The organism is Microvirga zambiensis WSM3693 (genome assembly GCF_016735695.1).
In the GTDB taxonomy this organism is placed as follows: domain Bacteria; phylum Pseudomonadota; class Alphaproteobacteria; order Rhizobiales; family Beijerinckiaceae; genus Microvirga; species Microvirga zambiensis.
In genome coordinates this window covers 1-91,215 of record NZ_JAERQD010000024.1, presented here as the reverse complement: position 1 = coordinate 91,215, position 91,215 = coordinate 1, and the positions used below count along the sequence as shown (strand labels likewise).

The 91,215-nt window shown below is 59.6% G+C and carries 85 protein-coding genes, 1 tRNA gene and 4 pseudogenes; 42 read left to right on the top strand and 48 right to left on the bottom strand.

Annotated elements, in window-relative coordinates:
- Positions 1–207 precede the first annotated feature (207 nt).
- Both JKL46_RS18810 and JKL46_RS18805 read left to right on the top strand, forming a co-directional pair.
- Complete coding sequence (locus tag JKL46_RS18810) at positions 208–1,233, top strand: NADP-dependent oxidoreductase (protein ID WP_201835831.1); 1,026 nt, start codon at positions 208–210, stop codon at positions 1,231–1,233.
- Positions 1,234–1,368: 135 nt separating this feature from the next.
- Positions 1,369–2,703, top strand: a complete 1,335-nt coding sequence (locus tag JKL46_RS18805) for an LLM class flavin-dependent oxidoreductase (RefSeq protein ID WP_201835815.1) — start codon at positions 1,369–1,371, stop codon at positions 2,701–2,703.
- A gap of 483 nt (positions 2,704–3,186) precedes the next feature.
- Here JKL46_RS18805 and JKL46_RS18800 read toward each other — a convergent pair whose 3' ends face one another.
- Together JKL46_RS18800 and JKL46_RS18795 are read right to left on the bottom strand one after the other, a co-directional pair.
- Positions 3,187–4,371, bottom strand: coding sequence for a cystathionine beta-lyase (locus tag JKL46_RS18800; protein ID WP_201835813.1), 1,185 nt, complete (start codon positions 4,369–4,371; stop codon positions 3,187–3,189).
- Positions 4,372–5,089: 718 nt separating this feature from the next.
- Positions 5,090–5,275, bottom strand: coding sequence for a hypothetical protein (locus JKL46_RS18795; protein WP_201835811.1), 186 nt, complete (start codon positions 5,273–5,275; stop codon positions 5,090–5,092).
- 741 nt (positions 5,276–6,016) lie between these two features.
- On the opposite strand from JKL46_RS18795, the gene JKL46_RS18790 reads away from it, so the two are divergent.
- The 18 genes from JKL46_RS18790 (at position 6,017) to JKL46_RS18705 (ending at position 23,553) form a co-directional block, all read left to right on the top strand.
- Positions 6,017–7,354, top strand: coding sequence for an LLM class flavin-dependent oxidoreductase (locus JKL46_RS18790; protein WP_201835810.1), 1,338 nt, complete (start codon positions 6,017–6,019; stop codon positions 7,352–7,354).
- Positions 7,355–7,395: 41 nt separating this feature from the next.
- Positions 7,396–8,373: an ABC transporter substrate-binding protein gene (locus JKL46_RS18785; protein ID WP_201835808.1), complete on the top strand. Its 978-nt coding sequence runs from the start codon at positions 7,396–7,398 to the stop codon at positions 8,371–8,373.
- 26 nt (positions 8,374–8,399) lie between these two features.
- Positions 8,400–9,296: an ABC transporter permease subunit gene (locus JKL46_RS18780; protein ID WP_246529393.1), complete on the top strand. Its 897-nt coding sequence runs from the start codon at positions 8,400–8,402 to the stop codon at positions 9,294–9,296.
- Positions 9,269–10,048, top strand: a complete 780-nt coding sequence (locus tag JKL46_RS18775; protein WP_201835806.1) for an ABC transporter ATP-binding protein — start codon at positions 9,269–9,271, stop codon at positions 10,046–10,048. Before JKL46_RS18780 ends, JKL46_RS18775 begins: the two co-directional genes overlap by 28 nt.
- A gap of 63 nt (positions 10,049–10,111) precedes the next feature.
- Positions 10,112–11,701, top strand: coding sequence for an FAD-dependent oxidoreductase (locus tag JKL46_RS18770; RefSeq protein WP_201835804.1), 1,590 nt, complete (start codon positions 10,112–10,114; stop codon positions 11,699–11,701).
- Positions 11,698–12,111: a 4Fe-4S dicluster domain-containing protein gene (locus JKL46_RS18765; protein ID WP_201835802.1), complete on the top strand. Its 414-nt coding sequence runs from the start codon at positions 11,698–11,700 to the stop codon at positions 12,109–12,111. The genes JKL46_RS18770 and JKL46_RS18765 overlap by 4 nt, the downstream gene beginning before the upstream one ends.
- 52 nt (positions 12,112–12,163) lie before the next feature.
- Positions 12,164–12,859 (top strand): peroxiredoxin-like family protein, encoded by a 696-nt coding sequence (locus tag JKL46_RS18760; RefSeq protein WP_201835800.1) that lies wholly within the window; start codon positions 12,164–12,166, stop codon positions 12,857–12,859.
- A 46-nt stretch (positions 12,860–12,905) separates the two neighbouring features.
- On the top strand, positions 12,906–13,511 hold the full coding sequence (gene msuE, locus JKL46_RS18755) for an FMN reductase (RefSeq protein WP_201835827.1): 606 nt from the start codon (positions 12,906–12,908) through the stop codon (positions 13,509–13,511).
- A gap of 28 nt (positions 13,512–13,539) precedes the next feature.
- A complete protein-coding gene (locus JKL46_RS18750; protein WP_201835798.1) occupies positions 13,540–14,049 on the top strand; it encodes a cupin domain-containing protein in 510 nt (169 codons plus the stop codon).
- Between the two features lie 57 nt (positions 14,050–14,106).
- On the top strand, positions 14,107–14,634 hold the full coding sequence (locus JKL46_RS18745) for a HupE/UreJ family protein (protein WP_201835796.1): 528 nt from the start codon (positions 14,107–14,109) through the stop codon (positions 14,632–14,634).
- A gap of 461 nt (positions 14,635–15,095) precedes the next feature.
- Complete coding sequence (locus JKL46_RS18740) at positions 15,096–16,259, top strand: acyl-CoA dehydrogenase family protein (protein WP_201835794.1); 1,164 nt, start codon at positions 15,096–15,098, stop codon at positions 16,257–16,259.
- 21 nt (positions 16,260–16,280) lie between these two features.
- Entirely contained in the window at positions 16,281–17,387 is a 1,107-nt protein-coding gene (locus JKL46_RS18735; RefSeq protein WP_201835792.1) for an LLM class flavin-dependent oxidoreductase, read from the top strand.
- 76 nt (positions 17,388–17,463) lie between these two features.
- Positions 17,464–18,531, top strand: a complete 1,068-nt coding sequence (locus JKL46_RS18730) for an ABC transporter substrate-binding protein (protein ID WP_201835790.1) — start codon at positions 17,464–17,466, stop codon at positions 18,529–18,531.
- 10 nt (positions 18,532–18,541) lie between these two features.
- A complete protein-coding gene (locus JKL46_RS18725) occupies positions 18,542–19,558 on the top strand; it encodes an ABC transporter permease (protein ID WP_201835788.1) in 1,017 nt (338 codons plus the stop codon).
- Positions 19,552–20,346 (top strand): ABC transporter ATP-binding protein, encoded by a 795-nt coding sequence (locus JKL46_RS18720; RefSeq protein ID WP_201835825.1) that lies wholly within the window; start codon positions 19,552–19,554, stop codon positions 20,344–20,346. Before JKL46_RS18725 ends, JKL46_RS18720 begins: the two co-directional genes overlap by 7 nt.
- Before the next feature lie 22 nt (positions 20,347–20,368).
- Complete coding sequence (locus JKL46_RS18715; protein ID WP_201835786.1) at positions 20,369–20,908, top strand: YcnI family protein; 540 nt, start codon at positions 20,369–20,371, stop codon at positions 20,906–20,908.
- Positions 20,905–22,533, top strand: a complete 1,629-nt coding sequence (locus JKL46_RS18710; RefSeq protein WP_201835784.1) for a CopD family protein — start codon at positions 20,905–20,907, stop codon at positions 22,531–22,533. Before JKL46_RS18715 ends, JKL46_RS18710 begins: the two co-directional genes overlap by 4 nt.
- 396 nt (positions 22,534–22,929) lie before the next feature.
- Entirely contained in the window at positions 22,930–23,553 is a 624-nt protein-coding gene (locus JKL46_RS18705) for an RBBP9/YdeN family alpha/beta hydrolase (protein WP_201835782.1), read from the top strand.
- Between the two features lie 84 nt (positions 23,554–23,637).
- Here the strand turns inward: JKL46_RS18705 and JKL46_RS18700 are convergent, their stop codons facing one another.
- Positions 23,638–24,144, bottom strand: coding sequence for a hypothetical protein (locus JKL46_RS18700; protein WP_201835780.1), 507 nt, complete (start codon positions 24,142–24,144; stop codon positions 23,638–23,640).
- Positions 24,145–24,462: 318 nt separating this feature from the next.
- Here JKL46_RS18700 and JKL46_RS18695 point away from each other — a divergent pair, with 318 nt between their 5' ends.
- The gene (locus JKL46_RS18695) at positions 24,463–24,783 is read left to right on the top strand and encodes a hypothetical protein (RefSeq protein ID WP_201835778.1); all 321 of its coding nucleotides are present in this window, start codon (positions 24,463–24,465) and stop codon (positions 24,781–24,783) included.
- Positions 24,784–25,048: 265 nt separating this feature from the next.
- On the opposite strand, the gene JKL46_RS18690 is transcribed toward JKL46_RS18695, so the two are convergent.
- Both JKL46_RS18690 and JKL46_RS18685 read right to left on the bottom strand, forming a co-directional pair.
- Complete coding sequence (locus JKL46_RS18690) at positions 25,049–27,370, bottom strand: molybdopterin-dependent oxidoreductase (protein ID WP_201835776.1); 2,322 nt, start codon at positions 27,368–27,370, stop codon at positions 25,049–25,051.
- A 49-nt stretch (positions 27,371–27,419) separates the two neighbouring features.
- On the bottom strand, positions 27,420–28,169 hold the full coding sequence (locus tag JKL46_RS18685) for a GntR family transcriptional regulator (RefSeq protein ID WP_201835774.1): 750 nt from the start codon (positions 28,167–28,169) through the stop codon (positions 27,420–27,422).
- 296 nt (positions 28,170–28,465) lie between these two features.
- Here JKL46_RS18685 and JKL46_RS18680 point away from each other — a divergent pair, with 296 nt between their 5' ends.
- From JKL46_RS18680 to JKL46_RS18665, 4 genes are all read left to right on the top strand, one after another.
- Positions 28,466–29,254 (top strand): MetQ/NlpA family ABC transporter substrate-binding protein, encoded by a 789-nt coding sequence (locus JKL46_RS18680; protein WP_201835772.1) that lies wholly within the window; start codon positions 28,466–28,468, stop codon positions 29,252–29,254.
- A complete protein-coding gene (locus tag JKL46_RS18675) occupies positions 29,229–29,858 on the top strand; it encodes a carboxymuconolactone decarboxylase family protein (RefSeq protein ID WP_201835769.1) in 630 nt (209 codons plus the stop codon). The genes JKL46_RS18680 and JKL46_RS18675 overlap by 26 nt, the downstream gene beginning before the upstream one ends.
- 47 nt (positions 29,859–29,905) lie before the next feature.
- Complete coding sequence (locus JKL46_RS18670) at positions 29,906–30,616, top strand: aspartate/glutamate racemase family protein (RefSeq protein WP_201835767.1); 711 nt, start codon at positions 29,906–29,908, stop codon at positions 30,614–30,616.
- 222 nt (positions 30,617–30,838) lie between these two features.
- On the top strand, positions 30,839–31,951 hold the full coding sequence (locus tag JKL46_RS18665; RefSeq protein WP_210381400.1) for an NAD(P)/FAD-dependent oxidoreductase: 1,113 nt from the start codon (positions 30,839–30,841) through the stop codon (positions 31,949–31,951).
- 177 nt (positions 31,952–32,128) lie between these two features.
- On the opposite strand, the pseudogene JKL46_RS18660 reads toward JKL46_RS18665, so the two are convergent.
- Positions 32,129–32,508, bottom strand: a pseudogene (locus tag JKL46_RS18660) (NAD(P)(+) transhydrogenase (Re/Si-specific) subunit beta); the annotation flags it as partial.
- Positions 32,509–32,826: 318 nt separating this feature from the next.
- Between JKL46_RS18660 and JKL46_RS18655 the strand changes: the two are divergent.
- The 9 genes from JKL46_RS18655 to JKL46_RS18615 all read left to right on the top strand — a co-directional run bounded on the left by JKL46_RS18655 (position 32,827) and on the right by JKL46_RS18615 (position 42,881).
- Entirely contained in the window at positions 32,827–34,419 is a 1,593-nt protein-coding gene (locus JKL46_RS18655; RefSeq protein WP_201835764.1) for an ABC transporter substrate-binding protein, read from the top strand.
- 68 nt (positions 34,420–34,487) lie between these two features.
- Positions 34,488–35,408 carry an ABC transporter permease subunit gene (locus JKL46_RS18650; protein WP_201835762.1) on the top strand — a complete coding sequence of 307 codons (921 nt, stop codon included), beginning with the start codon at positions 34,488–34,490 and terminating at the stop codon, positions 35,406–35,408.
- Between the two features lie 17 nt (positions 35,409–35,425).
- A complete protein-coding gene (locus tag JKL46_RS35655; RefSeq protein ID WP_201835760.1) occupies positions 35,426–36,286 on the top strand; it encodes an ABC transporter permease subunit in 861 nt (286 codons plus the stop codon).
- Positions 36,270–37,934 (top strand): dipeptide ABC transporter ATP-binding protein, encoded by a 1,665-nt coding sequence (locus JKL46_RS18640; protein ID WP_201835758.1) that lies wholly within the window; start codon positions 36,270–36,272, stop codon positions 37,932–37,934. The genes JKL46_RS35655 and JKL46_RS18640 overlap by 17 nt, the downstream gene beginning before the upstream one ends.
- The gene (locus JKL46_RS18635) at positions 37,921–39,144 is read left to right on the top strand and encodes a dipeptidase (protein ID WP_201835756.1); all 1,224 of its coding nucleotides are present in this window, start codon (positions 37,921–37,923) and stop codon (positions 39,142–39,144) included. The genes JKL46_RS18640 and JKL46_RS18635 overlap by 14 nt, the downstream gene beginning before the upstream one ends.
- Entirely contained in the window at positions 39,144–39,737 is a 594-nt protein-coding gene (locus JKL46_RS18630) for a peroxidase-related enzyme (protein ID WP_201835754.1), read from the top strand. The genes JKL46_RS18635 and JKL46_RS18630 overlap by 1 nt, the downstream gene beginning before the upstream one ends.
- A gap of 21 nt (positions 39,738–39,758) precedes the next feature.
- Positions 39,759–40,655: an LLM class flavin-dependent oxidoreductase gene (locus tag JKL46_RS18625; protein ID WP_201835752.1), complete on the top strand. Its 897-nt coding sequence runs from the start codon at positions 39,759–39,761 to the stop codon at positions 40,653–40,655.
- Complete coding sequence (locus JKL46_RS18620; protein ID WP_201835750.1) at positions 40,648–41,931, top strand: LLM class flavin-dependent oxidoreductase; 1,284 nt, start codon at positions 40,648–40,650, stop codon at positions 41,929–41,931. Before JKL46_RS18625 ends, JKL46_RS18620 begins: the two co-directional genes overlap by 8 nt.
- A 2-nt stretch (positions 41,932–41,933) precedes the next feature.
- Complete coding sequence (locus JKL46_RS18615) at positions 41,934–42,881, top strand: aldo/keto reductase (protein WP_201835748.1); 948 nt, start codon at positions 41,934–41,936, stop codon at positions 42,879–42,881.
- 555 nt (positions 42,882–43,436) lie between these two features.
- Here the strand turns inward: JKL46_RS18615 and JKL46_RS36860 are convergent.
- The 11 genes from JKL46_RS36860 to JKL46_RS35650 form a co-directional block, all read right to left on the bottom strand.
- Complete coding sequence (locus JKL46_RS36860) at positions 43,437–43,652, bottom strand: GcrA family cell cycle regulator (RefSeq protein WP_201835741.1); 216 nt, start codon at positions 43,650–43,652, stop codon at positions 43,437–43,439.
- A 335-nt stretch (positions 43,653–43,987) separates the two neighbouring features.
- A complete protein-coding gene (locus tag JKL46_RS18605; RefSeq protein ID WP_201835739.1) occupies positions 43,988–45,214 on the bottom strand; it encodes an MFS transporter in 1,227 nt (408 codons plus the stop codon).
- Between the two features lie 1,089 nt (positions 45,215–46,303).
- Positions 46,304–46,441: a hypothetical protein gene (locus JKL46_RS18600; RefSeq protein ID WP_201835737.1), complete on the bottom strand. Its 138-nt coding sequence runs from the start codon at positions 46,439–46,441 to the stop codon at positions 46,304–46,306.
- Between the two features lie 669 nt (positions 46,442–47,110).
- Positions 47,111–47,320, bottom strand: coding sequence for a hypothetical protein (locus JKL46_RS18595; protein WP_201835735.1), 210 nt, complete (start codon positions 47,318–47,320; stop codon positions 47,111–47,113).
- Between the two features lie 253 nt (positions 47,321–47,573).
- A complete protein-coding gene (locus tag JKL46_RS18590; protein WP_201835733.1) occupies positions 47,574–48,371 on the bottom strand; it encodes a crotonase/enoyl-CoA hydratase family protein in 798 nt (265 codons plus the stop codon).
- Between the two features lie 32 nt (positions 48,372–48,403).
- Positions 48,404–49,930: an AMP-binding protein gene (locus tag JKL46_RS18585; RefSeq protein WP_343074079.1), complete on the bottom strand. Its 1,527-nt coding sequence runs from the start codon at positions 49,928–49,930 to the stop codon at positions 48,404–48,406.
- A 226-nt stretch (positions 49,931–50,156) separates the two neighbouring features.
- Positions 50,157–50,945: an ABC transporter substrate-binding protein gene (locus tag JKL46_RS36360; protein WP_343074078.1), complete on the bottom strand. Its 789-nt coding sequence runs from the start codon at positions 50,943–50,945 to the stop codon at positions 50,157–50,159.
- Positions 50,839–51,732 carry an ABC transporter substrate-binding protein gene (locus tag JKL46_RS36355; RefSeq protein WP_281399895.1) on the bottom strand — a complete coding sequence of 298 codons (894 nt, stop codon included), beginning with the start codon at positions 51,730–51,732 and terminating at the stop codon, positions 50,839–50,841. The genes JKL46_RS36360 and JKL46_RS36355 overlap by 107 nt, the downstream gene beginning before the upstream one ends.
- 574 nt (positions 51,733–52,306) lie before the next feature.
- Positions 52,307–52,382: transfer RNA gene (locus JKL46_RS18570), tRNA-Ile, on the bottom strand.
- Between the two features lie 61 nt (positions 52,383–52,443).
- Positions 52,444–52,899, bottom strand: coding sequence for a CYTH domain-containing protein (locus JKL46_RS18565; RefSeq protein WP_246529392.1), 456 nt, complete (start codon positions 52,897–52,899; stop codon positions 52,444–52,446).
- Positions 52,887–53,120 carry a hypothetical protein gene (locus tag JKL46_RS35650; protein WP_246529391.1) on the bottom strand — a complete coding sequence of 78 codons (234 nt, stop codon included), beginning with the start codon at positions 53,118–53,120 and terminating at the stop codon, positions 52,887–52,889. Before JKL46_RS35650 ends, JKL46_RS18565 begins: the two co-directional genes overlap by 13 nt.
- Positions 53,121–53,223: 103 nt before the next feature.
- Between JKL46_RS35650 and JKL46_RS18560 the strand changes: the two genes are divergently transcribed.
- Positions 53,224–53,775: a tyrosine-type recombinase/integrase gene (locus tag JKL46_RS18560; RefSeq protein WP_246529390.1), complete on the top strand. Its 552-nt coding sequence runs from the start codon at positions 53,224–53,226 to the stop codon at positions 53,773–53,775.
- Positions 53,776–54,227: 452 nt separating this feature from the next.
- On the opposite strand, the gene JKL46_RS18555 is transcribed toward JKL46_RS18560, so the two are convergent.
- The 5 genes from JKL46_RS18555 to JKL46_RS18535 are packed head-to-tail and all read right to left on the bottom strand — an operon-like array spanning position 54,228 to position 58,420.
- Positions 54,228–54,572, bottom strand: coding sequence for a RidA family protein (locus JKL46_RS18555; RefSeq protein WP_343074077.1), 345 nt, complete (start codon positions 54,570–54,572; stop codon positions 54,228–54,230).
- Positions 54,573–54,587: 15 nt separating this feature from the next.
- Positions 54,588–56,099 carry an NAD(P)/FAD-dependent oxidoreductase gene (locus tag JKL46_RS18550; protein ID WP_201835731.1) on the bottom strand — a complete coding sequence of 504 codons (1,512 nt, stop codon included), beginning with the start codon at positions 56,097–56,099 and terminating at the stop codon, positions 54,588–54,590.
- The gene (locus JKL46_RS18545; RefSeq protein WP_201835729.1) at positions 56,096–56,404 is read right to left on the bottom strand and encodes a (2Fe-2S)-binding protein; all 309 of its coding nucleotides are present in this window, start codon (positions 56,402–56,404) and stop codon (positions 56,096–56,098) included. Before JKL46_RS18545 ends, JKL46_RS18550 begins: the two co-directional genes overlap by 4 nt.
- Complete coding sequence (locus tag JKL46_RS18540; protein WP_201835728.1) at positions 56,385–57,518, bottom strand: NAD(P)/FAD-dependent oxidoreductase; 1,134 nt, start codon at positions 57,516–57,518, stop codon at positions 56,385–56,387. Before JKL46_RS18540 ends, JKL46_RS18545 begins: the two co-directional genes overlap by 20 nt.
- Positions 57,519–57,574: 56 nt before the next feature.
- Positions 57,575–58,420: a lysine/arginine/ornithine ABC transporter substrate-binding protein gene (locus JKL46_RS18535; RefSeq protein ID WP_201835726.1), complete on the bottom strand. Its 846-nt coding sequence runs from the start codon at positions 58,418–58,420 to the stop codon at positions 57,575–57,577.
- 90 nt (positions 58,421–58,510) lie between these two features.
- Between JKL46_RS18535 and JKL46_RS18530 the strand changes: the two genes are divergently transcribed.
- Complete coding sequence (locus JKL46_RS18530; protein WP_246529389.1) at positions 58,511–59,467, top strand: LysR family transcriptional regulator; 957 nt, start codon at positions 58,511–58,513, stop codon at positions 59,465–59,467.
- A gap of 429 nt (positions 59,468–59,896) precedes the next feature.
- On the opposite strand, the pseudogene JKL46_RS18525 reads toward JKL46_RS18530, so the two are convergent.
- A pseudogene (locus JKL46_RS18525) lies at positions 59,897–60,463 on the bottom strand (IS6 family transposase); the annotation flags it as partial.
- 70 nt (positions 60,464–60,533) lie between these two features.
- Between JKL46_RS18525 and JKL46_RS18520 the strand changes: the two are divergent.
- Positions 60,534–62,093 carry an IS1182 family transposase gene (locus JKL46_RS18520; RefSeq protein ID WP_281399894.1) on the top strand — a complete coding sequence of 520 codons (1,560 nt, stop codon included), beginning with the start codon at positions 60,534–60,536 and terminating at the stop codon, positions 62,091–62,093.
- Positions 62,094–62,246: 153 nt separating this feature from the next.
- Here JKL46_RS18520 and JKL46_RS18515 read toward each other — a convergent pair.
- From JKL46_RS18515 to JKL46_RS18475, 9 genes and pseudogenes are all read right to left on the bottom strand, one after another.
- Positions 62,247–62,384: pseudogene (locus tag JKL46_RS18515) on the bottom strand (IS6 family transposase); the annotation flags it as partial.
- A gap of 173 nt (positions 62,385–62,557) precedes the next feature.
- Positions 62,558–63,532 carry a VOC family protein gene (locus JKL46_RS18510; protein WP_201835722.1) on the bottom strand — a complete coding sequence of 325 codons (975 nt, stop codon included), beginning with the start codon at positions 63,530–63,532 and terminating at the stop codon, positions 62,558–62,560.
- Positions 63,533–63,619: 87 nt separating this feature from the next.
- Complete coding sequence (locus JKL46_RS18505) at positions 63,620–64,309, bottom strand: substrate-binding domain-containing protein (protein ID WP_201835714.1); 690 nt, start codon at positions 64,307–64,309, stop codon at positions 63,620–63,622.
- A gap of 36 nt (positions 64,310–64,345) precedes the next feature.
- Positions 64,346–65,028, bottom strand: a pseudogene (gene ligK, locus JKL46_RS18500) (4-carboxy-4-hydroxy-2-oxoadipate aldolase/oxaloacetate decarboxylase).
- A gap of 11 nt (positions 65,029–65,039) precedes the next feature.
- Positions 65,040–66,068, bottom strand: a complete 1,029-nt coding sequence (locus tag JKL46_RS18495) for an amidohydrolase family protein (RefSeq protein ID WP_201835712.1) — start codon at positions 66,066–66,068, stop codon at positions 65,040–65,042.
- Positions 66,069–66,366: 298 nt separating this feature from the next.
- Positions 66,367–67,107 (bottom strand): transporter substrate-binding domain-containing protein, encoded by a 741-nt coding sequence (locus JKL46_RS18490; protein WP_201835710.1) that lies wholly within the window; start codon positions 67,105–67,107, stop codon positions 66,367–66,369.
- 30 nt (positions 67,108–67,137) lie between these two features.
- Entirely contained in the window at positions 67,138–67,878 is a 741-nt protein-coding gene (locus JKL46_RS18485; RefSeq protein ID WP_201835708.1) for a hypothetical protein, read from the bottom strand.
- Between the two features lie 35 nt (positions 67,879–67,913).
- Complete coding sequence (locus tag JKL46_RS18480) at positions 67,914–69,122, bottom strand: NAD(P)/FAD-dependent oxidoreductase (protein ID WP_201835706.1); 1,209 nt, start codon at positions 69,120–69,122, stop codon at positions 67,914–67,916.
- Positions 69,123–69,148: 26 nt separating this feature from the next.
- Entirely contained in the window at positions 69,149–69,355 is a 207-nt protein-coding gene (locus JKL46_RS18475) for a rubredoxin (RefSeq protein WP_201835704.1), read from the bottom strand.
- A gap of 117 nt (positions 69,356–69,472) precedes the next feature.
- On the opposite strand from JKL46_RS18475, the gene JKL46_RS18470 reads away from it, so the two are divergent.
- Positions 69,473–70,369: a LysR family transcriptional regulator gene (locus tag JKL46_RS18470; RefSeq protein WP_201835702.1), complete on the top strand. Its 897-nt coding sequence runs from the start codon at positions 69,473–69,475 to the stop codon at positions 70,367–70,369.
- 11 nt (positions 70,370–70,380) lie between these two features.
- On the opposite strand, the gene JKL46_RS18465 is transcribed toward JKL46_RS18470, so the two are convergent.
- From JKL46_RS18465 to JKL46_RS35215, 13 genes are all read right to left on the bottom strand, one after another.
- Positions 70,381–71,637, bottom strand: coding sequence for an MFS transporter (locus JKL46_RS18465; RefSeq protein ID WP_201835700.1), 1,257 nt, complete (start codon positions 71,635–71,637; stop codon positions 70,381–70,383).
- Positions 71,624–72,607 carry a D-2-hydroxyacid dehydrogenase family protein gene (locus JKL46_RS18460; RefSeq protein WP_201835695.1) on the bottom strand — a complete coding sequence of 328 codons (984 nt, stop codon included), beginning with the start codon at positions 72,605–72,607 and terminating at the stop codon, positions 71,624–71,626. The genes JKL46_RS18465 and JKL46_RS18460 overlap by 14 nt, the downstream gene beginning before the upstream one ends.
- A gap of 62 nt (positions 72,608–72,669) precedes the next feature.
- The gene (locus JKL46_RS18455; protein WP_201835694.1) at positions 72,670–74,361 is read right to left on the bottom strand and encodes a peptide ABC transporter substrate-binding protein; all 1,692 of its coding nucleotides are present in this window, start codon (positions 74,359–74,361) and stop codon (positions 72,670–72,672) included.
- A 35-nt stretch (positions 74,362–74,396) separates the two neighbouring features.
- The gene (locus tag JKL46_RS18450; RefSeq protein ID WP_201835693.1) at positions 74,397–75,347 is read right to left on the bottom strand and encodes an ABC transporter permease; all 951 of its coding nucleotides are present in this window, start codon (positions 75,345–75,347) and stop codon (positions 74,397–74,399) included.
- Complete coding sequence (locus JKL46_RS18445; RefSeq protein WP_201835692.1) at positions 75,344–76,297, bottom strand: ABC transporter permease; 954 nt, start codon at positions 76,295–76,297, stop codon at positions 75,344–75,346. Before JKL46_RS18445 ends, JKL46_RS18450 begins: the two co-directional genes overlap by 4 nt.
- A gap of 4 nt (positions 76,298–76,301) precedes the next feature.
- Complete coding sequence (locus JKL46_RS18440; RefSeq protein WP_201835690.1) at positions 76,302–77,246, bottom strand: ABC transporter ATP-binding protein; 945 nt, start codon at positions 77,244–77,246, stop codon at positions 76,302–76,304.
- A complete protein-coding gene (locus tag JKL46_RS18435) occupies positions 77,243–78,256 on the bottom strand; it encodes an ABC transporter ATP-binding protein (RefSeq protein ID WP_201835681.1) in 1,014 nt (337 codons plus the stop codon). The genes JKL46_RS18440 and JKL46_RS18435 overlap by 4 nt, the downstream gene beginning before the upstream one ends.
- Positions 78,257–78,367: 111 nt before the next feature.
- Positions 78,368–79,729: a CapA family protein gene (locus JKL46_RS18430; RefSeq protein ID WP_201835679.1), complete on the bottom strand. Its 1,362-nt coding sequence runs from the start codon at positions 79,727–79,729 to the stop codon at positions 78,368–78,370.
- 371 nt (positions 79,730–80,100) lie between these two features.
- The gene (locus JKL46_RS18425; RefSeq protein ID WP_201835677.1) at positions 80,101–80,355 is read right to left on the bottom strand and encodes an FCD domain-containing protein; all 255 of its coding nucleotides are present in this window, start codon (positions 80,353–80,355) and stop codon (positions 80,101–80,103) included.
- On the bottom strand, positions 80,310–80,519 hold the full coding sequence (locus JKL46_RS35645; RefSeq protein WP_246529388.1) for an FCD domain-containing protein: 210 nt from the start codon (positions 80,517–80,519) through the stop codon (positions 80,310–80,312). The genes JKL46_RS18425 and JKL46_RS35645 overlap by 46 nt, the downstream gene beginning before the upstream one ends.
- 117 nt (positions 80,520–80,636) lie before the next feature.
- Positions 80,637–80,888: a hypothetical protein gene (locus tag JKL46_RS18415; protein ID WP_201835833.1), complete on the bottom strand. Its 252-nt coding sequence runs from the start codon at positions 80,886–80,888 to the stop codon at positions 80,637–80,639.
- 126 nt (positions 80,889–81,014) lie between these two features.
- The gene (locus JKL46_RS18410) at positions 81,015–82,682 is read right to left on the bottom strand and encodes a bifunctional metallophosphatase/5'-nucleotidase (RefSeq protein WP_201835675.1); all 1,668 of its coding nucleotides are present in this window, start codon (positions 82,680–82,682) and stop codon (positions 81,015–81,017) included.
- Between the two features lie 110 nt (positions 82,683–82,792).
- Positions 82,793–83,029 (bottom strand): hypothetical protein, encoded by a 237-nt coding sequence (locus JKL46_RS35215; protein ID WP_246529387.1) that lies wholly within the window; start codon positions 83,027–83,029, stop codon positions 82,793–82,795.
- 324 nt (positions 83,030–83,353) lie between these two features.
- Here JKL46_RS35215 and JKL46_RS18400 point away from each other — a divergent pair, with 324 nt between their 5' ends.
- Positions 83,354–83,542, top strand: coding sequence for a hypothetical protein (locus JKL46_RS18400; RefSeq protein ID WP_201835673.1), 189 nt, complete (start codon positions 83,354–83,356; stop codon positions 83,540–83,542).
- 186 nt (positions 83,543–83,728) lie between these two features.
- On the opposite strand, the gene JKL46_RS18395 is transcribed toward JKL46_RS18400, so the two are convergent.
- A complete protein-coding gene (locus tag JKL46_RS18395) occupies positions 83,729–84,337 on the bottom strand; it encodes a GNAT family N-acetyltransferase (RefSeq protein ID WP_201835671.1) in 609 nt (202 codons plus the stop codon).
- Between the two features lie 1,159 nt (positions 84,338–85,496).
- On the opposite strand from JKL46_RS18395, the gene JKL46_RS18390 reads away from it, so the two are divergent.
- From JKL46_RS18390 to JKL46_RS18380, 3 genes are all read left to right on the top strand, one after another.
- A complete protein-coding gene (locus tag JKL46_RS18390; protein ID WP_201835669.1) occupies positions 85,497–86,120 on the top strand; it encodes an SGNH/GDSL hydrolase family protein in 624 nt (207 codons plus the stop codon).
- Positions 86,121–87,844: 1,724 nt separating this feature from the next.
- Positions 87,845–88,561: a response regulator gene (locus tag JKL46_RS18385; protein ID WP_201835667.1), complete on the top strand. Its 717-nt coding sequence runs from the start codon at positions 87,845–87,847 to the stop codon at positions 88,559–88,561.
- A complete protein-coding gene (locus JKL46_RS18380) occupies positions 88,558–89,904 on the top strand; it encodes an ATP-binding protein (RefSeq protein WP_343074076.1) in 1,347 nt (448 codons plus the stop codon). The genes JKL46_RS18385 and JKL46_RS18380 overlap by 4 nt, the downstream gene beginning before the upstream one ends.
- Before the next feature lie 26 nt (positions 89,905–89,930).
- Here JKL46_RS18380 and JKL46_RS18375 read toward each other — a convergent pair whose 3' ends face one another.
- Both JKL46_RS18375 and JKL46_RS18370 read right to left on the bottom strand, forming a co-directional pair.
- A complete protein-coding gene (locus JKL46_RS18375) occupies positions 89,931–90,419 on the bottom strand; it encodes a transposase (protein WP_201835817.1) in 489 nt (162 codons plus the stop codon).
- Positions 90,349–90,963 (bottom strand): winged helix-turn-helix domain-containing protein, encoded by a 615-nt coding sequence (locus tag JKL46_RS18370; protein ID WP_201835664.1) that lies wholly within the window; start codon positions 90,961–90,963, stop codon positions 90,349–90,351. The genes JKL46_RS18375 and JKL46_RS18370 overlap by 71 nt, the downstream gene beginning before the upstream one ends.
- Between the last annotated feature and the right edge of the window lie 252 nt (positions 90,964–91,215).

The following is a 91,215-nucleotide window of genomic DNA, read 5'->3' as shown; positions in this document are numbered from 1 at the left end:
ATCGACCAACCCTGGACCATCATGTCCATTGGCTTACGGGACTGGGCTCATGCGTTCTGATCAATGGGACTTGGTATTACAGGATGGCGTACACAGGAACCGAGCAACTTGATAAACTGATTGGATTCCCTGCTCGGTGTGGGCGTATCTGGTGTGCCAAAACTCACATGGCAAGCGTGTTCCGGGACCAGCCATAGGGAGGCATTCATGACGGAGCCAACAAATCGACGGATCGTTCTAGCCGCGCGCCCGGAAGGCGAGCCGACGCCGGACCACTTCCGCCGTGAAAGCGCACCCCTTCCAGAGCCTGGCCCGGGTCAAATCCTGATTCAGATCCACTGGCTCTCACTGGACCCATACATGCGTGGCCGGATGAGCGCTGCCAAGTCTTACGCCAAACCGGTTGGGATCGGCGAGGTCATGGAGGGGGGTACTGTCGGAGAAGTAGTCGTCTCGAACCATCCTGTCTATGCTTCCGGAGACTTCGTATTGAGCCATTCGGGCTGGCAGGAATACGCGGTCGCAGATGGCGACAGCGTTCGCAAACTTGATCCCAACTTCGCGCCCGTGTCGACGGCTCTCGGTGTGCTCGGCATGCCGGGCATGACAGCCTACACCGGACTGCTTAACATCGGGCAGCCCAAGTCAGGCGAAACCGTCGTGGTTGCGGCTGCCGCCGGCCCGGTTGGTTCGCTTGTGGGCCAAATCGCCAAGATCAAGGGCTGCCACGTCGTTGGTCTCGCTGGAGGGCTTGAGAAGTGTGCCTATCTCCTGAACGAGCTCGGCTTCGATGCTGCCATTGACCATCGAGCCTCCGATATGCCCGAGAGGCTTGCCGAAGCCTGCCCCCGAGGGGTCGACGTCTATTTCGAGAATGTGGGCGGTGCGGTTTGGAATGCCGTTTTCCCGCTTCTCAATGACTTCGCACGCGTCCCAGTTTGTGGGCTTGTTGCTCACTACAACGACACCACACTTCCCCCTGGTCCTGATCGGACGCCGTTACTGATGCGGGCTGTGCTAAGCAAACGGCTGACATTGCGCGGCTTTATCGTCCGGGATTTTGCATCCCAAGCCGATGAATTCCGGCGCGAGGTCGGCACTTGGCTCGAGAGCGGACAGATCAAATATCGCGAGGATGTGGTTGAGGGTCTGGAGCATGCACCTGAGGCATTCATCGGCATGCTCAAAGGGCGTAACCTTGGCAAGACACTCGTGCGGATAGGGCAGAACTAGGAAAGGCCTGAAAACACACCGTCGCCATATCGCTTCCGGCAGTCGCTTGGTTCGCTGCCTAATGGCCTCGTGACGGAACCGGCAGTTTTCCCGTAGTCGCCCGGCAACATGGGCCCGTCTTCAAAGGATGAGTGAATGACCCGTCAGAAGAGATTGCATCTTGGCGCCTTCATGCGTCCAGCAAGTATCCACACCGGAGCTTGGCGCTTTCCGGGGGCCTATCCCGACGCGAACTTCAATCTTGCTCACCTCAGGCGCTTCGCGCAGACGCTGGAGCGCGGCAAGTTCGACGCATTCTTCATGGCTGATCACCTGGCCGTGCTGAACATGCCCGTCGAGGCCCTGAAGCGCAGCCACACCGTCACCTCCTTCGAGCCCTTCACGCTACTCTCTGCCCTCGCTGGAGCGACTGAACGCATTGGCCTCGTGGCGACCGCCTCGACCACGTTCGAGGAACCGTACCACGTCGCTCGGCGCTTTGCTTCGCTGGATCACATCAGCGGAGGGCGGGCCGGTTGGAACATCGTTACGACGTCAAATCCGGACGCGGCACAGAATTTCGGTCTTGAGGATCACATGGAACATGATGAGCGCTATGTCCGTGCGCGTGAGTTCTATGACGTCGTGACCGGATTGTGGGACAGCTTCGCCGATGACGCCTTCATCCGGAATATTGAGAGTGGCCTGTATTTCGATCCAGAGCGCCTTCATGTGCTCGGCCATAAGGGTCGTTACTTCTCGGTGCGTGGACCGCTCAACATTGCTCGCCCGGTGCAGGGATGGCCTGTAATCGTGCAGGCTGGGGCCTCAGAAGCCGGCCGTCAGTTCGCGGCTGAAACCGCAGAAGTCATCTTCGCCGCCACGCCCAATCTCGTCGCCGGCCGCGCCTTCTATGCGGATGTGAAGGGACGACTCGATCGGCTCGGCCGCCCGCGCGACCATCTCAAGATCTTACCCGGAGCCTTCGTCGTAGTGGGCGATAGCGTCGACGAGGCCCGCGCGAAGCGGGCAAAGCTCGATAGCCTTGTGCACTATGACAGCGCAATCGCCTCGCTCTCTATTGCCCTCGGGCACGACGCGTCGGGCTTCGACCCGGATGGGCCACTGCCTGACATCCCCGAAACCAATGCCAGTCGCAGCGCGCGCGAGCGGGTCATTGAGCTTGCGCAACGCGAGAACCTGACCGTGCGTCAGCTCGCTCAGCGTCTTGGCGGCTATTCCGGTCTGGCGTTTGTTGGCACACCAGGAACGATCGTGGATGAGATGGAAGAATGGCTGGCAACTGATGCAAGCGACGGTTTCAACGTGATGTTCCCATTCTTGCCCGCGGGCCTTGACGACTTTGTCGACAAAGTCGTGCCAGAGCTTCAACGCCGCGGCATATTCAGACGCGATTACGAGGGGAGCACGTTGCGCGACCATCTAGGTCTGCCGCGGCCCGAGAACCGATTTTTTCCATGCCAGCTCTAGGTGGCATGTCGCACTGATTGGTGCGCGCAGCAGCATAGCGTGGATCACAGGATCTGGGAGATTCCCGAATAATACTGGATACGTCGGCACAGCTGTCGGCGTTCCGCCTCTGACAGTGTGCTCGGGGACTCACTGTGAAACGAGGCCTTGCTCGCATTCGGCTGCTGCAGGGCCAACGCGGCCCTTCTCCGGGGTGGACCTCCGACTACCCGACCAGCAAATCGAGAGCATTCCTGACGATAAGGGCAGTCATCGATCCATCGGTGATCGAAGAGTCGATTATCACTGTATCTACTGAAACATCGACGGACAGTGTGCCGCCTGCCACTGGTTTACTGGCAGCAAACTGGATGGGCGAGCGCCGAGAGCAAGAAGGCGTCGAAGCGACTTCGCCGAAGGAACATGGCACCAGCGCCTCGAAACGAGGTGCAGTGTTCAAAGTCGGTCGTCTATGAGAGCCGAAGCAAACCCATTCCGAGATTTTTAGCCCGCCGCGTCGAAACCCCTCGCAAGATCGGCCTTGAGGTCGTCAACATCCTCAAGGCCAATTTGAAGACGGATGATTGGTCCTTCTTTCGGCGCACGCAGGATGCGGCGATCCTCCAGGTCGACTCGAAGGGCCAAACTCTGGAACCCACCCCACGAGTAACCGAGCCCGAACAGCGAGAGACCGTCCAAGAAGGCCTGCGCCTTGGCTTTGAAGTCCTGATGCGGCGCAACCGCAAGAACGAAGGAGAATACGCCGCCCGCTCCTTTGAAATCACGCTTCCAGATGGCGAATCCAGGAAAGCTTGGCAGAGCCGGGTGTAAAACACGGGCGACATCGTCGCGTGCCTCCAGCCATTCTGCGATCGCCAGGGCGCTTGCCTGATGACGCTCAAGACGCACACCCATCGTCCGCAGGCCGCGGAGAACTTGATAGGCATCGTCCGGAGCGCCGCACATCCCAAGCGCGCCATTCGCATGTCCCAAGCGCCTCCAGTGTGTGGCATTGGCCGAAGCTGTGCCCAACAAAATGTCGGCATGACCTGCGGGGTACTTCGTTGATGCCTGGATCGACACATCCACGCCGAAATCGAGCGGCCGGAAGTTCAGCGGCGTCGCCCAGGTGTTGTCCATGGTCACTACGGCATCATGCCTATGAGCGGCCGCCACGATTGCCGGAATGTCCTGCATTTCGAATGTGTTCGATCCCGGTGCCTCAGTATGCACCAGTCTAGTATTCGGCTTGAAAAGCGCCTCAATCCCGGCATCGAGTGAGGGGTCGTAGTAGTCGACATCGATGCCGAAGCGGGGCAGCACCGAATCGCAGAAGTGGCGGACATTGCCGTAAACTGAGTCGACAATCAGCGCATGGTCTCCGGCGGAGAGATACGCCAGGAACGTAACCGTAACCGCAGCGAGGCCAGAGGGAAGAAGAATCGTGCCTGCTGCTCCCTCAAGCTCATTGATTGCATCACACAGAGCATCGGTTGTTGGGGTGCCGCGTGTCCCATATGTGTACTTCTGCCCGTGTGTTTCCATCGTGCGAGCATCAGGAAACAGGACGGTGGAGGCACGGACGGTTGGGGGGTTGATGAAGCCGTGGTAATCGAACGGGCTGTATCCGGCACGAGTAAGCCGCGTATTCGGACCGACCCCCGTCAAGGGATTGTCTCTTTCGTTCATCAGTTTTGCCTTAACCGGTTTATGTTGCGAATTGAGCGGATCGATGCTGCATTACCGCGTTGGCCAGCGAGATGGTGCCCTAGGAAGGAGAGATTGTCCTGGGCTAAATTGATCTCACCATCATAGCGGTAGGTCGACAAGCCAAAGACGCCGGCTCAAATTGCTTGGGCGCAGTCCAAGCCCCATTTCGCCCTCACGTCCTGGTCCTCAGTTTGATTCAGAATGCGGACGGTCGACGAACATTCGAGTAGACCCGAGCAGACGTTCCAGGCGTGCGCCCACTAGCCAATCAGTCGCTCTTCGAATTCTCATCGCAACTATTAAGCGCGATCATCCGATAATCTGAGAAGCAGCCCCACAAAGAACGCCTATGAATAGCAGAAATAGAAGGAACCATCGAGGACATGATTGAATTTCTGGCTCGCAATCCACTTACTATAAGTCTCCGTGTGCGCCCCGGTGCTAGCTAGCCAATGCATGTGCCTCGCCCGCTTTGACATTAAGATTGCTCAAGCCGGACACCTTAAGGCGTTGCGGTTTGTCATAGAAATCTTTCGCTTCGGCTGGCAATGCCCTGAATCGCCGAATCCCGCCTCGACTGCCCGAACATCACGAGAGTACCTGCGCTGGGGCCTGCACACGGAATGCCGCCTGCGCATGCACAGTCACGATCGCGATGGCTAGAACCAACAGGGCCTTGATGGTCGTGGGGGGCTACTCAATGGCGACGTTTGGCAAATTTCGCGCGCGCAGCCCGGCTGGCATCAGCGATAGAGGGAAAGATCGCCAGATCGAGCGACTTGAATGCCAGACCGGCGGCGAAGAAGCGGAAGCCACCCTCAGTCGCAACGACGATACCAGCCGTAACGTTCCCAACTTCGATAACATGCGTGGAATGTGACATGACGTGAATCTCCTGCTGCCAGCCTGAGACTGGCAGCGATGCGAGTTTTCATGGAAGGAGGTCGGAAGGTACTTTTAGCGACGACACCAATCGCTGCCGCCGCGGACCCAACGTGCCGGGCGTTGCAGGATGAAGTTCAGCAAGGGAATGACCATGACCGCGATCCTCACATGGATCACGATGCGTATTGGCATCGTGACGCTTTAGCGTTTGTTGTCGCGGCGCAAGCTGTGCACTTCAAATCACCGCGGCTGTTCGAGCATGTAGCTGTTCGAACCGCGCAGATATGTTGCTTTCCCCCTCTCAAGCTGTCAATGGAAATGTTCTTTTAAAAGATCGTCATGAGCAGGGGAATCAATCTGCCGCGAAGCCAGAGCGCGTAAGAAAACTGCTCTTGCAAGAAATTCTAACCAAAAATGTTTGTCGAGGTAGATAAATAATTTCTCAATTCGGGTATCAGCGGTTCGTACGCAGCTCATATGGAACGCGTTTGACTTAATCTGCCTCATTAAATGTGTTCGGAGGTCAATATCTGCTCTGCGAAATCGACAGTTTTCCCTTGGGGAAACCAAATTCTCCAGTTCTTGGCCTATTCTGGCAATTATATACTCCTTCGACCGCAAATTTTAGAACATCGGTTTGTTGCATTCTGGTTCGTTTTAGCGAACGATCTTACCGTTCTCTGCGGGTCGAAGCCAACGCCCTGCATCAGATGACTCATTCCTTACCAGGAGCGCATTCATGCCGGCAGATCGTCAACTTAAGTTGGGCTTCATGCTGCACGGGGTCGGCACGGGATGGGGGGACTGGAGACATCCGGACGCGCAGCCAAATGCGAGCACCAATTCCGCCTACTATAAGACGCAAGCCACGATCGCCGAGAAGGCGAAGTTCGACTTCCTGTTCGTTGCCGACAGCGTGTTCATCACGGCAAAATCAAGCCCACATTACCTGAACAGGTTCGAACCGCTGACAATTCTGTCAGCGCTGGCCGGTGCTACGACCCACATCGGTCTCGTCGCGACGGTGACCGTCAGTTATAGCGAGCCCTACAACATCGCCCGGCAGTTCGCATCACTCGACCATATCAGCGGTGGCAGAGCGGGTTGGAATGTTGTGACGTCCTGGCTTGAGGGCAGCGCATCCAATTTCAGCAAAGCCTCGCATTTGACACACGACACCCGCTATCGCCTTGCCGCTGAATATCTCGACGTCGTGCAGGGCTTGTGGGACTCATGGGAAGACGATGCTTTGGTCCATGACAAGGCCAGCGGTGTGTTTCTTGATCCGGCAAAGCTCCACGAACTCAACCACAGGGGAGAGTTCTTCCAGGTCAAAGGTCCCCTGAACATCGCCCGCTCGCGCCAAGGTCAGCCAGTCATCTTTCAGGCCGGAGCATCGGAGGATGGCAAGAACTTCGCCGCAAGCCGCGCCGATGCGATCTTCGCCGGGCAGGAAACCCTCGCGGAAGCGCAAGCCTATTATCGCGATGTCAAACGCCGCGCGTCCGGTTTCGGGCGCGATCCGGACCAGCTCTTCGTCCTTCCGGGCATAAGGCCGGTGATCGGCTCGACCGAGGAAGAGGCTGAACGCAAGTTCCAGGAGTTCACCGACCTAACCTCGATCGAAAACGCTCTGTCGTTACTCGGGCGGCCCTTCAACGACTACGACTTCTCGCAGCATAATCTCGATGGCGCGTTCCCTGACATCGCGGAGCATGGTGCGAACAGCAATCAAAGCCAGTCCAGCCGCATTGTGGCTCTCGCGCGGCAGGAAGGTCTCACCCTCCGGCAGGTCGCCCGACGGTTCGCGACGCCCAGAACTGACTTTATCGGAACCCCGGAGAAGGTTGCCGACGCATTTGAGAACTGGTTCACGAACCAGGCTGCTGATGGCTTTGTCTTCAACGTATCCCTGCCGAGGGAGTTGGAGGTTTTCGCCGATACGGTGGTGCCAATCCTGCAAAAGCGCGGCCTCTACCGAACCGAGTATGAAGCCGAAACGTTCCGCGGCAACTTGGGCATTCAGGTGCCGAACAATCGATACGCTGCCGTGCCTGCGCGCGTCGCCGCCGAGTGACGCATCCCCGTTCTAGCCAACTGGCTAAGGAGGCCATTTTCATGACAACATTCTCTCGCCGTGCCTTTGGACTGGCTGTCGGCGGTCTCGTTGCGGCATCGACGTTCGGCCCTGTCACGAGGGCCTCAGCCACTGAGGATCTCAGCAAGGTGGTCTTGCGTGTCGGTGACCAAACGGGTGCGACGCGGGCCAAACTCGAGGCTGCCGGCCTTCTCAAGGATGTCCCTTACCAGATCCAATGGTCAGTGTATCCGGCCGCGGTTAATCTTCATGAGGCTCTGAAGGCCGACGCGGCCGATATCGGTTCGGCGGCCGACTCGCCGACGGTGAGTGCGATTGCCGGGGGATCGAAAATCAAGGTGGTCGCCAACTTTTCGAACGGCGGCCTTGGGTCCTCGCTGATCGTGCCGGCTGGAAGTTCGATCAAGTCAATCGGCGATCTGAAGGGAAAGACAATCTCACCCACGACGCGCGGAAGCGTCGCGCATTACCTCGTGCTTGGGGTTCTCAAAAAGGCTGGCCTCACGCCATCCGACGTGAAACTTGCGTTTTTAACCCCGACTGACGCGAGCGCCGCCTTTCAGGCCGGAAGTATCGACGCCTGGGGAACGTGGGGCGTCTACCTCGCTCGAACCGTCGGGACGCTGAAGGCGACGGAATTGATCGATGGGGTGGGCATCAATACTGGAAATGGCATCCTTAGCGCAACCGATAGCGCCCTTGCCGATCCACGCAAAGTCGCGGCAATTGCGGATTTCGCTGATCGCGTCGAGCGCGGCTATCAATGGTCTCGTGAGAACAAGAGTGCCTATATCGACTTTTATGCCAAGTTCACCAAGCAGGACAAGGATACGGTCGAGAGCCTTTATCCGTCCGAGGCTGCTTATCAGCGCACACCCGTCGACGACGCTCTAGCCGCATCCCTTCAGACTGTCTTTGAGACTTGGAAGGAGGCCGGCGTTCTAACCGGGTCGTTGAAGCTGAACGAATATATCTATCGTGGTCTTCCGACCGATTGACCCACGGACCGGGAGGCAGCGTTCAAATGACCGATGACATAGCCGTCATAAACACCGCATTTGGCCAGGTCGCGGCGTCGAACACAGGAGCGATTGGAACGAGTGCCCGACGCCAGGGTATCCTGCGAGAGCGTATCAAACCGGTTTCGGCCTCCACGAAGGGCGTGCCGCGATGGCTGCGGCGCGCTTCCGGCCCGGTTCTGGTGGTTCTCGTGTGGCACCTGGCATCGGTCACCGGCCTTCTGCCCAAGGAGGTCCTGGCCGGACCCGCCACAGTCGTCTCCAGCGCGGCCAACCTCATTGCCACCGGTGAATTGCAGCAAGCCATGTGGGTTTCGCTCATGCGGGCCCTCGTCGGCCTCGCAATTGGCGGCTCGGTCGGCGTGACGCTGGCCCTTTGCGCCGGCCTGTTTCGGCTCGGCGAGGATTTGATCGATGCGACGATGCAGATGCTGCGAACCGTGCCGAACGTCGCACTGATCCCTTTGCTGATCATCTGGTTCGGCATCGGCGAGGCGCCCAAGATTGCTTTGATTGCCCTTGGCACCGCCTTTCCGCTCTATCTCAATGTCTACGCCGGCATCCGGAACGTGGATTCCACGTTGATCGAGGCGGGACGCACGCTCGGTTTATCGCGAGCCGCCCTGATCTGGCATGTGATCCTTCCCGGGGCATTGCCGAACGCCCTCGTCGGCCTGCGATATTCCCTGGGCATCGCATGGCTGGCCCTGGTCTTTGGCGAGCAGATCAATGCGACAGCCGGCATCGGCTATCTCATGGCCAACGCGCGCGAATTCTTCCAAACCGACGTCATCGTGGTGTGCCTCGTCGTTTATGCGCTTCTTGGGCTCGCTGTCGATTTTACAGTCAGGACACTTGAAAAGGTTCTTCTCTCATGGCGACCGGCGTTCAATGGAACTTGATCACGCCCGAGCAGGCGCGCGAGCACCAGGTCCAGCAACGGCAGGTGCGAGGAGCGCAAGCCGTCCGGGTCCGGGGTCTCACGCGTCGATTTGGCGAGCGCGAGGTGCTCAAAGACCTCGACCTCGATATTGCACCGGGAGAATTCGTCGCCCTCCTCGGGGCGAGCGGCTGCGGCAAGAGCACGTTGCTTCGTATTCTGGCGAACCTCGATCGCGAGATTTCCGGTACGGTCGATGTCGCAGCGCGGCGGGCGGTGGCGTTCCAGGCGCCGCGGCTGATGCCGTGGAAGAAGGTATGGCACAATGTCGTCCTTGGCCTTCCCGGCCGACAGGATCGAACGAAAGCGATCGCGGCGCTTGAGGAAGTCGGCATCGGCCATCGTGCCGACGTCTGGCCAAAAGTGCTGTCAGGTGGAGAGGCGCAGCGCGCATCGCTTGCCCGTGCTCTGGTCCGGGAGCCTGATCTGCTGCTGCTCGACGAGCCCTTTGCGGCGTTGGACGCGCTCACACGCATCAAGGCGCAGTCACTCGTTGCCGAACTCTGGCAGCGACACCGCTGCGCTGTTCTTCTTGTGACCCACGATGTCGAGGAGGCGATTCTCCTGGCTGACCGCGTTCTCGTCATGAAGGACGGTGTTCTCGCCCACGAGGAGACAATCGCGATGTCGCGTCCACGCAACGTGGCCTCTGCGCAGTTCGGCCGCATCCGCGCCAATCTGCTTGGCTGGCTTGGCGTGCATCAGCCCCATTGAGCTCAAGAACCCGGCGGACAGCCTCAGCCGGGTCATCCCATGCGACGTTTGGAATCCTTGGTTATGACACACGGCAAACCGCCTATGCTTGCTTTGACGGCTGATGTGCTGGTGATCGGCGGCGGGCTGGCCGGCACTTGGGCCGCCTCCGCAGCGCGTCGTGCTGGAGCCTCGGTGATCCTTGTCGACAAGGGATACTGTGGCACAAGCGGCGTTACTGCAACCGCTGGGCCAGGGCACTGGTGGATTCCTCCCGATCCTGCCGAGCTTCGTGAGACCGCCATCAGAAACCGGCTGAAGGCGGGGCTCGGCCTCAATGACCCGCGTTGGATGGCGCGGACGCTCGATAAGACCTGGGAAGCCCTTCCGGGCCTCGCGGACTTCTATACCTTCTCGCGGGACCCGGATGGTGTCGTTCAGTACCGCGCACTCCGCGGTCCCGAATACATGCGAGCGCTCCGCAACCTTGTCGACAGCCTGGGCGTCACCATCCTCGACCACAGCCCGGCGCTCGAACTGCTTCAGCGCCCTGATGGATCCGTGGCCGGAGCCCGGGGCATCCGGCGTCAGACCGGTGAGGATTGGCAGGTGCACGCTGGAGCGGTCGTCCTTGCGACCGGAGGCACATCGTTCCTGTCACGCCTGCTAGGCTCGCACACGAACACCGGTGATGGCTACCTCATGGCTGCTGAAGCAGGGGCGGAACTCTCGGGCATGGAATTCACAACCTACTATACAGTCGCCCCAGTGCGATCGACCATGACCCGGTCGATGTCTTATGCGTTTGCGACCTACTACGATGAGAGCGGTGCGGTCATTGCGATGCCGCCAGGGCCCGACACGACACGGCCACTCGCCCGTGCCCTGTTGCGGGGACGCGTCTTCTGCGACCTGCATCGCACGCCGGAGGATATTCGGGCGCAGGTGCCGACGATCTCCCCCAACTTCCTCCTGCCGTTTAGGAGGTGGGGTATCGATCCTTACCGGGATCGGTTCGAGATTACCCTGCATGGCGAGGGGACAATCAGGGGGATTGGCGGTCTCAGAGTGACCACGGAAGACTGCCAGACTTCGGTGCCCGGGCTCTATGCGGCTGGCGATGCGGCAACCCGTGAACTGGTTGCCGGAGCCATATCCGGCGGCGGAAACATCAATTCGGCGTGGGCGGTTTCGTCCGGACATTGGGCTGGCGCCGGTGCGGCACGGTTTGCCCGGGCTAACGGACGGGCATCCATCGGGCGGGTGTTGGGCCAGGCCGGCCTTGAGCCCACGGCTTCGGAGCGCACTGTGGCACTGCAGGAGTGCGTTACGCTCATCCAGCGCGAAATGCTGTCGTACGACAAAAATATCTTTCGAGATGGTCTGCGGCTGAAGCAGTCCGTCGGCACGCTGGAATCCGTTTGGCGCGATGTCTCGGCTCACGCGCTGGGCGCGGGGGAGCATCGGATCCGGTCTCGGGAGGTGGCTGCGATGCTCGCCACAGCCCGCTGGTGTGCGGCTGCGGCACTGGCACGCGACGAGAGCCGCGGCATGCATCAGCGGGAGGACAGGCCCACGACCAATGCGGCATTCGATCACCGCATTCTAGTCGGCGGACTGGACACCGTCTGGACCAGAGCCGACCAAGGGCAAGCATTGGAGCTCGCGTCATGATTGAACTCATTGTCGCGGATCGATGCACAAGCTGCAATACATGCGTTACCGTCTGCCCGACCAACGTTCTTGAGGCGGTTCCGGACGCGCCACCACGCATTGCTCGACAGGAAGACTGCCAGACGTGCTTCATGTGCGAACTCTATTGCGAGCCGGATGCAATATACGTCGCTCCCGATTGTGAGGGGCCAACTCCTATTGATGAGGCGACAATCGTCGCCTCAGGCCTTCTCGGCGAATTCCGCCGTCATCATGGCTGGCATGAATGGGCTGGCGATCCTCGTTACGCCAACGAGCACTGGCGGATGGAAAGCGTATTCCAGCGTGCCAGGACTATAGCTGTGGGCCAGGGATCGGCTCAGGGCGGTCAAACCCCGAAAGCCGGCAGCGAGCGGTCCTCGTCGTCCTAAAGCTGCAGCCCTTCAATGCCTGCAAACACCTCATCGTGCCGTGGAGATTCATATGTCGCCTTCCAATGCTGATACCCTGAATGGACGTCTCGCAGCCCTTCATGCTGAGCGGGTTGCAACTTGGGCGCCTGAGGATCTTGCCATCAATGTCAATCAACGCAGTCTGCTCGCCAAGACGATCAACCGAGCGAACATTGTCAAACCTGGCGATCTTGTCGAACCATTCGAACTGCTTGACGTGGAAGGCGGCAGGCTCTCTCTCGATGATCTCGTTGCCTCGGGTCCGGTCGTTCTGATCTTCTTCCGCTTCGCAGGTTGCCCGGCGTGCAACATTGCCCTGCCCTACTATGAGCAGCGCCTCGCCCGCCCCCTCGCCGACCTCGGCGTTCGCCTCGTTGCTGTCAGCCCGCAGATTCCCGAGCGTCTCGTCGAGATCAAGAGAGTGCGGGGGCTGAGCTTTGATGTAGCCTCGGACCAGGATGCGAGCCTCGCGCGCCGCTTCAACATTCTCTACACCTTTGACGAAGCCTCTCAAAAGGCGGCACTCGCTAAAGGAAAGCCCATCGGAGACATCACTGGGACCGGGACATGGGAGCTGCCAATGCCTGCCGTGGTCGTGATCGACGAAGACCGGATCGTCCGATTTGCGGATGTGAGCCCTGATTGGCTCGAACGCACCGAAGCCGAGGCCATTGTTGATGCCGTCGCCCGTTTGGTTACGGACAGAAAGCTCGTGACACGGGGTTAAGGTGCAGGGCTTCCACCCGTCAAACCCTCAGCTGAAAAGGAATGCCATGAGCGCGATTCATATCGTTGGTTTTTCGGGGAATCTGCACCGCCCCTCCAAGACCAGGTCTCTCGTCGAGACCGTCGGTGTGGCGGTTGTGGCTGACCGTCCGTATCGCTTCGACCTGTTCGACGTCGTGGACGCCGCACCCGGCCTTGGCTCAGCCACGAGCCGACAGGAGCTATCGCTCCCCTTAAAGCGGGTGATCGATGCCATTGAACAGGCCGACGCCTTGATCATCGGTTCGCCTGTTTACAAAGGCGCCTATACAGGGCTCTTCAAGCATGTCTTCGACGTCGTTGACCCCTTGGCTCTTACGGGAAAGCCAGTCCTGATCACCGCAACTGGGGGCGGCCCGCGGCATGCCCTCGTGGTTGAGCATGTTCTCCGGCCTCTCTTCGGGTTCTTTTCGGCCCTGACGGTGCCGACTGCCGTCTACGCGAGCGATGCGGATTTTAAGGATGGAAGGCTTGTCGACAGCGCAATCCTGTCGCGGGTGAATGAGGCTGCGACACAACTTACCAAGCTGGTCGACGGTCACTCAGGACGCGTCAGCGTTGATCCGGAGCCGGTTCAACTTGCCCACCACGCTCGACGAGTGGCCCTTGGATAGGTCATCAAAAGCAGCAGAGAGTATAATCATGACACATCATAGTCACGATCACGATGATTTACCCCATACGCATGATGGCGAGGAGCGCTGGAAGCATGACGGCGTCCGTGTCATCAAAGGCGATCGCCTCGATCCCAATACAGCTCAGACGCCAGGCATGTTTCGTCAGGCCGCGATCAATCACGCGCGGGTCGGGGCACAAAAGATATGGGCCGGTACGGTCTCAATCCAAGCCAATGCCAAAACCGGGGTGCACCATCATGGCGAACTCGAGAGCGTCATTTTCGTGGTGCGCGGCCGCGCGCGAATGCGGTGGGGAGACCATCTGGAGTATGTGGCGGAGGCAGGGCCAGGAGACTTTATCTACGTGCCACCGTATGTCCCGCACCAAGAGATCAACGCCAGCCCGGACGAGCCGCTCGAATGTGTGCTCGTGCGATCGGACAATGAAGCGGTTGTCGTCAATATCACAGATATCGATCCGGTCGAAACGCCGGAAGAGGTCTACTGGGTTGACCCGATTCACAAGCACCCCTGACCGGTGGGCATGACAGCCTAGCCGTTCCCACAATCATCATCATTGCCGGATCTTGTCATGAACCCTCTCCGCTTCACGTCGATACTTGTCGCCATGCTCGCGGCCTCTCCTGCCCTTGCTCATACCGGTATCGGAAGCAGCGCCAGCTTCTTCGATGGTGTGGCGCATCCTTTCACCGGCGCCGATCACTTACTGGCGATGATCGCTGTGGGATTATGGGCCCGTCTGCTTGGGCCGCGTGCACTTGCCCTGCTCCCCATCTCCTTCCTAGCCGCGATGCTTGCAGGTGCCTTGGCTGCTATGACTGGGCTGGCGCTCCCGTTGGTGGAGACGGGGATCCTCATTTCAATTCCTGTGCTTTGGGCAGCCATCGCCTTCCGGATCAAGCCGCCGATGGCCATCGCATCTGCGCTTTGCGCTGCGTTCGCATTCGCTCACGGCTTCGTCCATGGGGCGGAACTGAGGGAGGGAGCCAGTCCGATTCTGTACTCCGTTGGCTTCTTGTCAGCGACAGGCCTTCTCATTTTCTGCGGTGCCCGCGTTGCGCTTTGGGTGCTCTCTCGTACCGAAGCAGCGAAGCGTTGAGAAGGGTGCGGTTCGGTGACAGGACACCCGAAGGGCCTGACCACCAGCGCATTTGGAAGTGTACGTGATCGAACCTTATCGATGGGATCGGGTTCGACCCACCGGGTCATGACGACATAACACCATCGAACGCACCGCAAGACGGGTGTCACGGAGCGTGTGAGGCGGTCGTCCTGGACCGTTCGCCGACAATCCTCGGGATGGCACCATCAGAGTTGAAGATGCGCATCCGAGGGGCGGTGCAAAGGAAAAAGCGCTCGGTTTCATCGTTCTTTTAGAAGAACATTCCGTTTGACAAAGCGTATTATTCTCGACACTCTCTGGTCTAAGCTCATGGCTGCAAGCACAGCGAAGTAGAGCGAGAATCGTTCAAGACTATACGCGTGGTTGACAGCCTCGTCGGTAGCAAGTCCAGCCGCTCGGTGCTTGTCGAGCGTATCAATTTTAAAAGGAATGCATCGATGACGGCGACTTCATTTCGCCCCCGTGTTGCGACGTCCGAAAATCACGTTGATGCGGCAATCCGGCTGGCGTCAATCTTCTCGGAGAGCGCGGCTGATCTCGATCTCACCGGAGCATTCCCAGCCGGAAACTTCCGCCTGCTGCATCAATCGGGTCTCGTTGCACTGACCGCGCCTGTTGAACTGGGTGGTGCTGGTGCGGGACTCACAGAGACTGCTGAGGTGATCCGGGAGATCGCCCGGGGCGAGCCATCGACGGCGCTGATCCTGATCATGCAGTACATCAATTTGGCCCAACTGCTCAAAGGGCGCTGGCCGGAGCATCTGGTCCGCGCCGTTGCCCGCGATGCAACCGAGCGTGGCGCACTGATCAATGCACTCCGTGTCGAGCCTGCCCTCGGCACCCCGCTCCGTGGCGGGCTTCCGGACACGACAGCACGACGCGTTGGTGACGCCTGGCTGATCAGCGGCCGGAAGATCTACTCAACCGGTGCGGAAGGTCTCACGTGGGCCATCGTATGGGCGAAGACCGACGAGGATGAGCCCCGTGTGGGAGGCTTTCTGGTTCCAGTCCAAGCCCCAGGTGTCCAGGTTGAGAGGACTTGGGACCCGATCGGCATGCGTGCAACGGGAAGCCACGATGTCGTCTTTGACGAAGTGCGAGTTCCCCTCGACCATGCCGTTGACATTCGGGCGCCCTCTGAATGGGCCAACCGGGAGGGACAAGCGCCCTGGTTCGGGATCCTGCCCGGAGCCCTCTATACCGGTATCGCTGAAGCGGCACGTGATTGGCTCGTGCGCTTCCTAAAGGATCGTGTTCCCAGCAACCTTGGTCGGCCTCTTGCGACGGTCCCTCGCATCCAACAATCCGTCGGAGAAATCGAGGAACTGCTTGCTGTCAACCGGCGCCTGATCAGATCCGCCGCAAGGGACGTCGACGAGGGACGGCCGTTAAGCCAGTCGGAGGCCGGTCTCATCAAAGTGGTCACCACCGAGAATGCCATTGCGGCGGTCGAGAAAGCACTGAAGCTCTCGGGCAATCACGGCGTTTCACGCGCCAACCCCCTGGAACGTCATTATCGCGATGTTCTGTGCGGTCGCATTCATAGCCCTCAGGAAGACACGGTCCGGACCAGTGCCGGCCAACTCGCCTTGGGCATCTAGTCCATACCGTCGGAGGATCTTATGCCAGTTGAATTCATCGGTTACATCGGGAACTTCAATGCATCAGAGGCCGTTGCCCGCTCAGGCCCTGTCATCAACCGCCAACACATCGCAGCGGCAGCCGCTATTCACGAAAATGGAGGTTTCGACCGGGCGCTGCTGGCATTCCACTCCACCTCGCCGGAGAGCATTCTGGTCGGGCAGTATGTGACGTCGATCACACGCCACCTCAAGCTGATGATCGCTCACCGGCCCGGGTTCACGGCGCCGACGGTCGCGGCGCGGCAACTGGCGACCCTCGATCACTTGAGCGACGGTCGGATCGCCGTCCATATCATTACCGGTGGGAACGATCAGGAGCTGGCGCAGGATGGTGATCATCTGACGAAGGACGAACGATACGCCCGCACGAGCGAGTATCTCGACATTGTCCGGCAGGAATGGACAAGTCAGCAACCGTTCGACTATCATGGACGGTACTACAAGGTTGTGGGCGGCTTCTCCGAGGTGAAGCCGCAAGGCCCTGACGGGATCCCCATCTATTTTGGCGGTTCGTCCGAAGCGGCGCTCGCAGTGGCAGGCAAGCACGCCGATGTTTATGCCCTTTGGGGTGAAACCTACGCGCAAGTAGCGGAGACGGTTGAGCGCATACGCGCAGCGGCGGTCCCGTTTGGACGCACCCCTCGCTTCAGTCTCTCCCTCCGTCCCATTCTCGCGGAAACCGAAGAGGCGGCATGGGCGGAAGCTGACCGGATCCTCCAGCGTGCCAAAGCACTTCGTGCTGCCGGCGGTGAGCGCCTGATCAAGAATGGCTCCGAGGCACCGCCGAACGAGGGATCGCGCCGCCTGTTGGCCGCGGCGGCACAGGGGACTCGGCTGGATAAGCGCCTTTGGACTGAACTTGCCGCTTTGACAGGGGCCAGCGGCAACTCAACGTCGCTGGTTGGGACGCCCGATCAAGTCGCCGACGCCATGCTCGACTATTACGACCTGGGTATCACGACGTTCCTCATTCGCGGCTTCGATCCGCTCGAAGATGCCTTCCAATACGGCCGTGATCTCATCCCGCGTGTCCGTGCTCTTGTTGCGCAGCGTGACAAGGCGGGGCCGCGCGAAGCGGCCGCTTAAAAAGACAACAGACGGAGTCGTTTCGACCCACATCGACTGTGGAATCACCCATCAGGCTGACGATTGGAGACTGACAATGAGCTGGATTCAGAAAACTGGGACCCGTGCGCAGAATGGTGCTGCGGTCAACCGATCCGATCGCCGGACCTTCCTCAAGGCTGCCGGAGCGCTCGGGCTCGCGGTCCCACTGGGCGCGCTCTCGATCGGCAACCTTGCGGCACAATCTGCGCCTGCTGCAGGGCAGCTGAAGAAGATCAAGTTTGCAACGAATGCGACAGCAATCTGCCTCGCGCCGGTGTTTGTGGCGCTGGAGCATGGCATCTTCAATAAGTACGGCCTCGACGTAGAGTTGGTCAACTTTGGCGCCTCGACCGAGGCACTGCTCGAGGCCATTGCGACCGGCAAAGCGGATGGCGGCGTTGGCATGGCGCTGCGCTGGCTGAAGGCGCTGGAGCAGGGCTTCGACGTCAAGATCACCGCTGGCACCCATGGAGGCTGCTCACGGCTCGTCGCGCTAAAGTCTGCGGGCATCACGGACCTCAGGCAACTGAAGGGCAAGAAGATCGGCATCTCGGACCTTGCCAGTCCCGGGAAGAACTTCTTCTCGATCCTCCTGCACAAGGAGGGGCTTGATCCCGTCGCCGATGTGGAATGGCGGCAGTATCCAGGGGAGTTGCTGCAGCTCGCAGCTGAAAAGGGAGAGATTGATGCCATCGCGGATGGCGATCCCAAGGCTTACTTCTGGCTCAAAGATCCAAAGTATCTCCAGATTGCATCCAATCTCGATCACGGATTCGAAAATCGTGTCTGCTGCATCGTCGGCCTGACAGGACGCCTCGTGCGTGAGGACAAGCCGACCGCGGCCGCGCTCACCCGAGCCCTTTTGGAGGCGCAGGATTGGACGGTCGCTAAGCCAGAGGATGCTGCCCGGGTGTTCTTGCCCAACGCTCCCAAGGACAAGAGCATTGAAGATCTCGTAGGGGTGTTGCTGGATCAAACGCACGGCCACAATCCCACAGGCGCTGATCTCCGTCAGGAAATCGCACTGTATGCGCAGGAACTTCGCGACGTCCGGGTGTTCAAGAACTCGACCGACCCGAACAAGTTCGCGGAGCGCGTCTTTGCCGATGTGCTGTCGGCATGAGGAGCGGACGATGAGCTTGGTCGATCCCGCGCTTTCCAAGAACGCCGACGCTGTCTTCCAGGACGTGCCGGTTAAAAGTCGCCCTGTGGTCTGGGGGCTCGGATTGGCGGCGGCGGCTGCCTGGATTGCCGCCGCCGCAGTCATTGAACTTTGGCCAGAAACGATACCGCAACCATATGGGCGGGAGCTCGCAGTCATCTCTTTGGTGATTGCTCTCGCCCTGATCCTTGTCGCCGTCACAGGCCGACTTTTGGGAGCCATTGCCACGACGGTACGCTATTATGGCGCCTGGGCCATTGCGGCAGCCCTTGGTCTTGTGATCTGGGAAGTCGTGACGGCGAAAACCGGTCTGTTGCCGGTGCCATTCTTCTCTTCGCCTCAAAGCATCCTTGAGGTCTTTCTGGACGATTGGATCCGTCTGGGCACCAGCGTCTCATACTCGGTGGTTTTGCTCGCTAAGGGGTATTTCTTCGGGGCGCTCACCGGGTTCATCATCGGCGTAACGATCGGGTGGTCGCAGGCGGCGAGCTACTGGGTTCATCCTGTCCTTCGGATCATTGGTCCATTGCCGGCGACCGCATGGCTTCCGCTTGCCTTCTTCATCTTTCCCACAAGCGGCTCCGCAAGCGTGTTCCTGATCGCACTTGCCACTGCATTCCCGGTGACGATCCTGACCTGGTCAGGGATCGCCAGCGTCAACCGCGACTATTATGACATCGCCCGGACGTTGGGCGCGAAGCCCGCATTTCTGATCCTCAAAGTCGCGATCCCGGCGGCCTTGCCACATGTCTTCGTCGGACTGTTCATGGGCCTCGGCACATCGTTCGCCGTTCTTGTCGTGGCGGAGATGCTTGGCGTCAAGGCCGGGCTTGGTTGGTATCTGCAATGGGCCCAAGGATGGGCTGCCTACAACAATATGTACGCGGCACTTCTGGTAATGGCGCTCATGTGCTCGACGCTGATCACCGTTCTGTTCCGGGTGCGGGACTGGACGCTGTCATGGCAAAAAGGACTGGTCAGATGGTAGCGATAGAGTTGAACACGGGAGCGCGTCCTGCGGCGGGTCAACGGATAGATATCTCAAGCCTGTCACATCAGTTCGAGTTGGAAGGCGATCCTCTTCCGGTCCTCAATGACGTCGATTTCTCGATTGAGCCGGGTTCGTTCGTGGCGCTGCTCGGCCCCTCAGGATGCGGAAAGTCGACGCTTCTTCGCCTGCTCGCTGGCCTTGATCATCCAACCCAGGGCGAGCTTCGGGTCGATGGGTTGCCGGTCGGAAACCCGGACCCTTCCCGGATCCTCGTGTTTCAGGACCCGACGCTGTTTCCATGGCGCACCGTCTGGGACAATGTCGCCTTGGGCTTGGAGGCCCAGGGTATTCTGAGGAAGTCCCGGTCCCGGGTCGATGAAGCCATTCGGCTCGTTGGACTTGGCGGCTTCGACAAGGCCTATCCCCATCAACTGTCAGGCGGAATGGCACAGCGTGTGGCGCTCGCACGCGCGCTGGTGAACGATCCACGCCTCTTGCTGCTCGACGAACCCCTTGGAAAGCTCGACTCGCTGACCCGTCTGACGATGCAGACCGAGCTCGTCAACCTGTGGCAGCGAGCCCGGCTGACCGCTGTCCTTGTGACCCATGATGTTGAGGAAGCGGTGTTCCTGGCCCAGCGTGTTGTGATCTTCGGACCGCGGCCGGCGCGCATCATCGCCGATCTGACCGTTGATCTCCCCTACCCGCGTCACCGTGGCGATTCCCGTCTCACTGAGCTTCGTCGTGAAGCATTGAGCCACCTCGGTCTGGCGTCCACCTGGTAGATCCCCATTTATCGGAGTTCCCATGAAAAGCCTTAGACTTAGCCTCCAAGCTGGCCTCGCGGCCGCTGTGCTGGCAGCCCCGCTTTGTGCTCAAGCCCATGTTAGTTTTGAGAACAAGGAAGTGAAAATTGGCAGCACCGTTAAGTTCGTGCTGGTCATTCCGCATGGATGTACTGGATCCCCGACGGTCGCGCTCAAAGTCTCGGTGCCGCCTGAATTGACAGAGGTCAAGCCACAACCAAAGCCAGGCTGGTCGCTGAGCACCACAATCGAGGAGCAGCGTATCGCAGCCGCGGGATCGGATCTTAACGGCCACGGCGGTCACGGCGCCGACGTTCGGGAAATCTCCTGGTCGGGCGGCAAACTCGAAGATACTCACTTCGATGAATTCATCTTTCGCGCGAAGGTGCGCAGTTCGTTTACAGGATCGGAGATCTTTGTTCCGGTCGTGCAACAGTGCAGTGCTGGAGCGCAGCGTTGGATCGAGGTTCCACTGTCGGGCCGATCCGCTGATGACCTGACGCATCCAGCGCCGTCGGTCAAAATCCGGTCGGGATCGTGAAAGCCCTTCATTTTGCTTTGTATCGACTTCTCAGACAAGTTGGCCTTGCCATCTTCGGGCTCCTACTGTTCACTGCCGCAGCATCAGCGCATGCTCAGCTGGTCCGCTCCGATCCTGTCGACGGGGCAGTCGTTGGGTCGGCGCCTGGAATTATTACTCTAACGTTCTCCGAGCCTGTCAGGCCGTTGGTCGCTCGGCTTGCCCTTCCAAACGGCCAGATCGTGGTCTTGAAAGAGATCGGTGCGAAGGGTTCTGTCATCGCTCTGTCGCTTCCGGATATCCATGCATCGGGAACCTATGTTCTCTCGTGGAGGGTAGCGTCAGGGGATGGCCATCCGATCGGTGGTGGATTGGTATTTTCGGTCGGCGCCCCTAGCGCTGCCGCTCCGATGAACGACGGACAGTTCGAGCCTCTGGTCCGTGCCGGACTCTGGTCGACTCGCTTGCTTCTGATGCTCGCCCTGATTGTTGGCGTCGGCGGCGCCGGATTCTATGCCTTGATTGGCCGGGAGAACCCCGAAGGCGGAAACGTTGAGATTCCAACCGCGATCGCTGTCGGCCTATTGATGGTCCCTCTCTTGATTGGATTCCAGGGCCTCGATTCATTGGGAGCCCCGTTGTCGGACCTGCTGACAGCACCTGTATGGGCGGCAGGGATCCGCGCAACAAGCTATGGCAGCTCCATTCTGATCGCGGCAAGCGCACTGATCGTGGCCTATGCATCGAGGTTGCTCAAGTACACGTCAAGGTCGGGTATGGCGCTGGCAACGACAGCTTTATTGCTCGCTGGATTGGCGAGCGCCAGTGCCGGTCATGCTTCGACGGCACCGCCCCGAAGTCTTACGGCTCCGGCGGTGTTCCTGCACACGGTCGCAGTTCTGCTTTGGATAGGGTCCCTTCTCCCTCTTGTCGTAGCATTCACGCGGAATCGAACCACCGCACCGAAGGTATTGCGGCGGTTCTCGTCTTCTATTCCAGCCATCATTGGGGTTCTCGGATTATCAGGAATCTTGCTGGCCTTCGTCCAGATCCGAATGCTTCCTGCACTCTGGTCGACGGATTATGGAATCGTGCTTCTTGTGAAGCTGGCCTTGGTCGCTTCCATCTGTGTCTTTGCTGTGTTGAACCGATACTGGTTGACAGGAGCTGTTATCGCAGATGATCGGCGTGCCACGCAGTCGCTCATCCGCAACACTCGTGCCGAGATCGTGCTCGGCACTCTCGTCATCGCGGTGCTCGGCCTGTGGCGCTTTACTCCCCCGCCGCGTGCGATGTCCCTTACTCATGCGGCCGACGGACAGCAGATCAAAGCCAGCAGAGATGGTGCGAGTGCGACACTGACAATCCGACCTCCTCTGACCGGTCCTGTCAGGGTCGAGGTCGGTGATATTCAGATTGACGGAAAGCCTGTCGAGCCGATCAGCGTCAAGATCGAGCTCGACAAACCCTCCTACGGGATCGGACCCTTTGTGCGCGAGGCCCGCCAAGAGGATCAAATCTATCTGGGTGACGGGTTCGTGTTGCCCCTCGATGGGTTCTGGATTGTGCGGGTCACAGTGCTCGTGACCGAATTTCGTTCGGTCACATTGACCGACGTTTTTGATATCTCAAAAGAGACTCGTTGACGCGTAAGCGACCGAGGTCTGCAATCGTTCACACCGTTACTCGTCAGCCTTTTTGATCTCACAGCGCTGGCCTTGCTCAACGGACAAAGCCGCAGATTCTTCTGAAGCTCGCGTCCGCGGTATCTTGGCACCCCGAGATGATCATGTGGAGACAAAGCGTCTTGGCTGTCGACGGATTGATGCAATTCATGCGATCCGCTACTTGGAAAAAGCGCAGCCGAATCGCCTCTCACAGATGAAATAACGCACAAGAATGTTGAGCACGTAAAATAGACCGGCAGCTTATTCGATCGATAAGAGAAGCATATACTCCACGATAGGCTGATTTAGGTGTTCCGTTTCATTGACCGGTCCGACATCTAAGGCAACAATCCTCACTTGTTTGGGAAATGGGCGATGACAATTCTGATTGTGCCTGGTCTATATGGATCTGAACGGGAACACTGGCAAAGCTATTGGGAGGCAGAACTAGACGGTGCTGAGCGGGTTCACCAACAGAACTGGGATACGCCGGACCTTGAGGCTTGGCTCGAAGCCCTAACGAGCCATGTCAGCAGATCGCCAGACGCCATTTTGATCGGTCACAGTCTCGGTGCGGTCTTGATCGCGCACCTAGCAGCGCGGTACCCCGAGTTGAAAATTGGCGGAGCACTGTTGGTAGCACCAGCTGATCCAGAATTGTTGCAATCAGTGATACCCAGTCTCGCATCTTTCGCTCCACTTCCTTCGGTCCACCTCGGCTTCCCGTCTGTTGTGGTCGCCAGCCATACGGATCCCTACATGACATTGGACCGTGCCCGGAGCCGTGCCGCCTTGTGGGGTGCGACATTTGTCGATGCCGGAGACGCTGGGCACATCAACGTCGCCAGTGGCCATGGTCCTTGGCGAGAAGGCCGGAAATGGCTCAACCTCTTACCCAAGAGGCAAAGGAGCTTCGGTCAACGTTCGTTACGTGGCCCGATCGGGCGGGCATCGATTGCAGGCGAGCAACCAGGTATGGCGCCCTGCCAGATACAGTAGGTTCATGTGTCGCCCTGGAAAGCGCATCGTATGCCGACCGATTACGCGCCGACATACAGGCAGCGACGTCCCATAGTTGAGGGCTTAGTAAATACCGACCAGCCACCCGTGAATTTTGGCGAACAGCGGATGCTCATCGACGGAGGTGGGTGTTGAGGCCTTCTGCTGGACATTGTCCAGCCGGGTCATCACTTCCTCAGATGTCACCGCATCAGCCTGCCGGCCGATGGCAAGGGCGCCTTCGAGCACTGCCATACCGTCTCGCAATGGAAGCCGCCAGCGCATGCGCGCAGCAATGTACGCTGCCCGTTCGCGCTCGACCTGGGGCGTGTCGGCACAGGCCAAGCGGCTCACAAACGGAAGCAGTCGCTGCCGCTCCTCATCGCAAGCCTCGTCGTTCAGCTGCATCGCCAGCCGGCAGATCGGACGCGAGAAACAGGCCGGCATGTCCTCGACCGAGCGCACAGGCTGGTACGGGAAGCCTGCTGCCACGATGGCCGCCTCGTTGATGCAGGTGCCACCGTCCTGGCCGGGGAAGGTGTGTGAGCCCTGCTTGAGCTTCCAATTCAGGATGTGATCGAACTGGTCCATCGCAGCCATCCTCATGGCGCCCCCGTTTGGAAAGGTGGTCCCTTTGCACCACTCCTGTCAATCCAGACGATACGCCTCGACTTGCCCTGGCAAAGTCCCGATCGGATAACACGAGGGCCATAGCCGGGCGGGAGCGTCAAAGTAACCAGTGCCGCACGCCGCACGCTGGCCTCAATTCTGCGCTCTGTCGTGGCCGCGGTGGACAGGGGGCCGCCATACCTTTCACGGCAGGCGGGAATTTCGTTTCCATCTGGCCTTTACTATCCTAACTTCGATGACTGCCAGAGAAATGGCAGGTGCATGATCCGGGAGGGGAACATGGGCGAATGGGCCACGGTCTATGAAGATGAGATTGAGGGGCAGCTGGTCACCTTAAAGGTCTATCGGAGCGATCAGGAGGCGGATGATGACGACGGCGACGACGGGCCGGCCATTCGGGTCACGACCACCTCCGCGGAGGAGTACCCAAGTGCTCTGGAGGCGGATAAGGACGCCGATACGCTTCTGCTCGAGCGCGAGTTGACAAAGCGTCCCATCACATTGGAGCCGTACAGCCTCGAAGACCTTGAGGGAGAGTTGATGGAGGTCGGGTTCAGTCCGGAAGCGGCTGCCCAGATTGCCAGCAAGGTCCCTGTCTAAGCCGCTTAGCAGCCATACGAGGGTTAGGGCTTGTCATGTAGCACATGGCCACAGTGCAGAGGCACGATTGGCACCGGCAATAGCCCTCGCGCCCGGAGTGAAAATGTCCGTAACGAAGTTGGTGCTTCGCCAAAGGCAGATTTCCTAGGCGGAGCTCAATGCAGGGCTTACCATTGGGACGCCCGTTGCGCTAACGCGAAACAATCCAGCCCTTCGGCCTTCCCAGTTTTCGATGGCGCAAGGAAAATTCCTTAACCAGCATCACCTACCGCCCTCGCAGTATTGGTGGTGGCTCGTAGCTTGTAATTGGCGGCAGAGAGCCATTGTACACTTGCACTTCGACAAGACAGGAATGCGCACTCGGTCCCTGGGCCAGCGCGGATGTGCCACGATCGGGCGTCAACACGTTAGGGTTGCCGTGCTTGTCCAATGAACCAGATACGCCTGGCTCGAGAGGATCGTACCACGCCCCAGTGGACAGCTGGACAACCCCAGGACGCACCTCATCCGAAACGCACACGCCCGCCAGGCAAGCGCCACGATCGTTGAAGACACGCACGATGTCGCCGTCTGATAGCCCGCGGCGTGCCGCGTCTTGCGGATTCATTCGAATGGGCTCGCGCCCTGCGATCTTGGCGTCTCGTGCATGATGGCCATGGTCGTACTGGCTGTGCAGCTTTGTAACCGGCTGGTTCGAGATCAGATGAAGCGGGAAGCGACCTGCGGCAGGCGCTCCGAGCCATTCCGATGATGGAAGCCAAGTAGCGTGGGCTGGGCAATCCGCATAGCCGAAGCTTGCGATCCGCTCCGAGAACAACTCGATCAAACCCGATGGTGTCGCAAGCCGGAACTGCGCCGGATCGGTTCGGAAGTCGGCGAGGAGCGGCTTGACCGCGACGGGTTCCGGCAACTGGGTGACGCCTTCGCGCCAGAAGGCATCAAAATCCGGAATCTCCATGTCAGCGGCGGCGATGCGCTGGCGCGCCAACCCATAAAGATGCCGGAGCCAACTCTCCTCATCGCGTCCTTCCGTGAAAGCCTCCCCGACCCCAAGCCGTGAGGCGAGCGCGGAGAAGATCGTAAAGTCGTCGCGGGCTTCTCCGGCCGGCTCCGTCAGGCGGTGGGAGGCTGCAAGCATCCTGTCTCGGTTCGCACAGACGAGATCATTCCGTTCAAGCTGCGTGGTGACCGGCAGGACAATATCCGCATGCCGCGCGGTCGCCGTCCACCACGGCTCATGAACGATGATCGTCTCAGGACGCTTCCAGGCCTGCACCAGCCGGTTCAGGTCCTGGTGGTGGTGAAACGGGTTGCCGCCGGCCCAGTAGACGAGCCTGATGTCAGGGTAGACGCGCCGTTCGCCGTTGAAGTCGTAGCTCTTGCCTGGACCCAGCAGCATGTCGGCGATCCGGGCCACGGGGATGAAATCGTCCACCGCATTCTTGCCCTGCGGGAGCGAGGGCCATGGAATTTCGTGGTCGGCGTTCCCAACTCCGTTGACCGAACCATACCCGAAGCCGAACCCGCCACCGGGCAGCCCAATCTGGCCCAGCATGGCGGCAAGAGTGATAGCCATCCAATAGGGTTGCTCGCCATGATCCGCCCGCTGCAGTGACCACGACATCATGAGGAAGGTCCGTCCGGCTGCCATGCGGCGGGCAAGCGCGCGGATCTCCTCCGCTGGAATTTCGCAGAGGCTAGCCGCCCAATCCGCCGTTTTGGCAACACCGTCCTCGGCGCCGGTCAGATAGGCCTCGACTTGGGCAAATCCGGTTGTGTAGCGCGCAAGGAAAGCCCGATCGTGCAGATTTTCACTCAGCAACGTGTGGCAAAGCCCGAGCATCAGTGCGACATCCGAGTTCGGACGCGGTGCCCACCACTCAGCGCCCAGTTCGGTGTGGGTGTCGTTGCGGATCGGGCTGATCGAGATCAGCTTGGCCCCGGCGTCGCGGCAGGCACGAAGTCCCTCACGCAGGGTATGGCGGCTGAGGCCGCCGGAGCTGACCTGCGCGTTCTTGTGAGAGGCGCCGCCGAACATGACGATCAGGTCGGAATGGCCGGCGAGCAGACGCCAGGGCGTGTGCCCGGCGGCCAGCCCGCGCCGATCTCCGATCACATGCGGCAGGATTGTATCGGCAGCGGCAAAACTGTAATTCTGCACCGAGCGCGTGTAGCCGCCGATCGTGTTCAGGAATCGGTGTATTTGGCTCTGCGCATGATGGAACCTGCCGGCGCTCGCCCAGCCATAGGAGCCGCCATAAATCGCCTGGTTGCCGTGCTCCCGCCGGACCCGGTCGAGTTCACGCGCGACAAGTCCTAGAGCATCGTCCCAACTCACCTCAACGAACGGCTCGGCGCCCCGACCCTCGCCGCCGGCTGCCGCACCGTTCTTCAGAAATGAGCGCCGCACCGCCGGCCGCAGGACTCGTGCAGGGCTGGTTCTGGCGGCGATCATCGCGTTGGCAATCGGCGACGGATCCGGATCTCCCTCGTAGGGAGCAAGCGAAACCGGCACACCTTCGTCAAGCGTCACCCGATAGGTGCCCCAGTGGGTCGCCAGCGTCGGTTTGTCTGGTGATGGTAGCATCGTCTGTCCTCGTTGGAGACCGCCTGCCCTGCCCTGCCCTACCCGTCCGTCAGGCAAGCGAGCGGGCTGGGATCTCCTGATTGTGGGGTGTGCCCGCAGCCTCCAATGTGGCGATGGCTCGCCTGGCACCGGAGAGATGCTCGACGAGGAGGCGCGAGAGCAACGGCCCATCGCGCTGATCGAGGGCGGCTAGAATGGCTTCGTGCTGGCTGCTGACGAACGTCCACTCCTGCTGCTGCATGATGGCGAGGTAGCGGACGCGGTAGAGCCGGAGGTTGAGCTGCGCGTGCACCTCGATAAGCGACGCATTGCGCGAGGCCTTGATGATGCTGAGATGGAAGGCTTGGTTCGCCCGGAAGTAGCGGAGACGGTCATTCTGCTCGAATGCCGCTAGCATCTCGTTTTGCCAGCCATGGATTGCAGCGATATCGGTCGTTCGGGCCCGCTCACAGGCCATTTGAGCGCCCAACGCCTCCAGCGAGGAATAGACCCGCAGCAGGTCGCGCATCTCCTCAATACTCATATCCGTGACCACTGCGCCGCGGTTAGGAGCAAGCTCGACCAGTCGCTCCACGGAAAGGATCTTCAAGGCGTCGCGAAGCGGGGTTCGGGAAACATTGAGTTCTGCCGAAAGCGGGACCTCGCGGATGCGCTCACCGGGCTTCAGCACATCATGGATGATCAGGTCGCGCAGGTAGGAGGCAATCTGCTGGGGCAGTGGCTGGGCGGCAACCGGCGCTGAACCTCCATCGAACGGTCGCGCCCCGACAAACGGTAATGGTTCGTCATTTCCGCTCATGAGAAGCCACCCACTCTGCCCGTTTCTGTCGCTGCTTCGTTGAATCGAGCTGAGCCGTTTGGCCCATGTTCGCCCGTTGTGCAGCAGAAAACTGCCAAAGGAAGCCTTGATTGCGTCAGACTGTTCTTATTAACGTACAAAACGTCCTCTTTTGAGAAATTTCCGCTCCGAAGGCCTTGTGAATTTAAACAGACCCTGCATAGTAAGCCGACATGATTATTGTATGCAATCAACATATGTCGCATTGATGCTTGCAACTCCGTAGCATCGAAGCTGTCCATTAGGAGAAGAGTCTTATGACGATCCGCATCCTTCAAAGCGTTGCCGCAGCACTTCTGATGGCTGTAAGCAGTGCATCCTATGCCGCCGAAGGCGCTCTTCGGGTTGGGGCATCTCCGGGGCCTTACGCTGACTTCTTGAAAGAGGCGGCCAAGAAAGCCAGTGCTGAAGGCCTCAAGGTTGAAGTGACGGAGTTTACGGAGCCGACCCAGATCAACGAAGCCACCCAGGCTGGTGACATCGACGTCAGTAACTTCCAGCACGTGCCCTACATGCAGAAGCAGAACGAGTCGCGCGGGTACAAGATCGTGGCCATCAAGCCCGCCTTCGTGGCTCCCGGCGGTATCTACTCAGCGAAGTACAAGTCTCTCGCTGAGATCCCGAACGGGGCGAAGATCGGCATCCCGAACGATCCGGCGAATGAGTCCCGGGCCCTGGCTCTTCTTCACAAAGCCGGTCTGATCAAGCTCAAGGACGGATCCTCGATCAACGCCAGTGTCCGGGACATCGCGGAGAACCCGAAGAACTTCGATATTGTCCTGCTTGACGAGATCATGCTGCCGCGCTCGCTGAGCGATCTCGGGGCCGCGTTCGTGACCCTCAACAAAGGTGTCCTTGCTGGACTCGATCCTAAGACTGCCATTACACTGGAAGATAAGACGTCACCGTGGGCCATCGTTTGGTCTGCCCGCAATGACAAGGTCGACGATCCTCAGATCAAGCGCTTTATCGCGGTCTTTGAGTCCGAGCCGATCAAGAACTACATCGTTCAACGGTTCAATGGCACTGTCATTCCTGCTTGGTAGCAGTCCTTTCCATCAGCCCGTAGGTTCAGCGGGCAGGATTAGAAGACTTGAGAGACACGAGGTCACAATGAGCAGGGTTAGTGCTGTCGAGCGCGGGCATGGGAGTCTCGAGCAGGATGCCGCATACGATGACGAGGTCGCCCGCGTGGGCCAAGTCACGAATATGAAGAAGGCAATCCTGCATTCCCTGCCCGCTTATCGCACCTACAAGGGCTTCTACGAACTGCAGAAAGCCGCCAAAGAGCTTGTCGGAGTGCGAGCCTTCAACGTTTTCGCCTACGCCATTTCGACTGGCTCCGACTGCGTTCTGTGCGCCACATTCTTTCGCCGACTCTTGAAAGAGGCTGGGATTGAGCCGAGGGACTTCACGCCGAGCGAGATCGAGGCCGTCCTCCTCAAGGTCGGTCAAGCCATCGGAGAACAGCGAGGGAAACTCTCCGACGACATCTGGCAGGAACTCAGGCAGCACTTCGATGAGGCCGGCGTCGTCACGCTGATTGGCTTTGCCGGAACGATGGTCGCCACGAACATCTTCAACTCGGTCCTCGAGGTTGACTTGGATGCCTACCTTGAGCCGTTTGTGGTGGAGCTGGAGCCCGCATAACGTGTCCGAATCCACGGGCCGGCATCATGTTTCACATTGGATAGCACATGCGTAAAAAGACATTCTATGGTGTCACCATCGGCATCCTGATGGTCAACACGAGTTTCCAGCGTTACCTTGGCGACATCGGCAACGCCGAGACATGGGAGTTCCCCGTCCAATATAAGATTGTCCAGGACGCTGTGCCGACCGGCATGACAGACCTTCACAATGTGAGCCTTCTTGAGCCCTTCAAGAAGGCGGCGCAGGAACTGATTGATGCCGGGGTGGACGGGATCACCACGACCTGCGGGTTCCTGTCGATCTATCAGCGCGAACTCGCTGAGTTTTGCTCCGTGCCAGTGGCAACCAGCAGCCTTCTGCAAGTCCCAATGGTTCAGCAATTGATCCCGACGGGCAAGCGCGTCGGCGTCATGACTTACAACGGCGAGGTTCTAAATGGACGATACTTCGACGCTGTCGGCATTCCCCACGATACCCCGGTCGCAGGTATGCCCCAGAGCTCGGATTTCGTCCGGTGGATCAAGCATGGCGATACGAGCGTGCCTTACGAGACGCTCAGGTCCGAGGTTGTGGATGTCGCCACACGCTTCGTGTCAGAGCATCCGGAGATTGGGGCGCTCGTGTTGGAATGCACGAACCTGGCCCCGTTTTCGGCCGACATCAGCGAAGCGGTTGGGCTTCCGGTCTACGATACTGTTTCGCTTGTCAATTGGTTCCATGCTGGGCTGAGGCCGCGCCGGTATGCGAGGTTCTAAGGATCACTTGGAGGGTACACCGGGGAGGAGGGTCACGGGATGCGGCAATGGGTACGTACTCGACTGCGCAGGCTTCTCCGACTGGTGCTCCAGGCCAATTGGGAAACGAGGCTGAACCGAATCGATCTTCAGACTCGCCGCTACTTTCGCTAACGTGCTAACATCAGAGCGAAGCAATCCTCGTTGCCACCCTACTATCAACTGATCAAGAAGGAAGAGCCTGTGGCCCAGCGGTCGTTCATCGTCATCGGCGCAGGAGTGATCGGGGCCTCCGTTGCTTTCCGGCTTGCACAAGGTGGAGCTAAAGTCACCGTTGTCGAGGCTGGCGATATTGGCAGAGGAACGTCGTGCAACAGTTTCGCGTGGGTCAACGCACATGACAAAAGCCCACGCGCGTATCACGACCTCAACGTCGCTGGAATGGCCGCCCACAAGCACTTAGCCAAAGAACTGCGCGGCGACTGGTACTACGAGTCCGGCTGCCTGGAGTGGCGTGGGGCGGCTGATCGGGAAGCCCATGTCGCCAACGTCGGACGCCTTCAAGACTGGGGCTACAATGCCCAGTGGATCACAGCCGATCAGGCGCTCAGCTTCGCTCCATCCATCGATCCAGCAGCACTAGGAGAGTCTCCGGTTGCGTGGTTTCCTGATGAGGGATGGGTCGATACAACCTCTTATGTGCGCGGCCTGCTTGCGGCCGCCTCGGCGCTTGGTACGACGGTGGTGACGAACGCGAGAGTGACGGGCGTTGAGTGTGCCGGTCATAAGGTTGTGGGTATCAAGACAGAGACAGGCACCTCCTATCGGGCAGACACCGTTGTTAATTGCATGGGCCGGTGGGCCGACGATCCTGTGCTGCCAAACGAACTTCAGGTTCCTATGAGCCCCAGCTATGGCTTGCTCGTGTATGTGCAGGCACCGGGCGTCCACCTGAACCGTGTGTTGTTTACACCGCACTGTCATGTCAGGCCTGACGCGTCCGGCATGCTTCTTATTTGCAAGAATGATGCCATCCACGCGCTCGGCCCCAACTACGTTATTGATGTGGCAATGCCGGAGGCCAACGCTCTTATCCAAGAGGCGAGCAAAATTATCCCGGCGCTGGCCTCCATGAGGGCCAGTGAAGTCAGACTTGGAATACGGGCCATTCCGGCAGATGGTTTACCGGCAATTGGGCCGTTTCCCGGAGTTGACGGATACTATGTTGCGATAACGCATAGCGGAATTACCCTCGCGCCTGCGATTGGCTCCATAGTAGCGGCAGAGTTACTTAATGAAGACTCCGAAGTGACACTCAGTGCTTTTCGACCGGACCGCCTCATTACAGCGCCGTAGAAAATTATCATAGCAGGCCAGCGAACTACCGAAATGACATGGCTCTGCTGCTGGACAGTAAGAAGTGCATTCTGCAGGGCGCGAAGCAGGTGCTATTGAGGAGCCGAAAAAGGCTTCATCAACGCCAAACACGATAGCTGCAGCCGATCGATCTCCCTCCCAACAGTGCGATATCACCTATGCTGGGTGAACTATGCTGGCTTTGGCATCGCCGTAGGCGAAACGGGTGTTCTCCTTGTAGAATAGCGGGTTCTCGATTCCCGAATACCCTGTTCCCTGCCCGCGCTTCGACACAAACACCTGCGTGGCCTTCCACACCTCCAGCACCGGCATTCCGGCGATCGATTTGTTGGTATCCTCCTAGGCGGCCAGATTGACGCTGTCTTTGATCCGATGACGATCACCACATCAGTGTCGGCAAAGTCCGCGTCGATCTCGTCCATTTCCAGCACGATGTCGCACGGCACCTTTGCCTCGGCCGGCCGCCCTTTCATGTGCCCAGGCAGGTGGCCCGCCATCGGGTGGACGGCAAAGCCCATCTCTTTGCCTTTCGCCCACATCGGCCGCATCAGTTGCGACGTCGGGCGTCAACGCAAAGGATTCATCGAATCCTCGCTTGCCCATGCCGGTCTGTTGCCGCTTGGGGAACCAAACTTCTATTTAGACGGCCAAAAAGAGAAGAAAAGCGTCGTTTTTCAAGTTCTATGAGAAGAACATTTCGTTTGACAGAACGAACGATGTTGTTGTCTACTTGATCAAGGATAAGCGCATTTTCGGACTAATGCGTTGTTTCTCAAGTATATTTTCATAATAAGCGGGCGTCATTCCAGCGCCCTTCTAATGCGTCTGGAAATGACAAACTCCGGAGAAAACTGATGCCGTCGACGACACTGGTGAAACACGTTCTTCTTGCAGGAACTGCGCTGTTGATTTCATCAGCCGGCGGGGCGATTGCTGCAGACCAACCAGTCTCAGGCGGTGTGCTAAAGATCGCGGTCCATGAGGCGCCGGTCTGCATCGATCCGATCCAGATCACTAATTTCACGCCGCTCAATATCGCACGGAACTTCGCTGTCTCCCTCACAGATCAGGACCCTGTGACCGGCGAGGTTAAGCCCTGGGTCGCCAAGCGATGGGAGGTCAACGAGAACGCCACTGAATACACATACTATCTTCGCGATGACGTGACCTATGCTGATGGGCAGAGACTTAACGCCGAATCCGTGAAAGCCAACCTCGACAACATTCGGAAGACTATCGGGCCTAAAGCCAACCGCGCCTATAATTACCTAACGTACTATGACGGCAGCGATATAGTCGACGAGTACACGATCAAGATCAAGTTTTCGCACCCTTCTGGCCACTTTCTAACGGCCGCATCCTCGGCTTGGCTTGCTCTTTATTCCAACGCGACCCTTGCGAAGACACCAGAGCAGCGTTGCGCCGGTGCGCTGATCAGTGCAGGCCCCTTCAACCTCACGAAATGGTCACAGCTCGAAGGCGCTACGCTCGAGCGCCGGGAGAATTATGCCTGGGCTTCTCCGAGCTCCGCAAATCCCGGCAAGCCGTATCTCGAACGCATCGAGTTCATCATCGCTCCAGAAGACAGCGTGAGAACTGGCCTTCTGGAATCGGGTGGAGTCAAACTCATTACAGCTGTCGGCGTCGCGGACGAAGAGGCTATCAAAGCAGCTGGTTTTACGCTCAAGGAGGGCCGCAATCCTGGCACTCCCTATGGTATTCAATTTAACGTTCAGACCCCGATTCTGAGCGATAAAAAGGTGCGTCAGGCCCTGCTCCACATCATTGACCGCGAAGAGATGCTCGGCGCACTTGAAAGCTCCAAAGCAGTCCCATCGACGGGGGTGCTCGTTGCTTCCGTACCCGGCGCCATCGATCAATCCTCAAAAATCGCCTACGATCCAAAATTGGCCAATAAGCTCCTCGACGAGGCGGGTTGGAGTGCGCGAGATACGAACGGGATCCGGCAGAAGGACGGAAAGCCCCTCCGCATTGTCCTCAGCGGATATGGCAACTACCGCGGGCAAGCCGAATATGTGCAGCAGGCCGGGAAAAAAGTCGGCGTCGATTTTGCTCTCGCGCTGATCCCAGTCGGAAGCGACATCGTGAAGGATATCCTCAATCCGCATAAGTTCGAAGCGATCTTTGGCAATGCGACCGAGGCCGACCCTGACGTCCTTCGCTCCTATTATGGCCCCGAGCAGCGCAACGTGCCCAACAGCAATGACGCATGGCTGAAGAAAGCTGTGATCGATCAGCTCGGCTACGGCAAGCTTGAGGATCGGTTTGCCAAGATCGCGGAAATTCAGGACCATCTTGTCGAAGAGGCTTATGTCAATCCGCTTTATCCGGTGACACAGGTTCTCGCCTTCGATCCCAAACTGAAGGGCGCATTGCCAGATGTACTGGTCCGGCTCCGCCTTGAAGCAGCTTGGCTGGACAAGTGAGCACCCGAGCCTCTGGTCAGGCAGCAAGCGCCAGGCCTTCGCGCTGGACCTTTGCTCGCCTGCGCCCCGTGCTGACGAAGAAGCTGCTGCAGGCAGCCTTTGTGGCCTGGGCGAGCTTTACGCTTACCTTCGCCATTCTCTACTGGCTGCCCGGCGATCCGGTCTCCATCATGCTCGGTGCAGATGCCCAAGTTGACCCTGCCGCATTTGCAAAGATCCGGGCGCAATACGGCTTCGATCGCCCACTGATCATCCAATATGCGGATGCCTTATGGCGGGCGCTTCATCTCGATTTTGGAACGTCCTTGGTGACGGGCAAGAGCGTGACGGCCTCCATCGCCGAAGCGGCACCTGTCACTGCCCAACTGGCTTTCATTGCTCTTGCGCTCAGCGTGATCCTCGGCACAACGCTGGCTGTCTTGTCACTGGATCTCCCAGGGTTCCCTCGCTTCGGAGTAATTTTTTCGAAGATTCCGTCGATCTTCGTGGCGGTGCCTACCTTCGTCGTCGGACTCCTGCTGCTGCAATTCTTCGCGTTCACATTGCGCTGGGTTCCAGCCACGGGGAGCGATTCCTGGCTGACGCTGGTCTTGCCCGCCCTGACGCTAGCTATTCCAGGCGCAGGCCTGCTCGGACAGGTCCTGAGCAATAGCCTGCATCAGACCTACAGCGAAACGTTCATCCGCCTCATGCGGTCGCGGGGGTATTCCGAGCTGCGCATCCTGGGTCATGCGTTGCATAACGCCTCCCTCCCCGCCTTTACGATGGCCGGGCTCATCGTTGGCGGCACGCTTGCAAGCTCTGTCGTGACGGAGACGGTCTTTTCCCGCCAAGGCATTGGGCGACTGATGCAAATGGGCGTCACCAACAAGGACATCAACCTCGTCTGTGGTCTCATTGTCTTCTCAGCACTGACCTACGTGGTGATCAATCTCCTCGTCGATCTGCTTTATCCGCTTCTCGATCCCCGCGTCGAATACAGAGCCTAACCCTTGCGGAGTTCAATGTGACAGACGCCGCAGTATTGCCCGGCTCCACCCCTCGCCGCCGTTGGTCTAGCCTGTCCTTCCCAGGTTTGAACTTCTGGCTTGCCTTGGCCGTCATCGGCCTTCTGCTCGTCTGCGCGGTGTCACCGCAGCTGTTCGCAACGCACGATCCACTCGCCATCGCGGTGCGCGGAAAGCTCCAGCCGCCAAGCGCGGGCCACTGGTTTGGAACTGACCATCTCGGCCGGGATGTCTATTCACGCCTCGTATACGGAACCCAGAATTCACTCAGGGCCACGTCGATCGCAGTGGCGTTGGGATTGGTGATCGGATCGCTGATCGGCCTCGTCTCCGGAACGGCGCCTCAACGGGTTGATAGCAGGATCATGCGGGTTGTCGACGTGATGCTGGCCATTCCCAACCTGTTGCTCAGCCTCGCCATCGTGACCGCGCTTGGCTTTGGTCTCGTGCCTGTGGCGATTGCGGTCGGCGTTGGCTCGATCGGCAGCTTCGCGCGAATCATGCGCTCTGAAGTGTTACGCGTCCAGGGAGCAACATTCGTAGAGGCGACAGCGCTTCTCGGCGCTTCGAAAGGCTACGTGATCTTCCGGCACGTCCTGCCTCACGCGATGGGGCCCGTGCTGGCGCTTGCCACCGTCGAATTTGGCGCTGCCGTACTCTCGGTGTCGTCATTGAGCTTCCTGGGCTTTGGGGCTCCACCGCCCGAAATGGAGTGGGGCTTGTTGATCGCCGAGGGCCGAAAATTCATCAATGTCGGCTGGTGGCTCATCCTTTTTCCAAGCCTCGTCATTGTTGGCACCGTGCTGACCACGAACCACCTCGGCCGCGAACTGGAGAGGCGTCATGCTGGCGATCACTGACGTGGGGAGGCCGACCCAGCCCAATCTCCTGCAGGTGGCGGACCTAAACTTTTGGTACGACGCGCATCAGGCGCGGCCCGAGACCAGAGCACTCAAGGACGTGGGTTTCAGCCTCGAACGAGGCGCCATCACGGCGATCGTCGGAGAATCCGGCTCCGGGAAGTCGACGCTAATCAATGCGATCCTTGGCCTGCACAGCAGCCGGAACCATCGGCTTGATGCGCGAAGCCTTCGCTTCGACGACGTCGACCTCACGGCACTCTCCCACCGGCAGTGGCGCGAGATCCGGGGGCGACGGATTGGGTATATTGCCCAGGACGCGAGCGGATCACTCAACCCTCTGCGCCGCATCGGCTCACAGCTAGAGGAGGTGCTGGTCCTGCACCATCCTACGCTGAAACGTGGCACTGCTCGCAAAGCTGCGCTCGAGCGTTTGACTCATGTCGGCTTCGACGATCCGCAGCGAATCTTCGATAGCTATCCACACCAGCTATCCGGCGGCATGAATCAGCGGGTTGCGATCGCCGCTGCGCTTGCGGGTAACCCGCAACTCATTCTGGCCGATGAACCCACTAGTGCGCTCGATGTCTCGGTACAGCGCCAAGTGCTCGACCACCTTACCAGGGCGATTAAGCGCAGCGGTGTTTCGCTCCTGCTGATCACACATGATCTGGCGTTGGCGGCAGACCGGGCAGACCGAATTCTCGTGATGAAGTCGGGTGAGATCGTCGAGAACGGTCCCACCCGGAGTGTCCTGTCCGAGCCTCGCCATGAGTACACGAAGGCACTGATCGCCGCAGCGCCGATGCTAACGGACGAAGTTGGCACGGCAACCACACTCTCGCCCGCCGCAAGCCCATTGCTGCAGGTGCGGGACCTGAGCAAAACCTACGGTGATCGGAAAGGAGCAGCCGTCAGCGCGTTCGCGAAGGTATCGTTCGATCTCCACCCACGAGAGACGCTCTGTATCGTGGGTGAGTCAGGATCGGGAAAAACCAGCCTGGTGCGGACTCTCCTGCAGCTGACCGAGGCTGACACGGGTAGCGTCGCCTTCAACGGGTACGCCGTGGGAGATTTGAAGGGAGGTGACCTGAAGCGCTTCCGTCGCGACGCCCAGATGGTTTACCAGAATCCCTATGCGTCCCTCAATTCCCGCCACCGCATTTCCACGATTCTGCGCGAGCCGCTGGCGATTCATGATATTGGCACGCGATCCGAACAGAAGGAAGCCGCGCGCTCACTGCTGTCCCGGGTCGGTCTGCCGGAATCGTTTCTGACAAGACGTCCTTCGCAACTCTCCGGAGGCCAACGCCAACGCATTGCTATTGCGCGTGCCCTGATCACTGGGCCGAAACTTCTGGTGCTAGACGAGGCCGTTTCAGCGCTTGATGTATCGGCCCAGCAGGCCGTCCTCGAGCTTTTGAAGGAGTTGCAGGAGAGTCTCGGTCTGACCTATCTCTTCATCACTCATAATCTGGCGGTCGCCCGGCAATTTTCTGACCGCGTCCTGGTGATGCGTGAAGGCAGAATCGTGGAGCATGGCGCAACCGCTCAAATTTTCACTTCGCCTCAGCATCCCTATACCCGCCAACTGCTCGAAGCGGCGCCTGGATTTGAGGCAAGTGCCCTTGTCCATGGCCATCATTGAAGGAATAAAAATGAGCGTTCAAAGCCCCGTGCTTGCCGACACGCTGGACGAAGCACAGGTCGATGCGTTGCACGGTCGTATCCTGACCGTTGACGCGCATATCGACGTGCGGGATGGCTTCAACACACTTGGCAATGATGCAACATTGGAAACCGAGGGCCAATTTGATTTGCCGAAGCTTCGGCGGGGCGGGCTCAAACTTGCGGTCGTAGCGCTCTACGCTGATGGCGTGCCCAATACAGCGGAGGGGCGGGCCATTGCCCGAGCGCAAATTGACGGCAAGTTTGACGGAATCTCGCGCCTCGTAGCCGCACATCCCGACAAACTCACGTTTGTTCGCAACTCAAGCGAGATCGCACAGGCTGTGGCGGAGGGGAAGCAGGCGATCCTTCTCAGCTACGTTAACGCTGTTGCCTTTGGCTCCGATATCACCCAGATCGATCGTTTCTATGAGAAGGGCGTCAGAGTTCTTGGCCTTGTTCATATCGGCAACAACAGCTTCGCAGCGTCCTCGCGACCCAATGTATCGTTCGGTGACGACCCAGATGCTACGGGCGGGCTAACGGAACTTGGTCGACAGGCTATTACGCGTATGAATGAACTCGGCATTGTACCCGACGTGACGCAGCTTTCACCCCGAGGCGTGGCCGAAGTTCTGGCGGTCAGCAAATCTCCGGTCGTCGCTTCACATTCCGGCGTTCGCGGTCGCGTCGACAGTCCGCGCAATCTCTCAAATGCCGAATTGCGGGCGATCGCAGACAAAGGTGGCGTGGCCCATATCGTCGCGTTCACGTCATATCTGCGAGATCGTGATGGCAGTCAGAAGGCCTTTCAAGAAGACGTCTTCGCACCCTTCGGTCTCACACCCGGCAAGGAAAACCCCCGTGCCGTCCTCAGCTCCGAGGATTTTGCGCGGTTCCAGGCAGGTTACCGCAAGTTCTCGCACCGTCGTTTCGAATTCGCTAGCCTGATCGACTGGTTGGACGCGGTTGACTACGCCGTTCGCGTGGCGGGGATCGACCACGTGGGCTTGAGCTCCGACTTCAACAATGGTGGCGGGGTGCGTGGCTATGCCCATGTGGGGGAGGCCAAAAATGTCACGCAGGAACTGCTGCGCCGCGGATACAGCGAAGATCAGATCGAGAAGCTATGGGGCGGCAATTTCTTGCGAGTCCTGACCGAAAACGAACAGCGTCGCGGAGGCAAGTGATGGGCGCGGAAACACTTCTACACGCAGCAAAGCTCCATACGAGCTGGCTTGAGTTGCCTGAGGCCGAAGTGACTCCGGAGGTGGCTGACATCTTCGAGCGTACGCAGGAGCGATTTGGTCACGTGCGCAATAGTCAGCTTGTCACCGCGGTCAACCCGCACCTGGCAGTGGCTCAGGACAGGTTGAGCCACGCCGTGCAGCGGGCGCCAAGCATCTCGCTTTCGGATCTCGACCGAGAACTGATCGCGGTCGTCGTAAGTGCGCAGAACCGCTGCGCTCCATGTCTGTTCGTACACGGCGCCATGCTACGCGATCTGACGGGCGATCCCGTTCTGGTCGCCCGTCTCGAGATCAATGACCGCCACGTGGAACTTTCGCAACGACACCGCGCGCTTGCTGATTATGCTCGCAAGATTACGACCGCGCCGGAGGAGATCGTCGCCGGGGATATCGACACACTCCGCTCTGCCGGACTGACTGAGCGGGAGATCTTCGACGCAGCGGCCGTAGCCGCCTATTTCAATTTCAGCAACCGGATCAACAATGCGCTAGGAATTAAACCCGATATTGAGGCGTTCCAAGCCAACCGCTGATTCCAAGGAGCTGACTGTACTATGGCGGCTTTAAATCCCAACATGCGGCGGACGCTTGGTTTGAGCGTCAGCGCTGGCCAGGCCCTCCGCCTTTTCGCGGACTTACCTGCGCCGCTACAGGCGACCGACCTCGACACCATCGACTATCTGGTGATCCGCGACGTCATTGGCGATCAAGCGGAGGAGGATTACTACGCCGTTCTTGTCGCGTCCTCCGCCGCAGCGCGACTCGAACGGATCGGCCTCGTCTCAGAAGTCGATCTGTACCGCTCCGATCCTTACCTGATCGCACGCGCATTGACGTCGCTCGACATCCTGTCGGGCGGGCGTGCAGGTCTCCTCGCGCTCGGCGAGCCTCAGGGTAAGCAGGATGTCGGCTACGCGAACACAACGCTGGACGCATCGTTTGTCGCTGAGTTCTTCGAGGTCATTGGAAAACTGTGGAACTCCTGGGAGAAAGGTGCACTCGCACGGCGATGGGAAGAGAATCTCTATCTCGAGCGATCGCTGTTGCGTGAGGCGAACCATAAGGGCGCACATTTCGCTGTTCGAGGCTCGCTTCCCACGCCGCGCGCCGTGCAGGACCGACCTGTGCTTTTGGTCACTGATCATCCCTTGCACGCGTCTGTTCGAACTCAGGCAGCCGCGGTGGTCAGTGAGAGACCGCCTCAGCAGGGCCGATGGATCCAACGGCTCAACGCGGCGAGCTTCGCGACGGGAGCCGCTGACACAGGGGCGATAGGGCAACTGATCGATGTGCCTGTGACGATCACCGATTGGCGGGCTTTTGTTTTGTTCGTGAAGGGGCTCACGCCCGGCGCTCTGACTGATGCTTCTTCAAAGCCACAGCAACTCGGCGAACTTTTCGGTCCCACGCGCGTGGAAACCCACAGAGAACAGGAAGCGCATCATGGCTGATCGTCGCCGCGTCCGCATCGCTGCACAGTACAATGCCGAAGACCCGTTTGAAATTTGGCATCCTGACCTTGCCGACGAATTGAACACCGAAGACTCGTTTCGCAAGGTGGCCGCGGTTTACCGAGAAGGACTGTTCGATTTCTATTTTCAAGCTGAAACTGCCGCGCTACCTATGGGGGAAAAAGGCGTTCCAGAATTTCGCGTGATGGGCCGCCTCGACAATCTGGTGACCCAAAGCTATCTGGCCTCGCTCTATCCAGATCTTGGCTTCGTTGCCACGATCAACACCGGCAACAATTTACCCTACGATCTGGCCCGCCGTCTGCATACCTTTGACATCCTCACGAATGGCCGTTCGGGATGGAACGTCGTTCTTGGCGGTAATCCCCACGCCCATGTCAACCATCGCCCGAAGGCAGTCCGCGAGAAGGACGTGGATCGCTATGTGCTTGGGCTCGACATCGTTCACTATGTGCTTCAGGCCCTTGGCGGAGAGGGCGTTGGCCCACAGCACGGATTCGCGCACTATGATCAACCGGAGAGGCTGCTGCCTCCCAATCGCCAAGGTGCTCCTTTTACAATTCAAGCAGGTGACTCGGGCCATAGCCGCGATCTCGCCACTTCTTACGCGGATGGAATGTACACGCATTACTCCGACGAGGTGAATGGACCGGCTTTCTATAAGGACATTCACGACCGCCTGAAGCACCATGGTCGGCAGCCTGACACCTTCAAGATCTATTCGCGCCTTGCCATTCTGGTCGGCAATTCGGCCGAGGACGCGTTGGAGCGCCACAAATCTCTCCTGCGTTATCAGCTCCATGACCGTCAGGTCCGGAGCTACGCCGAGCAAATCTGGGGCAAGCGCTTTGCCGAACTCGACCCAGAAGGTCCGCTGCCCGAAGAGTCGCCGACGGAGGGGCACGTCGTCAAGTTAGGGTTATCTTATGGCCTCTACCTGGACGGCCCCGCAGATAAAGCTGTCGCACGACTAAGACGTATCTCCGCCGAGAGAGGCGGTGCGCCGTTGCGCGAGACGCTGATCTTTGCCGCAGGTACACACTACATCATGGGAAGCCCTGTCGAAGTCGCGACTGAACTGCGCCGCCTCGTGGATCTGCGCGCAACGGACGGCTTCGTGATTGCGCCGCATAGCGCGCCGCATTGGCTTGAGCCGTTCGTTCGTTTGGTGGTCCCTGTGCTACAGGATTGGGGCGTCTATGCGAAAGCCTACCACGACGAAACTCTACGTGAACGCGTCTTGAGGGAATGTTGAGCATGGCAACAAACGATAGCCTCCCAGCGCTCGACGATCTCGGGCCCTTCGTTTTCGGCGGCAGTATCATTGGCTGGACGGTTCCGCGCGAGACAGTCGGCGCACTTATGGAAGCGTTTCTGGATGCCGGCGGGAAAGCCATTGATACCGCTGATAACTACACCGACTGGGTTGCGGGTGGAGCAGCCGGTCGATCTGAAGCCTTGCTTGGCGAATGGCTTGCCCAGTCGGGGCGCAGAAAGGACGTGCTAATCGCCTCGAAAGTGGGGCGGGCGAGCGGCTACGACAATCCGCGACGCGACACGATACTACGCGCGATCGAAGGCAGCCTCAAACGTCTGAAGACTGACTATCTGGACACCTATTACATCCACAGAGACGACCCGAACACCTCTCTTCTGGAGACCCTTCAGACATTGGATGGTCTGGTTCAGCAAGGTGTCGTCCGGTCGCTTGGCTATTGCTGGATAGAGCCAAAGCGGCTCGCGGAAGCGCAGAGACTGATACGCGATCGTGGATTTACGCCGATTTCTTTCTTTCAACACGAGTACAATATCGTCGATCATGAGCGCTTCGAAACTCTCTATCCCGAACTGTCAGTGGATCCTAATGTTAACGTGTTGGGTTTCCACGGACTGAAATCGGGTTTCCTGAGCGGGAAATATGTCGACCCCCAGATTCGGACAGACCATACGGCGAAGATTGAAGCGCTCCTTGACGATGCGCGCACTCCGCGCCTGCAATATGCCCTAAACGATATCGCTCGGAAATACGGCGTGGCACCAGCCGCCGTCGCGCTCGCATGGTTCCAAACCCGCCCGATCCGGGTTGTGCCCCTTGTCAGCGCCAGAGATGAAACCCAGCTTCGCGAACTCTTTCAGGCCCAGGATGTCGAGCTGTCCGTGGACGATATCAGGAGACTTCAATGGAGAGAGAATCTTGCCGCATAATTCTAGTCGTCTACGGTAACCATCAAAAGTCGAAGAGATGCCGGCACGTTGAGACCTCGTAATCATTTGTCGGCACAAGGAAAATGATCTTTTCCTCGGAAGTGCGCATTGGGGGTGTGCCGTGGCAAGGTGGAGGTTCCAAGGTGTGTGAGCCCTGCTTAAGCTTCCAATTCAGGATGTGATCGAACTGGTCCATCGCAGCCATCCTCATGGCGCCCCCGCTCGGAAAGGTGGTCCCTTTGCATCACTCCTGTCAATCCAAGGCGGTCCTCCGGCACGGCACAGATGAGATCCGGCCGCTTGTTGCGGAATATCTTGTAGGTGCGTTCCCGGGATGACATGAGGATCCTTGAGGCTGGCCGCTTCGGGCAGGTCTTCGGGCACAGCATCTGGGGCAAGTGTTACCTCAGGTAGCAGGGATTCTGTATCACTCTTGCGGGCTATCCGGAGCAATGGGGTCCTCAGAAGGATGGGCTTCCCTGCCCTTGTCAGCAGAGGACAACCCTGCCTCTGAGGAGCTGCTGGGCGATGCGGGACGGCGCATGACCACACCGCTCAAGTCGTGCGTTTCCCGGCACCAGATCCAGCCATGAGAGGCTTTGTGTAGACCAGGCGCCGGTGCCATGGGCACCAGCTCGATCCCTCCTGTGCCTGACCGCCGCAAAAGATCGCTTCGGACCCATCGTCCGAGACAATGAAACGGCATTGCCGTGCCCGGAGCTTGAACAGGGTGGTTCGGGTGCGCTGTGAGGGTTCGCTGATCTCAGGCATGGCTCTGATATCCGATCCATGGATCGGAGAGCAACACGATCAGGGCCTGCCAGAGTTCCATGTCGGCCCGAACTATCAACAGCTTGATCGATCTGATCGTCCGTCTCATGGAGATCGGCATTAGCCCCGAGGCGGCGGCCAGTGTCGCCAGTAAGGTTCCTGGATGATCCGACCGGGCTTGTCATGCTGCGTGAGGTGACAAGGACGGCATTGCATCCGTGCCTGTCGTGTCCCTCAGGCCAACCGGTCACGGGCTTGCCTAAAGCGGCTCGATGACAACCTCATGACGCCGCGATGAATGGCTTTTGCCAGCTGCCAGTGCTCAATGGCCCCTGTCACACGGTCCCCACGCGCGCGTGATCCGGCTCTCTCTTGCGCTCGGTGAAGAGCGCGAGCACGACCGTGAGAACCATGAAAAGTGCGGAGACGCCGAACACCCAGCGCGGCAGGCTCTGGTCCATAATCCAGCCGAACAGCAGAGGGCTCAAGATGCCGCTGAAATTGAATCCGGTCGAGACAATGCCGAAGGCGCGTCCGGCCGCACCCTCTGGCGCGGCTTTGCGGACAAGCATGTCGCGCGATGGAGCGATCATTCCGCCAAGGAAGCCTGCGGCAGCCATGGTGATCGTGAGCAGCGCAGGTGGCAGCGCGACCAATGCAACCAACAGCAAAACGGCAGCATTGATGCCAAAGCAAATCACTGCGACATGGGAATGCCGATCCGTACGATCAGCCAGGAACCCGCCGGCAAGCACGCCTGTTGCGCTTGCCGCGAGATAAGCAGTCAGCGCGACATTAGCCGTCGAGAATGAGGCGCTAAAGCCATTCATCAGCGCCACGACACCGAAATTGCTGATGCCGGAGGTGGAGAGACCGAGCAGCGTGAAGAAGATGGTCAGCAAGATGAGGGTCGGCGTGATGATGGACCGCTGTGATGCGCGGCCGCTTCCATCCTTCCGGCGATTTGCCCCCGCCTCCGGAACGTCGAATACCAGCAGCGAAGCCGCCACGAGCGGTCCGGTCGCACCGCACATGATCAGCGCGGTGCTGCCGCTGAGCGTTGTCATCAGCGCCGCAACGATCATGGGCGCCATCGCACCACCGAGATAGCCGGCAAAGGTGTGGATCGAAAAGGCGCGACCCATCCGGGCCTCATCCATATGGGCGTCGAGAATCGCGTAGTCCGCGGGGTGATAGACGCTGTTAGCGAGTCCAAGCAAAACCGCGCTTGTGACCAAGATTGGGTAGCTCAGATGCAACCCGATGAGGCCCAGCGCAGCCCCGCCAAGGCAAAGTCCGATCAGGAGAATCTTACGCGCGCCAAAGTGATCGACGAGATAGCCCGCTGGCGCCTGCGTGAGCGCCGAGACAACTGCGAACACTGTCAGCACGAAGCCGAGGTCAATGTAGTCGATATCGAGAGCCGTCTTGAGAAACGGAAAGAGCATCGGCAGCACGAGCATATGAAAGTGACTGACCCAATGGGCCGCCGAGATGAGCGCGAGGGTGCGCAGCCTGGTATCGCGCTTGGTTCGCGGCGATGGGGCGACAACATCGACCATTGGAGAGGCTCCAGTTACCTTCCAGGTGTTGAGCATTGGGGGAGTGGACACCCGGCGTCAGACGAAAGGCTGGCAGCCTTGACGTCTTCATCCACCCAGTCGATCTCGACCTGCATGTGAAAGTTAACAGGGCTTAGAGCAGGAATTTGGTAATTTGACCATCGGGCGCACGGTCCCAGCACTTCCCGGCTCGTGCAGCATTCCACCGCGACGTCGACTATCGTGCATGCTTCCGCAGTCGATGCAACATCATTCCCGACAAAGCCGAAATGTCGTGTGCGCTTGGGACGCATGACGATGGCTCTGTTCAGCGGCTCATGATGCGCGTGACAGGGATCGCCAGAACTGTCTCCCCTGACCGCAGACCGAAAGCAGTCAAGGGGATACGGCCTTCGGAAGGCGGTCCATCGCCTGCCCTCCTTGCTCCCCTCTGCATTTCTGCTGGGGAACGACGCAGAACGGATTGCTGCGGAACTTTGCAGGCGTCCGACGAAGCCAACTAAAGTCGCAGTGTCTGTTCGCTGGCCTTTCGCTAAAAGGCCGTCACTAGCCGGATGGGCCGAAAAGAAAAGGCCGGGCACGAGGCCCGGCGAAAGTTAAGGTCCGAGAAAGTCAAAACCTTCCAGAGGGAACGGCCGATACGACAGCGCCGGGAGGAAGAAGGCGATGCCGCGTTGAAATCAGCCGCAGCTGATATCGGCGGCATCGCGCCTCTTTGCAATGCACCCCGCCTCATAAAAGGGCTGCGCTGAACGCATGTGTGCAGTCTCCCGGACTTTAGGGAGATGAATGTTCTCTCCAAGTCCTGGGCATCGCTGCCTGCAGCAGTGGTCCATCGCTGGTTTCCAGCTCACGTGATGCTCGCACGCAGCGGACCAACCCATGGGAGCGGCTGGCCCATGCTCCAACATCGCGTGAACGCCCTACCATCTTCGGGGGCATTTCCACGATCAGTGCAGCTCGGCTCTCCTTGCCAAAATCACCCGCTTCTTATGAGCGTGAGACGTATCCGTCCACGATCACACACCAACGCGACATACTGGGCTCAATGAGCAACAGAGGAATGCAGGCAGCCGATTATGTTGCCTCCTATCCATGACGGCTGGCGTAACGACGCTTTTTGGTGAGCTTCTTCATCCCCTCAACCACCTTGGTTGGAGCAATCACCTCCTTGTAGCGGCGGGTGTGCTTCTTGAACGACGGCCTGATGCGTGATTTACCAGCCATTGGCTTTCTCCTTTTCGCTCTGCATGGAACAGAGGGCTTCGTAGGTTGAATATGCAACCCGCAAAATCAATCAATCGTGGACGGTTCTCTCTGGAAGCTCATTTCGTGCGAGCCGCTCCACAAGCGCTGTCAATCGGGCTGGGAGCAGAGACTCCACTGGACCATAGGCCACTCGTAGTCGCTCGCCCAGCCATTGCAGGTCACTGGGAGCCAGTGACTGGTTTGGTGCAGCATCGGTTGAGTGAGGGGGCGTGACTGTCGGGGTGCGGCTGTCGATCGAATCCAAGGCTTGCATTGAGACACTCTTGTTGGCGGCATGACGATGCCGATGAATGCCCCGATGCTCTCGCCCTGGTTTAGGATCGCTATGGTGCAGAGCAGCGCGATTTTGTGGCAATTGTGCGAACAGGACGCTGTCTATTTCGCCGATCGAGCCAAAAGCCGTGGGAGACCCTGCGAATCCTGTTCTGGCGCCTCGTGCTCGTAGTATCGTGTGCTCTGTCGGCGCAGTGATGGTTCCGGATGGCCTGCGGATGTTGACAGGCCGCAGTGGAGTCGCCTTCTGGCCGGCAAAGGGTGCCCTGCCGTGAGCGTCAATGGGTGCAGGAGCGACGTGTCAGTGCCCCTGAATTCGAGTTCGTTGTCCCAACCACCCGAGCCAGAGCCGCGTCAAAGATTGCTCGCCCAGATGAGGGCGGCTGCGATGACAGCCAACGACACAACCAGGCCTGCCAGCTGGAGGAGGAAATGAGGCTCTTTCCGGATCGGGCGATCGTGATCGACCAGCAGGGCGTCATTGTCGGTCTCAGCTTTGACCATCGTGAACTCCTGAGCACCCCTGACCTGCAAAGGCTGCTCGGCGAACTGCAGTTCCTTCATACTTTGAGCTCATTGGTAAGATAAGTCCTCGCAGCCGGAAGTGGGCGCACCAAGGCACTTGGGATTGGACGAGATCAGCCACTTTCTGTCTGTAATCGGGACGAGGGCATTATTAAAGGCTACGGCACAAGATTGGGCGTGACGCGCAAATCAATCTTGATGAGAGCCTCACGCTTGCCTGCATGCTTGGCGGGTTCAGTTTTACGGAGGCGTTGATCGAACTGAGTTATCGAACGGTTTGCGAGGGGGCCAGTCAGTGCCCCTTGAATTTTGGCGGCCGCTTCTCACGAAAACTGACCACGCCTTCCCTCGCGTCCTCAGTTCGTCGGAGGCGAAGATTGATAGCGTCGAATCCTGTTACGGCGGAAGCAGGCCCATCCAACAAAGCAGTTCTGGCATTCTCGATTGTCGCCTCGACGGCGAGGGGCGCTGTGGTCTCGACAATCCTGACGGCAATCTCCCTGGCGCGGGTGAATTCCTGGCCAGCCGGTACCACTTCCTGCACGAAATTGAAACGCAGCGACGTCTCTGCATCCCATTCGTCACCGGTCAGAAGGTAACGCATGGCGTTGCCCCAGCCCGCCCGTTCGACCATCCGGATCGTAGCTCCGCCACCTGCCATGATGCCACGCTTGACTTCCATCTGGCTAAAGCGGCAGTTGTTAGCGGCGATGACGATGTCGGCCGACAGCATCATCTCGACTCCGACCGTGAAGCAGATTCCTTTGATAGCCATCACAACCGGCTTGCGGCGGAAGGGCGGCCGCAGGTTCCAGGGATCGAGCAGGCCTTTGGGAAAGACGGATTCACCCCGTGCCCAGACTTCGGCAAGCTTCGGAAGGTCGAGTCCCGCCGTGAAGTTCGCGCCCTCGGCATAAATGAGCGCGCATCGCGCCTCGGGATCGCGATCGAACTCTGTCATCGCCACAGCATATTCGCGGAGCATCTTAGGCGTAACGCCGTTGAGCTTGGCAGGTCGGTCTATGCCAATCAGCCTCACAAATCCCTCGTTGCCGACATTAATGCGACCGTCGCCATTATCCTCTATCATTGGTCCCTCCCCCTCAGCCGCTACGCGTTTGTTCAGTCGTCCTGTGCTGCGAGTTCGGCAAGTACGGCTTTCTTGATTTTGCCCGTGCCGGTCATCGGGAAACTGTTAACGAACCGTATTTCCGGGACCTTGAAGCTGGAAAGGCGCTCGGTGCACCAAGCGCGCAAATCCCCGTCAATTGGCACTTCCGTCTGGATGACGAAGGCAACCGGAACCTGACCCTTCGTGGCATCCGGCCGTGGCACGACTGCGACACTGCGGACCGCCGGATGCTGGCTGAGAACCATTTCGATTTCAGCCGGAAATACGCTCATGCCGCGGACCTTGATCATTTCCCTCTTGCGGCCGAAGTAATGCAGATAGCCGTCGGCGTTCAGCATGCCGAGATCGCCGGTGTGGATCCACCCGTCCCGGATGAGTTCCGCTGTGGCTTCGTCGTTCCGCCAATACCCTAGGGTCGCAGAAGGGGTGAGGCAGCAAATTTCGCCTTCGCTACCAAGCGGCAGTGTTTCGCCGGTGTCGAAATCCGCGATCTTGAAACGCGTTTCAGGAACGGGAAGGCCGGCGAAGATAGGCCGGGCGTTCAGATCCAGATCGTCATCCTGCATACCGGCGGTGAAGGAATTGCCGGTATGGGTTTCCGTCATCCCATAGGCGGCCTCGTAAGGCGCAAGACCCGTCGCGGTTTTCCAGCGTTGTCGCAGCTCCGGCGTCAGCTTGCGCATCAGGCTGTTGACCCTGATTGTTCGCAGCGACGACAGGTCATGATCCGCAAAATCAACACGATCAATCACTTCGATGGCAAGATCGACAGGCAATGAAATCTGCGTGACTCCGTAGAGTGGAATCGCCTTCAGAATCGCGTCGGCATCCCAGCGCGTAAGCAGGACGACGGTATTGCCGTCCAACATGGGGGACAGCAGACTCGTGTTTTCTCCTGCAATCCAAAATTGGGGCGCGAAGATCATCGGAACTTCTGAACCGAAATCCTCTCGGACGTGAAAACGCCCGGACGCCGCCGCATAGAGCATGTTGGAGTGCGAATGCACGCAGCCCTTCGGCATGCCGGTTGTGCCGCCCGTATAATTGAGCGCTGCAGTATCGGAGAGGCTCAGGCTCGGAAGAGTCCCAATCCCGGTGGTGCCGGAAAGTGCCGAGACAAAATCGATTGTATCCGGGCAGGAAAGCTTTTCGGAATTGATATCGCGGTGCAGGGGGAGTTCCGGTCTTGCGGGCAACATATCCGCGAGTGAGGTCGAAAACACGACGTCCAGACCGACATTGCCGCACACGTCCCGCACATGCCGCACCAGGCGATCCTGGGCCAAAATCATCCGAGCACCGGAATCGCTCAACTGATGGGACAGTTCGAACGACTTCGACATCGGGCTGATGGGCGTATAGACTCCGCCTGCTTTCGGAATGCCGTGGAACGCTATGACGAACTGCGGGCAGTTCTGCAAGAATACGGCGACGCGGTCGCTTCTCTGCAACCCATGCTCGATCAGCAGCCAGGCAAACCGGTCAGATAGGGTTTTCAGCTCTCCGAAGGTGATCACCGTTCCATAATAGATGATCGCTGGCTTGTCAGGGTGAAGTTCCGCCCATCGGTCGAGATAGTCGGGGATGGGGCGTTGGCCATGGGGAAGCGCATGGCCCGCGGAACATTCAGGGGCCAGTTATCACGCCAGAGACGGTCGAGTCTTTGGTCATAGGCAGTGCCGCTCGACATATTCTGTTCCGCACTATCGGAGGCTTGCTGCGACGGCATGCTCGCTGGCAATGTCAAGGAACAGCCGATACTTCCTGGAAGCCGCGCCAATATCCGGGGAAGGGCCACGGCGTGAAGGCGAACTTATCCCGCCAGGCAAGCGTCACGACCGGTTGATAGGTCGGAATGCCGCCCAGCACCATATCGTGCTTGTACTGCCCAATTTCCTTGATCAGGCCGGCGCGCTTCGCAGGTGCCATCGTGCCCTGCAATTGCTTGACGAGTTTGGTGGCCTTGTCGTCCTTCGTCAGGGAGAAGGCTCCCAGTCCGCTTTCGGGTACGTATTCATGCAGGTGCAGGACCCAGACATTGGCCGGATCGCTGGGGATCCCCTGTCCGCTCATCGTCGAGATGATGCCGTCAGGAGCATGATTCGGCTTACGACGTATCATGTCGAGCCAGGCTGAGTATTCCAGCCCCCGAACCTGGCAGCGGACGCCGATGGTTTGCAAGTAGGCGTAAATCGCCTCTCCAACCTCTTTGATATAGGGTTCTCGTTGGGTTGTGAGGTTGTAGCAGGGCGTATCGAAGCCGTTTGGAAATTCAGCCTTGGCTAGCAATTTTCTGGCTTCCGCAGGATCGTAGGTGTAGTTCGCCAGCGACTTGTCATAGGTCGAGCTGTCGACCCCGACCCCGTTGTAACGGATGCCCTGGCCGTAGAGCACGGATGCGATGATGGCATCGAGGTCGAAGCCTCTAGCAACCGCCTGCCGGACTTCGCGCTTGGCAAATGGCGACTTCGGATCGAAGCTCGGGAAATCGATATAGAGGTGATTGCCGCTGATGGTACTGAACGTCTTCACACCTTATCATAGCCTTGATCTCGGAGACCATTGCGGGTGGGACACCATCAATCCAGTCCACCTCGCCATTCTTGAAAGCGGCTACTCGCGTCAGATCCTCGGGGATGATTCTGATCTCGAGGTTTTTGATCTTCGGCGCATGCTCATTGTTCCAGTAGTTTTCGAAGCGCGTCAGCTTGAGATTCTCCTTCAACGTGCGGGAGATGAATTTCCAAGGCCCGGTCCCAACAGGATTCTTGGCGAAACCTTCTTCGCCGACACTTGCGAAATACTTTTTGGGAATGGCGTAGAGCTGTAGGTACATGGCGATATAGGCGCCATCCGGCTCGCTAAAATGGATCTTGAAATGATGATCGTCGACGATTTCGAAGCGCTCGACCTTTGCCTGCCGTTGTGGCTGGCGTGAGATCTTGGGATCCTTCGAGCGCTGGAACGAGAGTTCGAAATCGGCGCTCGTCATCGGATCGCCATTGTGGAACACCACATTCTTGCGCAAGTGGATGTCGATGACCGTCTTGCCATTTTCTTCCTGCAGGGACCAGGATTCGGCCAGCCAGTTGACAGTTTTTCCGGTCGGGTCCGGACGAACGAGGGTTTCGAACATCTGGGAAAGATAATACTGATCGACGCCGGCGATGAGTTTCGTGGGATCGAGGACTGTGCTTTCGGCTGCGAACGCAGCGACAAATGTATCTGCCGGACGATCCGCAGCACGTCCGCCTGCGGACGAAAGCGCCGCCGTAACGACTGAAGCGGTTATTACTGCCGCTTTGAGAAGAGCGAACAATCTCATTGTCTCCTCCGAGCCTCCAGGCAGCGAAGGAGGCATTCCTCCACCTCCTCAGCAGCTTATCATTGAGCGACAATGCTAGGTTGGAAGCCAGACGTTTGGTAACAGCAAAAATAGCTTGCCCTATAGGCACGCGCGATTGCTAACGTCCTTCATCCCGCAACGGCTAAGGCAGATGTTCGGTGGATGCCGTCGAAAGAGCGACGCCGGCACGATCGGGTTGGAAACCTCCCGATCGGCCGGGGTACTTCTCTCTCATACGCCCTGAGATGCGGTGCCTCGGTTGTTGGCCTTGACGGATGGTTGGCCGAGCCATGCGCAAAGCTCCTCAGTGACGGAAAACTGTGTTCGATCTACCGGAACGGTGAAGGCCGCTAGCCCTTGGGCAAATCCTCCAGCAGCTCGGCAGTCTAGGTGTAGGGCTGGTGCAGGCCGCTCCGGACCACGCTGGCGACGATGCGGTCGTCCAGGAAAAGGTCATAGGCGCCCGGGGCCAGCTGGATCAGGGTGTAGCTCATTGCGGTTCTCGTCGGAGGCCGACTGACGATCGGTTCAATCCTCGGCTTATATTTGGTGGGCCTGGCGGGACTTGTACCCCCAACCAGACCGTTATGAGCGGCCGGCTCTGACCATTGAGCTACAGGCCCACCCCAAGTCCTGCGCGGACGCGCACCCTCCCCTACGCGATCCAAGGCATCCCGGAAAGCCTCAGCGCCCCGATGGCTGCAGCGAGCGGGCGAGGTCCCGGATCACGCTATCCTCGATGGTAAGACCGTCGAGTTCTTGTTCGTCATCGGCATCGCAGGAGGCCTCGGATCGTGCCTGGACCTGAGCCTGCCGTGTCAGGTGCGGTTCGGCCCCCTGATCCCGGTGATCCAGGGCGTCGAGCAGGCTGTGGAGGGCCGCATTCGACACCTCCACGTCCGGCACGGAGGGCAGCCCGTCGAGGGCGATGGCACGCAGCCGGTAGCTCGGATCCGCCGAGACCTCAGGACCGAACCAGGCCGGCGGCTGGAATTGTCCCGCTGCCTTGTCGTGTTTGAACGCCACACTGACCAGATCGAGCGGTCCCGGTGTGACGAAACGCTGGAGGGTGGCAGCATGATTGCTGACATCGATGGCGATGCTCCGATACTCGATCTGTCCGGCGGTCAGCTCGAGCAAGGCCTCGGCCCGCGCCCGGAAATCTTGGCAGCGTCCTCAACCGGCCCCTTCGATCCACGAGAGGCCAGAACGAGGTAGCCGATATCGCCTGTCACCTGCACATGCGTGCTGCTGGCAGGATGTTCAGGGAAATAGCCGTGCCGGACGCGGTCGCCTGGCCTCTCCCGCTCGATCAGCCGGGCCAGGCCGGAGGCCAGCAGAAAGAAACGGGTGGAGCTCATCGGTGGTGGCCTCTCATCAAGGGCGGTGACGTCAGGATCGGTTTGGGGCACTGGCTGGGAAAGGCAACCCGCGCCGATCGGCGAGACGGTCCAAGGGGCCACGATGGTCTGCTATGCCCGCAGGGCTGCTCTGTTCGAGACCCTCTATGCCTCGGGCATGCGCATCAGCGAGGCTCTGTCCCTGCCATCCGACGCGGCGCCGCCTGGCACCCGCATGCTCTTGGTGCGCGGCAAAGGCGACAAGCAGCGCCTCGTCCCGCTCCACGACCGAGCCATCGAGGCCATTGCACAGTGGCAGAGGCTGGCCAGCGCGTATTCTGGCGGCAAGCGGAGCCAGTGGCTGTTCCATTCGGTTCGCAACGGCACGAAGGCGCTGACGCGCCAAGCGGCTCTGAAGGAAATCAAGGAAGCTGCTGTCGCGGCAGGATTGGCCAATCCGAAGCGGGTGTCACCACATGTGTTGCGTCATGCCTTTGCCACCCACATGCATTCCGGCGGCACCGATCTACGCGTCCTGCAGGAGCTTCTCGGCCATGCCGGTATCGAGACCACCCAAGTCTACACTCATCTCGATACCTCCCGCCTCCATCACATGGTTCGCGACCTCCACCCGCTCAATGAGGATGAATGGGACGAGCGCACAACAGTCGCCTGAATAGCACGTGCGCGACGGGCATGTGGCTCCGGAAGACGTGCTTGATCGGCAGTCTTGCGGCGATACACTGAGCTCGCAGCGCTGCTGCCACTTGCTTGGACATCTCAACCGAGGCGGCTGCGGTCCAAGAGGAACAATGGCCCACATATGCGATAGGCAACGAGCCGTGTGCGGTCAACGCTGCCCAAACGAAAACGCCCTGCCAGAGGTAGCTGTGCGGAGCTCACTGTCAGGGCGAATTTCGTGATGCCGGTTGCAACGACACGCTGCAATAGTACTCCAAGTGCAGCGAAGATTCAACGCGCGCTGCGGACAACCGCGGAACGTCCTAGCGAAAGGCCCAGCACCGGAACTTTTACCAGTACGCATGCGACGTGTTCGGGCCTCAGTTCAATACGGGCGCAGCAGTATCGGGTTGATGTGTGGATCCGCCCGACGAGTATTTGTCTGATTTAGCCCGCGGCCGTGATCATGATCTCGACCAGAGTATCTTCGCCAAGATCGGCAACGCCTACAGTGGCCCGGGCAGGGAAATTCTCCGGAGACAGCCATCGCTTCCAGGCCGCATCCATTTCGACTTTTCGGTTGAGATCTGTCAGGAAGATGGTTGCAGACAGCAGACGGGTTTTGTCCGTGCCAGCCGTCATGAGATACTCGTCGAACTTGGCGAGGATCTGTTCCGTCTGCCCCTCTAGTCCAGCCGACATATCGTCGGCGACCGTCCCGCCGACGAAGACAAGTCCGTTGTGCACGACGACGCGATGCATGATTGGCGTTTGAATATGCCGCTCAGTCACTTGGATTTTCCTTGTTTAGTTGACCTTCGAATGGTGTGTGTCGGCCAGGTCGGCCAGGACCGCGACTTTGGCCGCATCCGACTGTGGCAACGAAGCCAGTTCGCGCAGCCTCAGTGGCTTGATCGGGAATCGCAGCCGGTAGTAACCGACCATGTCAGGGCTCGCGCTGCGTTCGTCCGCAATCAGTTCCGTGACGGTCAGCCCGCAGAGCCGGCCCTGGCACGGACCCATGCCGGACCGTAGGAACACCTTCATCTGGTTTGGACCGATCGCGCCCGCGCTTACTGATGCCCGGATCTGGGCGGCGGAGACTTCCTCGCAGCGGCAGACAATGGTCTCAGGATTCTGCGGCACCCGGAACGCCTTGGAAGGTTGGTAGAGGGCATCAAGAAATTCCCGGCCTCGTGTGACTTTCGTGAGCTGGACCTTGAGCGTGGACGCATGCCGATCGCGATCCTCACCGCCGATCAAGCCAAGCCGGATCGCACATCCGAGCCCTGTCAGCTTGCCCTGGAGGGCCGCCGCTTCAGCACCGCGAATTCCCGCACCATCTCCAGCGATCGAAATTCCAGGAATAGAGGTTTCGTACCAATCGTCGACCTGTGGTCGGAAAGTGAGCTGTGTTTCATCCCACACATGCTTGCAGCCGGCCGCATTCGAGAAATTGACATTCGGCACGACACCCTGATGAAGCAGGAGCAGGTCCGCTGGCATGCGATGCTCCTGCCCGCCTGCCGTCCACACAACCTCTTTCAGCTCTCCAGTACCTTCGGCCGACAAGGCCGAGACCCACCGAACCACCTTCGTGCGGCGCAGCACCGTTCGCAGGAGCCGTAATCCTTTGACGACATAGGGCGAGGTCAGGAAGGTCGGCAGGTGGCGCAATGCCTTCAGCCAATTGCGTCTCGGCGTCGTATCGAGAACCGCCGCGACCATCGCGCCAGCTTCGATCAACTGAGCGGCCAGGAGATACAGAAGTGGTCCGGTCCCGGCGATGACCACCCTCCCGTCCGGAATGAGGCCCGATGTCTTCAGCGCGATCTGGGCGGCGCCTGCCGTCATGACCCCGGGCAATGTCCATCCCGCAATCGGAAAGGGTCGTTCAAGGGCACCGGTTGCGAGTACAACCTGTCTGGCGCTGATCAGGCGCGCTGTTCCCCCTGTTGAGACTCCGACCTCATGGCCGATGAACTGGCCCCCTTCATCATTTGCCGGCCCAATGCTCCACGCCGTCGTTGCGGGCGCGTACTGAGCTCCCGAGCGAAGGAATGTTTCGGCAATCTCGCGCCCCTGCCAGTAGCCCTCTCCCAGACGCTGACGATCTGCTGTCTGTGCAAGGAGAATGGACCGGTAGATCTGGCCACCGGGCGTCTGGTTCTCGTCGACCAGGAGCGTCCGCGCTCCAAGGGTCGATACCGTCGTTGCTGCGGACAGCCCGGCAGGCCCAGCACCGATGACGATGACGTCATAGGCATCGGCGAGATTCTTGACCGTATGGGCCGCTTCGCCCCCTGTGATGGATGTCATGGCACCAGCTCCGCCGACAGGACGTGCGGACCCTTCTGTGTTTCGACCGTCATCCCTTCCTGCACGGGGACAAGGCATCCCTGCCGATTGCCGACGCCATCGATCCTGACCAGACATTCGAAGCAGACGCCCATCATGCAATAGGGTCCTCGGGGTGCACCTGAAACAGGCGTCGTGCGGCAGGCACGGATCCCCGCTGCAAGGAGTGCGGCAGCGACGCTGTCGCCCGCCAATGCGGTAATCGGAATTCCGTCGAAAGTAAAAGTCACCGGATCCCTGTTGCGATCAGGCGCACGCCGGAACATGAAACCTCCTGGTTCCGAAGACCGAAATCTCATTCGGGATCACCCCGGCAGCAATCGCCTGCGCTAGATTGTAAGCGTGTTGGGGAGCCAGGGTGACGCCTGAATGGGCCATCGCGACGAAGGCGCCGGGATAGGATTGGGACTGTTCGTAAACAGGGCAGCCGTCCAGCGTCATGACCCGAAGGGCCGACCAGGTTCTGACGACATTCAGGTCCGCCAGCAACGGGAACATCCTGATGGCTCGGTCGGCCATGACGGACGAGATTGCATGATCGATCGTGCGACTTGCACTGTCCGATTCCTCGCTATCGCCGATCATGACGCCGCCCTCGTCGGTCTGGCGAACCGTGACGACCGGATAGTGGAGAAAAGGAGCGGCCTTCTCGGTGACGATGATCTGCCCCCGGCTCGGCTTCATGGGGGCATCGAGCCCCACCATGGGAGCTAACCGGGCATTGCCGAGCCCGGCCGCAAGTACAACCTTCGGAGCCCTGATCTCGCCCCATGCTCCCCTCAGCACGAAGCCTCCGGCGTGAGGCGTGATCGTATCGACCACATAGTTCGCCCGATAGTCGACGTCACCGGTTTTGAAAGCTGCATGCAAAGCCCGAAAGAGCCGGAGCGAGTTCACATGCCCATCCAGAGGACAGTAGATCGCTCCGCTCACGTCAGGACCGATCGCAGGGAGGAGCGTCTTCGTTCGCTCATGATCGAGCACGTCGTAGGGATGTGCCACCGCGCCGGGTTGGTTGTGCAGTCTGTCCAGCCCATCGACATTGGCCTGCAGTTCCCGGTCGGAAAGGCAAAGGGTGAAGCCGCCGGGCTGATCGAGGCCGACATCAATTCCGGTATCGGACTTAAGATCTGAAGCCAGCTGAGGCCAAGCCGCGGCTGCGGCTTTCGTCCAAGCGGTGTAGGCGGGGAAACCTAAACCTTTTCCCTGAACCCAGATCAGGGCGAAGTTCGCTCGCGATGCACGCAGCGCGATGTCGCCCTCATCCAGCACGCAGACGTGCAATCCCTGCCGTGCCAGTCCCCACGCCAGGCACGCACCCATGAGTCCCCCGCCGACAACGACAATGTCGGGCTCCGCGTGTATTCGACTGTCTGCCATTCCTGTCACCCGCTAATGCGGGGCGCTCACGAGCGCCCCGCTGGGCATGATGAGCCTCAGCCTTGAGGCGTGATATTGGTCTTGAACCACTTCATCGAGAGCTTCTGGATCGTGCCGTCCTTGATGGCGCCCTGAATAGCCTCGTCGAAGGCCTTCTTAAGATCAGCCTCATCCTTGCGCAGGCCTACGGCGATGCCAGCGCCGAGCAGGCCACCCGTCAGGGATGGACCCGCGACGGCATAGTCCTTGAAATCAGGCTTCTCGAGGGTGCCGATGATCTGGGCGGCTCCGGCGAAAACAGCATCAATGCGACCGGCCGCGAGGTCGAGGTCGTGCTGCTCCGTGGTTTTGTACTCGCGGATCTCGGCCGTACCCTTCAGGTACTTGTCGGCGAAGTTGGCCTGAATGGTCGAGGTCTGGACGCCAATGGACTTGCCCTTGAGGAGCGGCTTGAGATCCTCGATGGCCTTCTCGGCGGCTGCCTGCTGGGTCGAGAGGTTGAACGATTGACCGGTGCCCGGGAGCTTTGCCAATGGCGCGTCCTTTGCCGTCAGGAATACGCTTGGTGTATCCGCATACGGAATTGAGAAGGTGATTACCTCCTTGCGCTTATCGGTGATCGTCATGCCGGCCATGATGACATCGTACTTCTTGGCCTGGAGCGCCGGGATGATGCCATCCCAGTCCTGGGCCACGATCTCGCACTTGACCTTCATGCGGGCGCACAGGTCGTTGGCGAGGTCGATCTCGAAGCCTTCGAGCTTGCCGCCTGCACCGGTGAAGTTCCACGGGGCATAGGCGCCTTCCGTGGCAATCTTGACCGTTTTCTCCTGTGCTGCTGCTCCGCTCGCGGCCACCAAAACGCTGAGGGTGACAGCCCCCAAGACTCCCAAGGTGTTCATCTTCTCTGATCCTCATCTGGTTTTGAGACCATCCATCCGCCCTGTTCGAGTTGGTCTCTGGTGCTCCACAGGACACAATGATCGGGGTCCTTGCATAACGTCAAATTAGATTTATTCATTTCAGTATGTTTTGACATTATGGTGGGTCGCCGCCCGATGGATATCAGTCCCCGTCAAATCGAAGCCTTCCGCATGGTGATGCTCACGGGCAGCATCACCAGTGCGTCCGAGGCTCTGTTCGTGACCCAGCCAGCGATCAGCCGCCTCATCCAGAGCCTTGAGGGTGCAACGGGTCTTACCCTGTTCGAGAGGCGTGGGAACCACGTTATCCCCACGGCTGAAGCGACGGCACTCCTTGTGGAGGTCGAGCGATCGTTTGTCGGCCTCTCACGCATAGGAGCCTTCGCTCAGGCGCTCCGTGACCAGACGGCCGGCTCACTGCGGATTGCAGCGATGCCAGCACTTGCCGGCAGCATCCTGACCCGATTTGTGGCCCAGTTTTCCACTCGCAGGCCGGGCGTCCATATATCGGTCAGCGGGGTACCGTCTCACCTCGTCATCGATGCGGTAGCAAGTGGTCAGGCTGATTTCGGGTATGCCGATGGACCGCTTGACCGGATCGGGATGGAGATCGAGGCGATACCAGTGGCAGCGGTCGCGATCATGCCACAGGATCACCCTCTGGCGCGGCATGACTGCATTACGCCGGCCGACCTTGAGGGTGAGCGCTTCGTAGGGATCGGTCGAGGCACCCTCTTCCGATCCAGGATCGACACGGCTCTTGCAGGGATCCCACGAACAATCTCGCTCGAAACGCCGCTATCCCATATTGCCTGTCTTCTTGTGGCCGAGGGTGGCGGCATCAGCCTCGTGGATCCTTATTCGGCAGCGGAGTTTTCCGACAATGGCATTGTTGCGAAGCCATTCTCTCCTTTCATCGACGCTGGGTTCGTCGCTTTGCGTTCTCCTCAGCACTCGTCTTCGGCATTGGCGACAACATTCATGCGCGGATTTCGACAGTATGTTGGCAGTTGGACACCTTCGTGATGCTGCTCTGCAGCGTTCTTAAGTACTAGGCTAGAAGTGTTCAAGCCGTTGCACCTGATTGTATCAGGTGTATCAGCAGCCACGTCAGCCCCCTGGGCTGACGGACCCTGTCGCCGAGGCTCCAGCCTGAGGATGGGTTCATGGGCTACTCGTTGTCAGTTTTCTCAGCGGAAAGCCTTTCAACTGTACTCACATAAGATCTGGCCTTGCTCCCACAAGCGCGGTAGCGACGCTCACACGTACACGCCGTGCTCAATCCGTCCAAGCTGCGTGAGGACACGCTCGGCCTTACCGCGGAGCACGAGATCCAAAGGTGTCGTCTGCAAGACTTGGTTATACTCAAGGAGCCACAACAGACCCTCATCGCCATAAGGTTGCGTCGCAAATTCGGAGAAGGGGCAAAAAGTGGGCAGACGCACGGCAGCGCGTTTAGGCAGCGAGCAGATCGAATTGCTCTGCAAGTGACGGCTGCAGTTTATGGGCATACGTCGCCTGTTGTTTGTGCATCATGTGCACCATTTCGATTCCACCCAGGATCACGCGAGCGCTATGGAACGACTTAAACCCGAGCATCGGCCGGATCCGCCGCTTGATCGCCCGATGATCCTGCTCGATCCGATTGTTCAAGTAGGCACTTTGCCGGATCCTGATCGACTTAAATCTGCGCCTTGAATGGTCCTGCAGCCGGCTCACTGCATCACATAACAGGACAGCTTCCCGATTGGTCTGGCTCCCGTCGATGACGATCCGCTCGGGCCGGCCATGCCGCTTGAGTGCCTTGCGCAGGAACCGTCTGGCAGCAGCGAGGTTGCGCCGCTCGCTAAACCAGAATTCGACCGTGTCACCATTGCTGTCGATGGCACGATACAAATATTTCCATTGGCCTCGGACCTTGATGTAGGTTTCATCCACGTGCCATTTCCGGCTGACGCTTCGTTTGTGACGATTGAAGCGCTTGAGCAGCTCAGGCGAGTAACGGACAACCCATCTGTGAACGACGTGTGAGAAAATCCTCTGGGAGCCCGGACGTGCTACACTAGCCGGACCTTCCCAGGGAGATCAGGTGATGGACCCTGTCGATCTGCAGGCCTCAAGTGAGACGGCTCGAGCATTCTGCTCAGATCCATCGCGACAGAAGCGCGTTCGGCTGGTGTGCGCTGATCGCCGGCAGTTGTGTTGGACCATGCTCGACGTCGAGCGATTAGTGGATGAAGACCATCCGGTTCGGGCAATTTGGGAGTTGGTGGGCCGGCTTGATCTGTCAGCCTTTGTAGACCGGATCGGTTCGCTTGAAGGTGGAGCTGGACGCCCCGCCTGCGATCCTCAGCTTTTGGTGAGCTTATGGATCTACGCCTACAGCCGCGGCATCGGCTCGGCGCGAGAGGTCGAGCGACGCTGCGAGCACGATCCCGGCTTTCGCTGGCTGACAGGGCTGCTCATCATCAATCATCACACCCTGTCCGACTTTCGCCTTGCCCACCATGACGCGTTGGACGAGGTCTTCGCGCAGGTTCTCGGGATCTTGAGTGCGGAGGGGCTCATCACCCTGAAGACCGTCATGCACGACGGCACGAAGATCACCGCGCAGGCCGGGCCCAGCTCCTTCAAGCAAGAGGAGCAGATCAAGAGGCATCTGGCTGCGGCCCGGGAGCATCTTGCGGCCATGGGAGATCCGCGCCACGAGGAGGAAACACCGCGGCAGATCGCGGCCCGCGAGCGAGCCCGGCGGGAGCGGGTTGAGCGGCTCGAGCAGGCGCTGATCAATGTCCAGCAGATCACACAGGCCAAGCGCCCCGGCCATGCTCGCGCGAGGCAGCGGCTGACCGGTGTCAGCGCAACCGATCCGGAGGCGCGGATCATGCGGCATGGCGATGGTCACTATGCCTTGAGCTACAACGTCCAAATCTCCACCGATGCAGCCCATGGCATCGCAATCGGCTTGGATGTCGGGCAAGCAGCCCCTGATTACGAGTATCTTGCTCCTGCTGTCGAGCAGATCGAAGAGCGGCTGGGCCAGACACCTGATCAGATGGTGGTAGATGCCGGCTATACCAGCCGCGAGAACATCCTGGCGGCGCACGAGAAGGATGTCGAACTGATCGGACCATGGGTTGAGACCGATGGCCGTGTCCAGCAGCGGTTTGCGCGCGTGGGCGTGACGGATGCCTTTCTGCCCGACAAGTTCCAGTACGATCCAGCCTCGGACACGTACACTTGCCCGGAAGGTAAGCGTCTGACGGCCCGCGACGGCCATGACCGGCCGGGACGAAGGCTGGTGCGGTACCAGGCCAGCAAGACCGATTGTCGGGTCTGCCCCAGCCGCCGGCAGTGCTGCTCGGGCAATCGCACCTATGGGCGCTCGATTGTCGTCACGCATGAGAACCCAGTGGTGAGCGCCTTCCGGAGCCGTCACGCACGTCCCGAAACACGAACCTTGCTGCGTGAGCGTGGGCGCGTGGCGGAGTTGGTCAACGCATGGCTGAAGGAGAAGCTCGATCTCCGGCGCTTCCATGTGCGTGGATTGGCCAAGGTCGGCACCGAAGCGCTCTGGGCAGTGCTGACCTACAACATTCAGCAATGGATCCGGTTGCGCTGGCGCCCGCGCTTCGAAGAGATCAGAACCTGATAGGAGCGAAGCGTCAGGCGCTCAGCTCCAAGCTGCGCTCCTGATGGAACACATTGTCCACTGAATAGTGGCTTGCTCGCTCTTGCCGCCTTCATGAAAGCCAGAGAGTAAACAAGTCTCATCGCATCCGCCGAAGCGATTTTCTCACAGGTCGTGAACAGTCGCATGATCGACGGAGATGCCGCGCTCGGCCATCATCTCTTCCAAATTCCGGAGGCTGAGGTTGTACGCTAAATACCACCGCACGCAGAGCAGAATCACCGATCGATCGAAATGCCTGCCCTTGAACATGCTGCCCCCTTCCCTGAAGCCCGGGAGGCTGTAGCTGAAACTCTGAAACAAAACGTTTGCGACACATCCCTCGTTGCCGGTCTCTACGGGTTGACGCGAACCAGCCGAACGTCCGCCCCGCGCCTCATGCCATGACCCGGGGATACGACCTGGGCGCCAATCATCGCTTCTTCTTAAGGCTGTTTCTTTGATGACGGTGGGGTTCCGTGCGTGTGGAACGTCTCAATCGTCTTCAGCCCCCACGCCTGGCCCTTCTTGCGGTCAGCCTCGGTCCAGACGATGGGCTCCCAGTCGGGAGCAAGGATCAGCCGCGCTCCTGCATTGGCCAGCTCCACCCGGTTGCCCGCCGGCTCCCAGACATAGAGAAAAAAGGTGTTCTGGATCGCATGCTTGTGCGGTCCGGTCTCGATATGCACCCCGTTCTCAAGAAAGATGTCGGCGGCACGCAGGATGTCCTCGCGGGTGTCGGTCGCATAGGTGACATGGTGTAGCCGACCATGTCCGCCGCCATGCTCCTCGGTACAGGCGAGGTCGTACGTCTTGTTGTTGACCGTGAACCAGCAGCCGCCGATCCGACCGTTGTCGAGGCGGATCATTTCTGTCACGCGGGAGCCGAGACAGGTTTCCATGAAGCGGCGAAACTCGGTCACATCCCCCGCCAGGAGGTTGATGTGATCAATCCGGCGCGGGGCGGCGCCCGTGCCGTGGAAACGGCTTGCGTTGTTCTTCAACGCCGGACGGTCATGATCATCGGGTTGGTACTTCACAGTGTCCCAGTAGATCTCGAACACATGGCCAAACGGGTCCTCAAACTGGAACGCACGGCCATGGCCCAGGTCGCCATCAGTCCAGCCGTGGGCCTTGTACCCTGAGGCTTCGATCACCTTGACACGTCGCGCCAGCGCCTCGGGGCTCGCGGCCCGGTAGGCGACATGGCCAATCCCGGTGGTGTGGTGACGCGTCAGCTTCAGGGTGTGGAACTCATAATCATCCCAGGCTCTGAGGTAGGCGCTGGTCTCGTCGCGACCCGAAAGGGTCAACCCATACACCCGGGTAAAAAAGTCGAGGCTTTCCTCGAAGCGATCTGTGTAGACCTCGACGTGCGCGAGATGTGCGATGTCGAAGGACGGGTTCGTGGGATGGCTCATGTATATCCTGACTCGTGTAGTCCCTATGGTACGGGGAAGAAGCAGCCTGGGTCCGGAGTGGGATGCTGCGACGCTATTCTGCCGCGATCATGCGGGCTCCATCCCATGCTGGCGTTTGGCCGCCTCTGCCTCAGGTGAGGTCAGGTAGGTGATCAATGCTCGCGTCTGCTCAGACTGGGTCGACACCGTAGCAACGCCTGCCGTGAACACAGTCATCGCCTGGATCTCAGAGGGCAAGGGACCGACTACTTCGATTCCGGGGACGTGCAGCAACTCGCTGAGCTGCTGGAACCCGAGGTCCGCCTCTCCTTGCGCCAGCATCGTGCCGACCGGCACACCAGGAGGGGCTTGGACGAGGCGCTGCGACACTGATCCGGTAAGGCCCCAGCGCTCAATGAGCTGCAGGAGGTGATCCCCGCTCGGCCCCGTCGAGTAGCAGATTCTGTCGGCTGCCAGGATGGCCTGCTTCACGCCGTCCTCATTGTCGATGCGGGGGTGCGCTGGGCCCGAGCGGATTGCCATCGCCATGCCGGAGCGCGCAAAGCTTGCGCGGGATCCTGGGACAATGTGCCCCTCGGCTTCCAGCTTCTCCATTACGCCCGACGCCAGAATGATCACGTCCGTTGCTTCGCCCGTCCGAACCAGGCGAGCCGCTTCCACCCCGCCCATCGATCTGATGTCTATCCGGGTTCCGGTCCGCTGCTCATACAATCCGGCAAGATCCACTAGGATCTGGCGGGTTGCCATGGACGAAAGGCCGGTGAGCTGCTGGGTCATGTCCTACTCCAGTTCATCGAATACACCTGACCGAACTCAGTCGATGTATTTCAGCCCGGCTTTGGCCAGCGGCTCGCGCATCTGGTACAGGTCAAGCCCAAGCACACCGGAGGCCAGTGTCTCGCGCTTGCTGCCCTCGTTCGCCTCGCGCGCCGCCGCCGCGTCTGCCGTCTTTCGCACCCAGGCGGCAGGCACGACAACCACGCCATCGTCATCCGCCACGATGGCATCGCCCGGTTCCACCGCCGCGCCTGCGCAGACGATCGGGATGTTCACCGAGCCCAGCGTCGCCTTGACCGTGCCCTTGGCCGAGACGCACTTGCTCCAGACCGGAAAGCCCATCTCGGTCAGCGTCTTCACGTCGCGCACCCCGGCATCGATGATGAGCGCCCTCGCCCCTCGCGCCTTGAAGCTGGTGGCCAGCAGATCGCCGAAGTAGCCGTCGGTAGCCTCAGCCGTGATTGCCGCTACGACGATGTCGCCGGACTGGATCTGCTCGGCCATCACATGCAGCATCCAGTTGTCGCCCGGGGGCAGCAGCACGGTCACAGCCGTGCCGGAGATCTGTGCGCCGGCATAGATCGGCCGCATGTACGGCTTCATGAGCCCCACGCGCCCATTGCCTCGTGTACGGTGGCGGCGCCGTATTGCGCCAGCCGGTCGACAGCCGCACGGTCGGCGCGGGTGATGGTCCGTCTGACGATTCCCAGTTCGGTCATGAGATTCTCCTTCAGAGTCCACGCACCTTCAGGGCACTGTCTAGGCGTGGGTAGACGCGGCGGGCATTGCCCTCGTAGACCTTGTAGCGGTCTTCCGAACTCAGAGTCTGCGTCGCCTCGATGTAGCGTTTGGTGTCATCGAAGTGATGCCCCGTCTCGGGATCGATTCCGCGCACGGCGCCGATCATCTCGCTAGCAAACAGGATGTTGTCGACCGGGATCGCCGTGGTCAGCAGGTCAATGCCCGGCTGGTGATAGACGCAGGTATCGAAGAAGACGTTCTTGAGCAGGTGCTCGCGCAGTTCCGGCTTCTTGAGGGCCTGGGCCAGGCCCCGGTACCTGCCCCAGTGGTAGGGGGCAGCACCGCCGCCATGCGGGATGACGAAGCGCAGGGACGGGAAGTCCTTGAACAGGTCACCCTCGATGAGCTGCATCACGGCGGTCGTGTCGGCGTTGATGTAGTGCGCGCCCGTGGTGTGAAAGCAGGCATTGCAGCTCGTCGATACGTGGATCATGGCGGGAATGTCGAACTCCACCATCTTCTCATAGATCGGATACCAGTGCCGGTCGGTTAGCGACGGGCTCTTCCAGTAGCCGCCGGTCGGATCGGGGTTGAGGTTGATGCCGACAAACCCGTATTCCTTCACGCACTTCTCAAGCTCGGGGAGGCAGGTCTTCGGATCGACGCCGGGGCTCTGCGGCAGCATGGCCGCGCCGATGAAGTTGTTCGGGAAGAGCTGTGAGACCCGGAAGCAGAGCTCGTTGCAGATCGCGGCCCATTCCGAGGAGATGGAGAAGTCGCCGATGTGATGCGCCATGAAGCTAGCGCGCGGACTGAAGATCGTCAGGTCGAGCCCCCGCTCCCGCATCAGTCGGAGCTGGTTGGTCTCGATCGACTGGCGCAGTTCGTCGTCGCTGATCTTGAGCTCGGAGGGCTCAGGTCTCTCGGCCGAACGGTGGATGTTGGCGACCTGGCGGTTGCGCCAGTCCTCCAGCGCCTTCGGGGCCGTCGTGTAGTGACCGTGGCAGTCGATGATCATCAGGCCCCTCCATCGGGAATGCTTAAGGTATCGCGTGAAGTCTGGTCGCAATTCTGAGCTACAAGTGATTGGCCTAAACCTTTGATCAACATACGCGGCTTAGGGGTGACGATGTTGCTTCGCGTACAGCGCATTCTCTTGTGTCCACTGGACTGGCTGGGCAACCGCACTCCCAGGCTTACGATCGTTCGAGACAATGCATCTGGTGCGATTGCAGAGAACGGTTCTCCTGCGCTGATCCGAGCTTTCCAAGGCGTACAGGAGTCAATTCGACCGATATCGGCGTTTCCTGTATGCCCTACGCTGCGGGTACGGTCACATCGGCATGTCCATTTGCTGCGAGCGATCTGCTCACCATTCCCGACGCCTTCATTTCCTTGACAAAAGTTCTTACGAACCGAGCTGCAGTAGGTTTAAGCACGCTGACCCCCATGGCCTGCGGGATAGCCATGAAAGGCTCCGCCATCACCTCAAACCCTGGATGCTCCACCGCCACTTTCTGCATAGCCTGGCGTACCCCACCGAGGCCGTCGAGTTCACCTGCGTCGAGAGATGAAACCGCATCTCCAAAGCTGGAGAAGCGGATGAGTTTGCCTCCCTGACCGGTACGGGTAAGATGCAACTCATATGCACTTCCTTTCACGACGCCGATCTTCAACTGCTGCACATCGACATCGCTCGGTGTTCGAGCAGCCGAGCCGCGGCGGAGGAGATAGGCTCCTTCTATCAGCACATATGGATCGCTATACGCAATTTGCTCGGCCCGTTTGGGATCGATGGCCAGAAAGCAGATGTCCCATTCACCAGATCCAGCACCGTCGGAGACCGCCTCTGCCTTATCGTAATGCCGAAATTCGATGGGAAGATCGAGCCGCCGAGCGAGCTCCCGCGCCAGATCTACCGATACGCCGCTCGGAGTGTCCTCCGAAAGGCCCCGGCGCACTAGAACCACGTTGCCGTGATTCAAAGCGCATCGCAACGTTCCCGATGGTGCGAGCTCCTGCCGCAGAAGATCGAGATCATTATCCTGCTGTGCCATTCCATTCCCCTCCGAGCACGTTGTGCATGATTAGATAGATTGCATCCAATCGTCTTCGCTCGGAAATTGCGTGACCATGACCTCGACGCCGCCGTCTCCCGCCAGCAGCATGGGAGCCTCATCCGTCGAACGCACGAAGACCAACGAGTACGGAGTGTAGGTTTGCCCGTCGAGGAGGAGAGATCCATTGAGGACGATAAGATACTGCCCTCCGGATTTGCTTGGGTCCGGGGCCTGAACGGTCATGGAAGGGCCAAGGCGTATAACCTTGACGTTCATTCCATCGTCGCCTGGCTGTTCCTCAATAATGGTATCGATAGAGACGGTCGTGCGATCACGAAGGACTGGCTCGATGGAGAGCGCGACCGGCGGCGAAACACGGTGCCGCCGTTTTGTGGGCTTCAGTTTCTCGCGAACGTTCGGCGTCGTGAGGTACACCAGACCCGCATCCGTCTTGCTGCGCAGCGTCAGATAGGACAGCCCTTGCTCTCCGGCGATCAATGGGCCGTAGCCGGTGTGGTGATCAGCGTAGTGGACGGTGATCAGATGCACTTGGTCCCGCCCGATAGTGCCGCTGCCTGCGATGAAGACCTGGAACTGATCGACGATATGGAAATGCGAATCCAGCTTCTGATGCGCATTCAAGTCCAGGCGAAACGCTTGTGGGTCCGGTGTCGCGATATCCGAATTCTTGCCGAAGAGGTTGATTTTCCAGGATTGCCCCCTGCGAAAGCGTTTTAGCTCGTTTTCGGCATATGAACTCGCCTGCATGTTCTTTCTCCCATTGAATAATGCGCCGCCTCACCTCAGTGACGAGGCGGAGGGAATTCCACGTTCAATGCGGTTGCAAGCCCATCGCGATCCGTCCCGATCAGATCCTGCAGCATCATGAACTGACGTGCGGCGTTGACGGATTGCACGGATACGAGCCGACCATCCTTCAGACCGAGGACTGAGAAGGCACCGCTCGTGGGGCCTTTCAGGACGGCCTCGGCTTCGGATTTGTGAACGTCGCCTGCCATCTGGATCTGGATCTCGGCCTGATGAGACCAGTATCGCGGCGCGCGCCGTGTCGGCATGGGGGCGCCCGTAATCGAGGCCGCGACGATCTTGGCCTGGTCCTGGCCCGGATTGACAGCTTCGTAACGGACATGGTGACCGAGGTCCACATTGAACCATGAAGCACAATCGCCAATCGCATAGATCGCGCGGTCTTCGATCTGTCCCTGGTGAGAGGTCAGAATGCCACTCTCCACCGACAAGCCCGCTCGGCGTGCAAGTTGATCGTTCGGGACAATGCCGATCGCCGCAACAACCAGATCTGCCTCGATCGTTTCGCCATGGCCGAAGGAGACAATATTCGTATTGCGGTCGTCGTTCCGCCGGATGGACGCGACGGGTGAAGCCAACTTCACTTCCAAGCCTCTCGCCCGATGGCGGTCAAGGAGATAACCGGCGATCGAGCGGCTCACCGTCCGCTCCATCAGCCGTTCGCCTGCCTCAACCAGAGTGGTGCGTATTCCCTTGCTGACGGCCAAGGCCGCAACCTCAAGGCCGATCAGTCCGCCGCCGATGACGGCGAGCGTCCGTGCACGCGACATACGCGAGCTCAGCTGGATGAAATCGTCGTGCGTTCTCAGGTAGAATGCCGCACCCTGAGGATCGACCTCCAGCGGCAGCCGTCGCGGCTCGGCGCCACAGGCGAATATCAGCGTGTCGTACTCATACCGCCGGCCGTCCGTTGCAACTGCATTCCGGTTCTCGGTATCGACATTGGCGATCGTCATTCCTCGCTCAAGATCGATCCGGTTTGTCCTGTAGAAAGTCTCCGGGCGCAGGAGTGCCGGCGAATACTCTTCAGCTGACAACGCTTCTTTCGACAGCGGCGGGCGATGGTAGGGCAGTGCCTCCTCACGGCTGACGACCGTGAGCGCGCCCTCGTAGCCGAATCCGCGTAAGGCAGCTGCCGCAGCGATACCAGAATGGGACGCACCAAGGATCAAAACGCCTGACATTGCAATCACCCAGTCGTTGTCGACAATCAGCCCACGACGATCATGTCGAACTCGCTCTTGCGCGCTCCGCATTCCGGGCACATCCAATCATCCGGCACGTCTTCCCAGCGTGTCCCCGGCGCCACGCCGCCATCGGGATCGCCCAGCGACTCGTCATATCGAAAGCCGCACAGAACGCATTCCCAGATCCGAAAGCCGTCCTTGCGCGCAATATCCTCCGACGCGTCAATCATCTGCACCTCCCGGGATGAATTTAGTTGAACGGAGGCTATGGCATATGCTCTGTTATCGCCAGATGTTCTGCATGACTATCAGACATAGCAAACCGGCATATCGGAATAGGAAACGCGATGGACATACGCCAGCTGAGTTATTTCGTCCGTGTTGCTGAGCTTGGCAGTTTCAGCCGTGCGTCCACCTTCCTTCACGTTGCTCAGCCCGCCCTGAGCCGGCAGATCCACAATCTCGAAGTCGAGCTGAAGGAACGGCTTCTGATCCGTAACGGCAGAGGGGTTGAGCCAACCGAGGCTGGCGAGCGACTTTTAAGCAACGCGCGCGGCATTCTTCGGCAAATCGAGCGCACTTATGAGGATATCGAGAATGCGCGAACCGGCAAGTCTGGCAGGGTAGCAATCGGTCTGCCGGCGACAATCTCCGTCGCGATCGCGACCGCGCTCATTCGCCGTCTTCGTGAGGAGTTATCGGACGCCCAAGTCACATTGGTCCACGGACGCTCCAGCCAGTTGCAGGAGTGGTTGCTATCGGGACGTCTCGACATGGTCATTATGTTCGACGCGCCCTCCTCGCCAATGCTCGAGGTCACGGATCTGGTGGAGGAGGAGTTGTATATCGTCGGCGCGGAGGGAGCCTTCGACGATAGCGGACCAGTTCGGCTCGAAGCCCTGGCCTCCCTGCCGATGATCGTTGCCTGCCGGCCCAACAGCACAAGAGTCTTGCTCGATTCCGAACTGGCGCGCCTTGGTCAGAAGCTGAACCTTGTCTTTGAGCTTGATCCCCTCGACACGATGTTCGACCTTGTCCGAGACGGTTACGGATTTACCGTGGCGTCGATCCGCACCATGGAGTCAAAAGGCGCAGGAGCAGGCCTGGCCGTACGGAAAATCGTCGGGCCGGAACTGGTCCTTGCGATTCAGCTCGTCCAACCCGCGCGCCGGGTCAACAACAGACTGCAGGAGGCTGCCTTCCGCATCCTTAAGGATCTCAGCCTCAAGCTTCTGCGTAAATAGGAGCGGATCGGCTAGAGACCGGATCCGAACCGCTTCGCCGAGGGTAGGAACACCAATGCCACCAGCAACATGATGCTGCCGCTCGCGATGGCCGGCACGGTCAGATTAAACAGGTCTGAGGCGAAGCCGAGCATCAGGGCACCGAGTGAAGGGCTAGCCCTGAAAAGCAGGCCATGGGCACTGAGTGCCCGCCCCCGCATAGCCGGCGGAGCCCGGAGCTGGACGAAGGTCTGCGTTCCAATAAGGGCAAGTGAGGTGAAGAATCCCATTGCCATCGCGCAGGACGACAGAAGCCAGACGTGAGGAGCAAGGGCGAAGGCGATGACGGCAATCGCCGAGAGCAGCCAGGACAGGATGATCTGCTGAGGGAGCCGGCTCGCGACAAGGTACATCCCCATGCTGAACCCCGCCAGAATCGATCCCAGAGCCATCGTCGATGTCAGAACTGCAAGCCCCGTGGCAGCCTGAGAGAACTGCTCGGCGGCGAAGGCTGGAAGCATTTCCGCCACAGAACGGATCGTAACGCCCCCGACCAGCAACAGGAACAGCATGACACGCATGCCGGGATCGGCGAGCAGATAGCGAAAGCCGGCAATGATGTCGGCGAGCATGTTTCGGCCAAAGGCTTGCTCGGTGCTCCGAACCGTCGCGATGATGCCGAGTGTCGCGACGAAAATCGCGGTGACGATCGCGTTCAGAAGGAAGACCCAGGCGACGTCGAAACGCACGACCATCAAGCCGGCAATGGCGGGCCCAACGAGCCTAGCGAGATTGACATTCATCGAATTGATCGCGACTGCGGCGGGAATATCTTCCCGCGCCACAAGATCCTGGACGAGCGCCAGACGTGCCGGCTGGCTCAACGCAATCACGCATCCCTGCAGCGCAACGAGGGCGATCAGCACGGGGAGGCTTAGAAAGCCGCAGACGATCAGAATTGTCATCAGGACTGCAATCCCCGTGAGAATGGCCTGACAGATCCGGTTGAGTCTCAGCGGATCCCATCGGTCCGCAGCCGCACCGGCGAACGGCCCGATAAAGACGGTCGGCAGAAGATCGGCGGCAGCCAGAATTCCGAGCCAGAAGGTCGACTCCGTCATGTTCCAGACCAGGAGGCTGCAGCCGATCCGCTGCATCCAAGTACCGAGGAGCGACACGCAATTGCCTGCCGAATAGATCGCGAACTGCCCTCTCGTCAAAAGCCGGACGATCGGCGAAGCACCGATACGGGAACCCAGCCTTCGCAGGAGCTTTCTAAGGCGTGGCATCGACAGGCATGTTGACGACCCGCTCGGGCCTGCCGTCGAGAAAAGCCTCGATCAGACGAATAGCATCCCCGTAATAGGTGCCCAACATCTCCCTGGTGAAATAGCCGAGATGCGGCGTGATCACGACGTTGGGCAAGCTGCGGAAAGGATGGTCTACGGGCAACGGCTCCTGCTCGTAGACGTCGAGACCTGCTCCGGCGATCGATCCTGCCCTCAGAACATCGACGAGGGCCTTCTCATCGACGATCGCGCCGCGTGCCGTGTTGACGAGAAAAGCGGTCGGCTTCATGGCGCGCAGTTCCGGAGCGCCCACGATGCCGCGCGTACGATCGCTCAAAGCGAGATGGATCGTCACCACATCGCTCGTGGCGAAGAGTTCCTCCTTCGAGACGCGGCGGGCGCCGGCAGCTGCGGCCTGCTCGTCTGTCATGTTCTGGCTCCAGGCCTGAACCGTCATGCCGAACACTTTTCCAATCTCGGCGACCCGGCGGCCGAGGCCGCCGAGGCCCAGGATGCCGAGAGTCTTTCCGCCGAGCGCGGTTCCCGCTTGATGCTGCCACTCCCCTTGCCTCATCATCCGGTCCTCGGAGGAGATGTGACGGGCAAGAGACAGGATAAGTCCCCAGACGAGCTCGGCGACACCCCCGCTCCCGGCTCCACTAACGGGGGTGTTGGAAACCGTGACGCCATGGGCAGCCGCCGCGGCGACATCGACCGTGTCGTATCGCTTGCCCGTTACCACGATGTACTTCAGACGCGGAAGGCGTTCGATCAGCGAAGCCGGTATCGGCATCCGCTCCCGCAGGGTGCAGATGATGTCGAAGTCGGCAAGTTCCCTCGCCGCCTCCTCCGGCACGGAGAGCGGCCTGCTGAACACGACCACATTGGCGCGGGCCTTCAGAGGTTCCCAGTCGGCGACCGTTTGAGAGACGCCGATATAATCGTCGAGAACGGCGATATTCAACCTCATCGAACTTCATCCAGCTCCAACACTTGGCCGATCGTCAGCAGGCATGCCGTGAGTTTTCTACCCTACTTGCGCTCCCACTCCTCAGCCCAGATCTGCAACGGGTCGAGTGTCCCCTGCCGGAAATTGACCAGGTCGGGCACCGCAACATAGGCGCGCGGGTAGAAGTACAGCGGCAGCATCGGCAGATCCTCCGCAAAGATCTGCTGCACCGTTCCCCATGCCTTCTTGGCGGCAACGGGATCGAGAGACATTTCCAGCTCTCCGAGCGCCTTGTCCATGGCCGGGCTTGCATAGGCGGAGAAGTTGTTACCGACACCGTTGTTCTCTGCCTTCGGAATGGCATCGGAACCGAGCGCAATGCGGGGAGAGACGGACGGCGAGAAATCGATCGACGACATGATCAGTGCCTTGAACTTCCTCTTGCGCGCCATTTCGCCATTGAATTCCTGCAGCGGCACAAAGTTGTTCTTGATCTCGACGCAGACCTCTTTCATCTGGCTCTGGATGACCTGAGCGATCTGTTCTCGTGTCTGGTTGCCCGCAGTCGACACCAGCTCAAGCGAAAGGCGATCACCCTTTCCGTTGACGCAGATCCCGTCACGGCCCGGCTTCCAGCCTGCCTTCGCAAGCAGATCCTTGGCCTTGGCCGCATCGTACTTATAGATCGTCATGTCCTTGTTGTAGAACGCATTCTGATCACTCAGGATGCCGTGCGCCACCGGCTGCAACCCGCCGAACAGCTCGTCGCTGATCGCCTTCCGGTCGATGGCATAGAGCAGGGCCTGACGCACCGACTTGTCCTTCAGGATCGGGTTGTCGAAGTTGGCCGCGATGCGCTCCAGATTTGTTCCGTAGGCGAGGTGGTAGGTGAATTTCTTCGGTTGCTGTGTCCGTAGATCGAGCATCTGCGAGAAGCTGATGCCGCCGGGGCTCACCGGCACCGCATCGACCGCACCGGCAAGAAGGTTCTGAAGCAATGCCGAGGAGTTGTCGCGATAGCTCAGCACGATGCGCTGCAAATGCGGCTTGTTGCCCGACCACTTCGGATTGGGCGTGAACACGATGCGCGTACCGATTTGGTAGTCGCTCAGAAGGTAGGAGCCATTCCAGAGACCGGGATTGGTCGGCTGCGTGTTGTAGAGTGACTGTTTCACGTATGTGTCGAGGGTCGGATTGGCCGCATAGACTGGTCCCTCTAGATGCGCTGGCAGAACCTGATCCCACGAATTGTAGCTCGAAAGGATCTGGGGAAGCGTCAGAACGACGGTCCGGTCGTCGACGACTTCCAGCTCCGAGGCGCGGTCCCATGCATTGTAGTTGGAGAAACCGATCTTCGGATCGCGCCCCATCTTCCAGGTGAACTCAATGTCCTTGGACGAGACCGGAATGCCGTCGCCCCATGCCAGCCCCTTCTTCAGAACGAGCGTCACCTTCATGCCCTTTTTCCCATCGGGAAGGTCGACGATCTTCGCAAGGCCGTTCTCGATCGTCGGAAGCGTCTCGCAGAGGATGCACTGGTTCTCGACATTCTCGTCGAAGGCCGTGATCGGCCTCAGCGAATAGTTGATGACCAAGCGCTTGGTGTTGTTGACCTGGACCAGTGGATGAAAATTCGTCAGGAACTGTAGCTGGCCCACGACGAGCTGGTTTTTGTTGGGCTGCGCCGTCGCCGCGGACGACCCGGCAGCGGCGATGAGGGATCCCGCCAAGACGGCTCTGGCGAATGACAATGAAACTAACTGCATCGACTTCATTTTTTCCTCCCTGAAGTTCTGTTTATCGCACGTGATCAATGCGAACCTGAACCTGTCTCCGCGCGCGGGTCGAAGGCAGATCTCACCCCGTCGCCAACGAAATTCACCGCCATGACGGTGGTGAAGATGAGAAAGCCGGGGTAGACGGCGAGCATCGGGGCCGAGATAATCAGCTGCTGCGCATTGGTCAGCATGTTGCCCCAGGTCGGCGTCGGCGGAACGATGCCGAACCCGAGAAAGCTCAGTGTCGACTCGAACAGAATGATGCGGCCGACCGAGAGGGTCATCGCAACGATCAGCGGCGTCGCAATGTTCGGCAGGATATGAACCAGGACATTGTAGCGGGCCCGGGCACCACTCACGGTCGCAGCCCGCACGTAGTCGACATTGCGAACCGTTATGGTGCCTGCGCGTGCGATCCTGGCAATCGTGGTCCAGTCCACGAGCGCGATGATGATCACGATCCTCAGAAAGACCACCGTCGGCGAGGAGGCAGAATCCTGACTCAGACCAATTTTCGTGAGGTCCACGGCCCCAAGGACGATCAGAACCGGGATCAGCGGCAGAGCGATGATGCAATCGGTCATGCGCATGAGAATGTTGTCGAACCGCCCTCCGACGTAGCCGGCAATCACACCGATCGCGATCCCGATGACCGCCGTGATGAACGTGGCCAGCAGGCCGACCGCAATCGAGACTTGACCGCCGTAGAGCAGGCGCAGAAGGACATCCCGGCCGAGATCATCGGTGCCGAGCCAGTGCTGGGCGGATGGCGGGCGAAACCGCCGCAGCAGGCTGGTCGCGTTGGCATCGAGGCCCATCAGATACTCAATCGGCCCCGCCATCGCACAGGCGGACGCCAGAAGCAGAATGAACACCAGCGACACCATCGCAAGCTTGTTGTGGCGGAACCTCTCCCAACGCTTCCTCCAGACCGAGTTGTCACGGGTGAGTGTCGAGACGTTTGACAGGGTCGCGGTGCTCATTTCAGGACAATCCTTGGATCGAGCCAGGCATAGGCAAGGTCGGCCAAGAGGCTCGACAGCAGGGTGACGATGGTCGCCAGCAGGAGACCGACGAGTGCCAGGTTGAAATCGATGTTGCTGACGGCGTCGTAGATGATCTTGCCCATGCCAAGCATGCCGAAGATCGTTTCGACCACCAGGGCACCTGAGAACAGGGACCCAAAGCCGAGCGCCAGCACCGTCACCATTGGGATGAGCGCGTTGCGCAGCGCATGTCGGATAATGACCGCGCTTTCAGACAGGCCCTTCGCGCGTGCCGTTCGGACGAAGTCGGAGTTCAGCGTCTCGATCATCGAGGCGCGGACGTAGCGCACCAACGGACCGACATGAAAGAATGTTAGGACGGTCACGGGCAGTATCATATGGACGATCTGCTCACTCAGCGAGGCATCGCCCATCAGCGGCGTGCCGCTGGCGGGGAGCCATCCCAGTTTGACCGAAAACACGATGATGAGGATGAGGGACGTCCAGAAGCCGGGAAGGGAAATGCTCGCGAAGGCGAACAGGCTGATCAAGCTGTCCGTCCAGCCGCCGGGCCTGCGCGCCGCGAGCGCCCCGAGCAGCATGGCCAGCGGAATGCTGATAATCTCGGTCGCCACGAGGAGCTTCGCCGTCTGTACGATCGCGGGCCCCAGAACCTCGAGGACGGGGCGGAAATAAACGCTGGAATAGCCGAGATCGCCATGCAGCGCCGAATAGAGCCAGTGTCCGTAGCGAACGTAGACCGGCTGGTCGAGCCCGTAGAGGGCCCGCATCTGCGCCATGGTGTCCGGCGTGAGCGACGGATTGCCTTCGAGCATGTTCTCCACTGGGTCGCCCGGCATTAGCCCGATCAGCATGAAGAGCAGCAGCGACATCACGAGAATGACGAGGACGGCTTGGAGAAGACGCGATACTGTGTATCTCAACATCGGCTCAATCCTTGAAATGACAGGCAGACAGCTGCGTCGGGCGGCCCGGCGCCGGCAACAGCTGGGGTCTCGTCTCGCGGCAAATGGCCTGGGCGCGCGGGCAGCGGGTGTGAAAGACGCAGCCGGAAGGCGGAGCAAGCGGCGACGGCATCTCGCCTCTCAGGATCTGCTCCTTCTTCCGACGCCCTTTCCCAATCCGCGGTACAGCGGCGAGCAGAGCCTGCGTATAGGGGTGGCTTGGTGTGGCGAAGAGATCATCGCGCGATGCGACCTCCATCAGCCGCCCCAGATAAAGCACGGCGACCCGATCAGCCAGATGGCGAACAACGCCGAGATCGTGGCTGATGAAGAGGTAGCTGATCCCGTGCTGCTGCTTGATGTCGTCCAGGAGGTTGAGAACCTGACTCTGGATCGAGACATCGAGGGCTGACAGAGGCTCGCCGGCGACGATCATCTCCGGTTCTGCGATCAACGCCCGCGCGATCGCGATCCGCTGGCGCTGGCCGCCGGAGAACTGGTGGGGATAGCGGCCAGCCGCTTCCGGGGGAAGTCCGACCTGGCCCAAAACTTCGGCGGCCCTGGCCAATCTCTCCTTCGCTGACACGCCCTTCAGCCGTAGGGGCTCGGCGACGATCTCGCCCACGATCATGCGCGGATCCAGGGCGGAGAAAGGGTCCTGAAAGATCACCTGCACCGGAGGAGATCCATCGGCATTTCGTTGACTGCTGCCGAACGTGACAGTGCCGGCCGTTTGCTTCCGCAGGCCTGCCACGACATACCCCAACGTGGTCTTTCCGCTTCCGCTCTCCCCGACGAGGGCCAGGGTCTCGCCCTTCGAGACCGTGAGCGACACGTCATTGACGGCCTGCAGGATGGTCTTGGGCTTCAGAAACCCGCCATCCAGAGGAATATCGACACTGATACGATCGAGCGTCAGAAGTTCGGTCATGATCCAACCTTGTGGCAGGCTACGTGATGACCCGGCGCGACCTCGACGAACTCCGGCTCCGTCCGGCGGCATCCCTCGTCCGCGCGCGGGCAGCGCGAAGCGAAGCGGCAGCCGACCGTGATGCCGGAGGTTACGCGGCCGGGAATGACGTACAAGCGCTTCACCTGCTTGTCAGGATCGGGCAGGGTCGCGATCAGGCCCTGCGTGTAGGGATGCAGCGGATTGGCAAACAGGTCGTCGGAGGGTGCATATTCGACAGCCTTACCGGCATACATCACCATGATCGAATGGGCGACCTCGGACACGACCGCCAGATTATGGCTGATGAATTGTATCGACATCTTCGCCTCGTCCTGAAGGGTCAGCATCAGGTCGAGGATCTGCGCCTGGATCGTGACGTCGAGAGCCGTGGTCGGCTCGTCGGCGATCAGAAGCCTAGGCCGGCAGGCGAGCGCCATGGCGATCATGGCACGTTGGCGCATGCCGCCGGAAAGCTGATGCGGATAGTCCTGGGCCCGCCGTGCCGGCGACGGAATTCCGACCGACGCGAGAAGCTCGACGGCCCGCTTCTCCGCCTGTCGCCGGGAGAGCTTCTGGTGCTTGATGAGAACCTCCCCGATCTGACGGCCCACCGGCATGACCGGATTCATGGCAGTCATCGGTTCCTGGAAGATCATCGCGATATCGCGGCCTCTCAGCTGCTGCCATTGCCGCTGGGAGAACGAGACGAGATTGCTGCCATTGAAATCGATCGTGCCATCGACCTTCCCGCCACCTGAAACCAGACCGAGAAGCGCAAGAGAGGTCATCGTCTTGCCGCAGCCGCTCTCGCCGACGATGCCGAGCGTTTCCCCACGGGCAATGGAGTAGTTCAGACCTCTGACAATCTGGACAGGACCCGCTGCGCCGGGAAACGTGACGGTGAGATCGCGGACATCCAGCAACGGCGACGGACTTGTGGCACTCGCGACGGTGCGCGCACCGGCAACTAATTGCTCAGCGTGCTGCATGCGTCACCTCCCTTTTCTACGATGTCCTTGGCACAAAACCGCGTCAGGCCATCTGTTTTGATTGTGCGGCTTGTGGGGGAGAAGATCCGCCACAAGCCGCCGTTTCAGGACTTAAAGCTCGACGATTCCGACGCCGTTCCGGATCTCGATATAGGTTCCAAACGGTTCCGACAGGCGACGGTAGCGTTCAAGGATGCGCACGGCGTCCTCGCCCTTCGCCGCCATCGGACGCCCTTCGGTGAGATGATGCTCGCCCTTGCCCGTCCGGCGGGTCTGATTGGCTTGACCGGAGGAGTCGCGTCCCATCTCCACCGGATGCAGGAGGATGCGCTTCACTCTCTGGGCGTCCATCTCCAGCTGAACGATGGCGGAGCTCCACCAAGTATCAGACGGCGTATCGAGTCCCGGATGGAGCGGGTGGGCAGCCGGCGTGAGCATCGGCAGCCGGTCCACGTCGTGTCCCCAGGCATCGTAGCTGTCGTAGGGAACGCGCTGAATGAACTCGGACTGGGCGAAGAAGTTTCCGAGGCCGTAGAAGATCGGCTTGCCGTTGTAAATCTCGATGCCGAGCGTGCGATGCCAGCCGTGACCGACATAGATGTCGGCACCACCATCAATGGCGGCACGAGCGAACTGCTGCACGAATTTCGGCGGCGTGTCGCCGCGCGGGCCATCCGAGACGCTGAAATGATGCGCGACGATGACGAGGTCCGCCATCGATTGAGCCTCATCGATGGAACGCAGGTTGCGCTCGAGGTCCCTCTGATGGCAGCGGCTGATGATCTCGCAGCGGTCGCCGACGAAGAAGGAGTCGGGATCGCCCCATTGCTGCGCCCCGGGGATCTGAATACCGAAGGAGCCTTCCCTGCCATGCTTCGGCGGTTTCGCGATGTTGAGCTTCTGCGCGAAATCCTTGAGGTTTCTGGCCGTCTGCTCGTCGATCATGAATTCGAAGCTCAGGCGAAGTGGGTTGACGCCGGGCCGGCCGCGCAGCGCACCTTTCGGATGGCTGGCCCACATGAAGTGCTGGTTGCCGGAGCTGGCGGAGACGAGCGCAACGCGGCCGTTTTTCTTCTCGACATAGCCAGGCTCGCTCGCCGTTTCGAGATCGGCGCCGGTTCCCGCCGTGACGATGCCGGCGGCCTTCATATGCTTCTTCGTGGCCAGGAGTCCCTCGGCGCCAAAGTCGAAGCTGTGGTTATGGGCCGTCGACATGATGTCGAAGCCGGCCCACCTCAGATCCTTGGCGATCTCGGGATCCGCCATCATGAAGCTGCCGATGCCCTGGCCGCGCGCCGGCCATTTGAGCTCGTCGTAATCGGCAAAATTCATCTCGAGATGGCCGTAGGTAACGTCGGCATCCTTCAGCAACTCGCCTACCTTGAGAAAGTCGGGCTCGTCGTGCATGGCGAACGGGCGGTTCAGCATGCATTCGCCCGCCAGCGTCACTTTCCAATTGCGCGGTGTCGTCATAAATCCTCCCTGGCCCGGCGCGTTGCGCGTCACTGCGCGACGCGATGCCTTGCCGCATTCGCCGATGATGTCTTGAGTTCAAAACACGTCTCAACGAGACCCGCCGATCCGGTTCCCGTGCAGTTCGAACGTAACATGCAGGGGGGGTATTACTAGGTTTGCAATTTGCCTTTCAGATATATCAATTTGATATAAGAGCCTGGACCGGTTGGCGTCACTTCGCATCAGGTCGGTCTGCCATTGCTAGGTGCCTTGGCGGGTGTGGAGATCCACTCTTGCCCTCGCCCCAGTCGAAGCACGTGGACCCAAGCGGCAAGCCAATCCACAGCGGATGGGAGACCATATTCTTCCATGAAACGGCCGGAGAGCAGTCAGGCGATCGCGGATTTTTCCCGCAATTTAGCCTCATGCGCAGCAACGACATGCGCGCGGGCGGTCGCCCTCGCCCCATCGGCATCTCCGCGCTCGATGGCCTCGACGATGCGGCAATGTTCGTCATGGGCCGCCCTGGCCCGGGTCGGGCTGTGAAGATTGGTCGATGAAATAAGCATCATTCCGTCGCGCAACACATTCAGAGATGTTACAAGATAACGGTTCTGCGCGGCGCCCGGGATTGTCTGATGCAAGGTATGGTCAGTCGGCCCAGAAGGGACGGGCTGTCCAGAAGCTCCGCCTCCTCATCCACGATCAGCCGCATCAGCCTCACCTCGGCCATCGATGCGTTGCGGGCTGCCAGCCACGCGGCGGTTCCTTCCAACTCCTGCCGCATGAAATACAGCTCGTCGATCATCTGCGGATCCAGCTCCGCCACCCGCAGCCCTTTCTGGATGGAAGCTCAGGAGCCCCTCGACCTCCAGCCGCCGCAAAGCCTTGCGCACCCGCGTGCGGCTGACACTCCGCCGCGTCGCTACATGACGCTCGCGCTGGCGGCGCCGGGTATGAAATGCCCCGAGCGAATAGCTTCGCGGATCTGGGAATAAACCCAGTCCGGCAACGACTTATCCGGATCGCGAGAGCGAATGACTTTTGATGGCTCAGCTTCCATCCTGACCCGATGCCGGGCCACCACGGCCGCGTTGAAGAACACGTACGCCGCATCGGTCGTCGCGGTGGCCAGCACGACGCCCAAGGCAATCAGCGGATCAATCTGGAAGCTCATTGCCAGTCCTCCTGGCCGGGATCATGTTGGATCCTGCCAATGCGATCGACCGGCCCATTCGCAGCATCGCATGCGAGCGATTGGGATGCCGTCCCAGGGAACATCGCCTGGTGCAGGTTCGAACCGTCAGTTCAAGCGCTTGATGCGATCTAGAGGCCCTGGCGCAATCGGGCTGTTGCCGGCGAAGTAAGCGCTGAATGCGTCCATGTCGGAGGGGCCGTACTGCAGGTTCTCGCCCTGCTTCAGCCCTGAAAACCCATCACCGCCATCGGCCAGGAAACTGTTGACCGTCACGCGGTAGGTCATGTCCATCGCGACGGGGCGGCCATTGAGCGTGATGCTGTCCGCGAGAACACGATCCCCTACGGATCGAGCATTGTCCCACGTGTAAGTGAAACCCTTCGAGACCTGCAGAATGCGAGGCTTGGACTGGTCTGTCCACTGCTGCTCCAGCAAGGCTTTGATCTGGGTGCCGGAGAGATCCATCGTCACCAGCGCGTTGCTGAAGGGCTGGACGGCGAAGAGTTCAGCATAGGTCACCTTGCCACCCTCCTTCTTGAGGAGATCCGTTCGAATGCCGCCCGGGTTCATGAAGGCGATCACGGCCTTTCCGTCTCGTTCCGTCGAGGTCGCGGCCAGCTGAGTGTCGGCGATCACGTCGCCGAGTGGCGTTTCGCCAGTCGGGGTATCGACCTTGCTGAGGGAGGCCGCCAAGACACCGACAACCCGGTTGGCCAGGGGCGCGACAAGCTTCTGGTAATCCTGCAGCAATGCCGTTTGCTCGGGATCCCTGGCATACATGTCAGTTCGGACGATGACGTTGTCCGCCTTGGAGACCACGACATCGCGCGTGGCCCGGTCGATCTTCAGGCTGATGCTGGTCACGAGCGTGCCGAATTTGTCCCCGCTCGTGACCAGGCGGTCATCGATCCGGCAATTGTAGGCTCGATGCGTATGGCCGCTGATGACGAGATCAACTGCCCTGTCGATCTTCTTGACGATCTCGACGATGGGGCCGGAGATGCCAGGGCACTCGTTGTAATCGCCCGTGGGAAAGCCGCCTTCGTGGATCAGCACCACGATGGCCTCGATCCCCTTGGCGCGCAGTTCCGGTACGAGGGCATTCACGGTCTCTGCTTCGTCCTGGAATGTGAGGCCGGCCACGCCTGAGGGCATCACGATGCTGGGCGTGGCCTTCAGGGTCAGACCAATGAAGGCGACAGGAATGCCCTCAAACTCCTTGACGGAGTAGGCCGGCAAGATCGTCTTGCCGGTGGCCGTCTCGACGGTGCTCGCAGCCAGATACTGGTACCCCGCTCCTTTGAAGGGGTGCGGTCCGCGGCACCCATCCTTCGGATGGCAGCCGCCGTTCTGCATGCGCAGCAACTCATCCTTGCCCTCATCAAACTCATGGTTGCCGACCGCCGAGGCCTCAAGACCCATCAGGGACAGAGATTCCACGGTTGGCTCGTCATGGAAGAGGGCGGAGAGTAGCGGACTGGCGCCGATCAGGTCGCCGGCGGCCACAAAGATCGAGTTCCGGTTGGCGCCCTTCAGCTGCTTAACGAGGGTCGCCATGGCTTCCGATCCTCCAGCAGGTACCGCAACCTGCTTAGCGGAGTCGTTGGGATCGCGGATTCTAATGCCGCCAGTGGGCGGCTCGAGATTGCCGTGGAAGTCATTGATCGCCAGGATCGAGACATCCAGAGGGACGCTCACGCTCTGAGCGAAGGCCACCCCGGAGCCCAGGAGAACGAGGTGGGCTGCCACGGCGAGAAGCGAGAACGGTTTCATGAGGGAGCCCTCGAAGCCTTGTTGTCAACGGGGGAACACTGGCCCCAAACCGGTCACGATCACGACGCCGCTAATGACCTGCCGCGTATAGTCCGGCACGTTCGACAGGCTCATAATACTGCCGATGATGGCAAGCGTAAGGGCGCCGAGCAGGGTATTGAACCGCCCACCATAAGGCTGGCGCTGCCGATCACCACGGCGTCAATCGCCTGGAGTACTGCGCCGACACCGCCGTTCGGCGCGCCCATGCCGGTGCGCCAGGCCGCGATGAGGCTCGGCACGGCTGCGAACCTGCCCGAGATCGCGTAGACCAAGAAGACGTACAGGCCCGTTGGAACGCCCGACAACCGCACCGGCCTCGCTATGTGAGCCGACGGCTTTGATAAGCCGCCCAAAGCTGGTGAAGTAGAGGACGAAGGATGCCGCGAGCCACGCGCCTGCGTCATGAACTCCACCTATGGCGACGATTGCCACATCAAACCCGACGGCGAAGTGTTGGCGACCGGCCTGACGCCATTGGGCTGTTCGCTGCCCAATTGGCCCGCGCGGGCAGCGTTACACGGTGCGGGTACGGCGCTGCCCGCGATCGCGTCCGCCTTGATCTCGCGGAACGTCTCGGCTCCGTTGTTGCTGAGGCACGAACTACGGACGCGGGCGGACCCTACGATCGCGTGATCGAGTGCTCGGGTTCTTCCTTCGGCGCGGCCGACGCAATGTGTGACCTCACCAAGGGTGGCCGCCTGCTGCAGATGGGCATCCTGGGATATGACGCCGAATGGCCTTACGACCTCGTGATTTATAAGGAACTGCGCATCTCGGTGGCTTCGCCACGACACCGGACGCATGACAACGAGGCATGACGCCAAGGTGGAAGCGAGCCGTCGAACTGGCCCGCTCGTGACCGAGGTGGCCCCGTTTAAGGACTGGCGCCATGTTCGAGCGTAGCATCGCGGCCGAGGGCGGTAAGTTCGCATTTAACCCGCGACGAGGCTGAAGGCGCCGCGGGATCTCGGCAGCATCGCACCGCAGTATGGCATCAGGAAAATTCAGCTTGGCGTTGGCGTGACCTTGGCATGGAAGATACCCTTGCACCTCGCGCTGATGTACGAAAATAAAGGGTGTCTTAAGCCAATAACAATGGCCATCCCTACGGTCTTGAATCCGATCCGCCGAAGAGCCTTCAAGGACGGCTGATTGTGCACCTCAACGTAGCTCACCAGCCCCCTGTATTTTTTCTCCTCCATCAAGGCCTGAAAGGCACAGGTGACGCCAATGCCGTATAATCGTTGCCCACGAAACGCGGGAGCCGTGAAGGCCTTGTACATATAGATGTAATCAGGATGAAAGGTGGCAACCAAGCCATCCCGGAGCGGCGTCGGGACGGTCGAATACCACGTATAGGCCCCTAACGTTCCATCCTTGACATAGGCGTAGCACCGGTCACCGCGTGCGAACGCTTGATCCAAGAAAGCCTCACCAAGCAGAAGAAATGGATCGGCTTGGCTGAAGTACCTGAGTTGATCGTAGCTGAGGAAGCTCCAATAGCCGTTCCAGTCTGCAACCAGGCTCCACTCCACATCTTCCAAGAGTAAGACTTTTACCTCGAAGCACAACGCCAGGATGACATAATTGATTGCGCGATAGGCCAAATGCACTATGGTCTCGGTCAGACCATGATGCCGCAGATATCTGCGAGTACCGGCTCCGATGCTTCGCCCTTGCCTTCGCACGCCCGCGCCCTCACGACTTGTCATCCGTATCAACGTGGGCTAGCAACTGAGCCAGCGTGTCGTGACCAGCCCCACGAACTTGGCGCAATCTATCGCGCCTCAATGGCTCGATTGTTTCAGAAATGTTTCGCGTTCGTTTCTCCCATGGCATGCTGAGTAACGTGAGTGGTGACCTAAGAAAAAAGCATGAGCGCGCACGGCGCAGTTCCGTTGCTACTGAAGGTCTCGTAGTTGCTTTAACCCCGCGGTATGTCAGCTCCCACTACGAGCTTCAAGAGTCCGACTCCGAGGAGCAGCGGCCCCTGGTGCGCAAAGCAACATCGAATTTTTTGCTCAGGAAGTACTCCAGGACCGCCGACACACTTCATTCTTGCTCCCGCATCGTAAGCATTCCGCGATGGCCCTTACGCGAAACAATCACACCGTGGTTGCACGGAAACGCAACACGCGCCTGTAGGGGCGTTACTGCAGCGGGCGTAAGCCAGCCGAATGTAGCACCAAGTAGCCATCGACTGACAGTGGATATCCAAGTGCTGCAGCGCTCCAACGTGTTGCACGACTCACAACAAAGCCCTGGTTCTGGAGTTCTCAGCGATAGGCGCGCGCCCTGCAACACCTCGATTCGCTGAGAATGTGAGCCGTATTACCCGCAGATCCAGGACCTGCCTGGGCTGGAATATTCAGTGTCTTCACACGGACATAGACGCGAAACATTCCTGAAATCACCGAGCCAAACAATCATACTAAATGACGTAAGGACCACGCGCCCTGCCATGTCCGTGTGGTCTCTCGTTGTCCCAGTACCGACAACGTTGCCTCTTGAGCCTGCCCTTCCACGGCAGGGCTCCCTTTTCCGATTGAGTTGGATTGCATGGAAATGAGCGATTATGTCAGCGGCAAGAGGCATGTACCTCGAGCCAGGTTCTTTGGCCCTCGTCTGCTTCGGCCCATCCTAAGCCATGGAGCCGGACTACGCTCTTCTCCCGGACGCTTACGCGGATGGCGACCTCTACTTCGCAATGTCATCCTCGTCAGTGGACTTGTCGCGACGGGCGGAGGGACTGGCTGGGCACTTAGTGCGTACATGTCCAAGGACGACTTCAATGCCCGGGCCTATTCGCGCCTTCGAATCCCTGTCGTCAACGCCCAAATGCGTGACGTTGCCCCTGGGTTCATTCTGTTTGCAGGCGACAGTCACATCGACTTGTACCGGCAACCGAGCAAGCTTTGTGACAGAGACACGATCAACGCCGGGGTGAGCGGGGCAAATGCTGCTGTCTATACAGCTGCAATTAAGAAGCTGAAACTCCCTTCCAAGGCGGCAGCTGCGGTTCTGGTGATCGGAACCAATGATCTCCTTCGAAAGGCGACAGTCGACTCAATCAACTATGAGCGCAAGATTGAGACGCTTCTAGATGCCCTAAAAGTAAAGGCCGAGTTTGTCTTTGCAACCGCGATTCCTCCGGTTGCGGAAGAGAAAGCTACGGACTTCGATGTCGGCGGTATTGAGACTTACTCTAAAGTAATAGCTCGTGTATGTGGCCGCTTGGAGAAATGCAGCTTTCACGATCCCTACGAAGGTCTCCGGCGTGAAGGCACATTCGGCATTGCCAAGAACGGTGTCACGATCGATGGAGTGCATGCGCGATCATACCGCGAAATTTACGAACAGCTGCCACTTTGTGACGTCATTCCGCGTACGCGTTGAAGCAGAGGCGGAGCCTCTCGGGCCGCCTTTAGCAGCTAGCCGGAGTATTGGGTGCCGTTTGAGCCCTCAGGGCGGTATCACATCGATGATGAAGCGGAACTGATCGGCGGTCATGCGACCGATTGTGGCCAGATCGCACAGCGCATCAGAACAGGGCGGCATCATCGTCGTTAATCCACAAGTCGACTGTTACCCCTCGCGCAGGAAGTAGGATAGTCGTAGCTCTGACAGCTCTTGCGAGGTCAAGCGTTTGTCGCCTGTAGTAATCGGGCCCACGTTCCAGAGCCGAGATAGGAGCGTGCCTCCCTCCAGAGGCTCTCAGGGGAAAGACATTCGTGTCGTGTGCATCCGCTTGCTCACTCGAGCTGTAGACGGACCAATCACCTGTTTCTAGTTCAATGAGATGTCCCATATTCGCGATCTCGGCTGAATTGGGTCTGCAAACTGACTGCGCGGATCAGCGCTGATGTCTGGAGAGGGTTCTTCCCCTGATCAGAGGGATTCTCCTCCGGGGAAGCCTGTGCCTCTTCACGCGATGCGCGCTGGGGTCTATCGCCCTCAACGTGTTCTGAAGGCCCTGTCTATGATCGGAAGGACCGCCTCGACACAGGCTTTCGTGGAGTCATTGTCTTCGCACTTGATGTCAATGGCTACGTCACCCTTATGGAGTCGCAGCATCGCGCCCTTCGACAGAGGCGGCGGTGGAGGAAGATGTCCAGGCAATCCCAAGCCGTGTGGTAGGCGCGGCATGAACGGCCCAGACTTCTGATCCCTGTCAGGCCTCTGTTGCTCGGCTGAGGGCTCATCGGGTCCAGGGGGATCGGCCTGTGGGGTCTGGGCGAAGGCGAGACCGGATGCAAAGAATGCAAAAGCAGCGAAGGCAAGTGCGGGTTTCATGGTCAATCCTCTGGGGGTGATGTCAGTGGATACCGCTGATGCCGCCCAGCATGATGAACCGCTCGTTACGTTATTGTTTCAAAGTGTAACCGGCGGCATAGCCTCTACCGTCCAACGGTGCTCTCAGCGATATGCCGACGATGGACGCAAAAACGGCCAGGTCAATGATGCCATACCCTTAGCGGAGCTGAGGCTCCATATCAGGGGTCCCTTCTTCGCCTATGGCTCAACTTTGACGGCTGCAGGATTGTGGGTGCTTGCGGCCAATCCAACCTGAGCAACGCTACAGGCGGCATGGCAGCCCCAATTCTGTTTCTGATTGTTTCTGACGCCCGGAATGCAACCGTTCTGAAACAGAATGCGGAGATCGGGAGACAGTGGGGAAACGCCTATCGAGCATAGATCTTCCCGTATCGAAGGGAGATTGTAATGGTTCCGATAGACAAGCCCGTCAGGAAGGCGACATTCGCCGGACAGCCCTCGGACTTGCCCAGCAATCTTGCAGAACTGGTCAACCGAGCGGACCAATTGTCGACTGAGCGTGGCTCTCGGATTGGGGTGCACCACAGCCCAGGCTTGGTGACTGGGACGCTGCTTTTCGTCCTATTGCTTGCAGCTTTACTCGGTTTATTCGTCGGGCTTCGACTTGTCAGCGCGAGCTCGGCCATAACAATGGTCGGCCTTTCGCCGACACTGGCTCATCGAGCCAATACTCAGATCGCCTATGACACGGATCCTTGTTCGCGGACCATGGATAAAGACCCGCTCCCAGAGAGGGGCTGAGCATGTTAGTGAAGGAAAATAACCATATTTCTCAGAGAGTACCCATGGCGGCCCAGCCTCATATTCTGATCGTTGAGGATGACAGGGAGATCAGCGCCCTCGTCTCGCGCTACCTGCGCGCGAATGAATGCCGGACCTCATCTGCCACCGACGGTCGTGAGATGGACAAGATCCTGGCCGAAAGCCGGGTCGATCTGATCGTCCTTGATCTGAACCTGCCTGGTGAGGACGGCCTGAGCATCTGCCGACGTCTGCGCGCCGAATCGAACCTTCCGATCATCATGCTGACGGCAAAGGGTGAGGAGATCGATCGCATCATCGGCCTAGAGATGGGGGCCGATGACTATCTGCCTAAGCCGTTTAATCCCCGCGAGCTCCTGGCCCGCATCAAGGCCGTTCTCCGGCGTAAGTCAGCGGAGGTCGTGACTTCCAATCCGGCTAACTCCATTTTGACCTTTGCTGGCTGGCATCTCAATTTCGGTCTCCGGGAGCTGACTGACCCGAATGGCGTCAAGGTCACCGTGACGGGGGCTGAGTTCGACCTGCTCCATGCCTTTTGCGAGCGGCCGGGCCGCATCCTGTCTCGGGACCAACTGCTGGACTTGACCCAGGGCAGGTTCGCCGGACCTTACGAGCGCAGCATCGATGTTCTGGTCAGCCGCCTGCGTCAGAAAATAGAAGCGGACCCTCGAGAGCCTCAGATTATCAAGACGGTCCGCTCCAGCGGCTATCTCTTTACCCCTGAGGTCCAGCGTCGATGATGCGCTTGAAGAAGCTTGTCCCGGCCACCATCACGGGACAGATCACACTCCTCGTGATCATAGCCGTGGGGTTGATGCACCTGTCAGCGACCATTCTGTTTGCGCTTGATCAGAAGAGTGGTCCGATGCAAGGACCATCCGTTACCCGGTTCAAGAACTTTGTTCAGGTTCTTGACCAAGTCCCACGCGAGATGCGCCCCCAGATCATCGCAGCCATCGCGGCAGCTGATCCGGATCTTCACATCGGGGCCGGCAGGTCGACTGATCCGTTGGATGTGGCTCAGGATCACCCGCCTTTGTCTCTGCTTCGAGAAATGCTCGGCTCGCGCTATTCAGTCAGCGCCGCTCCAGGACACGAGGCTTCGCGCGGAGACGCTGAGCCTGCCAACGTCATCGTAAGATTGCCTGATGGAGATCTGGTAACCGCTCGCCTTACTCCGCCCGGTCGCCTTCTCTCCGGCCCATCCGGAGCAGTGATTGTCACGCTCTTGTTCATTGCCTGCAACGTCGGGCTTCTGTCCTTTTGGGCGGCACGGAGCCTGACGACGCCCCTCACCCGCTTTGTACGGGCAGCGGAGAGCTTCTCTGTGGACCAGGATCCTGCTCCTTTGCCCGACAGTGGCCCCCAGGAGATCCGCATGGCTGCACGGGCGCTGAACCGCCTGAGGGATCGCATTCGAGGTATGGTCGAGGATCGGACTCGGATGTTGGCAGCCGTCAGCCATGATCTGCGTACGCCGATCACGCGACTACGTCTGCGAGCCGAGTTCATCGAGGATGGGAGCATTCGTGAAGCGACCTTACGCGATCTCGACCAGATGGCCGCGATGGTCCATTCCTCGCTCTCCTACCTGAGAGACGGACAGGCGTCGCAGGACCGAGCAATCGTCGACCTTCCCAGCCTTCTTCAGACAAGCGTCAACCAGTTCACCGACGTCGGAAAGCAGGTCGTTTATGAGGGACCCAGACACCTCCCCGTCCGACTGGATGCGAGCGAGTTCGTGCGTGCCTTGACCAACCTTGTTGAGAATGCGGTGAAGTTTGGCACGCATACCGTGGTCCGGCTAACCAGGACGGGAGACGCTCATGTCCAAGTCGATGTGATCGACAATGGTCCCGGCATCCCCGAGTCCGAACGTGAAGCCATGCTGCAGCCCTTTGCGCGCGGAGACGCAGCCCGCTCTCTCAACAACGCCGAAGGCTTCGGCTTAGGCCTGTCCATCGCCCAGGCAGTAGCAGAGGCCCATGGAGGGACGCTATCGCTCCTCGACGCACACCCCACCGGTCTGATTGCGCGCATTCGTATTCCTGCCATCATGGATGGTTCTACCATCAGCGCATGACTTGGACCCCGGCAGCCTAATGATCTTCACGGAAGGCCTGCAACAGAGAGACCTGCGTGCCGAAAGAAGCGGACGATCATCTCGGGGTGACGTTTGAGGCGGCCGAACTCGCGACGGGCGAGCCGATGCAGGTCGTCGACTGATCCGGGCAGAGCGTTGGCCATGGCGCGCTTGATGAGGGCATTGCACGGCTCTTCCGGATTCAACTCGGGGGCATAGGCCGGCAGATAGGTCACCGCATAGTCGTGCGCATGCGACGCGATGAAGTCCGTTGTCGCCCGTGAGCGGTGCGCGTTGAGCCGGTCCCAGATCACCAGCAAAGGCGTGCCGATCTTGCGGCGGACATAGCGCAGGGCCTGGATCACACAGCAGCTTGAGATGGAGGTGCGGAAGTGGCGCGCATACAGACGTCCGTCGGGCGTGACCGCCACGATGCTCGACACCTCACGCTGTTTGCTCACCCGCCGCCGCACCGGGGTCAGCCCGCGCCGCGCCCAGGTCGTGCCCGGCCGGATCCGGAAGCTGTGGCCGGTCTCGTCCCAGAGGACAAGGGTCCGATGCTCTCGGCGCGCCTTTTTTCAACGCCACCCAGTCGCGCTTGGGCCAGAGCGCGATCACCCACTCATCGCGCTCCCTCGCCCGTGTGGCCGGGCGCTGCACGCTAAACCCATGCGCTTTGAGGGGCCGTTCCAGGTAACGGGGATGATAATGCACCCCGAACGCGCGCTCGATGAGAGCGGCGATGCGCCCAAGCGTCCACCGTTCGGTGGCAAAGCCCGCCGCCACGGCCCCCCGATCTAGCAGCCGGCCCAGCCGCGTCCAGGCTTTCTCATCGAGGCGGGGCGATGGTGCCGGGATGGGGCGCGCTGCCAGACCGTGCGGGCCCTCCTGGGCGAGGGTGGCGGCCCAGCGGCAGACGCTGGCACGGCTGACCCCCACATGTCGGGCAATGTCTGCTTGAGAGAGCTGTCCCTGGCGCAACAGCGTCGCGGCCACCAGGCGACGCTCCTCCATCTGCTCCGACGTCAAATGCGTCGGTCGCCACACGTTGCCTTCCATCGCGCACCTCACGATGATGGACACCGCCCTATGTTACACCTGTCACGTGAAGATCAATAGTTGGGATGGGCCTGTCCGGTACGTCGATCATGACGATCCTGGGACCCATGGGTGTGTCGCTGACGCTTTCCCACGCAGTAGTCGGTGACCCCTAACGAGCCAGATCCGCTCCACTGGGTTCAGCTGAGGTGACGCCGGCGGCAACGGCAACAGCGTGATTGTCTCTGGCACACGCAAGGCCCGCGCGTCGTG

Excerpts from the sequence above, each read along its gene's own strand:
- JKL46_RS18800 (WP_201835813.1), bottom strand. The coding sequence starts at position 4,371 with ATGAACGAAAGAGACAATCCCTTGACGGGGGTCGGTCCGAATACGCGG.
- JKL46_RS18740 (WP_201835794.1), top strand. The coding sequence starts at position 15,096 with ATGACGGCGACTTCATTTCGCCCCCGTGTTGCGACGTCCGAAAATCAC.
- JKL46_RS36860 (WP_201835741.1), bottom strand. The coding sequence starts at position 43,652 with ATGCCTGAGATCAGCGAACCCTCACAGCGCACCCGAACCACCCTGTTC.
- JKL46_RS18485 (WP_201835708.1), bottom strand. The coding sequence starts at position 67,878 with ATGCAGGCGAGTTCATATGCCGAAAACGAGCTAAAACGCTTTCGCAGG.
- JKL46_RS18440 (WP_201835690.1), bottom strand. The coding sequence starts at position 77,246 with ATGACCGAACTTCTGACGCTCGATCGTATCAGTGTCGATATTCCTCTG.
- JKL46_RS18725 (WP_201835788.1), top strand. The coding sequence starts at position 18,542 with ATGAGCTTGGTCGATCCCGCGCTTTCCAAGAACGCCGACGCTGTCTTC.
- JKL46_RS18720 (WP_201835825.1), top strand. The coding sequence starts at position 19,552 with ATGGTAGCGATAGAGTTGAACACGGGAGCGCGTCCTGCGGCGGGTCAA.
- JKL46_RS18750 (WP_201835798.1), top strand. The coding sequence starts at position 13,540 with ATGACACATCATAGTCACGATCACGATGATTTACCCCATACGCATGAT.
- JKL46_RS35645 (WP_246529388.1), bottom strand. The coding sequence starts at position 80,519 with ATGATCGACGAGCTGTATTTCATGCGGCAGGAGTTGGAAGGAACCGCC.
- JKL46_RS18675 (WP_201835769.1), top strand. The coding sequence starts at position 29,229 with ATGGCACTGTCATTCCTGCTTGGTAGCAGTCCTTTCCATCAGCCCGTA.
- JKL46_RS18590 (WP_201835733.1), bottom strand. The coding sequence starts at position 48,371 with ATGATAGAGGATAATGGCGACGGTCGCATTAATGTCGGCAACGAGGGA.
- JKL46_RS18435 (WP_201835681.1), bottom strand. The coding sequence starts at position 78,256 with ATGCAGCACGCTGAGCAATTAGTTGCCGGTGCGCGCACCGTCGCGAGT.
- JKL46_RS18780 (WP_246529393.1), top strand. The coding sequence starts at position 8,400 with ATGACCGATGACATAGCCGTCATAAACACCGCATTTGGCCAGGTCGCG.
- JKL46_RS18595 (WP_201835735.1), bottom strand. The coding sequence starts at position 47,320 with ATGAAGGAACTGCAGTTCGCCGAGCAGCCTTTGCAGGTCAGGGGTGCT.
- JKL46_RS18505 (WP_201835714.1), bottom strand. The coding sequence starts at position 64,309 with ATGACCCAGCAGCTCACCGGCCTTTCGTCCATGGCAACCCGCCAGATC.
- JKL46_RS18545 (WP_201835729.1), bottom strand. The coding sequence starts at position 56,404 with ATGTTCCGGCGTGCGCCTGATCGCAACAGGGATCCGGTGACTTTTACT.
- JKL46_RS18605 (WP_201835739.1), bottom strand. The coding sequence starts at position 45,214 with ATGGTCGATGTTGTCGCCCCATCGCCGCGAACCAAGCGCGATACCAGG.
- JKL46_RS18735 (WP_201835792.1), top strand. The coding sequence starts at position 16,281 with ATGCCAGTTGAATTCATCGGTTACATCGGGAACTTCAATGCATCAGAG.
- JKL46_RS35650 (WP_246529391.1), bottom strand. The coding sequence starts at position 53,120 with ATGAGCTCCACCCGTTTCTTTCTGCTGGCCTCCGGCCTGGCCCGGCTG.
- JKL46_RS18550 (WP_201835731.1), bottom strand. The coding sequence starts at position 56,099 with ATGACATCCATCACAGGGGGCGAAGCGGCCCATACGGTCAAGAATCTC.
- JKL46_RS18520 (WP_281399894.1), top strand. The coding sequence starts at position 60,534 with ATGGACCCTGTCGATCTGCAGGCCTCAAGTGAGACGGCTCGAGCATTC.
- JKL46_RS18535 (WP_201835726.1), bottom strand. The coding sequence starts at position 58,420 with ATGAACACCTTGGGAGTCTTGGGGGCTGTCACCCTCAGCGTTTTGGTG.
- JKL46_RS18690 (WP_201835776.1), bottom strand. The coding sequence starts at position 27,370 with ATGCTACCATCACCAGACAAACCGACGCTGGCGACCCACTGGGGCACC.
- JKL46_RS18705 (WP_201835782.1), top strand. The coding sequence starts at position 22,930 with ATGACAATTCTGATTGTGCCTGGTCTATATGGATCTGAACGGGAACAC.
- JKL46_RS18805 (WP_201835815.1), top strand. The coding sequence starts at position 1,369 with ATGACCCGTCAGAAGAGATTGCATCTTGGCGCCTTCATGCGTCCAGCA.
- JKL46_RS18760 (WP_201835800.1), top strand. The coding sequence starts at position 12,164 with ATGTCGCCTTCCAATGCTGATACCCTGAATGGACGTCTCGCAGCCCTT.
- JKL46_RS18775 (WP_201835806.1), top strand. The coding sequence starts at position 9,269 with ATGGCGACCGGCGTTCAATGGAACTTGATCACGCCCGAGCAGGCGCGC.
- JKL46_RS18635 (WP_201835756.1), top strand. The coding sequence starts at position 37,921 with ATGGCCATCATTGAAGGAATAAAAATGAGCGTTCAAAGCCCCGTGCTT.
- JKL46_RS18695 (WP_201835778.1), top strand. The coding sequence starts at position 24,463 with ATGGGCGAATGGGCCACGGTCTATGAAGATGAGATTGAGGGGCAGCTG.
- JKL46_RS18415 (WP_201835833.1), bottom strand. The coding sequence starts at position 80,888 with ATGAGCTTCCAGATTGATCCGCTGATTGCCTTGGGCGTCGTGCTGGCC.
- JKL46_RS18475 (WP_201835704.1), bottom strand. The coding sequence starts at position 69,355 with ATGATTGACGCGTCGGAGGATATTGCGCGCAAGGACGGCTTTCGGATC.
- JKL46_RS18765 (WP_201835802.1), top strand. The coding sequence starts at position 11,698 with ATGATTGAACTCATTGTCGCGGATCGATGCACAAGCTGCAATACATGC.
- JKL46_RS18615 (WP_201835748.1), top strand. The coding sequence starts at position 41,934 with ATGGCAACAAACGATAGCCTCCCAGCGCTCGACGATCTCGGGCCCTTC.
- JKL46_RS18700 (WP_201835780.1), bottom strand. The coding sequence starts at position 24,144 with ATGGACCAGTTCGATCACATCCTGAATTGGAAGCTCAAGCAGGGCTCA.
- JKL46_RS18540 (WP_201835728.1), bottom strand. The coding sequence starts at position 57,518 with ATGGCAGACAGTCGAATACACGCGGAGCCCGACATTGTCGTTGTCGGC.
- JKL46_RS18625 (WP_201835752.1), top strand. The coding sequence starts at position 39,759 with ATGGCGGCTTTAAATCCCAACATGCGGCGGACGCTTGGTTTGAGCGTC.
- JKL46_RS18495 (WP_201835712.1), bottom strand. The coding sequence starts at position 66,068 with ATGATCATCGACTGCCACGGTCACTACACGACGGCCCCGAAGGCGCTG.
- msuE (WP_201835827.1), top strand. The coding sequence starts at position 12,906 with ATGAGCGCGATTCATATCGTTGGTTTTTCGGGGAATCTGCACCGCCCC.
- JKL46_RS18630 (WP_201835754.1), top strand. The coding sequence starts at position 39,144 with ATGGGCGCGGAAACACTTCTACACGCAGCAAAGCTCCATACGAGCTGG.
- JKL46_RS18385 (WP_201835667.1), top strand. The coding sequence starts at position 87,845 with ATGGCGGCCCAGCCTCATATTCTGATCGTTGAGGATGACAGGGAGATC.
- JKL46_RS18620 (WP_201835750.1), top strand. The coding sequence starts at position 40,648 with ATGGCTGATCGTCGCCGCGTCCGCATCGCTGCACAGTACAATGCCGAA.
- JKL46_RS18480 (WP_201835706.1), bottom strand. The coding sequence starts at position 69,122 with ATGTCAGGCGTTTTGATCCTTGGTGCGTCCCATTCTGGTATCGCTGCG.
- JKL46_RS18795 (WP_201835811.1), bottom strand. The coding sequence starts at position 5,275 with ATGTCACATTCCACGCATGTTATCGAAGTTGGGAACGTTACGGCTGGT.
- JKL46_RS18670 (WP_201835767.1), top strand. The coding sequence starts at position 29,906 with ATGCGTAAAAAGACATTCTATGGTGTCACCATCGGCATCCTGATGGTC.
- JKL46_RS18640 (WP_201835758.1), top strand. The coding sequence starts at position 36,270 with ATGCTGGCGATCACTGACGTGGGGAGGCCGACCCAGCCCAATCTCCTG.
- JKL46_RS18490 (WP_201835710.1), bottom strand. The coding sequence starts at position 67,107 with ATGGCACAGCAGGATAATGATCTCGATCTTCTGCGGCAGGAGCTCGCA.
- JKL46_RS18510 (WP_201835722.1), bottom strand. The coding sequence starts at position 63,532 with ATGAGCCATCCCACGAACCCGTCCTTCGACATCGCACATCTCGCGCAC.
- JKL46_RS18745 (WP_201835796.1), top strand. The coding sequence starts at position 14,107 with ATGAACCCTCTCCGCTTCACGTCGATACTTGTCGCCATGCTCGCGGCC.
- JKL46_RS18390 (WP_201835669.1), top strand. The coding sequence starts at position 85,497 with ATGTCCAAGGACGACTTCAATGCCCGGGCCTATTCGCGCCTTCGAATC.
- JKL46_RS18560 (WP_246529390.1), top strand. The coding sequence starts at position 53,224 with ATGGTCTGCTATGCCCGCAGGGCTGCTCTGTTCGAGACCCTCTATGCC.
- JKL46_RS18730 (WP_201835790.1), top strand. The coding sequence starts at position 17,464 with ATGAGCTGGATTCAGAAAACTGGGACCCGTGCGCAGAATGGTGCTGCG.
- JKL46_RS18450 (WP_201835693.1), bottom strand. The coding sequence starts at position 75,347 with ATGAGCACCGCGACCCTGTCAAACGTCTCGACACTCACCCGTGACAAC.
- JKL46_RS18455 (WP_201835694.1), bottom strand. The coding sequence starts at position 74,361 with ATGAAGTCGATGCAGTTAGTTTCATTGTCATTCGCCAGAGCCGTCTTG.
- JKL46_RS18470 (WP_201835702.1), top strand. The coding sequence starts at position 69,473 with ATGGACATACGCCAGCTGAGTTATTTCGTCCGTGTTGCTGAGCTTGGC.
- JKL46_RS18790 (WP_201835810.1), top strand. The coding sequence starts at position 6,017 with ATGCCGGCAGATCGTCAACTTAAGTTGGGCTTCATGCTGCACGGGGTC.
- JKL46_RS18715 (WP_201835786.1), top strand. The coding sequence starts at position 20,369 with ATGAAAAGCCTTAGACTTAGCCTCCAAGCTGGCCTCGCGGCCGCTGTG.
- JKL46_RS18460 (WP_201835695.1), bottom strand. The coding sequence starts at position 72,607 with ATGAGGTTGAATATCGCCGTTCTCGACGATTATATCGGCGTCTCTCAA.
- JKL46_RS18680 (WP_201835772.1), top strand. The coding sequence starts at position 28,466 with ATGACGATCCGCATCCTTCAAAGCGTTGCCGCAGCACTTCTGATGGCT.
- JKL46_RS18380 (WP_343074076.1), top strand. The coding sequence starts at position 88,558 with ATGATGCGCTTGAAGAAGCTTGTCCCGGCCACCATCACGGGACAGATC.
- JKL46_RS18370 (WP_201835664.1), bottom strand. The coding sequence starts at position 90,963 with ATGGAAGGCAACGTGTGGCGACCGACGCATTTGACGTCGGAGCAGATG.
- JKL46_RS18465 (WP_201835700.1), bottom strand. The coding sequence starts at position 71,637 with ATGCCACGCCTTAGAAAGCTCCTGCGAAGGCTGGGTTCCCGTATCGGT.
- JKL46_RS18810 (WP_201835831.1), top strand. The coding sequence starts at position 208 with ATGACGGAGCCAACAAATCGACGGATCGTTCTAGCCGCGCGCCCGGAA.
- JKL46_RS18445 (WP_201835692.1), bottom strand. The coding sequence starts at position 76,297 with ATGTTGAGATACACAGTATCGCGTCTTCTCCAAGCCGTCCTCGTCATT.
- JKL46_RS18685 (WP_201835774.1), bottom strand. The coding sequence starts at position 28,169 with ATGAGCGGAAATGACGAACCATTACCGTTTGTCGGGGCGCGACCGTTC.
- JKL46_RS18600 (WP_201835737.1), bottom strand. The coding sequence starts at position 46,441 with ATGGCTGGTAAATCACGCATCAGGCCGTCGTTCAAGAAGCACACCCGC.
- JKL46_RS18785 (WP_201835808.1), top strand. The coding sequence starts at position 7,396 with ATGACAACATTCTCTCGCCGTGCCTTTGGACTGGCTGTCGGCGGTCTC.
- JKL46_RS18410 (WP_201835675.1), bottom strand. The coding sequence starts at position 82,682 with ATGAAACCGTTCTCGCTTCTCGCCGTGGCAGCCCACCTCGTTCTCCTG.
- JKL46_RS18655 (WP_201835764.1), top strand. The coding sequence starts at position 32,827 with ATGCCGTCGACGACACTGGTGAAACACGTTCTTCTTGCAGGAACTGCG.
- JKL46_RS18770 (WP_201835804.1), top strand. The coding sequence starts at position 10,112 with ATGACACACGGCAAACCGCCTATGCTTGCTTTGACGGCTGATGTGCTG.
- JKL46_RS18430 (WP_201835679.1), bottom strand. The coding sequence starts at position 79,729 with ATGACGACACCGCGCAATTGGAAAGTGACGCTGGCGGGCGAATGCATG.